This is a genomic window from Candidatus Methylacidiphilales bacterium, from assembly GCA_033875315.1.
Lineage (GTDB): Bacteria > Verrucomicrobiota > Verrucomicrobiia > Methylacidiphilales > CAZTYG01 > JANRJG01.
Genome location: JANRJG010000039.1, coordinates 1 through 108,499, shown reverse-complemented (window position 1 = coordinate 108,499; position 108,499 = coordinate 1). Strand labels below are relative to the sequence as shown.

At 60.6% G+C, this 108,499-nt stretch carries 100 protein-coding genes and 3 tRNA genes; 54 read left to right on the top strand and 49 right to left on the bottom strand.

What is annotated here, in order from left to right; all coding sequences use genetic code 11:
* Positions 1–389: 389 nt before the first annotated feature.
* From murI to panC, 3 genes are read right to left on the bottom strand one after another with little or no spacing between them, the layout of a single operon-like run.
* Entirely contained in the window at positions 390–1,199 is an 810-nt protein-coding gene (gene murI, locus SFU85_12365) for a glutamate racemase (protein MDX6767570.1), read from the bottom strand.
* Positions 1,196–2,554, bottom strand: a complete 1,359-nt coding sequence (locus SFU85_12360; GenBank protein ID MDX6767569.1) for an N-acetylmuramoyl-L-alanine amidase — start codon at positions 2,552–2,554, stop codon at positions 1,196–1,198. Before SFU85_12360 ends, murI begins: the two co-directional genes overlap by 4 nt.
* Positions 2,551–3,357 carry a pantoate--beta-alanine ligase gene (gene panC / locus SFU85_12355; protein ID MDX6767568.1) on the bottom strand — a complete coding sequence of 269 codons (807 nt, stop codon included), beginning with the start codon at positions 3,355–3,357 and terminating at the stop codon, positions 2,551–2,553. The genes SFU85_12360 and panC overlap by 4 nt, the downstream gene beginning before the upstream one ends.
* A 142-nt stretch (positions 3,358–3,499) precedes the next feature.
* Here panC and SFU85_12350 point away from each other — a divergent pair, with 142 nt between their 5' ends.
* Positions 3,500–4,849: a hypothetical protein gene (locus SFU85_12350; protein ID MDX6767567.1), complete on the top strand. Its 1,350-nt coding sequence runs from the start codon at positions 3,500–3,502 to the stop codon at positions 4,847–4,849.
* A 158-nt stretch (positions 4,850–5,007) separates the two neighbouring features.
* Here SFU85_12350 and SFU85_12345 read toward each other — a convergent pair whose 3' ends face one another.
* A complete protein-coding gene (locus SFU85_12345; GenBank protein MDX6767566.1) occupies positions 5,008–5,505 on the bottom strand; it encodes a bifunctional nuclease family protein in 498 nt (165 codons plus the stop codon).
* Positions 5,506–5,620: 115 nt separating this feature from the next.
* Here SFU85_12345 and speA point away from each other — a divergent pair, with 115 nt between their 5' ends.
* From speA to arsS, 10 genes are all read left to right on the top strand, one after another.
* Entirely contained in the window at positions 5,621–7,570 is a 1,950-nt protein-coding gene (speA, locus tag SFU85_12340) for a biosynthetic arginine decarboxylase (GenBank protein ID MDX6767565.1), read from the top strand.
* Between the two features lie 89 nt (positions 7,571–7,659).
* A complete protein-coding gene (locus tag SFU85_12335) occupies positions 7,660–8,535 on the top strand; it encodes a TraR/DksA C4-type zinc finger protein (GenBank protein MDX6767564.1) in 876 nt (291 codons plus the stop codon).
* Positions 8,536–8,539: 4 nt separating this feature from the next.
* On the top strand, positions 8,540–8,779 hold the full coding sequence (gene rpsR / locus SFU85_12330; GenBank protein MDX6767563.1) for a 30S ribosomal protein S18: 240 nt from the start codon (positions 8,540–8,542) through the stop codon (positions 8,777–8,779).
* Between the two features lie 18 nt (positions 8,780–8,797).
* Positions 8,798–9,061: a 50S ribosomal protein L28 gene (gene rpmB, locus SFU85_12325; GenBank protein MDX6767562.1), complete on the top strand. Its 264-nt coding sequence runs from the start codon at positions 8,798–8,800 to the stop codon at positions 9,059–9,061.
* 61 nt (positions 9,062–9,122) lie between these two features.
* Positions 9,123–9,323 (top strand): hypothetical protein, encoded by a 201-nt coding sequence (locus tag SFU85_12320; GenBank protein ID MDX6767561.1) that lies wholly within the window; start codon positions 9,123–9,125, stop codon positions 9,321–9,323.
* Between the two features lie 205 nt (positions 9,324–9,528).
* Positions 9,529–11,871 carry an NAD(P)-binding domain-containing protein gene (locus tag SFU85_12315; GenBank protein MDX6767560.1) on the top strand — a complete coding sequence of 781 codons (2,343 nt, stop codon included), beginning with the start codon at positions 9,529–9,531 and terminating at the stop codon, positions 11,869–11,871.
* Between the two features lie 46 nt (positions 11,872–11,917).
* Positions 11,918–12,637 (top strand): DUF547 domain-containing protein, encoded by a 720-nt coding sequence (locus tag SFU85_12310; protein ID MDX6767559.1) that lies wholly within the window; start codon positions 11,918–11,920, stop codon positions 12,635–12,637.
* Positions 12,638–12,684: 47 nt separating this feature from the next.
* Positions 12,685–13,830 carry a methyltransferase domain-containing protein gene (locus SFU85_12305; GenBank protein ID MDX6767558.1) on the top strand — a complete coding sequence of 382 codons (1,146 nt, stop codon included), beginning with the start codon at positions 12,685–12,687 and terminating at the stop codon, positions 13,828–13,830.
* A gap of 60 nt (positions 13,831–13,890) precedes the next feature.
* Positions 13,891–14,718 (top strand): MIP/aquaporin family protein, encoded by an 828-nt coding sequence (locus SFU85_12300; protein MDX6767557.1) that lies wholly within the window; start codon positions 13,891–13,893, stop codon positions 14,716–14,718.
* A 45-nt stretch (positions 14,719–14,763) separates the two neighbouring features.
* Positions 14,764–15,732: an arsenosugar biosynthesis radical SAM protein ArsS gene (arsS, locus tag SFU85_12295; protein ID MDX6767556.1), complete on the top strand. Its 969-nt coding sequence runs from the start codon at positions 14,764–14,766 to the stop codon at positions 15,730–15,732.
* A 7-nt stretch (positions 15,733–15,739) separates the two neighbouring features.
* Here arsS and SFU85_12290 read toward each other — a convergent pair whose 3' ends face one another.
* Both SFU85_12290 and SFU85_12285 read right to left on the bottom strand, forming a co-directional pair.
* On the bottom strand, positions 15,740–16,399 hold the full coding sequence (locus tag SFU85_12290) for a TIGR04282 family arsenosugar biosynthesis glycosyltransferase (protein MDX6767555.1): 660 nt from the start codon (positions 16,397–16,399) through the stop codon (positions 15,740–15,742).
* Complete coding sequence (locus SFU85_12285) at positions 16,396–18,333, bottom strand: glycosyltransferase family 2 protein (protein ID MDX6767554.1); 1,938 nt, start codon at positions 18,331–18,333, stop codon at positions 16,396–16,398. The genes SFU85_12290 and SFU85_12285 overlap by 4 nt, the downstream gene beginning before the upstream one ends.
* A 198-nt stretch (positions 18,334–18,531) precedes the next feature.
* On the opposite strand from SFU85_12285, the gene SFU85_12280 reads away from it, so the two are divergent.
* The 3 genes from SFU85_12280 to mpl all read left to right on the top strand — a co-directional run bounded on the left by SFU85_12280 (position 18,532) and on the right by mpl (position 21,292).
* Complete coding sequence (locus tag SFU85_12280; protein MDX6767553.1) at positions 18,532–19,032, top strand: hypothetical protein; 501 nt, start codon at positions 18,532–18,534, stop codon at positions 19,030–19,032.
* Between the two features lie 247 nt (positions 19,033–19,279).
* Positions 19,280–19,492, top strand: coding sequence for a hypothetical protein (locus SFU85_12275; GenBank protein MDX6767552.1), 213 nt, complete (start codon positions 19,280–19,282; stop codon positions 19,490–19,492).
* A 399-nt stretch (positions 19,493–19,891) separates the two neighbouring features.
* Positions 19,892–21,292: a UDP-N-acetylmuramate:L-alanyl-gamma-D-glutamyl-meso-diaminopimelate ligase gene (gene mpl / locus SFU85_12270; protein ID MDX6767551.1), complete on the top strand. Its 1,401-nt coding sequence runs from the start codon at positions 19,892–19,894 to the stop codon at positions 21,290–21,292.
* Between the two features lie 202 nt (positions 21,293–21,494).
* On the opposite strand, the gene argA is transcribed toward mpl, so the two are convergent.
* Positions 21,495–22,775, bottom strand: a complete 1,281-nt coding sequence (argA, locus tag SFU85_12265) for an amino-acid N-acetyltransferase (GenBank protein MDX6767550.1) — start codon at positions 22,773–22,775, stop codon at positions 21,495–21,497.
* A 158-nt stretch (positions 22,776–22,933) separates the two neighbouring features.
* Here argA and SFU85_12260 point away from each other — a divergent pair, with 158 nt between their 5' ends.
* Positions 22,934–23,794 (top strand): transglutaminase family protein, encoded by an 861-nt coding sequence (locus SFU85_12260; GenBank protein ID MDX6767549.1) that lies wholly within the window; start codon positions 22,934–22,936, stop codon positions 23,792–23,794.
* 15 nt (positions 23,795–23,809) lie between these two features.
* On the opposite strand, the gene gmk is transcribed toward SFU85_12260, so the two are convergent.
* The 7 genes from gmk to trmB all read right to left on the bottom strand — a co-directional run bounded on the left by gmk (position 23,810) and on the right by trmB (position 30,244).
* The gene (gmk, locus tag SFU85_12255) at positions 23,810–24,421 is read right to left on the bottom strand and encodes a guanylate kinase (GenBank protein MDX6767548.1); all 612 of its coding nucleotides are present in this window, start codon (positions 24,419–24,421) and stop codon (positions 23,810–23,812) included.
* Positions 24,418–25,299, bottom strand: coding sequence for a YicC/YloC family endoribonuclease (locus tag SFU85_12250; GenBank protein MDX6767547.1), 882 nt, complete (start codon positions 25,297–25,299; stop codon positions 24,418–24,420). Before SFU85_12250 ends, gmk begins: the two co-directional genes overlap by 4 nt.
* A gap of 84 nt (positions 25,300–25,383) precedes the next feature.
* Entirely contained in the window at positions 25,384–26,913 is a 1,530-nt protein-coding gene (locus tag SFU85_12245; protein ID MDX6767546.1) for an AsmA-like C-terminal region-containing protein, read from the bottom strand.
* A gap of 49 nt (positions 26,914–26,962) precedes the next feature.
* On the bottom strand, positions 26,963–27,589 hold the full coding sequence (hisH, locus tag SFU85_12240; GenBank protein MDX6767545.1) for an imidazole glycerol phosphate synthase subunit HisH: 627 nt from the start codon (positions 27,587–27,589) through the stop codon (positions 26,963–26,965).
* Positions 27,590–27,670: 81 nt separating this feature from the next.
* Positions 27,671–28,261 carry an imidazoleglycerol-phosphate dehydratase HisB gene (gene hisB, locus SFU85_12235; protein ID MDX6767544.1) on the bottom strand — a complete coding sequence of 197 codons (591 nt, stop codon included), beginning with the start codon at positions 28,259–28,261 and terminating at the stop codon, positions 27,671–27,673.
* A complete protein-coding gene (gene hisD / locus SFU85_12230) occupies positions 28,258–29,520 on the bottom strand; it encodes a histidinol dehydrogenase (protein MDX6767543.1) in 1,263 nt (420 codons plus the stop codon). The genes hisB and hisD overlap by 4 nt, the downstream gene beginning before the upstream one ends.
* A gap of 88 nt (positions 29,521–29,608) precedes the next feature.
* Positions 29,609–30,244, bottom strand: a complete 636-nt coding sequence (gene trmB, locus SFU85_12225) for a tRNA (guanosine(46)-N7)-methyltransferase TrmB (GenBank protein MDX6767542.1) — start codon at positions 30,242–30,244, stop codon at positions 29,609–29,611.
* A gap of 70 nt (positions 30,245–30,314) precedes the next feature.
* Between trmB and SFU85_12220 the strand changes: the two genes are divergently transcribed.
* The 13 genes from SFU85_12220 (at position 30,315) to hemH (ending at position 43,471) form a co-directional block, all read left to right on the top strand.
* A tRNA-Phe gene (locus tag SFU85_12220) sits at positions 30,315–30,387 on the top strand.
* A gap of 302 nt (positions 30,388–30,689) precedes the next feature.
* Positions 30,690–33,224 (top strand): DEAD/DEAH box helicase family protein, encoded by a 2,535-nt coding sequence (locus tag SFU85_12215; protein ID MDX6767541.1) that lies wholly within the window; start codon positions 30,690–30,692, stop codon positions 33,222–33,224.
* Positions 33,225–33,233: 9 nt separating this feature from the next.
* Positions 33,234–35,708 carry an N-6 DNA methylase gene (locus tag SFU85_12210; protein ID MDX6767540.1) on the top strand — a complete coding sequence of 825 codons (2,475 nt, stop codon included), beginning with the start codon at positions 33,234–33,236 and terminating at the stop codon, positions 35,706–35,708.
* A gap of 3 nt (positions 35,709–35,711) precedes the next feature.
* A complete protein-coding gene (locus SFU85_12205) occupies positions 35,712–36,461 on the top strand; it encodes a hypothetical protein (protein ID MDX6767539.1) in 750 nt (249 codons plus the stop codon).
* A gap of 7 nt (positions 36,462–36,468) precedes the next feature.
* The gene (locus SFU85_12200; protein MDX6767538.1) at positions 36,469–36,939 is read left to right on the top strand and encodes a hypothetical protein; all 471 of its coding nucleotides are present in this window, start codon (positions 36,469–36,471) and stop codon (positions 36,937–36,939) included.
* A gap of 4 nt (positions 36,940–36,943) precedes the next feature.
* A complete protein-coding gene (locus SFU85_12195) occupies positions 36,944–37,558 on the top strand; it encodes a GIY-YIG nuclease family protein (GenBank protein ID MDX6767537.1) in 615 nt (204 codons plus the stop codon).
* An 86-nt stretch (positions 37,559–37,644) separates the two neighbouring features.
* The gene (locus SFU85_12190) at positions 37,645–38,343 is read left to right on the top strand and encodes a DUF433 domain-containing protein (GenBank protein MDX6767536.1); all 699 of its coding nucleotides are present in this window, start codon (positions 37,645–37,647) and stop codon (positions 38,341–38,343) included.
* Complete coding sequence (locus SFU85_12185; GenBank protein ID MDX6767535.1) at positions 38,340–38,744, top strand: hypothetical protein; 405 nt, start codon at positions 38,340–38,342, stop codon at positions 38,742–38,744. Before SFU85_12190 ends, SFU85_12185 begins: the two co-directional genes overlap by 4 nt.
* Before the next feature lie 75 nt (positions 38,745–38,819).
* Positions 38,820–39,884, top strand: a complete 1,065-nt coding sequence (locus SFU85_12180) for a hypothetical protein (protein MDX6767534.1) — start codon at positions 38,820–38,822, stop codon at positions 39,882–39,884.
* 53 nt (positions 39,885–39,937) lie between these two features.
* On the top strand, positions 39,938–40,642 hold the full coding sequence (locus tag SFU85_12175; GenBank protein MDX6767533.1) for a methyltransferase domain-containing protein: 705 nt from the start codon (positions 39,938–39,940) through the stop codon (positions 40,640–40,642).
* Entirely contained in the window at positions 40,639–41,715 is a 1,077-nt protein-coding gene (locus SFU85_12170) for an FAD-dependent monooxygenase (GenBank protein MDX6767532.1), read from the top strand. Before SFU85_12175 ends, SFU85_12170 begins: the two co-directional genes overlap by 4 nt.
* A gap of 66 nt (positions 41,716–41,781) precedes the next feature.
* Positions 41,782–42,363 (top strand): YkgJ family cysteine cluster protein, encoded by a 582-nt coding sequence (locus tag SFU85_12165; GenBank protein ID MDX6767531.1) that lies wholly within the window; start codon positions 41,782–41,784, stop codon positions 42,361–42,363.
* A gap of 91 nt (positions 42,364–42,454) precedes the next feature.
* Complete coding sequence (gene hemH / locus SFU85_12160; GenBank protein ID MDX6767530.1) at positions 42,455–43,471, top strand: ferrochelatase; 1,017 nt, start codon at positions 42,455–42,457, stop codon at positions 43,469–43,471.
* On the opposite strand, the gene SFU85_12155 is transcribed toward hemH, so the two are convergent.
* The 6 genes from SFU85_12155 to SFU85_12130 all read right to left on the bottom strand — a co-directional run bounded on the left by SFU85_12155 (position 43,468) and on the right by SFU85_12130 (position 50,002).
* Positions 43,468–44,370, bottom strand: a complete 903-nt coding sequence (locus SFU85_12155; GenBank protein MDX6767529.1) for a helix-hairpin-helix domain-containing protein — start codon at positions 44,368–44,370, stop codon at positions 43,468–43,470. The two genes, hemH and SFU85_12155, sit on opposite strands and share 4 nt — an antisense overlap.
* Positions 44,371–44,623: 253 nt before the next feature.
* Positions 44,624–46,102 (bottom strand): uroporphyrinogen-III C-methyltransferase, encoded by a 1,479-nt coding sequence (cobA, locus tag SFU85_12150; protein MDX6767528.1) that lies wholly within the window; start codon positions 46,100–46,102, stop codon positions 44,624–44,626.
* Positions 46,099–47,007, bottom strand: a complete 909-nt coding sequence (hemC, locus tag SFU85_12145; protein MDX6767527.1) for a hydroxymethylbilane synthase — start codon at positions 47,005–47,007, stop codon at positions 46,099–46,101. Before hemC ends, cobA begins: the two co-directional genes overlap by 4 nt.
* Positions 47,004–47,525 (bottom strand): hypothetical protein, encoded by a 522-nt coding sequence (locus tag SFU85_12140; protein MDX6767526.1) that lies wholly within the window; start codon positions 47,523–47,525, stop codon positions 47,004–47,006. Before SFU85_12140 ends, hemC begins: the two co-directional genes overlap by 4 nt.
* Before the next feature lie 47 nt (positions 47,526–47,572).
* Positions 47,573–48,742: a class I SAM-dependent rRNA methyltransferase gene (locus tag SFU85_12135; protein ID MDX6767525.1), complete on the bottom strand. Its 1,170-nt coding sequence runs from the start codon at positions 48,740–48,742 to the stop codon at positions 47,573–47,575.
* Positions 48,743–48,832: 90 nt separating this feature from the next.
* Positions 48,833–50,002 (bottom strand): KamA family radical SAM protein, encoded by a 1,170-nt coding sequence (locus tag SFU85_12130; protein ID MDX6767524.1) that lies wholly within the window; start codon positions 50,000–50,002, stop codon positions 48,833–48,835.
* Between the two features lie 94 nt (positions 50,003–50,096).
* Between SFU85_12130 and SFU85_12125 the strand changes: the two genes are divergently transcribed.
* The 5 genes from SFU85_12125 (at position 50,097) to SFU85_12105 (ending at position 54,550) form a co-directional block, all read left to right on the top strand.
* Positions 50,097–50,351, top strand: coding sequence for a glutaredoxin family protein (locus tag SFU85_12125; protein ID MDX6767523.1), 255 nt, complete (start codon positions 50,097–50,099; stop codon positions 50,349–50,351).
* Positions 50,351–51,346, top strand: coding sequence for a 2-enoyl thioester reductase domain-containing protein (locus SFU85_12120; protein MDX6767522.1), 996 nt, complete (start codon positions 50,351–50,353; stop codon positions 51,344–51,346). Before SFU85_12125 ends, SFU85_12120 begins: the two co-directional genes overlap by 1 nt.
* Positions 51,347–51,442: 96 nt before the next feature.
* On the top strand, positions 51,443–51,706 hold the full coding sequence (gene rpsO / locus SFU85_12115) for a 30S ribosomal protein S15 (GenBank protein MDX6767521.1): 264 nt from the start codon (positions 51,443–51,445) through the stop codon (positions 51,704–51,706).
* Positions 51,707–51,895: 189 nt separating this feature from the next.
* Complete coding sequence (gene pnp / locus SFU85_12110; protein MDX6767520.1) at positions 51,896–54,037, top strand: polyribonucleotide nucleotidyltransferase; 2,142 nt, start codon at positions 51,896–51,898, stop codon at positions 54,035–54,037.
* 39 nt (positions 54,038–54,076) lie between these two features.
* Positions 54,077–54,550, top strand: a complete 474-nt coding sequence (locus tag SFU85_12105; protein ID MDX6767519.1) for a redoxin domain-containing protein — start codon at positions 54,077–54,079, stop codon at positions 54,548–54,550.
* Positions 54,551–54,867: 317 nt separating this feature from the next.
* Here SFU85_12105 and SFU85_12100 read toward each other — a convergent pair whose 3' ends face one another.
* Positions 54,868–55,146, bottom strand: a complete 279-nt coding sequence (locus SFU85_12100) for a hypothetical protein (GenBank protein ID MDX6767518.1) — start codon at positions 55,144–55,146, stop codon at positions 54,868–54,870.
* Positions 55,147–55,534: 388 nt separating this feature from the next.
* Positions 55,535–55,948 carry a hypothetical protein gene (locus SFU85_12095; GenBank protein MDX6767517.1) on the bottom strand — a complete coding sequence of 138 codons (414 nt, stop codon included), beginning with the start codon at positions 55,946–55,948 and terminating at the stop codon, positions 55,535–55,537.
* A gap of 298 nt (positions 55,949–56,246) precedes the next feature.
* Between SFU85_12095 and SFU85_12090 the strand changes: the two genes are divergently transcribed.
* The 3 genes from SFU85_12090 to SFU85_12080 all read left to right on the top strand — a co-directional run bounded on the left by SFU85_12090 (position 56,247) and on the right by SFU85_12080 (position 62,579).
* Positions 56,247–57,518, top strand: a complete 1,272-nt coding sequence (locus tag SFU85_12090; GenBank protein ID MDX6767516.1) for a glycosyltransferase family 87 protein — start codon at positions 56,247–56,249, stop codon at positions 57,516–57,518.
* A gap of 75 nt (positions 57,519–57,593) precedes the next feature.
* Positions 57,594–60,704 carry an aconitate hydratase AcnA gene (gene acnA, locus SFU85_12085; protein ID MDX6767515.1) on the top strand — a complete coding sequence of 1,037 codons (3,111 nt, stop codon included), beginning with the start codon at positions 57,594–57,596 and terminating at the stop codon, positions 60,702–60,704.
* 264 nt (positions 60,705–60,968) lie between these two features.
* Positions 60,969–62,579, top strand: coding sequence for an NAD-dependent malic enzyme (locus tag SFU85_12080; GenBank protein ID MDX6767514.1), 1,611 nt, complete (start codon positions 60,969–60,971; stop codon positions 62,577–62,579).
* A gap of 37 nt (positions 62,580–62,616) precedes the next feature.
* On the opposite strand, the gene SFU85_12075 is transcribed toward SFU85_12080, so the two are convergent.
* Positions 62,617–63,168 carry a hypothetical protein gene (locus SFU85_12075; protein MDX6767513.1) on the bottom strand — a complete coding sequence of 184 codons (552 nt, stop codon included), beginning with the start codon at positions 63,166–63,168 and terminating at the stop codon, positions 62,617–62,619.
* Complete coding sequence (locus tag SFU85_12070) at positions 63,140–63,532, bottom strand: hypothetical protein (GenBank protein MDX6767512.1); 393 nt, start codon at positions 63,530–63,532, stop codon at positions 63,140–63,142. The genes SFU85_12075 and SFU85_12070 overlap by 29 nt, the downstream gene beginning before the upstream one ends.
* A 197-nt stretch (positions 63,533–63,729) precedes the next feature.
* Here SFU85_12070 and SFU85_12065 point away from each other — a divergent pair, with 197 nt between their 5' ends.
* From SFU85_12065 to SFU85_12055, 3 genes are all read left to right on the top strand, one after another.
* Positions 63,730–64,689 carry an alpha/beta fold hydrolase gene (locus tag SFU85_12065; GenBank protein MDX6767511.1) on the top strand — a complete coding sequence of 320 codons (960 nt, stop codon included), beginning with the start codon at positions 63,730–63,732 and terminating at the stop codon, positions 64,687–64,689.
* Positions 64,690–64,756: 67 nt separating this feature from the next.
* On the top strand, positions 64,757–65,257 hold the full coding sequence (locus SFU85_12060) for a DUF1844 domain-containing protein (GenBank protein MDX6767510.1): 501 nt from the start codon (positions 64,757–64,759) through the stop codon (positions 65,255–65,257).
* 71 nt (positions 65,258–65,328) lie between these two features.
* Complete coding sequence (locus tag SFU85_12055) at positions 65,329–66,897, top strand: hypothetical protein (GenBank protein MDX6767509.1); 1,569 nt, start codon at positions 65,329–65,331, stop codon at positions 66,895–66,897.
* A 246-nt stretch (positions 66,898–67,143) separates the two neighbouring features.
* Here SFU85_12055 and serA read toward each other — a convergent pair whose 3' ends face one another.
* Positions 67,144–68,742 (bottom strand): phosphoglycerate dehydrogenase, encoded by a 1,599-nt coding sequence (gene serA / locus SFU85_12050; GenBank protein MDX6767508.1) that lies wholly within the window; start codon positions 68,740–68,742, stop codon positions 67,144–67,146.
* 169 nt (positions 68,743–68,911) lie between these two features.
* Between serA and SFU85_12045 the strand changes: the two genes are divergently transcribed.
* Positions 68,912–69,550, top strand: a complete 639-nt coding sequence (locus SFU85_12045) for a winged helix-turn-helix transcriptional regulator (protein ID MDX6767507.1) — start codon at positions 68,912–68,914, stop codon at positions 69,548–69,550.
* Positions 69,551–69,725: 175 nt separating this feature from the next.
* Here SFU85_12045 and trxA read toward each other — a convergent pair whose 3' ends face one another.
* Both trxA and SFU85_12035 read right to left on the bottom strand, forming a co-directional pair.
* On the bottom strand, positions 69,726–70,052 hold the full coding sequence (gene trxA, locus SFU85_12040) for a thioredoxin (GenBank protein ID MDX6767506.1): 327 nt from the start codon (positions 70,050–70,052) through the stop codon (positions 69,726–69,728).
* Between the two features lie 92 nt (positions 70,053–70,144).
* Positions 70,145–70,525: a hypothetical protein gene (locus SFU85_12035; protein MDX6767505.1), complete on the bottom strand. Its 381-nt coding sequence runs from the start codon at positions 70,523–70,525 to the stop codon at positions 70,145–70,147.
* Between SFU85_12035 and SFU85_12030 the strand changes: the two genes are divergently transcribed.
* The gene (locus tag SFU85_12030; GenBank protein ID MDX6767504.1) at positions 70,506–71,636 is read left to right on the top strand and encodes a hypothetical protein; all 1,131 of its coding nucleotides are present in this window, start codon (positions 70,506–70,508) and stop codon (positions 71,634–71,636) included. The genes SFU85_12035 and SFU85_12030 overlap by 20 nt on opposite strands.
* 75 nt (positions 71,637–71,711) lie before the next feature.
* Here SFU85_12030 and SFU85_12025 read toward each other — a convergent pair whose 3' ends face one another.
* The 4 genes from SFU85_12025 to SFU85_12010 are packed head-to-tail and all read right to left on the bottom strand — an operon-like array spanning position 71,712 to position 76,756.
* Positions 71,712–74,108 (bottom strand): glycosyltransferase, encoded by a 2,397-nt coding sequence (locus SFU85_12025; protein MDX6767503.1) that lies wholly within the window; start codon positions 74,106–74,108, stop codon positions 71,712–71,714.
* Positions 74,095–74,820, bottom strand: coding sequence for a polysaccharide deacetylase family protein (locus SFU85_12020; GenBank protein ID MDX6767502.1), 726 nt, complete (start codon positions 74,818–74,820; stop codon positions 74,095–74,097). Before SFU85_12020 ends, SFU85_12025 begins: the two co-directional genes overlap by 14 nt.
* Positions 74,817–75,545: a GNAT family acetyltransferase gene (locus SFU85_12015; GenBank protein MDX6767501.1), complete on the bottom strand. Its 729-nt coding sequence runs from the start codon at positions 75,543–75,545 to the stop codon at positions 74,817–74,819. The genes SFU85_12020 and SFU85_12015 overlap by 4 nt, the downstream gene beginning before the upstream one ends.
* Positions 75,542–76,756: a glycosyltransferase gene (locus SFU85_12010; protein ID MDX6767500.1), complete on the bottom strand. Its 1,215-nt coding sequence runs from the start codon at positions 76,754–76,756 to the stop codon at positions 75,542–75,544. Before SFU85_12010 ends, SFU85_12015 begins: the two co-directional genes overlap by 4 nt.
* Before the next feature lie 112 nt (positions 76,757–76,868).
* Here SFU85_12010 and SFU85_12005 point away from each other — a divergent pair, with 112 nt between their 5' ends.
* The 7 genes from SFU85_12005 (at position 76,869) to SFU85_11975 (ending at position 81,678) form a co-directional block, all read left to right on the top strand.
* Positions 76,869–77,615 carry a polysaccharide deacetylase family protein gene (locus SFU85_12005; GenBank protein MDX6767499.1) on the top strand — a complete coding sequence of 249 codons (747 nt, stop codon included), beginning with the start codon at positions 76,869–76,871 and terminating at the stop codon, positions 77,613–77,615.
* Between the two features lie 33 nt (positions 77,616–77,648).
* A complete protein-coding gene (locus tag SFU85_12000) occupies positions 77,649–78,398 on the top strand; it encodes a type III pantothenate kinase (GenBank protein ID MDX6767498.1) in 750 nt (249 codons plus the stop codon).
* The gene (gene trpA / locus SFU85_11995; protein MDX6767497.1) at positions 78,376–79,209 is read left to right on the top strand and encodes a tryptophan synthase subunit alpha; all 834 of its coding nucleotides are present in this window, start codon (positions 78,376–78,378) and stop codon (positions 79,207–79,209) included. Before SFU85_12000 ends, trpA begins: the two co-directional genes overlap by 23 nt.
* Complete coding sequence (ruvX, locus tag SFU85_11990; protein MDX6767496.1) at positions 79,206–79,622, top strand: Holliday junction resolvase RuvX; 417 nt, start codon at positions 79,206–79,208, stop codon at positions 79,620–79,622. Before trpA ends, ruvX begins: the two co-directional genes overlap by 4 nt.
* Before the next feature lie 16 nt (positions 79,623–79,638).
* Positions 79,639–80,286 carry an acyloxyacyl hydrolase gene (locus SFU85_11985; protein MDX6767495.1) on the top strand — a complete coding sequence of 216 codons (648 nt, stop codon included), beginning with the start codon at positions 79,639–79,641 and terminating at the stop codon, positions 80,284–80,286.
* Between the two features lie 84 nt (positions 80,287–80,370).
* Positions 80,371–81,183 carry a tRNA pseudouridine(38-40) synthase TruA gene (truA, locus tag SFU85_11980; GenBank protein MDX6767494.1) on the top strand — a complete coding sequence of 271 codons (813 nt, stop codon included), beginning with the start codon at positions 80,371–80,373 and terminating at the stop codon, positions 81,181–81,183.
* A gap of 6 nt (positions 81,184–81,189) precedes the next feature.
* Positions 81,190–81,678: a tRNA (cytidine(34)-2'-O)-methyltransferase gene (locus tag SFU85_11975; protein ID MDX6767493.1), complete on the top strand. Its 489-nt coding sequence runs from the start codon at positions 81,190–81,192 to the stop codon at positions 81,676–81,678.
* Here SFU85_11975 and SFU85_11970 read toward each other — a convergent pair.
* The 6 genes from SFU85_11970 to SFU85_11945 form a co-directional block, all read right to left on the bottom strand.
* Positions 81,653–82,081, bottom strand: a complete 429-nt coding sequence (locus SFU85_11970) for a TA system VapC family ribonuclease toxin (protein ID MDX6767492.1) — start codon at positions 82,079–82,081, stop codon at positions 81,653–81,655. The genes SFU85_11975 and SFU85_11970 overlap by 26 nt on opposite strands.
* Positions 82,078–82,332, bottom strand: a complete 255-nt coding sequence (locus SFU85_11965; GenBank protein ID MDX6767491.1) for a hypothetical protein — start codon at positions 82,330–82,332, stop codon at positions 82,078–82,080. Before SFU85_11965 ends, SFU85_11970 begins: the two co-directional genes overlap by 4 nt.
* 152 nt (positions 82,333–82,484) lie before the next feature.
* A tRNA-Gly gene (locus tag SFU85_11960) sits at positions 82,485–82,555 on the bottom strand.
* Between the two features lie 50 nt (positions 82,556–82,605).
* The gene (locus tag SFU85_11955) at positions 82,606–83,283 is read right to left on the bottom strand and encodes a hypothetical protein (protein MDX6767490.1); all 678 of its coding nucleotides are present in this window, start codon (positions 83,281–83,283) and stop codon (positions 82,606–82,608) included.
* Complete coding sequence (locus SFU85_11950) at positions 83,262–83,813, bottom strand: hypothetical protein (GenBank protein MDX6767489.1); 552 nt, start codon at positions 83,811–83,813, stop codon at positions 83,262–83,264. Before SFU85_11950 ends, SFU85_11955 begins: the two co-directional genes overlap by 22 nt.
* Before the next feature lie 8 nt (positions 83,814–83,821).
* Complete coding sequence (locus tag SFU85_11945; protein MDX6767488.1) at positions 83,822–85,123, bottom strand: glucose-1-phosphate adenylyltransferase; 1,302 nt, start codon at positions 85,121–85,123, stop codon at positions 83,822–83,824.
* 65 nt (positions 85,124–85,188) lie between these two features.
* Here SFU85_11945 and glmS point away from each other — a divergent pair, with 65 nt between their 5' ends.
* On the top strand, positions 85,189–87,036 hold the full coding sequence (gene glmS, locus SFU85_11940) for a glutamine--fructose-6-phosphate transaminase (isomerizing) (GenBank protein ID MDX6767487.1): 1,848 nt from the start codon (positions 85,189–85,191) through the stop codon (positions 87,034–87,036).
* A 109-nt stretch (positions 87,037–87,145) separates the two neighbouring features.
* A complete protein-coding gene (gene mtnP, locus SFU85_11935; GenBank protein ID MDX6767486.1) occupies positions 87,146–88,012 on the top strand; it encodes an S-methyl-5'-thioadenosine phosphorylase in 867 nt (288 codons plus the stop codon).
* Positions 88,013–88,660: 648 nt separating this feature from the next.
* Here the strand turns inward: mtnP and SFU85_11930 are convergent.
* The 6 genes from SFU85_11930 to ruvC form a co-directional block, all read right to left on the bottom strand.
* Complete coding sequence (locus SFU85_11930) at positions 88,661–89,893, bottom strand: cysteine peptidase family C39 domain-containing protein (GenBank protein ID MDX6767485.1); 1,233 nt, start codon at positions 89,891–89,893, stop codon at positions 88,661–88,663.
* Between the two features lie 242 nt (positions 89,894–90,135).
* Positions 90,136–90,615 carry a TlpA disulfide reductase family protein gene (locus SFU85_11925; protein MDX6767484.1) on the bottom strand — a complete coding sequence of 160 codons (480 nt, stop codon included), beginning with the start codon at positions 90,613–90,615 and terminating at the stop codon, positions 90,136–90,138.
* A gap of 47 nt (positions 90,616–90,662) precedes the next feature.
* Positions 90,663–93,938, bottom strand: a complete 3,276-nt coding sequence (gene carB, locus SFU85_11920) for a carbamoyl-phosphate synthase large subunit (protein ID MDX6767483.1) — start codon at positions 93,936–93,938, stop codon at positions 90,663–90,665.
* A gap of 60 nt (positions 93,939–93,998) precedes the next feature.
* Entirely contained in the window at positions 93,999–95,024 is a 1,026-nt protein-coding gene (gene ruvB, locus SFU85_11915; protein MDX6767482.1) for a Holliday junction branch migration DNA helicase RuvB, read from the bottom strand.
* On the bottom strand, positions 95,021–95,611 hold the full coding sequence (gene ruvA / locus SFU85_11910) for a Holliday junction branch migration protein RuvA (protein MDX6767481.1): 591 nt from the start codon (positions 95,609–95,611) through the stop codon (positions 95,021–95,023). Before ruvA ends, ruvB begins: the two co-directional genes overlap by 4 nt.
* A 41-nt stretch (positions 95,612–95,652) precedes the next feature.
* Complete coding sequence (ruvC, locus tag SFU85_11905; GenBank protein ID MDX6767480.1) at positions 95,653–96,141, bottom strand: crossover junction endodeoxyribonuclease RuvC; 489 nt, start codon at positions 96,139–96,141, stop codon at positions 95,653–95,655.
* A gap of 77 nt (positions 96,142–96,218) precedes the next feature.
* Between ruvC and SFU85_11900 the strand changes: the two genes are divergently transcribed.
* Complete coding sequence (locus SFU85_11900; protein ID MDX6767479.1) at positions 96,219–96,560, top strand: hypothetical protein; 342 nt, start codon at positions 96,219–96,221, stop codon at positions 96,558–96,560.
* 198 nt (positions 96,561–96,758) lie between these two features.
* Here the strand turns inward: SFU85_11900 and SFU85_11895 are convergent, their stop codons facing one another.
* The gene (locus SFU85_11895) at positions 96,759–97,112 is read right to left on the bottom strand and encodes a hypothetical protein (GenBank protein MDX6767478.1); all 354 of its coding nucleotides are present in this window, start codon (positions 97,110–97,112) and stop codon (positions 96,759–96,761) included.
* 88 nt (positions 97,113–97,200) lie between these two features.
* On the opposite strand from SFU85_11895, the gene SFU85_11890 reads away from it, so the two are divergent.
* Positions 97,201–97,282, top strand: a tRNA-Leu gene (locus tag SFU85_11890).
* Between the two features lie 277 nt (positions 97,283–97,559).
* On the opposite strand, the gene SFU85_11885 is transcribed toward SFU85_11890, so the two are convergent.
* Positions 97,560–98,411, bottom strand: coding sequence for a PIG-L family deacetylase (locus SFU85_11885; protein MDX6767477.1), 852 nt, complete (start codon positions 98,409–98,411; stop codon positions 97,560–97,562).
* A gap of 102 nt (positions 98,412–98,513) precedes the next feature.
* Here SFU85_11885 and SFU85_11880 point away from each other — a divergent pair, with 102 nt between their 5' ends.
* Positions 98,514–99,755 (top strand): hypothetical protein, encoded by a 1,242-nt coding sequence (locus SFU85_11880; protein ID MDX6767476.1) that lies wholly within the window; start codon positions 98,514–98,516, stop codon positions 99,753–99,755.
* Positions 99,756–100,007: 252 nt separating this feature from the next.
* On the opposite strand, the gene SFU85_11875 is transcribed toward SFU85_11880, so the two are convergent.
* From SFU85_11875 to SFU85_11860, 4 genes are all read right to left on the bottom strand, one after another.
* Positions 100,008–103,571, bottom strand: a complete 3,564-nt coding sequence (locus SFU85_11875; protein ID MDX6767475.1) for an autotransporter-associated beta strand repeat-containing protein — start codon at positions 103,569–103,571, stop codon at positions 100,008–100,010.
* Between the two features lie 299 nt (positions 103,572–103,870).
* Positions 103,871–104,494, bottom strand: coding sequence for a hypothetical protein (locus SFU85_11870; GenBank protein ID MDX6767474.1), 624 nt, complete (start codon positions 104,492–104,494; stop codon positions 103,871–103,873).
* 221 nt (positions 104,495–104,715) lie between these two features.
* A complete protein-coding gene (locus tag SFU85_11865) occupies positions 104,716–105,363 on the bottom strand; it encodes a PEP-CTERM sorting domain-containing protein (GenBank protein ID MDX6767473.1) in 648 nt (215 codons plus the stop codon).
* A 29-nt stretch (positions 105,364–105,392) separates the two neighbouring features.
* Entirely contained in the window at positions 105,393–106,145 is a 753-nt protein-coding gene (locus tag SFU85_11860) for a PEP-CTERM sorting domain-containing protein (GenBank protein MDX6767472.1), read from the bottom strand.
* Positions 106,146–106,327: 182 nt separating this feature from the next.
* Between SFU85_11860 and SFU85_11855 the strand changes: the two genes are divergently transcribed.
* A complete protein-coding gene (locus SFU85_11855) occupies positions 106,328–108,211 on the top strand; it encodes a glycoside hydrolase family 13 protein (protein MDX6767471.1) in 1,884 nt (627 codons plus the stop codon).
* The last annotated feature ends 288 nt before the right edge of the window (positions 108,212–108,499 follow it).

The following is a 108,499-nucleotide window of genomic DNA, read 5'->3' as shown; positions in this document are numbered from 1 at the left end:
CTTACGCCGGGCTTGTGCAAGAACCTACGAAGAACTCATGCGGGCGGTCGCAGACTGCTTGTCACTGTTCACTCCACAAGAATGTATCAACTACTTCACTCATGCACATTATGTGTCTATATGATCCGGAAATGCTCTAGTCTGAACGATGCAGTGGATTTACCACGAAGAGCGCGAAGTTCGCGAAGTCATTGGGGTTTGGACTAAGCAAATTTTCGATTCACCAATCGGTGAGTTCAAGTCCAACCCTGATTTTCATCGGGGTTGGATTACTCCTTAGGACCATCGATGCCAAAAGTTTCTGCTTCGCGTTCTTCGCGTCCTTTGCGGTGAACTTCATTTTCCCGGCTTGGAGCTTATTCGGACACCCCCTAGAGCCGTCTTTAATCTCAAACCGAATCCAACGCCACTTTTTCAATCCGCCGCACCGGGTGTTTGAGGAAACGCTCCGCCATGCGTCCGAAATGGGCGGGCAGGTCGGTCAGGTAAACCTCGGTTCCCCCGACCCCCTCCGTCGCCGCCAGCATCCCGTGGCCATGGAGATAGCGCCGCACCGACTGCGCACAGGCGAAGGCCGAATCGACCAAAATCCGCCCCGGGCCGAGCAGGCGGGAAAGCACGGGTTTGAGCAGCGGGTAATGGGTGCAGGCCAGGACCAGGGTGTCCACCCCGGCCTCCTCCATCGGACGCAAGTATTCGCGCAGCACCAATGCCGTCACCTCGTGGTCCAGCCAATCTTCCTCGATCAACGGCACCAACAGGGGAGTGGGCAACGAGGTCAACTGGGCAGCGGGCAGGCGTTGGAGGATCAAATTCTGGTACACCCCGCTGCCAATGGTTCCGGCCGTACCGATGATCCCGATGCGACCCTGCGGGCTGGCCGCCACCGCTGCTTCCACCCCAGGCTCGATCACGCCCAAGACCGGCACCGTGCATTCCCGGCGCAGGGTCTCCAGGGCAAAGGCCGAGGCTGTGTTGCAGGCGACCACAATCATCTTCACATCGCCGGCCACGAGAAAACGGGCAATTTCCCGGCTGTAGCGGGTGATGGTGGCCTCGGACTTGTTGCCATAGGGAACCCGGGCGGTGTCGCCGACGTAAACCAACCGTTCCGAAGGCAGGATTTCTTCAATGGCCCGGACCACGGTCAATCCACCGACACCGGAATCAAAAATACCGATGGGACGGGAATCGTTCATGGTTTCGCTTCCTGTTCGGGTTGCGGGCTTTCCGGGGCAGGCGGGACGGGCGCAGGCTCCGGGGGGGGCGGCGGTGGCGCGGGAACGGCAGGCGAGGGTTCCACGGGTTGCGCGGGTTCGACGGGTTGAGGGGCCGGGGCGGCGGATTCTTCCGGCACTGGAACCGCCGGAGGAGCCTCCACCGCGGCAGGGGGCGTGGATGGAGTTGGAATCTGAGGTGGCGTGGGCGCCGTCGTGGAAGTTTCGGGCACGGGAACGGGAACGGCCACCGGTGGCGGAGCGGGTGCGGGAGCGGGAGTGGGCGTAGGAACTGGAGCGGGAGCGGGAACGGGGGCCGTTGGGGGAGGCCGGACCCAGACATGCCCGGGATCCACCACGCGGACATAGGCCTTCAATCCCTCATAAACGGCCGCCGCTATTTTTTCGCGGTAAGCTCCGTCGGAGATGAGTCCAGCATCGACGGTGTTGCTCATGAATCCCCCCTCGACCAGAACGGCAGGGGCGTGGCTTTCACGCAGTACCACGAATCGCGCGCGTTTCACCCCGCGGTCGCCGGCCCGGCTATGCAAAAGGGCGATTTTCCGGTGGACAAAATCCGCCAGCAGAATGTTGTGATAATTCATCCGATTGCCCGGGTTGCTGTCGAGATCCGAGGTCCGCAAAATCCCCTGCGAGGAAGTGGAAGGGGTTCCCTGGGGCGAGAGGGCGAAGGTTTCGACCCCATGCGACACCCGGGGACCGGAATTGTAGTGCAGACTGACAAAGATATAACCCGGATAGCGCAGGGTGAACGCCGCCCGGTCCTCCAACGTGATGAAGACATCGGTCGTCCGGGTCATGACCGAGGGAATGCCCGCTTCCTTGAGCATCCGTTCCAAGCGGCGGGCCGTATCAAGGGCGGCGGTTTTTTCCTGGTAGCCATCCCGCGTCCGGGCCCCATTGTCCGCCCCCCCATGCCCGGGGTCCAGGATCACCCCGCGGAAGGGGCGCGGGGGGACCGCCTTTTCTTTGTGGATGAGCGGTTCGAAAAGCATGATGACGTCGGCTTTGGAGACGAGCGTGCGCCCCTGCTCATCCAAACCCAGCGGGAAGCTCATCCACACCTTACTGCCATTGAGCACGCATTCATTGGAATTCGGGCGGAAGACCACGCTCAAACCCTTGCCTTTCAATTCAAAATAGTCGTCGTTGGGAATCTCCGGGACCGTGAGACCGTAGAACTTCGCGAACGATTCCAACGTCACATAGGACCTTCCCCGCAGCCTCACTTCTTCCCACACCGGGTCGGCCGCATGGACCATCGTTCCCAAGGCCAACAGAAGGACTAAGGTCCACCGTAGTCGGAAGCCTTTCATGATGCTCCACGGGCCTTGATCGGACAGGAAACATTGTCGATCAGCCGGGTCCCGCCACAGAAGACCGCCGCACAAAGCCTGCCCCCGGACCACTCCACATAATCCACCCGCAGTCCCGGCGATCGCGACAACAACCGGACCCCGGCCCGCTCAGCCGCCCCCGCGGAAAGGGCGCCACGGGCCGCTTGGCGGAGCAGTCGGGGAAAGGCCAGCGCCTGTTCGTACGCTTCCCGGGAAAGGTACGCATTGCGGGAACTCATCGCCAATCCCCGTCCATCCCGGTGGGTGGGGACCCGCACCACCCGGATCGGAAACCAAAGATCCCTCACCATCCTTTCAATCACCTCGCATTGCTGGGCGTCTTTCTGTCCGAAGACGGCGAGGTCCGGTTGAACGATGAGAAAAAGCTTGGCCACCACCGTGGTCACCCCGTCGAAATGCCCCGGGCGCGAACGCCCGCATCGTCCCGCCGACAAAGCTTTTTCTGCGACCACGGTCGAATCGTCCGGAAGATACAAATCCCGGGGGGAAAACACCACATCCACCCCGGATGTCCGGCAAAGGGCCCGATCCCGAGCAGCGGGACGGGGATAACGCGAAAAATCTTCCCGGGGTCCGAATTGGCGGGGATTCACGTAGATGCTCACCACCACCCGGTCCCCCAAGTTGCGAGCCCGCCGGACCAGACTCAGATGCCCTTCGTGGAGCGCCCCCATGGTGGGCACCAGCACCAACTTTTCCCCGCTGGCACGCCAATCCAGGGCCAGGCGCTGCATCATTCGGGGCGATGTGACGATTTTCACGGGGCGTATAAAAACGGCCATCGTAACGGCCCTTTCGCGGCTGACCATCCCAATTTGTCCCTCCCCCCTCCAGTTGCCCATTCCTGCCACCCACCATCGCGTTGCACTTGCCCAGCATCGTCTTTTTGGCAATACTTTGGTGATGTCGGAAGAAATACAAACGCCCGCCCGCGAATCCTCGTCCAATGAAGGCACGGCCAAAGCCTCCATCGGCGCCTTCGCCCTTTCCATCATCTTGCACAGCGCCGCCCTCCTGCTCGTGGGCGGCTATGTCATTTTCGAAGGCGTGGTGCCCAAGACGGTCTTCAATTCGGCCGATGGCCTGGTTGACCCCGGTGCCGATGAGACGGTCATGATGGCCCCGCCCGAAGAAATCACGGAAATGCCGGACACCCCCCAGCCGACCAACGACCTCGCGCCCAGCTCCGCGGAAACCCCGACCCCCACCAACGACTCCCTGGCCAATGACCTGATCATCTCTTCCGCCCCCAGCCCCTCGGCATTCAACATCTCGCCCGCAGCCAGTGTGACCAGTATCAACAGCCTCTCGCAAAACATCGAAATGAAGCCGGCGGCGGTTTCCGACGTTTCCAACCCCGCCGGCAAACAGTCCGTGGTCCAATTCTTCGGCATCAAGGCCGAGGCCCGCCGGGTCGCCTTCCTGCTCGATGCCTCTGGCAGCATGGTTTTGGCAAGCCGCGGCGGCAAGGCCGGTTACGACAAACTCAAACAGGAACTCATCCGCATGATCCAAGGCCTGGACGGTTCGTCGGAATTCAATGTCTTCATCTTCGATTCCAACGTCGACGCCTTCAAGCCGCGCGCTGTGCCCGGATCGGACCGCTACAAAGCAGAATTCGCCACCTGGATCGCTCCCTACATGACGAACAAATTCGGCAACATCCTCCTGAACTACCGCAGCCAGCGCATGGCCGGCTTCTCTGGACAAACCCGCATGGACCTGGCCCTGACCGGTGCTTTCGAATCCGGCTGCGACACCATCTTCATCCTCACCGACGGAACCCCCAACGTGCAACGTCCGTTCACTGAGAAGGAAAACGCCGAGTGGGCCAAGTTGCGGGAGAAGAACGCCAAGGAAATCGCCGCTTGGGAAATCATGCGCCGCGATTACTACGAGAAGAACAAGGCCATCATCGCAGAAATGCGGCAGGAAATGGCCAGGATGAATGCCGCCGTTGAGGGAAGGGAAAAGGAATGGGTGTGGTGGATCGAAGGCTACAAGGGCCTGCCGACGAGACCAGAATACGACAATCCCCCCCCTGGGGCCTATCGTGGTGCGAACACCTTTACCCGGGAGGAACTCCTGGATTATCTGTCCAATCTTTACAACGAGCTCTACAAATCCCGGGGCCAGGAGAAGCCCACCATCCACGTCGTCGGCTATTCGGTCTCGGATAAAGACCGTGATTATCTGCGCGAAATCACCAAGCGCTTCGGCGGCAACTACCGCGACTTCAAGGGCGACAAGTAACGATCTTCCCGGCTAGAATGTTTTGCAAGTTTTGCGATTCATCCCCTGATCGTTCTCGTACTCTTTCTCATTCTCGTTCTCCCGGGGATGGAGAGAGTGAGCACGAGATCGAGTAAGAAAAACGAGTGGGAACTGTCGCGAATTGAATGGAAAAGGCTCTAAGTCTCTTCCTCACCCGCATCGGCCTCGGCATCGCCATCCGGATCTTTCCCCTCTTCCTCCATCTTCTCCTTGATCCGCTCCAGCATCGAGCTGATGTCACTCACTTGGTTCCAAACCCGGTCGGCCACGTAAACCGGCTTGCCCGCCTGCAGCGCGATGGCCAGACAGTCGCTCGGACGGGCATCGATCTCGGTGATCTTGTTGTGCACTTCGTTGCGGGCCTTGAGGGTGATGCGGGCGAAGTAGGTGTCGTTGCGCAGGTCGTTGATGACAATGCGCTCCACCGTGATGCCGAAGGAGGAGAAAATCAGGCCGATCAGGTCGTGGGTCAGGGGACGCTCCCGTTTTTCTCCTTTCAAAAGAATGGCGATATTGGTCCCCACCCCGTGGTCGACGTGGATGCTGAAGGTCTTCTCCTCGTTGCCCAGGAACACCGTGATCCCGTTCTGCGAGGGCACCAAGCCGACGATCCTGACCTCGTGCGTTCCTTCCATCCCCCCACCCTAGGAGCGCGGACCGAAAAGACAAGCCACCCTCCCGGCCAGGATCGCAGCGAAAATATTTCATCGCCCCCGTTGCCAAGCGCACTTCGGGGGTTATAACGGCACCATGCAGAAGCGCGAATCGGCCTGGACCATCGAGCAGGCCACCCAGGCCTACAACATCGACCGCTGGGGAGCGGACTATTTCAGTGTCAACGGCGAGGGCGAGATCTGCGTCCACCCGCTCCAAACCGAGGGCCCCGGCCTCAGCATCCACCGCGTCGTCCGCGAGGCCCGCCAGCGCGCCATCCACCTCCCCATCCTCGTCCGTTTCCACGACCTGCTCCGCCACCGCGTTCGCACCATCAACGAGGCCTTCGCCAAGGCCATCGAGGAAATGAACTACGGCGGCCAGTACCGCGGGGTTTTCCCGATCAAGGTCAACCAGCTCCGCGAAGTGGTGGAGGAGATCGCCGATGCCGGCAAGCCCTACCACTTCGGGCTCGAAGTCGGAAGCAAGCCCGAGCTCATGGCCGGGTTGGCCATCCACGAGGACCCGGAAAGCCTCCTCATTTGCAACGGCTACAAGGATCCCGAATTCATCCAGATGGCCCTCCTCGGCCGCAAGTTGAACAAGAAAGTCATCATGGTGGTCGAGAAGATCGAGGAACTCCAACGCATCATCGAACAAGCCGAACGCCTCAACGTCAAACCGCTCATCGGCATCCGCGTCCGCCTCCAGACCAAAGGGGCCGGCAAGTGGGCCCTCTCCGGCGGGGAAGGGGCGAAATTCGGCCTTTCCACTTCCGACATGTTGGAAGCAGCGCGCCTGCTCAAGGAAAAAGGCATGGAGGACGCCTTCCAACTCCTTCATTTCCATGTCGGCTCCCAAATCCCCGACATCCTCACGGTCAAAAAGGCCGTCCGCGAAGCCACCCGCTACTATGCCAAACTCTACAAACTCGGCTTCAAACTCAGCTACCTCGACGTCGGCGGCGGCCTTGGTATCGACTACGACGGAAGCCGCACATCCAGCGAAAGCTCGACCAATTACACCCTGGGCGAATACACCCGCACCGTGGTCAGCAACATCTCCAGTGTCTGTGAAGAGGAAAAGGTCCCCCACCCGCACATCGTCAGCGAAGGGGGCCGGGCCGTCGTGGCCCACCATTCGGTCCTGCTGGTCGAGGTCTTCGGGGCCATCGAAAAAACCAAAGGTTCGCCGGTGCCCGCCGCCGCGGACGATCACAAGATGGTGCGCGAGCTTTCCGACCTCATTGAGAAACTCAACAAGCGCAACCGCAGCGAAAGCCTCCACCAGGCCCTCCAAATCAAGGAGGAGACCCTGTCGCGCTTCGAACTCGGCCTGATGGACCTGGAAACCAAGGCCAAGATCGAAACCGCCTTCTGGCATCTGGCGGAAAAAATTGTCCGCTATTACGAGGGCAACAAATCCATCCCCGAGGAAGTCAGGGAACTCCGCACCCAACTCGGCGACCAGTTCCTTTGCAATTTCTCCGTCTTCCAGTCGCTCATCGACCACTGGGCCTTGGACCAGTTGTTCCCCATCGCCCCCATCCACCGCCTCAACGAGGCCCCGGCCCACAACGCCACCCTGGTCGACATCACCTGCGATTCCGATGGCAAGATCGACCGCTTCATCGACGACCTCGATGTCCGCGAAACCCTCCCCATGCATGCCCTCAACGGGGAACCCTACGTCCTCGGCTTCTTCCTCATGGGGGCCTACCAGGACGTCATGGGCGACCTGCACAACCTCTTCGGCCCGGTCACCGAGGTCCATGTATTCCTGGATGAGGATGAGGAAGAGGGCTTTTACATCGAGGAAGTCATCCCTGGGTACACCATCGGCCAGGTGCTGGCGGACGTGCAATACGAACCGACCCAGCTCTCCCGTATGATGAAATCTCAGATCGACCAGGCCATCCGGGGTGACGTGCTCAAGCCCAATGAGGGGATGCAATGGCTCGAACAGTATGAAAACTGTCTCAAACACCCGACCTATTTGTTCTTCCCCCAGACCCCGGGCCCGGCCCCGGTTGATGGCACGGCCTGAGCGACTCGGGGGCTGCCCGGTAGGGCCTTGCGGAATTTGAAAAAACCTGTTGGCAACCCGGGGTGGCTGCGCTAGACCTTTCTGCTCTTATGTCCGGGAAGAAAGCCAAAGCATCGAAGCCCAAGTCCAAGGGGAAGCCTGTCGCCAAGGGTAAATCGAAGCCTGCCAAGGCCATTTCCAAGCCGAGCACCAAACCCGCCAAAGCCCCGAAAAAGGCCCCGGCGACAACCAAGCCCAAGGGGGCCAAATCGGCCAAAATGCCTCAACCTTCCAAGTCTGCAAAATCTGCCAAATCCGCCAAGGCGACCCCGTCTGCCAAGCCCGAGTCCAAAAAAGCCAAATCGCCAGCCCCCTCCCCGGCCAAAAAAGCCCCGGCCAAGTCGGTTGTCGCTCCGATTCCTGCCGGTCCGCGATTCCCCATCAAGGGTTCGGCCAAACGACCTTTCGTCCTCCCTGCCCCCGGCACCAAACCCGCTTCAGCCAAACCCCGGCCCCTCAATCCGAAGTTCCTCGAGAAACAACGCAAGAACCTCCTCGAACTCCGCGACCATATCCTCGACCAGATGCAGGGCGTGGCCAACGACAGCCTCAAGTCCACCGACAACGCCCCCTCATCCGCCTTCGGCATGCACCAGGCCGACGCCGGCAGTGACGCTTACGAAAAAGATTTCGCCCTCAGCCTCCTTTCCCAGGAACAGGACGCCCTGTATGAAATCGAGGAAGCCCTCAAACGCATCGAGCAGAACACCTACGGGATCTGCGAAATGTCCGGCGAGGCCATCCCGGTTGAGCGGATGGAAGCCATCCCTTTCGCCCGCTACACCGTCCAGTGCCAGGAACAGCTCGAGCGCGAACAAAAAGGCAAAAACCGCTGGGACACCGCCCCCCAATTCATGGATTCGGCGGAAAACTTCTTCGAAGAAGAAGACGATTCCGAGGAAGAAAGCCAGAAACTGAAAGAATAAGATTATGGGAAGCAAGATCGTCAAAGGCAAAACCAAGCGCCGCCGTTCCGGCCGCATTGTCAACAAGAAGCGCATCGATGTCAGCACCGAGGCCCTGGATTACCGCAATCCGGACCTGCTGAAAAAATTCGTCACCGAGAGCGGCAAGATCCTGCCCCGCCGCATCACCGGCATGCCTTCCAAGCTCCATCGCAAACTGACCCAAGAAATCAAACGCGCGCGCAACCTGCTGCTCGTCAAATAACCACCCCGGAGTCCCGCCATGTCCCGTTCCTGCGCCATCACCCAAGCCAAACCCTCCCAAGGCCACCGCATCAACCGCAGCGGTAAAGCCAAGAAAAAAGGAGGGATCGGTACCCACGTCACGTCCAACACCCCCCGCACCTTCCTGCCCAACCTCCAGGAAAAACGCATCTGGGTTCCCGAACTCAAGAAGTTCGTCCGCGTCAAGCTCTCTGCCCGCGGACTCAAGACCCTCGACAAAAACGGGGCCTATTCCACCCTCAAAGCCGCCGGCCTGATCTGAGTATCCGGGCCGCCTGCTTCATCCCAATCCATTCACCCCACCCCCAACCCGGAGATTCCCCATGGCCTTCAGCGTCATCAGCAAAAAAAGCGGCAAGACCTACCACCTGCACAGCCGCGTCCAACCCCTCAAGGGCGGCAAAACCGTCACCCTTTACTACTTCGCCGGCGAAGTCAAAGAAGGCGCCCTCGACGCTCTCCCCGCCGGTTATATCGTTTCGGAGAACGAGCGCACCGGACTCCCCCTCCTGAAAAAAGGCTGAGCCCCCGCGCCACTACCGCGACCTTACCACGGCCATCCGGAAACGGATGGCCGTTTTTTTGCCCCCGCGCCGCTGTCCCACCCTCGTTCACCCTTGCCGGATGGGTTGCCCGTCCGCCAGGCGCAACCCGAATTTCAGGCTCGCGTCCCGGGGCACTCGGGTCAATTTATCGGGAATAACCCGCACCGTGTAATCTCAAACATCCATGCTGACCGCCTTCCTCACACGCTACACGCACTGGTTGCACACCCGCTGGCCCGCCGGCGTTGTGGAAAAACTCCCCCTCGTCCACGAGGACGGTACCTGTGCCGTCCCCGGTGTCCGCATCGTCGGCGATCTCACCGGCATCCCCCTCCTCAAATTCGCCATCGACGGCGGGGCCAAAGCCGCCCAGGCCGTTGCCACCGAACTCGCCACCTCTGGAGCCTCGAAGGAACCCGCCACCCATGATCTGGCCATCATCGGCGGTGGGGTGGCCGGCATCGCCGCCGCCATCGAGGCCCGCGCGCGCGGACTCGACTTCGTGCTCTTCGAACCCTCCGGTCCCTTCTTCACCATCGCCAATTTCCCCAAGGGCAAACCCATCTACACCTACCCCACCGGCATGACCCCGGCCGGCTCCTTCCAAATCACCGCCGCCGACAAAGAATCCCTCCTCGCCGAAATGGAAGCCCAACGCCTTCAGGCCGGCATCACCCCGCACACCGAACGCGTCGAATGCCTCTCCGCCCGCCCCCAATCCATCGAACTTCACCTCGCCGGAGGCAAAACCATCTCCGCCCGCCGCGCCATCGTCGCCATCGGACGAAGCGGCAACTTCCGCAAACTCGGCTGCCCGGGTGAAGACCTCGCCAAGGTCACCAACCGCCTCCACGACCCCCGCGACTACGCCGGAAAACAAGTGCTCGTCGTCGGCGGGGGCGACTCCGCCCTCGAAGCCGCCATCGCCCTCACCGCCTGCGGTGCCCACACCACCCTGTCTTACCGCAAGAAGGAATTCTCCCGCCCCAAACCGGACAACCTCGCCCAGATCCAGCGCCTCTCCCGCGATCCCATGGCCGAGGCCGCCGTCGAACGTCCCACCTCCGAACGCATCACCACTGCCGCCTCGTCCTCCATGCGCGGCGATGCCGCCCCGGGGTCCCTCCGCCTCGCCCTCGGTACCGAAATCGCCGCCGTCGGCCCGGAAAACGCCAGCCTCCGCCACCCCGACGGATCCACCGAAACCATCCCCAACGACCACGTCTTCGCCATGATCGGACGCGAGGCCCCCTTGGAATTCTTCCGCCGCTCCGGCATCCCCATCCGCGGAGAGTGGAAACCATTGGATTTCGCCGCCATGGGCGCCTTCCTCCTCTTCTGCACCTGGCTCTATCACTGGAAAGGCGGAAAGGAAATCCCCTTCATTGGCAAGCTGCCCCCCTGGCTCAATTGGAATCCCGCCATGCTTTGGGCCTGGATCCAGTCCCTTCTGCCCTCCGCCGCCGATCCCTCCACCCTCCTCGGCACGCTCAAGATCTCCGCCTCCGGTCCTTCTTTCTACTACACCCTTGCCTATTCCCTCATCATCATCACTTTCGGCATCCGGCGCATCCGCCGTCGCAAGACCCCCTACGTCACCGCCCAGACCCTTTCCCTCACCGCCATGCAGTGCCTGCCCCTCTTCCTTCTCCCGGAAATCATCCTGCCCTTCCTCGGCCACCAGGGACTCTTCGACCACGGGTGGGCCCGCGCCGTCGCCGACGAGTTTTTCCCGGCCGTTTCCTACGGCCATGGCCGCGAATACTGGCGAGCCTACGGACTGGTGCTCGCCTGGCCCCTCTTCGTCTACAACTGGTTCACACAACAACCCCTCACCGGCTGGCTCATCGTGGGCTTCCTCCAAACCTTCGTCCTCATTCCGCTCCTCGTCTGGCGCTGGGGCAAGGGTGCGTATTGTGGGTGGATCTGTTCCTGCGGGGCCCTCGCCGAAACCCTGGGCGACCAACACCGCCACAAGATGCCCCACGGTCCCGCTTGGAACCGCCTCAACATGCTCGGCCAGGCCATCCTCGCCTTCGCCGCGCTCCTCATGATCCTCCGCATCCTCGGCTGGGCTGGCGTCTCCTGGGCCGCCTACGCTTTCGAGCAGGGCTTCCACCACCTCCCTGTCATCAATTATGCCTGGTTCGTCGACCTCTTACTCGCCGGCATCCTCGGCTATGGCTTCTACTTTTGGTATTCCGGCCGCGCTTGGTGCCGCTTCGCCTGTCCCCTCGCCGCCCTCATGCATATTTATGCCCGTTTCTCCCGCTTCCGGATCTTCGCTGAAAAGTCCAAGTGCATCTCCTGCAACGTCTGCACCTCGGTCTGCCACCAGGGCATCGACATCATGAACTTTGCCAACAAGGGCCTGCCCATGCAGGATCCGGAATGCGTCCGTTGCTCGGCCTGCGTGCAACAATGCCCGACCGGCGTCCTTGCTTTCGGACACCTTGACAGCGAAAAACAACCCATCCTCGACCGCCTCGCCGCTTCCCCTGTCCGCATGCGCGAGGCCTCCCACTGATCATCACAAAAATCGAAGCCGTTCACCTCACACTTCGCTCCTGGATATGGCACCCAAAGTCTTCGCCCTCCTCCTCATTCTAGTCTCCGCCGCCTCAGCAACGGCCCCTGCCGGCACTTATGAAGCCCTCCTCTCCCGATACGCCAAACCGGACGGCGTGCGCTACCGCGCCTGGAAACAATCCACCGAGGACACCCAGGCCCTGGCCAACCTCGCCCGGACCATGGCCACCCTCCCCGTCCCCGGCGATCCCGCCACCGCCAAGGCCTTCCTCATCAACGCCTACAACATCCATGTGCTTTCCGGCATCCTCGCCGCCTACCCCATCTCCGGTGTCCGCGACATCGCCCCCAATTTCGGTTTCTTTTCACAAGCGCGTTTCCAAATCGCCGGCCAGCCCGTCAGCCTGAACGACCTGGAAAAGAAACACCTCCTCGCCACCTTCCGCGATCCCAGGATTCATTTCGCCATCAATTGCGCCAGCCGGAGCTGCCCGCCCCTGCGCGCCGAACCCTACGACCCCGCCCGGATCGAGGCCCAGCTCAACGATGCCGCCCGTCGCTTCCTTGCCTCCCCCCTTGGTGCCCGTCCCGATGGAAAAGACAACCCATGGCTCTTTTCAGAGATTTTCAATTGGTACGCCGCAGATTTCGGAGGCCAGGCGGGCGTCCGCACCTTCCTCAACCAACACCTCCCCAAACCCCTCCCCACCGACACCCACATCGGATTCCAACCCTACGATTGGTCCCTCAACGAATCACCCTAGACATCCGGTAGCTTTACCATCCAATCCCAACCCCGTAACATACATCCATGAACATCGAAACAGCCGTCAAGCAACGCTACGCGGCCGGAGCACGCGAGGCCGAAGCCGCCCTGTGCTGCCCGGTCGATTACGACAAACAATACCTCACTGCCATCCCCCAGGAAGTCATCGAGCGCGATTACGGTTGCGGCGACCCCAGCCGCCACCTCCGCCGCGGTGAAACCGTCCTCGACCTCGGCTCCGGAACCGGGAAAATCTGTTTCATCGCCTCCCAGGTCGTCGGCCCCGAGGGGCGTGTCATCGGCATCGACATGACCGACGACATGCTCGAGGTCGCCCGCCGCAATGCCCCTGTCGTGGCCCGCAACATCGGTTACGGCAACGTCGAGTTCCGCAAGGGCCGCATCCAGGACCTGGCCCTCGACCTCGAGGCGCTGGACTCCGAATTGAAGAAAAATCCCATCACCAGTGCCGACGCCTTCCTGGCCGCCGACGCCCTCGCCGCCGAACTTCGCGCCACCCGCCCGCTCGTCGCCTCGGAATCCGTCGATGTCGTTGTTTCCAACTGCGTCCTCAACCTGGTGGACTCGCGCTCCAAACGCGATCTGTTCGCGGAAATCTTCCGCGTGCTGAAAATCGGGGGCCGTGCGGTCATTTCCGACATCGTCAGCGACGAGGAAGTGCCCGAGCAACTCCAACAGGACCCCGAACTTTGGTCCGGTTGCCTGTCGGGTGCGCTGACCGAGGAAGGTTTCCTCAACGCCTTCACCGCAGCCGGATTCTACGGCGTCCGCATCCTCAAACTCGACACCACCCCCTGGCGCACGGTGGAGGGCATTGAGTTCCGCTCCATGACCATCGAGGCCTTCAAGGGCAAACAAGGACCCTGCTTCGAGCGCAACCAGGCCGTCATCTACAAGGGGCCCTTCAAGGAAGTCCTCGACGACGACGGCCATCGCATGGAGCGCGGTGTCCGCTACGCCGTTTGCGACAAAACCTACAACTTGTACAAGAAAACCCCCTACGGGGACTGCTTCACCTTCCTTGATCCGCTCGTCGACATCCCCCTCGCCGATGCCCGCCCTTTCGATTGCTCGCGCACCAGCCGCCGCCATCCCAAGGAAACAAAAGGCCAGGACTACAGCGCCACCACTGAAGCCTCCCAGTGCTGCGATGGGGGCGGTTGCTGCTGAAGGCTTAAGCCCAATGGAATACGGTTCCACCCCCACACCAATCCTCATAAAGTGACGCGCATGAAAAATCTGCCCTCATGGTTCATCGGTGAGTCGCTTGGCACCTTCCTCCTCGTTTTCTTCGGGTGCGGCAGCGTCTGCGCTGCCGTCCTCACCGGGGCCCAGGTCGGCGTGTTCCAGGTCGCCATCGTTTGGGGCCTTGGCATCGCCACCGCCATTTACCTGACCGGCTCCCTCAGCGGGGCCCATCTCAATCCCGCCGTCACCATCGCCATGACCGTCTTTGGCGGCTTCCCCCGCTCCAGGGTCCTGCCCTACATCGCCACCCAACTCGTGGCTGCATTCCTGGCTGCAGCCGTCCTCTTCCTCATCTTCGGTGATGCCCTCCGCACCTATGAGGCGGGGCACGGCATCGAGCGCGGCGCCCCCGGCAGCGAAGCCACCGCCATGATCTTCGGGGAATACTTCCCCAACCCGGGCGGACAACCCCTCACTACTGAGTCCCGGCAGCTCATGACCCACACCGCCGCCATCGGCGCCGAAGTCATCGGCACCGCCATCCTGCTGCTGGTCATCTTCGCCTGCACCGATGCCCGCAATTCCGGACGCCCCCAGATCCTCACCGCCCTGACCATCGGTCTGACGGTCACCCTGCTCATCTCCCTGCTCGGTCCCCTGACCATGGCGTGTTTCAATCCGGCGCGCGACCTCGGCCCCCGGCTGTTTTCATCGCTAGCGGGCTGGGGCAGCATACCTTTCACCACCAATGGCTGGGGATGGCTGACTGTGTACATCCTCGCCCCCATATTCGGAGGTCTCATCGGTGGGAGAATCTACACCGCATTCCTTAAACCCGCCTACACTTCCGCCCATCCGACCCAGGTTTGACCAAGCCCGGACGGTCGAACATCCTCCCCGAGCATCCCTACGGCCATGCAACCGCCCACCCTGTCTTTTGCCGATACGCTTCGCCACCAGAACGTGGCGCTCCGCCGTGCGCGCACAGAAATCCTCCAGATCAACACCGGCAAGCTTTGCAACCTCACCTGTTCTCACTGCCACGTCAACGCCGGCCCGGCCCGCAAGGAAATCATCACCCGGCCCACCCTTGAGCGCATCCTGGATTGGCTCGCCCCCACCGACATCACCACCGTCGACCTCACCGGAGGCGCCCCGGAAATGATCCCCGATTTCCGTTGGCTGGTCTCCAGCCTCAGTGCCCAGGGACGACGGGTGATCGATCGCTGCAACCTCACCATCCTCCTCGAACCCGGTTATGAAGACATGGCCGCTTTCCTCAAGGAACACCAAGTTGAGATCGTCGCCTCCATGCCGTGTTACTCACCGGAAAACGTCAACGCCCAACGTGGGGACGGCGTCTTCGAGGCCAGTATCACCGCCCTGAAACAACTCAACAGCCTCGGCTACGGCAGAACCGAACAACTCCCCCTCCACCTCGTCTACAACCCCATCGGCGCCTCTCTTCCAGGTCTGCAGGAAGAACTGGAAGCCGATTACAAGCGCGAGCTCAAGCAACACTTCGGAATCGATTTCCACCGCCTTTACACCATCACCAACATGCCCATCGCGCGTTTCGCCACCTGGCTCCGGCACAACGGTAAGTTCGTCGCCTACATGGACACCCTCCGCCAGGCCTTCAACCCCGCCACTATCCCCGGCCTGATGTGCCGCAATACCCTCAACATTGGCTGGCGCGGCGAAGTCTATGACTGCGATTTCAACCAGCAACTCGGCATGCAGTGGACCAATCCCCGGCCACTCTTTCTCTGGGACCTGGACCCGGCCACTCTCGAGGACCGCCCGGTGGCTTTGGGCGAACATTGTTTCGGTTGCACCGCCGGCTGTGGATCGTCCTGCGGTGGCGCGCTCACAACCGCCTGATATCGCCTCACCCCCGGGCGCCATCCGCACACGATCCGGCCCCGCCGTTCCAGCCGGACGACCTTGCCCGGTCCCACGAAGCGGCATCATCCACGTCTTCAGACTCCTCCAGCAAATGCACGGACAAGCCAGCCGCCTTCGCCCGTGCGCAGGTTTGCTCCAGCACGCGCGGCGTGCTCCATTCGATCCGCTCAAACAAACCCCGGTGCGCCGCACCCAGACCCAGAAGGACATAGCCTCCGTCGCGCGCCGGCCCCAAGACCACCTCCGCCCCTCCGTTCAGGCACGCCTCCGCCTGCCGCAAAATCCCGGCATCCAGATACGGACAATCCCCGCCAAGAAAAACCAGTGCGCCCAGGGAAAAATCATGCGACTCCAAAGCCCCCAACAAACGATCGCCCAGATCACCGGACACCTGTGGACGGTAAACCGGCCGGTCCCCCAGCCAGGCCCGCATCACCGGCCCCGCATCGGGGGGATCATGATGCACCACCAAATCCCATTCCACCGGCACCACGCGGCATTGCCAGGACGCCAGTGAACGGTAAGCGAGGCAGGCTTCCTCCGCGCCGATCTGCGCCGCCAGTCGAGTTTTCACCCGGCCCGCCACCGGCGCCTTGAGCATCAGTGCGGCCGTTGTCCGCCGTCCCTGCGCACCAGGTTTCATCGTTCCTTCCTCCGTTGGTCCCACAGCCATCCGAGCAGGGGTGGCCCCCACAGCAACAACCAAAGCGGTACGCCCAACAACCACTCCTTCTGCACGAAGGCCAACTGTTGCAGTTGGAAGTAAATCAACGCACTCACTCCGGCCAGGCGCCAACCCAGGCTGCCGCTTGCCACGGCGAAGGGAATTCCCCAGGTGAAATACCACGCATGCACCAACGGCGAAAGGACGAGCAACCCGATGAACCAGCGTTCCGCCGCCACAGCCAGGGTCGGGGAACGCCACACCACCCACATCCCAAGCAGTGCGGCGGGGATGAGGTGGATCTGGTTCATCCTCAGGGAAGGCTCCCAGATCCAGCTGAAGATCCGCGGAAGAAAATCCGCGCTCCGCGCATACACCGCAAAATCCTTGGGGAACCAAAGTCTCGGGTCCCAGGGCGGCGGCAGCAAGATTACGGCCAGCAACGTCGGCAACATTGCCCATACCGCAAGTTCTAGCACCCGGCGCGTGCCTTGGTCCCGCCACTGCCTCCACAACACCCAGGCCAGCAGGGGGGCCGCCACATACTTGATGCCACAGGCCGCGCCCAACGCCAGAACCGCCAGTCGTATCCGCCCGGAGTCCCAGGCCAGCCACCCCACCACCATCGCCAACAGCATCCAGGCGTCGAAATGCCCCCCGCCCGCGAAGGCCAGCAACACCAACGGACACCATGCGTAGAGCGTCGCCCGCGCCGGTCCAAATCTCCGGGCCAGCACCACGGCCACCCCGAAATCCGCCGCCGCCACCATCAGCTTCAACCACCACCAACCCGCGCCCAAAGCTGCCACGCGCATCAAGGCCTGGGTCAGCGGCGGGTAGATCGCCGTGATTTCGCGGTGCGGCATCAATGCCCACGCGTCATCCCGCAGCTCGGCCAGCGCCGGGTCTGCCGGCGCCAGGACGTAGGGATTGAACCCCGCATTCTGCACCCGGCCTTCCCAAAGATAACGCCAGACATCGTCCCCGGGGAACATGAACCACATCACCACCCTCAGACCGAGGGACAGGAAAAGAAAACCGCGCCTCCCCACATCGCGCCACGCCCACGAAATGACATAACCCAACACCAGCGCCAACGCACCGGCCCAGAACAGGGGACGGACCCCGTAACGGGCGAAATCCCCCGACGACGCCACCGCCGCCGCCCCGGCCAGCAGAAGGAGGGTCGAACCCCAGGCCAACGCCCGCTGCACCGTCCGCTTGCGCAGGACAAACTTGCCCCAGGTGCCCAGGATGACACTCCCGGCCCCCACCATTCCGCGCAGGTTCCCGGAAATCTTCGATTTTCCCGCCCGCCTCCGGTGGTAGCCCACCGGCACCTCCGCCCAACGCAACCCCAGTTCCGCCGCACGGATCTGCATCTCAATCGTCCAACCGAACCCGCGATCTTCCATCGCAATCCGTTCCAGCGCATCACGCCGAACCAGGCGCAGGGGGCCCAGATCGCGGAACGATGCTCCCCAGGCCAGACGGATCAGGAAGGTGGCGAGGGCATTTCCGAATCGCTGCACCGGGGTCATGACCGCCCGGCCCTCCACCGTCGACGTCCGGTCCCCGCAAACAAAAACCGCCCCCTCATCCGCCGCCCGCAACAAGCGCGGCAGATCCTCCAACGCATCACTGCCGTCGGCATCGCAGAAAAGAATCCACTCCACCCCATCCGGCAGATTTTGCAGACCGGTCCAACACGCCCGCCCATAGCCCCGCGACGGTTCATGGACCACTTCCGCACCCGCCCGAAGCGCCGTGCCATCCGTCCCATCCGTGCTCCCATTGTCGACCACCCGCACCCGACGCAGCCCCTGCTCCGCCAACCGGCCCAACACCCCGGCAATCGCTCCGGCCTCGTTGAGGGCGGGGATCACCACCAGGATGGATGAGGCATTGGGCATCGCAGCAGTTTAGAGACGCGACCCCACCTGTCGATTCCACGCTAAAAGCTTATCCGGATCCATGCAGTTGAACCACAGAGGACACAGAGTGGACAGAGCAGAAACCATTGGAAATAAAGGGATTAGAAACCACCGCCAGCGGCATAATTCCGCCTAAGATTCCTCCCAGTCCAATCGTTATAGAGAAAAGGAACCTCCATGATTGACCGCACCCGCACCCTGACCATCAAAAACCCTTGCCCCAAATCGTGGGCCGAGATGAAAGGAAGCGAAACCCGGCGTTTCTGCACCCACTGTTCGAAACACGTCCACCACCTTTCCAAGTTGAGCCGCCCCGAGGCCGCCCTGCTGCTCCAGTGGAAGAAAGGCAACCTTTGTGCGGCTTATGAGTGCGGCAGTCGTGGGGAAATCCATTTCACCCCGGTTCTCACCCGGGTGCAGAGCCTGATCCGCCCCATGACAGTCGGCTTGCTCTCGGCTGTGCTGGGATTGTTGGGTATCGGATGTTCCTCCTCGGCCAAGCCGCCTACCCCACCCGCCACGACCCAGCCACCCCCGGGTTCCAGCCGCATGATCTTGGGTGAAATCGCCCCTCAAGCGGAAGTCCGTCCACCGTCATCCGACATCTCCCCATCCCCTCCCAACACTCCCCTGATCATGGGCAAAGTAGCCGCGCCCGAACATCCACCGAAGAAGTAGCACCCCACCCACTTCTCCTTGTCCACACGCCCCGCAGCGGCATGATCCATCCATGCCCCGCTCGCCCTTCCCGCAGGCTACATCGTCCCGGAAAACGAGCGCACCGGACTTCCCCCTTCTCAAGAAGGGCTGAACCCCGGCCCAACCTACTTGGAATCCGCAACAACCACCCAAGGGTGACCGTTTTGCGTTTAGTGGAGCGGAGCACCGATCTTGCCTCCGGTGGATTAGTCGATACGATGATCCTATGCAGTCCTCATACACCGCCATTATCAAACAAACCGGTCCTTGGTGGGTTGGTTGGGTTGAAGAAGTACCGGGAGTCAACGCCCAAGCTGAAACCAAGGACCAGTTGATGGTTTCCCTGCGGGAAATCCTTTTGGAAGCCCTGGAATTCAACCGGGAAGAGGCGCGCAAAGCAGCTGAAGGCAATTATTCCGAAGAACTCATTTCGGCATGAAACGCCGCGAGTTGCTGCGCCACCTTCATGATCATGGCTGCACACTTATTCGGGAAGGAGGCAACCACTCTTGGTGGGCCAATCTTGCCAAAAACAGGCGTTCCGCAGTTCCCCGTCACCAATAAGTGCCGGATATCCTGGCCCGGAAGATCTGTAAGGATTTGGACATACCCAAACCCTGAGGAGTGAAGTTTCTGTGGGCGGACCCGACCCAACCATGCAACTCATTAATTCAAGAAACCCATTGAAGTCCTATACATGGCACTCAACATGGTCTGGGAAAGTTCATTCAAGACTGTCGGACTGTGCCTAACTTTACAGAACACGATTGTCGGTACGTTTCCCGTGACACCACGAATCATCTGTTCAGCATAAAAACAATCAACTGAGTGCCTTTTCATGCCCGAGTCGCCCTTCCCCCCCATCCGTCACATCCACGTCATCGGCATCTGCGGCACCGCCATGGGCTCCGTGGCTGCCATGCTCCGCGACGACGGCTACACCGTCACCGGCTCCGATGAACGCGTCTACCCGCCCATGTCCACCTTCCTCCAGGAAAAGGGCATCGTCCTCAGGGAGGGTTATTCTCCCGCGAATCTCGAACCCCTCCCCAACCTGGTCATCGTCGGAAATGCCATTTCCCGGGGCAACCCCGAATTGGAGCACGTCCTCGACCAACGAATGCTTTACCTTTCGCTGCCGGAAACCCTGAAGCTTTTCTATCTCCGCCACACCCACAACCTGGTCGTCACCGGCACCCACGGCAAAACCACCACCACCTCGCTCCTGGCCTGGATCTTCCAGCACACCGGCCGCCAACCCAGCTACATGATCGGCGGCATCCCGCTCAATTTCGGCCAGGGCTGCCGACGCCAGGACGGGAAGTACTGGATTTTGGAGGGGGACGAATACGACACCGCCTTCTTCGACAAACGGAGCAAGTTCCTCCACTATCTCCCCGAACTGGCCATCATCAACAATGTCGAATTCGACCACGCCGATATCTACGACGACCTGCATGCGGTCAAAAAAACCTTCCGCCACCTGGTCAACATCGTCCCCGGCAACGGCATGATCGTGCTCAACGCCGACGATGCCAATGCCCTCGAAGTCACCCGCCACGCCCGGGCCCAGTTGGTGGAGGTGGGCTTCAGTGAAAACGCCGCAGTGCGCATCACCGACCATACCCAGGACGCGGAAGGCAGCCACTTCACCCTGCTTGGCCAGCGCTTCACCGTCCCGCTCTACGGCCGCCACAACGTCCACAACACCGCCATGGCCGTCACCGCGGCCCACAACTACCAGATCCCCCTGCCCGACATCGCCGCCGCCCTCAGGGCCTTCCAGGGAGTCAAACGCCGGATGGAAGTCCGGGGTGAGCCGCGCGGGGCTACGGTCATCGATGACTTTGCCCACCACCCCACGGCCATCCGGGAAACCCTGCAAGCCCTGCGGGTACGCTATCCGGGAAGGCGGCTGTGGGCCCTCTTCGAGCCCCGTTCCAACACCACCCGCCGGGCCGTTTTCCAGAACGACCTGCCCGCGGCCCTGGCCTTGGCCGACCGCGTGGTGTTGACCCAGGTGGCCCGGGCCGGCCAACTGAAGCCCGGCGAAGGCCTCGACGTCCCCAAAGTGGTGGCCGATACCCGCGACTTGGGCGTCGAAGCCTGGTATGTCCCGGAAATCGACGACCTAGTCGCCCTGATGCAGAAAGAAGCCACGGCTGGCGATGTCGTCGCCGTCCTGAGCAATGGCAGCTTCGGCGGACTCATCCCGCGCCTTCTCCAACAACACGCTTGAACAACTTTCCCGCGTTCTTCCTACGCTGTTTTGCTAACTTTTTGCATTTGATCAGCTACTCGTTCTCCAACTCATTCTCCTTCTCGTGCTCTCTGAATGGGAGAGAACGAGCACGAGAGCGAGTAAGAGAAACGAGAGCAGAACGCACCAATCAATACCAAATTACTTGGCGCTTTTCGCCGGTGGTCGATGAGCCAGGAGGTCAAAGGTCTTTGTAGAGAACCTTGGAGTTCCTTCCGCTGGCATCGTATTTCAGCTTCCGCTCGGGCGGCAGCATCTCGACGCTGCCCTCGGCGAAGCCGCCTTTTTGCTGGAAATAGTTGAAGGTGCGGGTGGAGAGCACGATCAACCGCTTCGTCCCGGCCTCGCGGGCCCGGCTTTCGAGGAAGTGCATGAGCTTGCGCCCGATCCCCTGGTTCTCGTGCGAGGACGAAACGACCACGCAGGCCAGTTCGGCCACCTTGGGCTCGACGCCGTAAAAATGGAGTGCGGCGCAACCGAGCACGGTCTTGTCGATTTCGTAGACGTAGAAATTCCCGATCTCCGAGGTGATTTCCTGCTCGCTGCGCTGGACCACTTCCTGGGCTTGCACGGACTCCCGCACCAAGCGGAGGATGGCCCGCACATCGCGCTTCTTCGCCTTGCGGATGGCCTCGTACTCGTTGGCGTAAACCATGGTGCCGATCCCTTCATTGGAGAAAACCTCCCGGAGCAGAGCTTCCTCGGTGCGGCCATCGACAATGTGGGCCCGGTTGACGCCATTGAGGCAGGCGGCAACGCCGTGTTCCAATTTGGAAATGAGCTCGGGCGGATCGGTGTCGCGGTTCTTGCGCACGTAGGCATCGGCCTCGGCAACGGAAAACTGGGCGGAAAGCTTGCCGGCCATGGCGACGCCGTTGCTGGGGCCCAGAAAGATGAGTTTGGCGGCTTTGAGGGCGCGGGCCACCGCCAGGGCAACTCCGTCGGAATTGACCCGGAAGGTCCGGCCCTCTCCGTCGAAGCCCAAGGGTGGGATGATGGGGATGATGCCGTGGTTGAGCGATGTCTGGAGGAACTCGGCGTCAACCCGCTCGACCCGGCCGGTGTGCTGGAGATCCCGCCCGCTGACGATACCGGCGGGGTGGGCGATGATGGCGTTGCTGACCATGGCCCGCTGGTCGGCCTCACTGAAGGCTTCGAGGAGTTCGTGGGCGATGGCGTTGCTGGCCGTGATGGCCAGATGCAGGGTGGCGGCGTCGGTCACGCCCATGCCGTCGATGTTGCTCGGGGTGCTGCCGAACTGGGTGGCATAGGCCTCGATCTGGCGGCTGGCGCCGTGAACAACGACGATGTTGATGTTGACCGAACGCAGAACGGCGATATCGAGCACAAGATTGCGCAGCGAGTCGGGGCTGAGCACCACGCTGTCGACGGAAAGTACGAAGGTGCGGTCCCGAAACCGTGAGGTGTAGGTCAGGATGCCGCGCAGGCTGGACGAGATCATCGGAAGATTTTCTATCGTGGCAGAGGCCTGATTCCCAGAGAAAACTCGCCCCGCCACTGATTCAGGTCTAGAATCTGCTTCGCAAGCGAGTTCCTTGCCTCCACTTCACCCTTCCAAGCCTCTTTCAATTCCAATCCCCCTCCCACCCGGTCCAATCCATGCGCTTCCAAATCCAGCACACCACGCGGTACAGTTATCAGGAAATGGTCGGTTTCAGCGAGCACCTGATCCTGCTCCGTCCCCGGGAGGACCACCACGCCCGGGTGGAGCAATTCGATCTCCGTTTCATGCCATCGGCCCGCGTCCGCTGGATCCGGGACATGCACGAAAACCACATCGCCGTGGCCCAGCCGGAGGGGCAATCGAAGCAATTCGTCATCCGCGTGGAGGCGGTGGTGGCGATGCACCAGGACAATCCGTTTGATTTCCTGTTGGCCGGGCATGCGACGCATTTCCCGTTTCCTTACCATCCGGTAGAACGTCATGCCCTCCTGCCCTATCTGGAACAACCGGGGCAGGTGCCGGACGCGGCGGTGGTGGCCTGGCTGGAGGCGAATGCCGGTTCCGGCTGGACCGGGGGAACGGTCGATGTGCTGGCCCGTTTGAACCAAAGCCTGCACGCCTCCCTGGCCTACTCACGCCGCGAAGAAGCCGGCATCCGCACACCGGCGCAAACCCTCCTCCAGGGCGGGAGCTGCCGCGACTTCAGCGTGCTCTTCATCGCCTGCGCGCGCAGACTCGGCCTGGCGGCCCGCTTTGTCAGCGGCTACCTGCATGTCCACGGCAGCGACACCGGACGGGCGGAGAACGCCATGCACGCCTGGGTGGAGGTCTACCTGCCCGGTGCGGGGTGGAAAGGGGTGGATCCGACCAACGGGATTTTCTGCACCGGCGATTTCATTCCGGTGGCGGTCTCGGCCGACCCGGAATGGGCCAACCCGATCCAAGGCGGTTATGTTTCCCCGGTGAAGGTGGAAAACGAGCTGAATGCCACGGTGGAAGTGAAAAGGCTGGATTGAAGGCCGGCCGCCGGATCAACTTCGATTCAAGCCCAAGCGGGCACTTTTATAGCGCTCGGCCTTCATGATGGCACGGAACTTGGCCAGATCTTCCTCCATGCTCTCGCTGAGCAAGGTGTAACGGTATTCCTTCCAGGCCTCGATTTCCGACCGGGCGTTGCCCATGCGGGTCTGGATCTGGGCTTCGGTCTCGGTGCCTCGCCGGCGCAGGCGTCGCTCCAGTTCCTCGAGTGTCGGCGGCATGATGAACACGTCGGCCAGGCTGGCCTGGATGTGGGGATCGTCGCAGGCCCGGATTTGACGCGCGCCGGCAATGTCGATATCGAGCAGCACATCGCGGCCCGCCTGCAGGTGCTCAAGCACTCGGGAGCGGAGGGTGCCGTAATGGTTGCCATGGACAAGTGCATGCTCGAGGAATTCCCCGCCGGCGATGCGCTGCTGGAACTCGGCCACGCTGATGAAATGATAGTCCTCGCCGTCGGTCTCCCCGGGCCGGGCCGGGCGGGTGGTGCAGGAGACGGAAAAAACGAAGTCCGGGGTTTTGCGCAGGTTCGAACAGAGGGTGGATTTGCCTGTGCCGGATGGGGCCGAAACCACGAAAAGGATCCCCTGTCGGGTGAAATTCATTCCAAGTTCTGGACCTGTTCCCGGATTTTTTCCAGTTCCGTCTTCATCGCCACCACGCGCCGCGAAATCTCCACATCATTGCCCTTGCTCCCGATGGTATTGATCTCGCGACCGATCTCCTGCAGGAGGAAATCCAGGTTGCGCCCGGCCGGCTCGGGTGATTTCAAGAGACGTGCGGCTTCCTTGAAATGGGCCCGCAAACGGGTCAGTTCCTCGGAGATGTCACTGCGGTCGGCGAAGAGGGCCACCTCCTTGAGCAGTCGCTCGTCATCCAGGGCCACCGGAATCCCGGCCTCCTCGATGCGCTTGAAGAGGGCCGAGCGGTGGGCCGCCAAGTGCGGACCCTTGCGTTCCTCAACCCCATCGGCCTGCTCGGCCAGAAAGCGGAACTTGGCCGCCAGATCGCGGGCCAGGAAGTCGCCCTCGCGTTCGCGCGATTTGTCCCAGGCGGCCAGGGCACGGGTCAGGGTTTTTGTCAGCGGTGCGAGAAACTCACCCGGATCGGTCACCCCGCGCGTGTCTTCCATCACCCCGGGGAGTTTGAGAAGAAAATCCAGCGTGGCTTCGCCTTCCACCTTCAACGACTTCGCCGCCGCCCGGATGCGGCTGCGGTACTCGCCGAGCAACACGGTGTTCACTTGGAGCGCCGGCACCGCGTCCTTCTGCTCGGCCCGCCAGGCCACCTCCACGGTGATCCGCCCACGGGCGGCGGATTGCTGGACCTGGGTTCGCAACGCGTTTTCCAGCGAAGCCAGTTCGCGCGGAAGGTTGAACTGTAGGTCGAGACCTTTCTTGCTGTTGATCGAGCTGATTTCCACCACCAACTTCCGTCCGCAGGCACTGGCCTCCGACGATCCAAACCCGGTCATACTCTTCATCGAGCCTTCCTTTTTAACGCAGGCCGTGGCCCGCGCATAGGGTGAAATCAAAGAATCCACCCCGGGACACCAGGGCAGTCAGAATCAAGGCGTAACCGGTACGGATTCGGGAGCCGGCGTGGCAGGAGCGGACAATGGGTCGGCTGGTGTGGGAGCGGCCGCGTCCTCAGGAATCGTTGCCGTCTGTGTACTCGGTGCCAAATCGAACCCCAGGGTCTTGGCCACCATCGGGATGATGTTGAAAGGATCGCCTCCCTCGGGCCGGATGACAGGTTTTTCCGATGGGCCGGTGACAGAGAACGGGATGCCTTCCCTGAGCGTGGCCGAGGCCGGTGTATCGGGATTCTCCGGCGGGGCTTCTTCCTTTTTTTTGCCCCCGAGGAGTCCTTTGAGAAAACCTTGGGCGATATCGGCAACCTTGCCCACGGGACTGGAATCGATCTTCAGCCGTCCTTTAAGGTTGAGCTGTTTGTCAAAACCGACCTCGCCGTTGAGATGCAACTTGACCCCCTTGCCGACAAGGTGGAGTTCGTCGACCAGTACTTTTTGTCCGGCGATGCGGTAGTTGCCCTTGAGGCTGTCGAACTCACCGGTTTGCAAGGGCGGGATGCCGACGAGGATGCCCGGGACGGGGAAATTCTTCAGTTTGCCGACGACCGGATTCTTGATGTCGAGGGTGCCCTGTCCGCCGAGGTCTTTGGGGGCGTTGAGGGTGCCGTTGCCCTGGAAGTCCAGCTGGAGCGTGCCAGTGAGCAAGTCCGGTGGCCCAGCCAGGTCGCGCAGCAGGTCGCCCACCGCGCTGTCCTTGACCGCCAATGTGGTCTCGAAGGCCCGCCCGGGATCCAGGAGTGCCACTTGGATTTTACCCCCGACCGTGCCCCCGGCGAGCGAGCCGGTGAAGGCCGGGAGGGTCACCTGTCCGTCGGTGAATTGCAAAGGGGTGCGGAGACGGGAAATCCTGATGCCGGGAGCGGCTTCGAGTGCGTCCATTTCGACCCGGAGGTCGGCCGAGGGCTTGCCCCCGGACCAGCGGGCCGAGCCTTCGACTCCGAGTCCCTGGACCGAGGCGACGAGCTTGTTGTCGGGATCAAAGACCTTGGCCCCCGACTTGGAGATGCTGACGGATTCCACCAGCGCCTCCAAGGCCTGCAATTCCCCGGCGGCTTCCGGATTGGATCCAGTGGATGGCTGTTTGGGGGTGTCTGTCGCATTCCCGGTTTGGGTCTTGAAGGGAAGGTCGATGGAGCCATTGCCATTCTGATGGATCTCGATCTGCAAATCGCGGATTTCGACGCTTTTGACCACCGGCTTGCCCTTGAAGACCGACCAAAGATTGATGCGGGCCCCGGCATGACCGAGCGAGAGCAGCGGGGATGATTCGTTCGGTGGGGCGTTGGGCACCACCAGGCCGTCCACCTCGGCCGAACCGAGCAGTCCGATCTTGTGGCCGGCGATGCGGATTTCCGTCCCAAGGGCCTGCGAAACGCCCGTGCGCAGCTTTTCGCGGGTGGCATCAGAGTTGAGCTGGGAAAGGACAAGGAAGACGCCTCCAACCGCAGCCACCAACAGCAACAAGGCCAGGACGCCCACGACCATCAGGATTTTTTTCAACATAAAGGAACCGTTGGGTCAGTTGGGTGAGCAGGGCGCGGGTGCGGCCGGTTCAGGCGGGAACCCCCGCACCGACCGACTCAAAGTAGGCATTGAGCAATGCCAGACCGGCGGCCTGGCTCTTCTCGGGGTGGAACTGGAAACCGGCCACGGCCCCGCGGCGGATGCCGCTGGCAAAGGTCACCCCGCCGTAGGTGGTGGTGCAGGCAGTGTCACCATCGGCCACGGCATCCGGGTAAAAGGAGTGCACATGATAGAAATAATCCGAGCCGCCGGCCGGAGCCAACCCGGAAGCCTCCCGGAAGGTGACCCGGTTCCAACCCATGTGGGGGATCTTGCCCACGGAAGGAGGGAAAAGCACGACCTGACCCGGCAGCCAACCCAGGCCCCGAACACCGGGCGATTCCTCGCCCTCGGCGAACATCAATTGATAGCCAAGACAGATTCCCAGGAAGGGTTTGCCGGAGGCCAGCCAATCCACAATCGGCGCGCGCAGGTCCTGCCGGTCCAGGGCATTCATGGCATCGCCAAACGCCCCGACGCCCGGGAGAACCAGACCCTCACAAGTGGAGAATTCATCCGAGCGGGACACGCGCGACACTTGGCAGCCGACGCGGGCAAGGGCCTTGGTCACGCTGTGGAGATTCCCGCGGCCGTAATCAATCAACCCGACCTTCATGGTTCCCATACTAACGCCGCCCGCCCGCGTGGCAATGCCGGGATATCCCGGCCCACTGCCCACCAAACGGACGGAACCCGATCAGAGCTTGCCCTTGGTGCTGGGCAGGCCTTTGACCCGGGGGTCGCGGCGGCAGGCCATGTCAAGGGCGCGGGCCAGTCCCTTGAAGACCGACTCGGCAATGTGGTGGGCATCACGTCCGTAAAGCAATTCGATGTGCAGGTTCATGGCGGCGTTGTTGGCGAACGCGCGCATGAATTCCTCCACCAAGGTCATGGGGAAATCCCCGGCTTTCCGTGTTTTCCCCGGGACGCGGTATTCGAGGTAAACGCGGTTGCTCAGGTCGAGCACCACCCGGGTGAGGGTTTCATCCATCGGAAGATAGAAAAAACCGTAACGTACGATCCCTTTCTTGTCGCCAAGGGCCTGTTTGAGCGCGGAACCGAGGGCAATGCCCACATCCTCCACCGTGTGGTGGTAATCGACCTGGAGGTCGCCCTGGCAAACCACGCTGAGGTCCATGTTGGCGTGCTTGGAGAAGAGAGTGAGCATGTGGTCGAAGAAACCGATGCCCGTGCGGATGTCGGATTTCCCGGAACCGTCGACGTTGAGCGACAACCGGATCTTCGTTTCGGCGGTGTCCCGCTTGATTGTGGCGGTGCGGCTTTTCATTTGCGGAAGCGGACAGCAACGGATTCGAGGTGGGCATCCATGCCCTCGGTGGCGGCCAGGGTTTCCACCGTCCGGCGAGCACGGCCCAAGGCCTTGCGGTCGTAGCAGACAATACTGGTCCGACGGACGAACTGGTCGATGGTCAGCCCGCTGAAGGTTTTGCCGGCCCCGCCGGTCGGTAATTCGTGGCTCGGCCCGGCCGCGTAGTCACCTGCGGCCACCGGTGAGAAGTCGCCGACAAAGATGCCGCCGCAGTTGCGGATCGTGCGGGCCAGGGTCTTGGCGCCGGAACAGCAGAGCGAGAGATGCTCCGGGGCGATGGCTTCGACAATCTCGACGCCCTGTTTGAGGTTCTTGACCAGGATGAGGGAACACCCGAGGTTCAGCGTTTCACGCAGAAATTGTTGGCGCGAGAGCGTGGACATTTGTTTTTCGATTTCCGTGGCGACCGCTTCGAGGATCTTCTTTTCCGGGGTGATGAGGAAGATCTGGCTGCCGGGGCCGTGTTCGGCCTGGGCCAGAAGATCCGCCGCAAGGAATGCGGGCTTGGCCGTCTTGTCGGCCAGGACCGCGATCTCGCTCGGACCGGGGAGAAGATCGACCCCGACCCGTCCGAAGACCTGGCGCTTGGCCTCGGTGACATAGGCGTTGCCGGGCCCGAAGACCTTGACCACCGGGCGGATCGTTTCGGTGCCGTAGGCCATTGCGGCGATCGCCTGGGCGCCACCCACCTGATGGATTTCCGTCGCACCGGCGAAACGGAGGGCGTAGTGCAGGGCGGGTGCGACCGGGCCGGGCGAGCAGACCACGATTTCCGGCACCCGCGCGACCCGAGCCAGGGTGACGGTCATGATGGCCGAAGAGACAAGCGGGGCCGTGCCCCCGGGTACATAGATCCCGACACGCTCCAGCGGTTGGTAATTTTCACCCACTTCCGCGCCCTCACTGTTGCGACCGGACCACGATTGAGGCACACGGTTTTGATAGAATTTTTCCACATTGCGCATGGCTTTTTTCAGGGCCTCGCGCACCGCGACAGGCGGGAGCTTGGGTTTGGTTTTGAGCGTGAGATCGGCACGCTCCAAGGGAACCGAGGTGTAGCGGTTGTGGATCTCGATCAGGCCCCGATCACCGCGCTGGCGGACCTCGGCGATGATTTGCCGGACACTTTGGACGACCTCGGGGTTGGATTGGTAGGTTCGGTCAAACTGCTTCAGGCGTTCTTGAAACCCGGGTTCACTGTAGGAGAGGCGCTTCATAGGATGTTGCGGCAAAACGGTCAATATAGGGCGAAAGCTAATGAATGAAAAGAACGTTCATTAAACCTTGTGGTGCAATGAATTATAATCAGGCAAGCCCCCATCGGTGCCGGTGGAAAACGCGCCCCTCCTCCATAAAACCCAACTCAAAATCGGTGCGTGGATCGCCTGTCGCATCCCAACTTCCGAGGGATTTCCAGCCGGGCGCCTGCTGCCAATGCTCCATCGACCAAAGGAAATAGTCCTCATGGTCGGTGGTGAACCGGACCTCGCCCCCCGGTTTGATCACACTGCGCAGGTGGTCCAAAAAAGGAGGCTGGATAAGGCGGTGTTTGTGGTGGCGCTTTTTGGGCCAGGGGTCGGGAAACATGATATGGACCACATCGACCGAGGCACACGGGCACAGCCGCTCGATGAAATAGGCGGATTCCAGCCGCAAAACCTTGAAGTTGCCCAGGCCGCGCTCCGGTGCCCGTTTGGCCATCTTGCGTGCACGGCCCAGAAGACGTTCAAGGGCGAAAAAGTTCCTTCCCGGCTCCCGCCGGGCCTTTTCCAGGATGAATCCGCCATCACCCGCACCCAACTCCACTTCCACCGGGTGATCATTGCCGAAAAGCTCGCGCCAGTCGTAAGCCTCGAAGAGATTGGCTGTGGGCACCCAAGAGGATTCCCTCCACTGCTCCCGGGGTAGGTTCATCAGGTCCGGGCCTTTGTTTTTCGGCATGCGCGTTTCTACGCTTTACAAAGTCCCGATTCCAACGCTTAATTTCCCTTCGCTTCATCGCGAAGGCCACGGCTGGATAGCTCAGTTGGTAGAGCAGTGGACTGAAAATCCACGTGTCGCCGGTTCGATTCCGGCTCCAGCCACACCCCCCCACCTTCCTGAATCTCTACCCCCCGCCGTCCCCCTCGACAGCTCTCAACAACCGCCCAATGGGCCCTTGATTAGCTAAGGGCCCATCCTCATTTTTCTCCTAAAGCCCTACGCCACCCTCCGAATACATCAAATGCGTTGACTTTAAGCCTCATACTCGCCCAGTTAAAGTTGGCCTTATTCACCGAGATCTCTGGCAAGTCTGCTCCTCAAAATCGGAAGGGAGAGGCTCCATTCCTATTTCCCCGTTGGCAACCGGTTAGATTCCCTTACACTAGTGGGCATTCCGCAGCTCATGCCTTCCGAAGCCGCCGCCCGTATCAAAATCAATAAGCTGCTCGAAGCAGCAGGATGGCGCTTTTTTGCCGATGCCAACGGCCCGGCAAATATCCAACTCGAACCCAGCGTAACCCTGAAATCCCAAGACCTAGACGCCTTGGGAGTAAACTTCGAAAAAGCGGGCAAGGGATTCATTGATTTCCTCCTACTGAACGAGAAAGGCTTTCCCTTTTTAGTGCTCGAAGCCAAATCCGAGGAGAAGAACCCTCTCGTCGGGAAGGAACAGGCCCGCAAATACGCCAAATCACAGAATTGCCGATTTGTCATCCTGTCCAATGGCAACCTGCACTACTTCTGGGACTTGGAACGGGGCAATCCCTACATCATCACCACTTTCCCCACCCCCACCTCCGTCACCGGATATCAGAAGTCCACCCCCAACCCCCAACGCCTCATCGATGAACTCGTGGGCGAAGACTATGTGGTGCTTACCCAGCGCCCGAATTACGCCTCAGAGGCCGCGTGGAAAAATGAAACCGAACGCCCCGGCTTCATTGAAGCCAACAGCCTGCGCTTCCTCCGCCATTACCAAAAGAAGGCCGTCGCGGCGGTCCAATCGGCCGTCTCCAAGGGTCAAGATCGGTTCCTCCTTGAAATGGCCACTGGAACGGGAAAAACCCTCGTTTCCGCCGCCATCATCAAGCTATTCCTGCGCACAGGAAACGCCAGCCGGGTTCTTTTCCTCGTTGACCGTCTCGAATTGGAAGACCAAGCCCTTAAGGCCTTTAAAAGGGTTCTGGCCAACGATTACAAGAGCGTCATTTACAAGGAAAACCGAAACGACTGGAGACACGCCGAAATTGTCGTCAGCACGGTCCAGTCCTTCCTGCACCACAACAAATACCAGGGTCTCTTTTCCCCCACCGATTTTGACCTCGTCATCTCGGACGAAGCCCACCGCTCCATCGGCGGCAATGCTCGGGCGGTCTTTGATTACTTCATCGGCTACAAGCTCGGCCTGACCGCCACGCCCCGCGATTACCTGAAAAACTTCAATAAGGCCAAACCCACCACCCGTGACCCCCGGGAGTTCGAACGCCGCCTCCTCCTCGACACCTACCGAACCTTTGGATGCAGCGATGGCCAGCCCACTTACCGTTACTCCCTGCTCGACGGGGTCAAGGACGGTTTTCTCATCAATCCGACCGTGGTCGACGCGCGCAGCGAAGTCACCACCCAACTTCTTTCGGACGACGGATTTGTCGTCGAATTCAAGGATGATGCGGGAGACGACGTCAAAGAGGCCTTCAGCCAGCGTGAATTCGAGCGACGTTTCTTTTCCGAAGCCACCAACCATCTCCTCTGCAAAACCTTTCTCGAAAATGCCCTCCGCGATCCCGTCAGTGGAGAAGTTGGGAAATCCATCATCTTCGCCGTCAGTCAAAACCATGCCGCCAAACTGGTCCAGATCCTCAACCAAATGGCCGACCGGATGTTCCCCGGAAAATACCAGTCAGACTTTGCCGTCCAAGTCACCTCCCAGGTCGAAGGAGCCCAGCAACACACCATCAACTTCACCAACAACAACCTCCTCGGTTCGGGCCATTTCAACCCGTCCTACAAAACCTCCAAAGCCCGGGTCTGTGTCACCGTAGGCATGATGACCACCGGCTACGATTGCCCGGACATCCTCAACCTCGGCCTCTTCCGTCCCATCTTCTCCCCTACCGACTTCATCCAGATCAAAGGGCGTGGCACCCGGCCTCACGACTTCCGCGAAAAGGTCCACGACCCCGCTCTCAGGGAATCCATAAAGTCCCCCCACAAAACCACCTACAAACTTTTCGACTTCTTCGCCAACTGCGAATACTTCGAGGAAAAGTTCCCCTACGACCTAGTCATCCAGTTGCCCAAGCCCGGGACCGGCGTTGAGCCCGGTGGCGGAGGAGGAGGCCCGGTTATCGACGGCGCCTATGAACATCTGGGAAGTGACATCCTCGCTTCCATGAAAGAGGAGCCCATCGGCACCGAAGGCATGAAAATCGATCGCATGTTCTTCGAGAAGTTCGAAGATACCGTGCGGGGGAATGATTTCATTGCCGCCTCCATTGAGTCTGGTCAATGGGATCGGGTCATCGACTACGTCAATCGGGAACTTTTCGATAAACCCACCGAATACTACTCCCTCGATAAGCTCCGCCGTGCCGCCGCGGTCGACCGCCGTCTCACCCTGCGGGAAATCCTGGAAAAAATCTTCGGCCTCATTCCCCGCTTCAAATCCAAGGACGAATTGCTCGAGGAGGAATTCTCCAAATTCGTGGCTGACACCAAACCCGAGGAGGCCGAGGCCATTCCTGCTATCAAGAATTACTTCAAGGCCTATGCCACCAGTGGACGGGTCCGGGATATTATCGACGGCGGGCACTTGACCGATCTGGCCACCCACGCAGCTTTTTCCACCAAGGATTTCAAGGCCGTCCCGGCCAAATACCGCACCCTCATCCCCGAATACATCAAGGACTATGTTTCCTTGAACCAATTCGCCGCCTAGAATCCCGCCATGCTCGACACCGATACCAAACGCCGCATCGACACCGCCCGCGACATCCTCGTCGGCAAGGTCCCCGACCCCAAATCCCAGGTCGAGCAGATCACCATCGCCCTCATCTACAAGTTCATGGACGACATGGACGCCGAGTCCGAGGAACTCGGCGGCAAACGGAAATTCTTCACCGGCGACTATGCCCGCTACGGCTGGGCCAAGCTCATGGCGCCATCGCTCGGCGGCCACGAAATGCTCGGCCTCTACAGCGAAGGCATTGCCAAGATGCCCGAAAACCCCGGCATACCCGCACTTTTTCGGGACATCTTCAAAAACGCCTACCTCCCCTACCGCGATCCCGAGACGCTCAAGGCCTTCCTCAAAATCATCGACGAGTTCCGCTACGACCACAGCGAGCGCTTGGGCGACGCCTTCGAGTATCTCCTCAGCGTACTCGGCTCCCAGGGCGACGCAGGACAATTCCGCACCCCACGCCACATCATCGACTTCATGGTTGAAGTTCTCGACCCACAAAAGGGGGAAACTATCCTCGACCCCGCGTGCGGAACTGCCGGATTTTTGATCTCCGCCTACAAGCATATCCTCCGAAGCAACAAGGATGCGAAAGGGCATAGCACCTTGACCCCGGATGACAAAGCCCGCCTCGCGCAAAATTTCAAGGGCTACGATATCTCGCCCGACATGGTGCGCCTCTCCTTGGTGAACCTTTATCTGCACGGCTTCACCGATCCCCACATCTACGAATACGACACCCTCACCTCCGAGGAGCGATGGAACGAATTCGCCGACGTCATTTTGGCCAACCCGCCCTTCATGTCCCCGAAGGGCGGCATCAAGCCCCACAAACGTTTTTCCATCCAGGCCAAGCGCAGCGAAGTCCTCTTCGTGGACTACATGGCCGAGCACCTCACTCCCAGCGGCCGAGCCGGCATCATCGTCCCAGAGGGCATCATCTTCCAGAGCCAGACCGCCTATACCGAGCTGCGCCGCATGTTGGTGGACACCTGCCTCGTCGCCGTCATTTCCCTGCCTGCGGGTTGCTTCAATCCCTACTCTGGGGTGAAGACCAGCATTCTCCTCCTCGACAAGAGCCTCGCCAAGCAGGCGCGGACCATCGCCTTCTTCAAAGTGGAGAACGACGGCTTCGGCCTCGGCGCCCAGCGCCGCGCCATCGAGAAGAACGACCTCCCACAGGTCCAGGTCGAACTCACCGCCTACCTCGAAGCCCTGCGCGCCAAAGCGCCCACCGACACGCTGACCCTCACCACCGGCCTGATCGTGCCAAAGGAAAAGATCGCCGCCAACGGCGACTACAACCTCAGCGGCGAGCGGTATCGGGAGGGTAGAGCCCGTGAGCACCAGTTTCCATTGGTCAGGATCGGAGACGTGTGCGCGGTCAATCCGAGCAAGAACAAGGTGATGGCAAGGAGCGCAGACACGCGCGTTTCCTTCGTCCCGATGGCGGACCTCAACGAACATCGGATTTCATTTCAGGCCAGCGACGAGAAGGCCTTGTCCGAGGTTGGCGCGAGCTACACCTACTTTGAGGACAACGACGTTCTGCTCGCCAAGGTCACGCCTTGCTTCGAGAACGGCAAAGCCGGAATTGCCCGCGACCTCGTCAACGGCATTGGGTTTGGTTCCAGTGAGTTTTACGTCCTGCGTCCGAGCGCCCAAGTGCTGCCCGAATGGATATACTTCTGCGTAATGCATCCACTCTTCCGCGAGAGTGCCGTTGCCCAAATGACGGGGACTGGCGGATTGCAGCGCGTGCCTCGGGATTACGTCGAAAACTTCCAAATCCCCCTTCCTCCGCTGGAGGTGCAGAAGGAGATCGTGGCGGAGATCGAGGGCTACCAGAAAGTCATCAACGGCGCCCGCGCCGTCCTCGACCACTACCGCCCCCACATCCCCATCCACCCCGACTGGCCGATGGTGGAGTTGGGCGAGTGCGTGGAGATTTTGGACAGCAAACGTCGTCCCATAACGAAATCCGACAGAAAGCCCGGCCCGTTCCCTTATTACGGGGCCACTGGCGTGCTAGACTATGTGGAGGATTATCTTTTCGATGAACCCCTTGTCCTCGTGGGGGAAGACGGTGCGAAGTGGGGAGCCCACGACAAAACGGCATTCGCCATTTCTGGTAAGACTTGGGTAAACAACCATGCCCATGTCTTGCGTCCTGTAAGAACTATACTTCTCGACCTTTACCTTATCACGGCGCTGAACGAAATGGACCTCAGTCGTCACATTACCGGCGTCACAGTTCCCAAGCTCAATCAGGAAAAGCTGCGCGCTATTCAAATCCCACTCCCACCGCTCGCCACGCAGCAAGCCATCGTGGCCGAGATCGAGGCCGAGCAAGCACTGGTGGCAGCCAACCGCGAACTAATCACCCGCTTCGAGCAAAAGATCCAAACCATCCTCGCCCGCATCTGGGGCGAAGAAACGTCCACCACCCCAGAGGCTTGAGCCATGGAAGAAGCGCTCGAACTTGGCAACTACCTACCGCTCTCCTTCAAAACCCGGAGCGAGCAGGACTACATTCAGTTTCTATGGGAGGCCTTTGAGTCCAACTACAATGCTAATAAATTCGAATTCGCGAGCCTAGCGTTTCACCTACTCTACATGAGCTACGTTAGCTTCTCGATTTGGCAGATACGTCTTGCCCGAGAAGCAGACTTCAAGAAGGCGCTGATCGGATTCCAAATTGAATCTGAAATGAAGCTCTTAGAAGCAGACAGTCCTTTCAAGTTCTACGATAAACTGAAGGAGTCTCAAATTTTCCGATTTCTGAAGCTCATCGGCTGCGAAAATGCCCAAGTCAGTGAATTCGCAAAGTTCGTTAAGCGCAGAAACAAAATCGCGCATCCAAGTGGAACTGTGTTCTTCAATGACAAAGACAGTATCGACCGGGAAATCGGTCTGATGATGCTGGAAGTGACGAACATCGAGGAGCACATGCGCCCGATCATCTTGGAACTTTACGCCTGCTTCCTCGAAGAGAGCAACGACCCCGACGACCGCGAGTATTCCGAAGACACCGACCAAATCCGCGAAGTCCTCATCCACGCCCACTACCTCTCGCGCAAAGACATAGAAATCTGTGCCACCTTCGACTGGCGCGCTCAAGAGAATTTGGAGATGCACACCAACGCCCCCGGCATTGAGTCTCTCCACCAAACCCTTTGCATCACTTTTGCCGCAACCAGTTCTGCAACCTGATCGAACGATGAAAAAGATTTCTCGCTATACCCAGTTGCTCGAGGACGACAATCAGTGCATTGAACGTCTTCTGAAGAAATGGAAGCCCTCAGTCTTCGGATTGAGTGAAAAGCAATACGAACAGGAACTCCAATCCTGGCTTCAAGTCCAGCTTCTTGATGTTCCCATAGTTGCCCAATACGGCATCGCCAAAGGCAAGGCCGATCTAGTTATCCAAGATTCCCACGTCATCGAACTCAAACTGGCGTTCGAGTCTGATAGCGTGGCTGAATTCGACCGCTGCATCGGGCAAATGGAACGTTACAAACAGAAATGGGTCAATAAAGACGTCGGACCTGTCTATCTGGTCGTCGTCGGTGAATCCGACACCGAATTCCGCAACCTTCTGCACACTTGGTTTAAAGAGGTAAACGACAAACTTACAGATGAGTTCTTCGGAAAACCCAAGTTTTATCTCATCGAAAAACGGCCAAATTGACTATATGGCTTCCGGAAACATCGCCGCCACGCGAGCAACTACCACACTCAGCCCGAATCTTGACCGATTTGTGGCGTCACTTGGCAAAGCGAACTCCACTTGGAGGGAGACATCCATTACAGATTTAGCTGATGTGCCAAGCTATCCCGGCATTTATGTTTTTGTATTCCCTATATCTGAACTCCCCAAATCAAAAATTATCATTCTTCATGGCCGAACCAGTGGAAAGAAGGCCAACAAAAAGCAAATCCAGTTTCAATTCAGCTACACCGCGAACCCACTACGTAAAGGTGCTGGCGGTGTCATCTACGTTGGCAAAACATCCAATCTAAAGAAACGCCTGAAGGGCCATTTGTCTGAAAATGTTCGAGCGACCACCAACCAAGTTCTCAGGGGACTGTCCGGTCAATCTTCGCATGGGGTCAGCAAAAGCCATTTACATAGAGCCAAGCATCTTCTTTCCAAATGGGGGGCCGTATTTTACCTGGAGCACAAGCACGACGATGAAATAACTACACTCAAGAATAACGGCATAAGCCTGGTTGCAGACCGAGACCTTCTTGAAATCAAATTGATCGCCAAATACGCCCCGCCATTCAACATCAAAGCAGAGCGCTAGCCTCCCTTCACTTGTATCCTATTCAAGGCGTGCTATTTACAGGTTTTCTTGTCTACTCGAAGCCAATCTTCTAGATTGTAACAGCAATGGTCTCCCTTCCAACACCCACTCTCAGTTCCGGCGCCTACACACTGCCGGATGCCGCGCGTTTGCTCGGGCTCCCCCTTGCCCGCCTCCGTTCGTGGGTTCGGGGCACTTCCTTGAGGCCCGTAGAAGGTTCAGTCGCCTCCTCGCGCCGCTTGCCAGCCGGGGAATTTTCCACCCGGGGTGAGGGTCGGGACCGACATTTCAACTTCTTCACTTTGATCGAGTTATTCTCCATCGCCCAGCTTCGGGGTCACGGCGTGTCCATGACCACCCTCCGCCAAGCCCGCAAGGAACTGGGTTCCCGTTTCCAGACTCCCTACCCGTTCGCCCTCCAGGGTTTGATGACCGACAAACGCCGATTGCTGAAAGAGATGGGCCATCAAGTCTTGCTCGAACTGGGTTCCGGAGGACAGGTGGCTTTTGAAGCCCTGATCGGTCCGTTTTGTCACCGGATCGACTTTGATGCCTCCACACGATTGGCCGCCCGCTATTTTCCCATGGGACGCGATCACCAGATTGTGGTTGATCCCAGACATGCTTTTGGCCGTCCTGTGGTATGCGGAACCAATATCACCACGGAAGCTCTCGCCTCCTTGATCAAGGGCGGAGAAAAAATTGAAGACATCGCTGATGATTTCCGTCTGGACCCTGGCGCGGTGCAGGAAGCTTGGCGGTTCGAAACCCGCCAGGCTGCATGAGAGTTTATTTCGACGAAAATTTTTCTCCCCATTTAATCGCCGGATTTCGGACCTTCCAAGAAGGCCGTAAAGGGGAGGATTTTGAAGTTTGCTCGGTCGTGGAGGAATTCGACCGGGGAGCGGCAGATGAAGATTGGATTCCCGAGGTAGCCAAACGCCACGGAGTCATCATCACCCAGGATATCAACATCCACCGAACCCATGCCCAGTGGCAGCTTTGCCAAACCCACAAAGTGGGCGTGTTTTTCATTAAACCCCCAAAAAAGATGGGCTGGTCCTATTGGGATATCATCCGACTGACTATGAAATGGTGGGATGAAATCAAGAGACTATCCCGTGAGGAAACCCGCCCATTCGGTTGGATTATTGAAACCACCAAATCGAAAATGTCCAAATTGTAGTGCTATCGTAACGAATCTTTATCCCACACCCTTCTTGCGGTGCGGATAAGGCACGCTAAGCTTCGGAACTCACATATGCGCGTACTCGTCACAGGCATGATTGCCGGCATGGATGATGCCGAATACCTCAACAAGGTCGTCGCCCTCGGCCAAAAAAACCACCGCGACATCAAGGTTTTCAATGCGGTCGAGGCCTTCACCAAGGCGGGCAAAAAACCCCTCGAACGCCTCCTCGGCACCACCGACTATGTCTTCGAACTGACCCGCGAGCGAGAATACGAACGCATCGGCTTCGAAATCGAGAAGCACAAGTATCAGGACGTCATCGTCCGCGCCCCCGCCACCGTCGAGTGGAACCGCATCAACCGCAAGTTCAAGGACCAACGCTACATCCGCGACTTCATACGGCCGGACCTCATCGTCACTCTCATCGACGCCGAGTGGCTCATCAAAGCCAAGCTGGAGAGCCCCCAGGTGGACGACCCCTTCCTCCAGTCGCTCAAGGACCGGAGCCACACCCTCTACGAAATCCTCTCCTGGATGCATGAGGAAGTCAGCTTGTCGGAAGATTGGGCCAAATACATGGGCGTGCCGCACTACGTCGTCGCCACCGGTGAACCCCCCGAGTGCCTGTACAAACTGACCGCCTACCCCAACCCCTGGGTCGTCTACGCCAGCTACTCCATGACCTACGCCACCCCGGATATGCGCCTGGAGGTCAACAAGGTCATCGACCGCCTGCGCGACTACGCCGTGGTCATTGATCCGCAAACCGTCGAAATCGGCACCAACTACGACCAGGAAACCCAGGCCAACCGCGAGGCCATCTACGCCTACACCGTGCACCGCGACCTCCACTGGTATGTCGGCAAGGTCCACGCGGTGGTGGCCATCCACCCCTATCCGGAACGCCCGCCGCTCTCCGCCGGGATGATGGACGAACTCGGCCACGCGCGCGATTACATGAAGGCGCGCTACATGATTTTCCCCAAAGGGTTCAGCCCCTTCACCACCGACAGCTACATCGAGAAGGGCCACCTCTTCGAACAGGCCGACGAATTCTTCCACCACTTGGAAACGGTGGAAGGACGGAAGAAATTCAGCGACGACTTCAAGCTCCAGGGCAATTTCTTCATGTAGACCCGTCCGCGGCCTTCGCCTCGCCTAATTGAAAAAAGCGGCTACCTTCGGGCATGGCATTCCCCAATCTGCGCAGCCGCTTTTATGACCCCGGCTGTGTCGAGGAAATGGACCGGCCCGATGTTGTCCCGGACGTCCTCAAGCGCGACCTCGAGAACCTGCGCACGCTCAACCGTTGTTTCGGCGGACTCGGCGCCGCCCGCTTCGCCTGCAGGCTGGCGCAATCGCTTCCCGCACCGGTCATGTCGGTCCTTGATGCCGCCTGCGGCGGGGGCGACCTAACCAAACTCCAGCACGACATTCTCGCCCCCAGACGAAGCGTCGCCATCGACCTCCACCCCACCACCCTGGAATTGGCCCGGGAGCACGCCGCTGATCCAACCATCGACTTCCAATCGGCCGACCTGCGCGCCCTGCCTTTCCCCGATGAAAGCTTCGACCTCGTCACCTGCCACCTCGCCCTGCACCACTTCCCGGATGACGAAGCCGTGACCGTCCTGCGCGAATTGGCACGGATCGCACGGCGTCTGGTCGTGGTCAGCGACCTCGAACGCAACCCCATGGGCTATGCCGGAGTCTGGTTGGTGGTGCGGTACTGGCTGAACGACCCCATCACCCGCCACGACGCCCTCCTGTCCGTGCGCAGGGCGTGGAATAGAGGGGAATTCGCCGCATTGGCCCACCGGGCCGGCTGGAAATCCGCGCAGCACCGCCCCCTCCCCTGGTTCCGCCAGGCCTTGTGGTGGCACAAGGCATGAATGCGCCCCTCCATCACGACCTGCTCATCCTCGGCGCCGGACCGGCCGGATCGATGGCCGCGCTCGTCGCCGCACGGGCCGGCCTGTCGGTGGCCGTCATCGACAAGGCCCGTTTCCCCCGGCCCAAAATCTGCGGCGATTGTCTCCACCCAAGCGTTTGGGATATCTTCCGCCGCCAAGGGCTCGACACCTCGTTCTCCCTCCTTCCCCATCAACCGCTGACCCGGCTGCGTCTTTCCTCCGATTTCAACAACCCCTTGGAGTTTGTCCGCAGCGCACACCCCGACGGACAGCGTGCGGTGTCCCGCGAAAATCTCGACCACTGGCTCATGAAGGAGGCACAACAGGCGGGCGCTTCCTACTTCACCGAAACCACGCCCCTTTCTCTTTCCCTGGAAAAAAACGGTACGCTGCTGACCGACCGGGGTGAATTCCGGGGAAAGGTCCTGGTCGGTGCCGACGGACGCAACTCCTGGCTCGCGCGCGTCTCCGGACTTTCCCGTCCGAATCCGCGCTGTCCGCGCGTGGCCTGGCAGACCTCCCTCGACTGCCCGGGGGCCGACGATGCCGTGCACATGACTTTTTTCCCCGAGGGCTACTTCGGGCTTGCCCGCAACGGCACCGGTCCGGCCAACCTCTGCATGGTCCTGCGTACCGACTCCGGCGTCCATCCCTCGGAAATCGCCGCGCGCTACTTCCCCGGGAGCGGAGACCTCGATTGGCACAGCGTCCACCCCATCGCCCGCGCCCCGGCTCGGCCATCGTCGGGAAACATCCTGCTCGTCGGGGACGCCGCCCGGGTGGTCGAACCCTTCACCGGCGAAGGCATCGCCCTGGCCCTGGCCTCCGGCGAGTTGGCAGGAAAATTGAGCGCCCAAGCCGTCCACCATCAAACCATCGACCGTCTTTCCCTCGAATACCAAGCCGCTCACCTCGCCCTGTATCGCGGCCTCTCCTGGCAGAATGCTCTTACCCGATGGCTAGGCATTCATCCATCCTGGGGCTGCCGGACCGTCCGGTGGCTGGGCCAACGACCCGGTCTGGCCCGCCGGATTTGCCAGCCCTTCCTTTGAACAATCCAACACCGGGCACCCACTACGCGCTCGAATCCCGCCAAAGTTGCATTACCCTGCATGATCATGAATGCGCTCCTGTGCGATCTACGTGCGCTGTTTTCCCAAACGGACCAGGCCACTGAAGCCTTCGCCCGCGCTTCGGGGATCACCTGCCCGCCCGGTTGCGGGGCCTGTTGCCACTCGCCGGAGGTGGAAGCCTCGGAATTGGAGATGCTCCCGATGGCCGATCACCTGGTGCGAACCGGTAAAGCCGAAGCGACCTTGCGCCAATTGCACGAGCATCCGGACGCCACCACCTGCGTGTTCTTCGAGCCCGTCGCCGGATCGGATACGGCGGGACGCTGCGGGCAGTATGCCCAGCGCCCCCTCCTCTGCCGCCTCTTTGGCTTTGCCGGCCGACGCGACCAAAACGGCACTCCCCAATTCACTGCCTGCCGCATCCACCAGCAAACCTGCCCCACTGCCGTGAGCGAATCCACCCTGCGGGTGGCGCGCGGGGAATTGCGCCCACCGCTCTACACCGAGGCCACCGATGCCCTCTGGGCCCTGCATCCCGAAATCGGCTTCGACCGTTTCCCCATCAATCAGGCCCTTCGCCGTGCACTCGAACGCCTCCTCACCCGCATGAGCTACGAAAACCCCTGAACATACAGCACGAAAACAAAGTGCCCCCCCGGCCCCGACCGTACATTTCCCGGTTCGCATTTCTGAAAACTCCTTTTAGCCTGTTTCCACCATGTCTTCCCGCCGTGCCGTTTTCCTGGTCAACCTGGGGTCCCCCGATTCCACTTCCATCCCCGATGTCCGCCGCTACCTGAATGAGTTTCTCATGGACGACCGGGTCATCGACGTGCCCTGGTTGCTCCGCCGGATCATCCTGAGCTGCTTCATCCTTCCCTTCCGCCCGAAAAAATCCGCCCACGCCTACGAAAACATCTGGACCCCGGAAGGTTCACCGCTCGTCGTCACCAGCAAAAAACTGCAAAAACACCTCGCGGAAAAAATCCCCCTCAAGGTCGGCCTGGGCATGCGCTACGGAAATCCCTCCATCCGTCACGGACTGGAAGAATTGCTCGGCGATTCTTCGCTGGAGGAAATCTTCATGATCCCGCTCTACCCCCACTACGCCATGTCCTCTTTCGAGACCGTGGTGGTCAAAGCCCGCGAAGTCATGAAGGAACTCGGATCGAAGGTGAAACTCACGGTCATCGACCCTTTCTACGACGACCCTCTATACCTCGACGCCCTGGAGGCCTCGATCCGTCCCCACTTGGAACAACCCTGGGACCATTTCCTTTTCAGCTACCACGGCATCCCCAAACGGCACCTGTGGAAAGGCGATCCCTCCAAGGCCCACTGCATGAAGGTCGAGGATTGTTGCAACGTGGCCTCCGCCGTACACAAGGTCTGTTACCGCCACCAAAGTGTCCACACCACCAGGTCCATGGTCCAACGCCTTGGGCTGCGGGAGGACCAATACACCACCTCTTTCCAATCCCGCCTCGGCAGCGAGGAATGGTGCGTGCCCTACACCGACCAGACCATCACCCAGCTGGCGCAGAGCGGGGTCAAGAAGCTGGTCGTGGCCTGCCCGGCCTTTGTCTCCGACTGCCTGGAAACCATCGAGGAAATCGGCATGGAAGGCCGCGACAATTTCCTCGAACACGGCGGCGAGGAATTCCGTCTCATTCCCTGCCTCAATGAACACCCGAAATGGGTCGAGGCGCTGGCCGCTTGGAGCACGAAGACCTAGCGGAATACCAGCAGCGGCCGCAGTTTTTCCAGCGTCGCCGGACTGATGCCGCGCACCCGGGTGAGTTCCTCCGGGTTCTTGAAGGGTCCCTTGGCGCGTTCCTCGATGATGCGCAGGGCCATGGCCTCGCCGATTCCCGGCAAGGCCATCAACTCATCCCGCGACGCCGAGTTGGGGTTGACCGGTTGCGCGGGGGATTTTTTCCCGCTGCCGGTGGCCAGATCCAATTCGGCATCCTCCTGGCGCTCGGCCAGGCGTTCCTTGGGCAACTCGGTCCAGTTCGTCAAGGCCCAGATCCCGCGCTTCTCCGCCGCCGCGGCCAGTTCCAGATCCCGCAAGTGTTCGCGGTAATCATCCGCCGAAAGCCGGTCCGGCGTCTGGCGATAAACCCCGAAGGCCCTCGCCAGTCCTTCCTCGACCAATTGTGCGGCCAGGTCCCGTTTCTCCGCCGTCTCCACAAAGGCGTAAACGCGTGAGTAGTGGCTGTCCCCCCGCCCGTCGGCGAAGGCCGTGTGGATGACAAAAGGTTTGGCCAGAAGTGTCTTCACCCGCGACGCCGCCTCCGCGCCAAAGCCCTTGGCCCGGGCAATGGAGGCTTCGGCCGGTCCCGAAGCCAGGCCGAAATAACGCCGCTGGGTCCTCAGTCGCCGGGCATCGGAGTCGTCCTTCACATGCCATTCCATACAATCCGCACCGTAAAGCCGCACCGTCTGCTCCCGGCCGTCGGGCAACCGCACCGGGAAGCTGTCCCCATCGGACCAATCAACTTCGATCAACGTGCAGCCCTCGAAGCGCTGCAAGTCGCCACTGGCCGTTTTTTCCGCAGGAGCAGCTGTGACAATCAGAGGCAAGAGAACCAGCAGGCCCCAAATGGTCCGTCCACGATCCAAAAGCATCATGATGAAAGCGTGGTCCAGAAAACGGCAAACTCAAGGCTTGGGACTGCTCCCCCATGTCGTAAACACGGCCTCAGATTGCAATTTGCCTACATAACCAAAGCCCATGGACTGAATGACAAAATCAACGGGGGGGGGCGATCCGCCTGAGGCGGACTGCCGAGCCGGTTTGATGCCTGTCTTCCAAGGGCGGCTCAGCCCCGCACCCTTGCGGGGGAGCCAGGAGTTTCGCCCTTCCGCACCATGAACAAGGGCCTTAAACCGACAACGATCCCACCAGCGCATCCAGCGTGCTCTGCGGGGCCTGCACGTGCACCGGAAAACCCATCCGATCCATGGCCGCCGAGGTCACGGGCCCCAGACTGGCGTAACGCAGGCCTTCCTTGGGGTAATCCAATCCCAGCGCGGCGAAATTTTCCACCGCCGAGGTGCTGCAGAACAGAATCCAGTCCGCCCCTTCCGTGGTCAACCTGCGGATGCCGCCCTGGGTATCGCCGGTCTCGGGGACGGTGTCGTAGACCTCGATGCGCCGCACTTCGCACCCATGCGGCTTCAGGCCCTCCTCCAAGTCTCTCCCCGCCTTGACTCCGCAGGGGAAAAGGATCTTCTTCCCGACTTCGCTGGAAGGCCAGGCCCTGACGAGATCGACCGCGCTGAATTTCGACGGCATCAGGTCGACCCCCAGGTGAAAGTCCCTGACCCGGGCGGCGGTGGATGGACCGATGGCCGCGATCTTCCGGCCGGCCAGCGAGCGGATGTCGTGGTGGGCGAGATACTGCCGGAAAAAATGTTCCACCCCGTTCGGACTGCTGAAAACCAGCCAGTCACCAAATGGAAGGGGATCTTCCCAGCGTTGACCGTCGGTTTTCGGCACGATGCGGATGGTCGGGAGATCGATCACATCCGCCCCGCGTTCTTCCAGTAATTGGCGTAATTTGTTTTGATAGGTGAAGGTGCGGGTCACCACCACCTTCTTCCCAAACAAAGGCCGGCGCTCGAACCACGAGAGGGTGTGGTGCAATCCGGCCACCCCGCCCACCACCACGATGGCGGGGGCCCCCAGCCCGGATCTCGCCACTTGGTCGGGCAGGGATGCGATGGTGCCCATGATGGTCCGTTGACGGGCGGTCGATCCCCAGTGGATGAAGGCGGCCGGGGTCTCTGCGGGACGACCGGCGTTGCGCAATTTTTCGCAGATCGAAGCGAGGTCTTTCACCGCCATGAACAGAACAAGTGTGGCCCCGGAATCAGCCAGGGCCTTCCAATGGACCTTGGATTCCCCCTCGGCGCTTTCATGTCCGGTGACAAAGGCCACACAGCCCGAGTGATCGCGATGGGTGAGCGGGATGCCCGCGTAGGCCGGCACGGCATAACCCGCAGTCACACCCGGGATGACTTCGTAAGACAGGCCCGCCGCCGCCAAGGCTTCGGCTTCCTCACCTCCGCGTCCGAAGATGAAGGGATCCCCCCCCTTCAAACGGACCACCCATTTGCCCGCTGCGGTGTGTTCGACCAGGAGGCGGTTGATCTCCGCCTGGCCCAGGGTGTGTTGTCCGGCACGCTTGCCCGCGTCGATTTTCAAACAATCCGGACGGACCCATTCGAGAAAGGTCTGGCTGGCCAGGGCATCGTAGACCAGAACCTCGGCCTTCCGCAGAACTTCAACGGCCCGCAAGGTGATGAGCCCTGGATCGCCCGGGCCGGCCCCCACCAGATAGCAGATGCCTCCCTTCATGGTCCCCTGAGTTGGGCGGCGAGCGCCCTCACCCCCTGCTCGGCTTCATCCCAGCGGCCAGAGACTTCGCCCTTCCTTCCCTGGGGCTGTCCCTCATGATAAAACACCGCCCTGAGGCGGAATCTTCCACCATCCTCCGGTTCATCGGCCAGCGCTCCCAGCGGGACATGGCAACCGGCCTCCATCGCGACCAGGAACGCCCGTTCCAAACCGACCCGTCTCCGGGTGGCCGGATCATCGAGTGCCACGAGGAGACCGAGGGTGTCCGCATCATCCGCCCGCGCTTGCAGCGCCAGGGCACCCTGCCCCGGTGCCGGCAACATCCACTCGGTCGGCAGATCCTCCGCCACCAGACCGGAAAGATCCACCGGCAGACGCGTCAACCCGGCCCGGGCCAGGATGATCCCATCCCATGACGCATGCTCACGCAAGCGCATGATCCGGGTGTCGATGTTGCCGCGAAGGGGGACGAAGGAGGCTCCGGGATAACGTTCCACCCATTGGAGGCTGCGACGCAGGCTGCTGGAAGCCAGGGTCATCCGTTCCTGCCCACCCAGAACACCCAACCCGCGGCGCGAAATCAGCACATCGGCACATGAGGCGCGGACAGGGACTGCGGCCAGGACCAAACCCTCGGGCATGGCGGCGGCCAGATCTTTCGCGCTGTGCACGGCAAAATCGACCTGCCCGGCCAGCATGGCTTCCTCCAATTCCTTGGTGAAAATGGCCTTGGTGGATTCCACCGGCTTGACAGGACCGGCCTGCATCTGGTCGCCCGTGGTGGTGATGCGGACCAGTTCCACCTTGAGACCGGGATGGGCGGCTTCCAACGCGCGGGCAATCTGGGTGCTCTGGGCCACCGCCAGCGGACTGCCCCGGGTGCCCAGTTTCAGTGCCTCCTTCACGGATTGGCCTCCAGCGCTCTCCCCGCGGCCTTTACCAATCCCTCAAAATCCGACGCGCTCTCGGAACGGAACGCCACCTTCCCATCCTTGCCAAAGACCACGACTCTTTTTTTGTCCGCCGGCTCGTCCCACCCCACCGCTTGGCAGACTTCACCCTTGAAATCCGCCACCGCGCTGACATCGGGTCTGGGATTGTTGTGATTGCCATTCGCACGATAGGCAGGCGCGATGCGCAGCGCTTCCATGTCGAGATCCTTTTGCATGCGGCGAACAGTGTAGCCCTTGGCCCAATCGGCCATCGACTTGCGCAGATCCACCAACACGACCGAACGAAAATCGGGGCGGCCCTGGAAAACATCCAGCGAAGCCCCGGCCTTCCTTGTCCATTCCTGCATCGCCGGGTTCGAGTAAATCACCACCGTGACGCGACCGGGTTCATCCAATCGGCGTCTGACCCCATCCGCATCGGTGACTGAAAGGGCAGCCGAAGCGGAAGCGGTGCCCCACCCGAGAATCACAAATCCCCAGACAATCAAAAATCTGAAATCAGAAATCTGAAATCTCCTCACTCCACCACCTCCAGAATATACCCGCGCAGGTATTCGCTTTCATCATGGTGAAGCAATACCGGATGGTCGGCGGGCTGGCCCGTGCGGTGGAGCAGGCGGACGCCGCGACCGGCGTCATGGGCGGCCTGGGCCAGCATTTCACGGAACATTTCATAGCCAATGTGGTGCGAGCAACTGTAGGTGGCGAGAATGCCCCCGACGGGGAGGATCTTCAGTGCACGGAGGTTGATCTCCTTGTAGCCGCGCAGCGCCCCCTCGACCCGGTCCTTGCCAGGGGCAAAGGGCGGTGGATCGAGGATGATGAGGTCGTAAGCACCCGGATGGACCGGCTTGAGGGCATCGAAGACATTGGCCTCGATGAATTCCACGCCCAAACGGTTGTGTGCGGCGGTCAGACGACCGGCGGCAATGGCCTCGGCCGAGGAATCCATCCCCGTGGCCGTGGCCGCACCGGCCCGTGCGGCGTGCAGGGCGAACCCGCCCTGGTTGCAGAAACAATCCAGGACACGCTTTCCCCGGGCCAACGATGCCACCAGGATGTGTTGTTCCCTCTGGTCCAGATAAAGCCCGGTCTTCTGCCCTCCCAGCGGATCGATATGAAACTCCACTCCACCGACTGACAACCAGAAAGGGGGCCAGCTGGGCGGCTCACTGTGCGCCGGACCCACGGGCAGTCCTTCCTTGGCCCGCACCGGCAAGTCGTCGCGCCACACCATGGCCAGCGGAGAAAACCGGTCCTGCAGGTGTTCGGACAACAAACCCCGCCGTGCTTCCATCGCCAAAGTCGAAATCTGGATGACCAACACCTCACCGTAACGATCCACCACCAAACCGGGAAGACGGTCACTTTCAGACCAGACCAGGCGGCAAACCGCTTGGTTGCCGCGATGGTGGATGGCTTCGTCCAAGCGCGAATGGAAAAGGGCGGCATCCAGGTCCTCGGCCCGCTTGGAGTAGCGACGCCAGACAATCTGTGATCGCCCGTTGTAGATACCGCTTCCGAGCAGTTTACCACGGGCATCCCGGCAGACCGCCACACCACCGTCGCACGAGGCGGGGAGCAGGTTTTCCACTTCCCCGGCAAAGACCCAAGGGTGGCCTTCCTGCGCACGGGGCCTGCGCCCCGGACGGAGCCGGAGCGTGGGCAGGTGGTCGGAATCGGTCATGGGCCGGATAGCCTACACAAGCGGCGGTCCTGATGGAAAGCGGATGTTGGCCGTTCTAAAATACGAAACGCCCTCAGATCCCGGCACGATCTAACCGCAACCGCAACCGGTCTTCTTCTTGGGCATCGCCGTGACGTTACCGACATCGGGATACTCGTAAATGTCGCCACGGTAATTGCGCAACACGACCCGTTCCCCTGTGCGGGCGATGATGTAATCCGGGTTGAGGGGGATCTTCCCGCCGCCCCCCGGGCCGTCGACGACATACTGCGGCACGGCATAGCCGGTGGTGTGACCCCGGAGCTTGTCGATGATCTCGATGCCTTCCTGGATCGAGGTCCGCAGGTGGGAGGTACCGAGGATGAGGTCGCACTGGTAGAGGTAATAGGGACGCACGCGGCAATAGACCAGTTTGTGGATCAGTTCCCTGAGAATTTCCACCGAGTTGTTGACCCCTTTGAGGAGGACGGCCTGGTTGCCCAAGGGAACCCCCGCATCCGCCAGGCGGCCCAGGGCCTCTTTGACTTCGCTGGTGATCTCCTTCGGATGGTTGGTGTGCACGCTCATCCAGACCGGATGATACTTGCGCAGCATGGCACAAAAGTCCGGGGTGATGCGCTGCGGCAGGAAGATCGGGACGCGGCTTCCGATACGGATGAACTCGATGTGCGGGATCGACCGGAGTCGCGCAAGGATGCCCTCCAGCTTCTTGTCCGAAAACAGCAGCGGATCCCCGCCGGAAAGCAACACATCGCGGATTTCAGTATGGGATTCGAGGTATTTGTAGGCTTCCTCGAAATCGGTCTCCAGTTCCTGCTCCCCCACCCCGCTGACCACACGGCTGCGGGTGCAGTAACGGCAGTAGGAGGCGCAACGGTCGGTGACCAGGAAAAGGACGCGGTCGGGATAGCGGTGCACCAAGCCCGGGACCGGCATGGTGCCGTCCTCGCCGCAGGGATCGGCCATTTCCTCGGGCGCCGTCTGGGTTTCTTCCAAAAGAGGGATGACCTGGCGCCGGATCGGGCAATGGGGGTCCTGGGGATCGATCAAGTTGAAGAAATGGGGGGTGATGCCCATGCCAAGCTTGGTGGAGGTGAGGAGCACTCCGGCGCGTTCCTGGGGCGTGAGGGCCATCCGCGATTCCAACCCCTTGAGGTCGGTGATGCGGTTGCGGAGCTGCCAGCCCCAGTCATTCCATTGCTCGGGAGTGACCTCGGGCCAATGGCCGGGGTAGGAAGGAGTGAATGAGAGCTGTGCCAATGAGTGCCCTTGCCGAATCAAACTACAAACTAATAACGCGAACCCCTTTGTCAAATAATTGGAAAAGGGAGCATCGTTGCCTATGTTGGCCTACATGTCTGATACGAATCCCAAACTCTACGTCAAAACCGGTTGCCCTTGGTGCGCCGAGGCCATCGAATTCCTCGACAAGCACCGGATCACCTATCAAAAAGTGACGGTCTCGAACAATCCCGCGGCCATGGATGAAATGGTGACGCTTTCCGGCCAAACCAAAGCCCCTACTCTCGACTGGCACGGAGAAATCCTCGCCGACTTCGGCGCTGCCGAACTGGAACCTTTCCTCCGCCGTCTGAAAGCCCTTACCTGATGGACGCCGCCACCTCCAGCGCACTGGTCATCTCCCGCTTCGGCGATCCCTCGGAGGTTCTGGAACTCCAAACCCGACCCCTGCCCGCCCCCGGTCCCGGCGAACTCCGGTTGCGGATGAAGTTCGCCCCGATCAATCCCGCCGACTTGAATCTCATCGAGGGCACCTACGGCATCAAGCCTCCCCTTCCCGCCGTCTGCGGCAACGAAGGTCTCGGCGTCGTCGAGGCCATTGGCGCTGGAGTCACCGGCTGGTCCATCGGCGACCGGGTCATCCCCCCGGGCGGCACCGGAACCTGGCAGGAATTTGCGTTGGCCCCGGCGGACCGGGTGTTCCGGGCCCCCGAAGGCACCTCGGACGAATTCGCTTCCATGCTTTATGTCAACCCGCCCACGGCCTGGTGCATGCTGCATGATTTCGTTGCCCTCCAACCCGGCGATTGGATCATCCAAAATGCCGCCACCTCGGCGGTGGGGCGCTGCGTCATCCAGATCGCCCGTGCCCTCGGCTGGAAAACCCTCAGCGTCGTCCGGCGACCCGAAGTCATCGCGGAACTGACGGCCTTGGGCGGCGATGCGGTGGTCGTGGAAGACCCCGCCCTGCCAAAACGCCTCAAAGAGATCACCGGAGGGGCCCCGATCCGTCTGGCCCTGAATGCCGTGGGCGGCGACAGCGCCGGAACCCTGGCCAAGTGTCTCACCCAGGGCGGCCAACTCGTGACGTATGGGGCCATGTCCAAGCAACCTCTCAAGCTGGCCAACGGCCTCCTCATCTTCAACGACCTCCACTGCCACGGGTTCTGGCTGACCCGCCGCTACCAGCAGCGCCCCCGGTTCGAAACCGAGGTGATCTACGACCGCCTGGGAGAACTTCACCGGGCCGGCCAGTTGCAAATCCCGGTGGAGAAGACCTTCCGCATGGCCGAATTCCAGGAAGCCCTCCGCCTCGCCCGCCAGGAATCCCGGGGCGGCAAGGTGCTCCTCTCCCTTGCCTGAGGGGCAGGCGCCCCCCGCCCGCTGCGGGGTTGTAGATGGCCGAACATAAGGGTATTGACACCCGCAGCCTTCGCCTGCACTCTTTTTCACTCATTTATGTCCAAAGCAGAAACCACCACGATCATCGCGGAAACCCGCCTCCATGAAGGCGATACCGGCTCGGCTGACGCGCAGGTCGCGATCCTGACCCATCGGATCAATCATTTGACCGACCACCTCAAGACCGCGGTCAAAGACCACAGCTCACGCCGTGGCCTCATCCGCATGGTCAGCAAGCGCCGCCGACTCCTCGATTACCTCTCGCGCACCGACAAGGGCCGCTACGAGGGTGTGATCAAGAAGTTGAGCATCCGCAAGTAACCCGAACCCAAGCAACTCCCAACCCGGAACGGCACACAGGGAAAGTTTCAGAGAACACAACAGGGCCGTCGATCCCCCGCGCCAGATTGGCTGCCGACCCTGCTTTGCTCTCTGTCTTTCCACCGCCGCCGGGTTGGAAGGGCGGGCCCGTCCCGCCCCCATAATACCACCAACCCCAGAAAGACCCCCATGAGCACCCCCACCCAAATCACCGCCACTATCGGCGGCAAATCCATCACCTTCGAATCCGGCAAACTCGCCAAACTGGCCGACGGCGCCGTCACCGTCCGCTGTGGCGACACCATCGTCATCGTCACCGCCGTCTCCGCCACCAAGGTCAAGGACGGACAGGACTTCTTCCCCCTCACCGTCGAATACAAAGAAAAAGCCTCGGCCGTGGGACGTTTCCCCGGTGGCTATTTCAAGCGCGAAGGCCGACCCTCGGAAAAAGAAATCCTCACCTGCCGGATGACCGACCGTCCCCTGCGCCCGCTCTTCCCCAAGGGCTACTTCTACGATACCCAGATCATCACCCTGCTCCTCTCCGGTGACGGTCAGAACGACCCCGACATCCTCAGCATCAACGGCGCCTCCGCCGCGCTCTGTGTCTCGGACATCCCATTCAACGGCCCCATCGGTGCCGTCCGCATCGGCCGCGTCGACGGCAAGTTCGTCGTCAACCCCACCCACAAGGAAATGGAGTTCAGCGACCTCGACCTCGTCTACGCCGGCAACGAATCCGAACCCATCATGATCGAAGGCTCCGGCCTGGAAATCCCGGAAGCCGACTTCAAGTCCGCCATGGCCTTCGCCCAGGAACAGGTCGCGATCCTCGTCCAGGCCCAGCGCGAACTCGCCGCCAAGGTTGGCAAGCCCAAGCGCAACGCCCCCCTCATGCTCGTCAAAGACGACCTCCTGGAAATCGCCTACCAAGTCGCCGGTGACCGCATCGAAGCCGCCCTCTACCAACCGAGCAAGGTCGACCGTTACAAGTCGGTCGAAGCCCTGCGCGACGAGGTCAAGGCCGCCATCCTGGCCAAATACCCCACCGCCACCGGTTTCGAAATCAACCAGGCCTTCGACTACCTCCAGAAAAAAGCCGTCCGCGGCTCGATGCTGGACAAGAAGTCCCGCTGTGATGGCCGTTCCTTCAACCAGATCCGCAACCTCGCGGGCGAAGTCGGCCTCATCCCCGTGGTCCACGGGTCGTCCCTCTTCAGCCGCGGTGAAACCCAGGCCGTCTGCCTGACCACCCTCGCCCCGGCCGACGAAGCCCAGGAACTCGACGGTTACACCGGCGGGGAAAAGACCAAGCGCTTCATCCTCCACTACAACTTCCCCCCGTTCAGCGTCGGTGAAACCGGCCGCTTCGGCGGACAGAACCGCCGCGAAATCGGCCACGGCGCCCTGGCCGAGCGTTCCATCCTCCCGGTCATCCCGCCGGAATCGGAATTCCCCTACGCCATCCGTATCAGCTCGGAAGTGATGGAATCCAACGGATCCACCTCCATGGCCTCGGTCTGCGGCGGCGTCCTCTCGCTCATGGATGCGGGCGTCCCGCTCTCCGCCCCGGTCGCCGGCATCTCCGTCGGCCTGGTCTCGGAACGCGATGGTGACACCGGTCCGTTCAAGCGCTACGAACTGCTCGATGACATCCTCGGCTCCGAAGACCACTTCGGCGACATGGATTTCAAACTCTGCGGCACCAGCAAGGGCATCACGGGCTTCCAGCTCGACCTCAAGCTCGCGGGCGTTCCGTTGAGCATCCTCAACGAGGCCGTTGACCGCGCCACCACCAGCCGCGCCAAGATCCTGGAATTCATGAACAGCGTCATCGCCCAGCCCCGCACGGAACTGGCCGCCAACGCCCCGCGCATCGAAACCCTGCGCATCAACCCCGACAAGATCGGCATGCTCATCGGGCCCGGCGGCAAGAACGTCAAGGGCATCACCGCCGAAACCGGGGCCGAGGTCAACATCTCCGACGACGGCACCGTCCGCATCTACTGCTCCAACGCCGAGGGCATGGCCCGCGCCAAGGAACTGGTGGAAATGGTCGGCGCCGAAGTCACCGTCGGCAAGACTTACACCGGCAAGGTCGTCTCGATCAAGGAATTCGGCGCCTTTGTCGAAGTCCTCCCCGGCCAGGACGGCCTGGTCCACATCTCCGAACTTTCCGACACCCGGGTCAACAAGACCGAGGATGTGGTCAAGGTCGGCCAGGTCATCCAGGTCAAGTGCATCGGCGTCGACGACAAGGGCCGCGTCAAGCTCTCCCGCCGTGCCGTCCTCAAGGACCTCGCCACCCCCGGCGCCGTCCCGACTGCTTAATCACCAATCCCTTAATCCCCCAATCACAGGAGAATCCCCATGGCCATCACCGTAGGATCCAAAGCCCCCGACTTCAGCCTCAAGCGGAAAACCGCCGACGGCCTCGTCGACGTTAAGCTCAGCGACAACTTCGGCAAGAAGAACACCGTGCTGCTCTTCTTCCCCCTCGCCTTCACCGGCGTCTGCACCCAGGAAATGTGCGACATCACCCAGGGCATCGAGGCCTACAAGAGCCTCAATGCCGAAGTCTACGCCATCAGCGTCGACAGCCCGTTCGCACAGGAAGCCTGGGCCATCAAGGAAAAGATCACCATCCCGATCCTGAGCGACCTCAACAAGAAGGTGGCGGCGGATTACGGCGTCCTCTTGGGCGACCTCATCGGCCTTGGCAGCGTCAGCGCCCGTGCGGCCTTTGTCATCGGCACCGATGGCTCGGTCAAATACGCCGAGCAGTGCCCCACCCCCAAGGACCTGCCCAACTTCGAGGCCGTCAAAGCCGCTTTGAAGAGCTGATTCAGCACGAAGTCCGCGAAGCAAGCAAAGGTCTTCTTCGTTTCAAGGCCCGGTCCGCGCAAGCGTGCCGGGCCTTTTTGCGTTTAGGGCATTCTCTGTTTAGAACGTTTTGCGTATCATCTGCTCATCGTTTCCATACTCGTTCTCTTTCTCGTTCTCCCGGGGATGGAGAGAACGAGCACGAGAGCGAGTAAGAGAAACGATTGGGAAATGCCATTTAAACAGAAATGGCCTAGACCGGACACTTCAGTAGCACGGGCTTCCACCCCCTCACCTTTCGGCACTGTTTTAAAATGGGTTTCGGATTCTAGGCCGAATCAATCCCCGCATTGCTGACAGGCATATTCCGTTACCGAATCCCAGGAAGGCGCTATGCCCTCGGATGAGGCCCAGACAGCGAAGGCGGCGAGGTCTACTGGTATGCGATAGGGAGCATTGCCCATATCCTTCTCTCGCTGCTCTCTCTGGCGAATTCCGAAGTCCCAATCCTCAAAAGTAAGTGGAGGCTTAAGAAGTTCCGGTGGAATCATCGCCTGAAAGGCTTCGAATTGGGATTTTTCATCAAACCACGGAATGCAAACGCTACGGTCGGTCATCCCCAAACCCTACCCCAAGGAGCCAAATGAAGGCAGGTCTTAAATTGGGCCGAGAGAATTTGGATCCGAATCCAGAATCCGGTCAATCTGTAGGTGATAGTGGTCTTGAACCGATTCAAAATTTGGACAGGGTTCGATGGTGACTACCGAATACTCCCCCCAATCGTCCACTTTCAGACTGGTTGGACGAGATTGCAAGCTGCCAAGCTCTACAAAGGAGTCTGGCCAAAAGGTTGGGCGTCGAGTTAAAGCATGTCGAAACTTTGATAAGCCATTGGATAAAGAATGGCCTTTGTGATCCAGAAGAGTGGAACGTAAAAGTATGGGTTCCGACTCTTCGGGCATCCGTTCGTACTACTGACGAATAGATCCCTAGGTCAAAGGCAATTTAGTTTAGGATAAAGGATCTAAGCGCAAACCTCAAAAGAGCCAATGCACCCCAAATTAGACCCGCAACTAATGCAAATCCTAGAATAGCGCCGACAATAGTCAGAGGCCATTCAAAGAAAATCTTACTCATCCATTTCCATGTATTAGGAAAAGTCTCTTTGGCCCATAAAATGACAAATACAGAACAGAAGAGCGCAATACAGATCAACACCCAATGACCTTCTGGAGAAAAGACATATAAAAGCAGTCCTGAGAGGATTACAAATCCGACTATCAATATGAATCCATATGCGAATCCTAGTGCCAGTTTTTCCGACCAAGACAGCTTTCTTTTCGCCCACTCATCCTTCATTAACTGCTTAACTTCCCATTCGGTATATCCTCTTTCTTCTGGGGGTATTTCAGGAAACATATTATTTAGTCCCTTCCGATTCGGGTGTGGCATAAGCCATCAGAGGAGTAGGGTCAACTCTCAAATCAATGGTTGGATGGATTACGGAATAGGGGCATTGATGATTGAGAACTGACCCTAGAGTCTAAAGTTACGCCTCATCGATAAAGCGCCCAAAGTAATCCTCGAAGAAGCTCTTGCCCTCATCGATGCCTCGATGTTTTGATTTTACCGCCAGCGATCCCCATTTAATCATTTGCGAACACAGGAACTCGCCGAAAAATCAAACGTGGTCCCTCCAGCCCGTCCCGGGCATCCCATGAAATCCCTCCCGTCCATCTTTGCCGGCATCACATTATGCGGCTTGCTAGTGGTCAGTTTCTGGATCGACGTGGCCCATTTCTCTGCCGGCGGCTCGGTGGATCTGCGCAACCGCATCACCGGGGCCCGGTTGTTGGAACTCCACCGCGACCCCTATCACTACAAATGGAAGCTGCCGGATTCGCCCCTGTTGTGCGATGTGTTCAACACCCCCGCGCTGCCGGTCAGCAAGGTGACGGCCACTCCGGCCATGTTGCTCCTGCATTTCCCCCTGGCCGGGTTGCCCTACCGGACCGGTCAGGCCGTGTGGTTGATCGTGGCCTGGCTCCTCCTGCTCGGAACGGGAGTTTTATGGCTGCGGGTCATCCCTTCCGTCCGCCTGCGCTGGCTTTGGGCCGCCGCCTTGACCGGCTTCACCTACACCGTGGCGTGGAGGCTCCACGCCGACCGTGGACAGGTTTATGTCCTCGTCTTGTTTTTGCTGGCTTGTTGGTTCTTGTTGACGCGGCAGGACGGACGCGTCCGCGGCTTTTGCGGGGGCCTGGTCGCCGGACTGCTCATGACCCTGCGCCCCCCTCTGCTGCTCCTGTTTGCGCCCTTTATGGCCCTCCGCTGCCGCGGACAAATCCCCGGGGCGGTCATCGGTGCATCGCTGGGCATCGGCCTGCCCATGCTTTGGAGTGCCTCCTGTTGGCTGCAATACCACGAGGCCATGCAAACCTGGTCCGAGCTTTACCGCATGGGAACCAGCAACCCCCGCATTTCTCCCCAGCAATACCCGGCGATGATTGAGGGTATGCCGCTGGATTTGTATGCCCGTTTCTCGCGCATCCCCTTTGCCGATTCGTCCGTTTTCGCGTTTTTCAAATCACTGGGATGGCACCAGCTCTCCTCTCTGCCCGTGGCCATGATACTGGTCGCGCTGATTTTCACGTGGTTCTGGCTTTCCCGTTCCCGGCCCCTGCCCACCCTGCTTCTGGGAATGGCCGCCTGGTCTTTTCTGATCGATTTTTTCCTGCCCGCCTACCGCAACATCTACAACGATGTCCTCATCCTGAATATCCTCGCGCTCGCCCTCGCCGTCCGTGCCCAGGATCGTTATCCCCGCCTTGTCTGGTTGCTCCTGGCCTCCTGCCCGCTGGGCTGGTTTGTCATGGCCACCATCCCGCGTTCGGGCTGGATCATCCAATGGCCCACCTTGGCCATGGTCGCGGCCTCGGGGTGGATCTTGCTGCAAGCAGCGTTTGACCGCACCAAGTCGGCCACCTAGTCCGACAAGTAGGGCGCCCTGCCTCCATAGCCTTTCCTCTGGAAATCCGGCACACGCATTGCTACTTTCCCCTCCATGGCCACCGCCTCCCACCCCTTCCCTTCCACCCAAAAATCCTTCACCTCCAGCGGCAAATCATACGCCTATTACTCCCTCCCGGAACTCGGGAAAACCCTCGGCGTCGATGTCTCCCGCCTCCCGGTTTCCATCCGCATCGTCCTCGAATCCGTGCTGCGCAACTGCGATGGCGCCCGCGTCGCCGCCCGTGACGTCGAAACCCTCGCCCGCTACAACGCCAAGCACCCCGCCCCCGAAGAAATCCCCTTCGTCGTCGCCCGCATCGTCCTCCAGGATTTCACCGGTGTTCCCCTGCTGGTCGACCTCGCCGCCATGCGCTCCGCCGTGGCCAAGCTCGGGAAAAACCCCAAGATCATCGAGCCCCTCGTTCCCGTCGACCTCGTCGTCGACCACTCCGTCCAGGTGGATTACGTCGGTGCCGGTCCGGCCTTCGATCTCAACCTGAAATTGGAATTCGAGCGCAACCGCGAGCGCTATCAATTCCTCAAATGGGGCATGCAGGCCTTCGACACCTTCAAGGTCGTCCCCCCCGGCATCGGCATCGTGCACCAGGTCAACTTGGAATACCTCGCCAAAGGCGTGTTGACGCAAAAATGCGAAATGGGGAATGCGAAAGTCGAAATGGTCTACCCCGACACCCTCGTCGGCACCGACTCCCATACCACCATGATCAACGGCTTGGGTATCGTGGGCTGGGGCGTGGGTGGGATCGAAGCAGAAGCCGGCATGCTCGGCCAACCGGTCTACTTCCTCACCCCGGAAGTCGTCGGGGTCCACCTCACCGGTTCGCTCCAGGAAGGCGTCACCGCCACCGACCTCGTCCTGCGCGTCACGGAAATGCTCCGCAAGGCCAAAGTCGTGGGCAAGTTTGTCGAATTCTACGGACCCGGCGCCATCGCCCTCCCCGTCACCGATCGCGCCACCATCGCCAACATGGCCCCCGAATACGGCGCCACCATGGGTTTCTTCCCCATCGATGAAGAAACCATCAAATACATGGCCTTCACCGGTCGTTCAGAAGCCCAATGCGCCCTCTTCGCCGACTACTACCAGGCCCAGTCGCTTTTCGGCATCCCCAGCAAGGGCGAGGTCGACTACACCATCGACCTCGAACTCGACCTGTCCACCGTCGTGGCCGCCGTGGCCGGTCCCAAGCGACCCCAGGACCGCATCGATCTGCCCCGCGTGGCCGACAAGTTCACCGAACTCTTCTCCACCCCCAAGGACCAGGGCGGATTCGGCAAGAAGCCCGAGGAAATCACTTTCGAGGCCCCGGTGGAGAATTCCTACACCAGCCAGACCCTCGAAGCCGCCGGCTTCACCGCCACGGACCTCCTGGTCTCGCAAACCACCATCGGCCACGGATCGGTCCTCATCGCCGCCATCACGTCCTGCACCAACACCTCCAACCCCTCGGTCATGCTGGCCGCCGGTCTGCTGGCCAAAAAAGCCATCCAAAAGGGCATGGTGGTCGATCCCAAGGTCAAATGCTCGCTAGCCCCGGGTTCACGTGTGGTTTCCGACTACCTCCAAAAAGCCAACCTCCAGACGTACCTCGACCAGCTGGGCTTCAACCTCGTCGGGTACGGTTGCACCACCTGCATCGGCAATTCCGGTCCCCTCGCCCCCGCCATCGAAGAAGCCATCGTCCAACACGACCTCGTTGCCGCCAGCGTCCTGTCTGGCAACCGCAACTTCGAGGCCCGCGTCCACGGCAACATCAAGGCCAACTTCCTCATGTCGCCCCCCCTCGTCGTCGCCTTCGCCCTCGCCGGCACGGTCAACATCGACCTGACTTCCGAACCGCTGGGCAAGGACCGTGACGGTCTCGATGTCTACCTGCGCGACCTCTGGCCCACCCTCCAAGAAGTACAAGACATCATGGCCGTGGCCTTGAAACCCGAGGTCTTCCAAAAGCTCTACACGGATTTCGAAAAACAAAACCCCGCCTGGAATGAAATCCCCTCTTCCGTGGGCGAACTCTACGATTGGGACCGCCGGAGCACCTATATCCAGGAACCCCCGTTCTTTGAAAACTTCGGCATGGCCCCCGGATCCATCGCCGAGATCAAGAACGCCCGCCCGCTCGGCATTTTCGGCGATTCCGTCACCACCGACCACATTTCGCCCGCCGGCAGCTTCAAGAAAGAAACCCCGGCCGGCCGCTACCTCCTCGAACAGGGTGTCCAACCCGTGGACTTCAACTCCTACGGCTCCCGCCGCGGCAACGACCGCATCATGACCCGCGGCACCTTCGCCAATGTCCGCATCAAAAACCTCATGGTGCCCGGTGTCGAGGGCGGGGTGACGAAGTGCTTCCTCACCGAGGACGGAGAAACCCTTTCGATTTACGACGCGGCCATGAAATACAAGGCCGCCGGGGTTCCCTTGATTGTTATTGGAGGTAAGGAATACGGCACCGGTTCGTCCCGCGACTGGGCCGCCAAGGGCACCAACCTGCTCGGCGTCAAGGTCGTGGTCGCCGAAACCTTCGAGCGCATCCACCGCTCGAACCTCGTCGGCATGGGCGTGCTGCCCCTTTGCTTCAAGGAGGGCACGTCCGCGGCCACCCTCGGCCTTGATGGAACGGAAACCTATTCCATCGGTGGTCTGGGAGAAGACGTCCAGCCACGCCAGGACCTGACCCTGGAAATCACCCGCGCCAACGGCTCCGTCGACCATGTGCCCGTCACCTGCCGCATCGACACCCCCATCGAGGTTGAATACTACCGCCACGGCGGCATCCTTCCCTACGTCCTCCGTCAAATCGTCGCCGCCGCCAAGTCCTCGCCCTCGCCCTTATCCAAGAAACCGACGACCGGCAAAAAAACGGAGGCAAAGAAGAAAGCCCCGAAGAAATCAGACAAGGCAAAAACAGGCAAGGCCAAGAAGGCCGGCAAGCCGTCAAAAGGGTCCGCAAAAGCCCAAAAGAAAGCGGGCAAACTTCTCAAGAAAGCGGCCAAGAAATCCCGCAAATTGGCCAAGAAGGTCCGGAAGAAAAAAGCCAAGGCTGAGAATAAACTCAAGAAGCAGGCCAAATCGCGTTCGCTGAAAAAGAAAGCGGTCAAGAAGACGGCAAAGAAAACCGCGAAGAAACGCCGGAAGTGAAAGTGACCAGAGCCGCAACCAGGCGGCCCGGTTGAGCAGCCAGCAATGAGCGGGGATGGGAATCCCCCTCGCTAGACCGGCGTGCCCCATGGCCCCGGCTCCGACATCCGCATAAGCAACCCTCCGGCTGCTCCGTCCTTGGCTACTATCCCCAAGAATGGGTATTTGGGCCTTTCTTTCAGCCCTGTTATTAGTATAGTTAATTTCATGAGCCATCTTCCATTAGGTTTATCACCCTTGGGTGGATTGGATTACCCCCGAGGCATGGACTTGCTGCGCGATTCCCTCCTCAACAAGGGCACGGCTTACTCCGAAGAGGAACGCGACGCCCTCGGGTTGCGAGGCCTCCTGCCCCCGCGCATTTTCCCGATGGAGCAGCAAGTGACCCGGGCTTATGGAAATTTTTCCCGAAAGACCGACCCGCTGGAAAAATACATCTTCCTCACCCTGCTCCAGCAGCGCAATGAAACCCTCTTCTACCGCCTCCTCCTCACCCATCTGGAGGAAATGATGCCGATCATTTACACACCCACCGTGGGTCAGGCCTGCCTCGAGTACGGCTCGATCTTCCGGCGGCCCCGCGGACTCTGGATCACGATCAAGGACCGGGGACGCATCGCCGAAATCCTCCGCCACTGGCCCCACCAAGGCGCGCGCATGATTGTCGTCACCGACGGCCAGCGCATCCTCGGACTCGGCGACCTCGGGGCGCTTGGCATGGGCATTCCCATTGGCAAGCTCGCCCTCTACACCGCTTGTGGCGGCCTCCATCCCTACTATTGCCTTCCCATCACCCTCGATGTCGGAACCGACAACGAATCCCTCCTCAGGGACCAGATGTACATCGGGCTGGGCCAGCCCCGGGTCACCGGGCCGGAATACGAAGCCTTCCTCGACGAATTCATTGAAGCGACCCAGAACGTCTTCCCGGGCTGCGTGGTCCAATTCGAGGATTTCGGCAACCACCACGCCTTCGAACTTCTCCACCGTTGGCGCGATCGCATTTGCACCTTCAACGACGACATCCAGGGCACGGCCGCCGTGGCCCTCGGTGGCCTCATCGGTGCCGCACGCCTGCGCGGACGCCGGCTGGCCGAGGAAAAAATCCTCTTCTTCGGTGCTGGCGAAGCAGGAACCGGAATCGCCGAACTCTTCGTCGCCGCCCTGCGGGATGAAGGCATCTCCGAAGCCGAGGCCCGGGCCAAGTGCTGGTTCATCGACTCCCAAGGACTGGTCGTCGCCGGCCGCCCCGGCAAGCTGGCGGCGCACAAAGCCGCCTTCGCCCACGACCATCCCTTCCTCCCCGGACTGGAAGAAGCGGTGGACGTCCTCAAACCCACGGCCCTGATCGGGGTGGCGGGCACCGGACGGGCCTTCACGCAAAAAATCGTCCAACGCATGGCCGAACTGAACGAGGCCCCGGTCATCTTCGCCCTCTCCAACCCGACCTCGAAGGCGGAGTGCACCGCCGAGGAAGCCTATTATTGGACCGACGGACGGGCGGTTTTTGCCAGCGGCAGTCCTTTTGCCCCGGTTGAGCAGGGTGGTCGCACCTTCCACCCCGGCCAGGGCAACAACGTGTACATCTTCCCAGGTCTGGGCTTCGGTGCCCTGGCATCTGGATCCACCCGCATCACCGACGCCATGTTCCTGGCCGCCGCACACACCCTGGCCGAATGCGTCGGTCCCGAAGACCTGGCCCTCGGCCGGGTCTATCCTTCCTTTGAGCGCATCCGCGAAGTCTCGCTCAAGATCGCGGTGGCCACCGCCCGCCAGGCCTGGGACGGCGGCCTGGCCCGCATGCCCCGGCCGGATGACCTGGAAGCCGACCTCCGCGCCCGCATGTTCGAGCCCGACTACCTGGAATACGCCTGAGACCAGGCACCCCTCCAATTATATACTTATTGTTTTGTTAGATTCCAGCCTTGCGACGGGTCATCTCCCTCCGCAACACACCGGCGTATACCCACCGCCAACCGCTCTGTCTCGTCTGGAGAAAATGCGATCTACCCAAGTCCCAGGATTCCATAATCGAACGGGATAAAGCCGGATGGGGCGGGTTGGAAGTTCCGGAACTGGGATAAACGGTGATTTCGCCCCCGTACAATTCCCTGCCATTCCACAAGAAATCATACCTGGCATAGTCCATCCCAGAACTCAAATCCCGCGTAAAGTTCAAGGCAAGCCGGTAAGCGTCAAAGAATCCCTCAAACTCCACCAAGCCCGGCACCGAACAGCCGTCCGGGGCATTGAAACCGCAGATTTTGTTGCCTTCCAAATCGAGATAGGCAATCCACTGGCTGGCGGTCTTGCAATTTCCCATCACCGTGCCGAATGCCAGTCGTCCGTCACAGGCCCGGATGTTGAAATCAAGAAGATCGCAACCCGTTCCCTTCACCGAAGCCTCGACAAAAAAGCCGCGGTTCCACCCGGGATTAGGCCCACTCGCCCATCTCCTGCCCATGGATGGATCGCAGCCACCGCTGGGTCCGCATTTTCAAGTCCGGACGATCGAACTTCCCATGGCGGATGTGTTGGTTGAAATTCCACCCATGGCTCGCTTTGACAAAGACATCCCCCGCCAGCAAAGCATCCGGGATTTGATCCGAATCCGTGCCGATCCACAAAGTTTCCGGCAAAGCCAGCCCGGAACAGCGCTCTCGGATAAACGCCTTGGTGGCAAGTTTGTCGCAGAAAACGATGAATCTCGGGTTGCGATCCAGAATTTTCCGCCAAAGCATTTTCTCCGCGTAATCCACCGGATAGCCCAAACGGGGACGGCCACCGGACCCTTTGCGGAACAGCTCCACCAACGACTTCCGCTTCACTTGGAGCATTCTGTCGGCGAAAAATAGAATCAACCGGTCCCAAAGCCTGAACATCCCTCCCACTCTGCCCAAGGGCCAAATCCCGTCACGTCGACAGTTTCCGACAACCCACGCCATGTCCAACTTCCTGCTGCATTGGTAAATTCTCTGGATTTCCGCTCGCCGTGCGATACGTTCCGCTTTTTGAAAGGAATCCCATGCCCCTGATCGACTTCCCCCTGGAAAAACTCCGCACCTACACCGGGATCAACCCACGGCCCGCCGATTTCGACGCCTACTGGGACTCGTCCCTGGCAGAGATGGAAGCGGTCAACCCCGGTCTCGAACTACGCCCCGCCGCCTTCCAAGCCCCCTTTGCCGAGTGTTTCGACCTTTACTTCACCGGTGTCGGCGGGAGTCGGGTCCACGCCAAATACCTCCGGCCCAAAAACACCCCCGGCCGCCATGCCGCCCTCCTGCAATTCCATGGCTACAGTGGCAACAGCGGCGACTGGCAGGACAAACTCGCCTATGTGGCGGCCGGGTTTTCCGTCGCCGCGCTCGACTGCCGCGGCCAGGGCGGACTCAGCGAAGGCACCGAGCCGGTCAAAGGCACCAACTTCAAGGGGCAGTTCGTCCGCGGGTTGGACGACGAACCCAAGAATCTTTACTTCCGCAACATCTTCCTGGATACCGCACAACTGGCCAAGATCGTCGGCGGCTTGCCTGAGGTTGACCCCCAGCGACTGGGGGCCTTCGGCGGCTCCCAAGGCGGGGCGTTGACTTTGGCCTGCGCGGCCCTGGCCCCGCAGATCAAACGCGCCGCGCCGGTTTATCCGTTTTTGAGCGATTACCAACGGGTCTGGGAAATGGACCAGGCGGTGGCCGCCTACGAAGAATTGCGGACCTACTTCCGCCAATTCGATCCCTTGCACCTCCGGGAAAAAGAGATTTTCACCCGTCTTGGCTACATCGACATCCAGCATCTGGCACCCCGCATCAAAGCGGAGGTTCTGATGGCCACGGGCCTGATGGACACCATCTGCCCACCCTCCACCCAGTTCGCCGCCTACAACAAAATCACCTCGAAAAAGAATGTCACCATCTACCCCGACTTCGGCCACGAGAACCTGCCCGGATTCGCAGACGCCACCTTTTCCTTTTTCCAGGGACTGTGAGGCGTAGGAGCATGTCCGGGGCAAATCCCTGATTGCACCCCTGAATGGGGGGAGTAAATTGGAAATTATGTCCACGTCACCCGCCCCCGATCCGGTCAAAGAACGCGAGATGGCGCAAAAGTTCGTCCAGCTCGTGATGATGCAGGCCCAGAACACCCTATACGTCCTCGGCAAAATCGCCTCTCCCGACGGTCGCGCCATGCCTCCCGACCTCGGCTCGGCCAAGATGTTCATCGACCAGTTGGAAGTGCTGGAATACAAAACCCGTGGCAACCTGATCCCACAGGAGGAAAAAATCCTCAAAGAAGCGCTGACCCAGGTCCGCCTGGCCTTTGTTGAAGCTTCCGGTGGCACCCCTCCCGGCATGATGCCCGACCGCGCACCCGCCTATGATTTAGGTCCGGAAGAAGACGAAGAAATGCCCGAACCGGAAGCTCCAGCCCCGGCTCAGTCCCAGTCCAAATCCACCCCGGCAGCTGCAGCCCAAACCCCGATCTCCCCCGACGCCAAGATCCAGCCCTCCACGCCCGAAGAGAACAAGAAGAAGTTCTCCAAGAGTTACGGTTAGGACCGTATTCCACGGCACCCGCCGGACAGATGGCATTTCGTGTGACGGCCGACACCCGCCAAGCAACCCGGATGGAACGCCTGTGCGCATGGCTTCGACTGCGCCCGTGGCTGGCTCCTGCCGCGTTTGTTCTGTTGGTGCTGGCCATCCGTTTCAAGTATCTCCGCCAGATGGCCCTCGACGGCCTGCCCTATCTGGCCGATGCCGACTGTTATACCCGCATGGAACGGGTACGGCATCTGCTGGCTGACGGGTGCCTCTTCCGTGCTTCCCATCCCTGGGAAAACGCCCCGGTCGGCATCACCACGCACGCCACCGCCCTGCTGGACCTGCTCATCGCCACCCCGGCCTTGATCTTCCTTCATGTTTCTCCCCAGGCCCTGGACTGGACCGGCTGGACCCTCCCCCCACTTCTGGCCGCCACCGCCGGATGGGCGCTCTGGCGACTGACCGCCTCTCCCGTGATGGCCCTCGGCTGGACCCGCTGGCCCATCCTCCTGACCTTCGCCCTTCATCCCTTGACGGTCTGGGCCAATTCGGTCGGACGCCCCGACCACCAAGCCCTCGTCGTTCCCCTCTTGGCAGTGGCCCTGGTTCTGGAAATCCTCCGCTCCCGCGATCCCCATCCTGCCTGGCCCTGGGTGGCCGGGGCTTGCTGGGGCACCGCTCTTTGGGTCTCGCTCTACGAACCCCTGCTCCTCTTCATCCCCACGTTTGTGCTCGTGGCCTCGATCCAACGACGCGCATTCGGGGCCTGGCTGGGCGCGACGGCGCTCGTGGCCCTCCCAGCCTGGTTCCTGGAAGGCTGGCGCTGGTCGAACCCGGTTCCGCTCTGGCAAGACCCCCACCTGTCCCACTGGCTGGCCATGATCGGTGAATTGAAATCCCCGCCCCCATGGCAGTGGCTGTCACTCTTGGCCATCCTTCCGGCCTTGGGCTGGGGAACATGGAGTCGATGGGTTGCCCGGAGATACCCCTCAGGCCAGGATGGGTGGCCATTCGACCGGCTTTACCCGTGGGTCATCACCCTCGTCCTCGCCGGTCTTTCCCTCTGGCAACAACGCTGGATGGCACTGTTGCCCTTTCCGCTGGCATGGGCGGCCTTTTCCCTCCTGCGGGACATCCGATCCACCCCCTGGCATGTCGGCCTGATCACCCTGCACCTGTTGCCCATGGTGGCTTGGACGTTGTGGGAATTACCACAGATCCAACCTCCGAAGGAAGCTGCGCAAATGCGGCAACTGGCTGGAAAAATCGGCGCAACCGGGAATCTGCTCGGACCATGGTGGCTGTCCCCGGCCCTGCTCCACTTTTCCGGACGACCGGTTGTCGCCAGCTCCTCGCACCAAAGTCTGGCCGGCAACCTCGACAGCGCCCGGTTCTTCACCACCAAGGATTTCACCGAAGCCGATGCCATCCTGCAACGCCGCCGGGTGGAATGGATCGCGGTCTACCGTCCCGAGCGGACCTTCGCCAACGCACGCCAGCTCCTCGAGGGGCCGAAGGCCGACCTCACCATCGACGAAAAGGATTTCTACCGCTACGTCATCCTCCGTCTCTGGGATGTGAAAATGATCCCCCCACGCTACCGCCTGGCCTTTGCCTCACCCGACTGGCGTCTCTACCACTACCAGCCCTGATCCCGGGTTCATTCTCCCGTTCTCTGGGCGGAAAAAAGAGACCGCTATCGAGTAACACCAAATCCATTTGAATGAGCGACAAAGTGCCCTACGGGAGGGCGAAGCTCTCGCTGAGCAGTACTTGGGAAAAAGACATCAAACCGGCTCGGCGGGAACCTCGCCCTCCCGTTGATCCTATCGCCCAGTCAGTTAGATTGGGTTTCAGAACCTACCGTATAACCACCTGCGATCCGCGGGTGGCGGAATTCAGAGCTGGACGATGTGGACCGAGGTGATGTCTCCGTCCTTGCGGATCTCGGCCAGGACTTCCTTGCCCGGCATGGAATCGAGGCTCAAGACGCTGAGGGCGGAGGACCCGGGGGCGGAACGTCCGAGGGACATGCTGGCGATGTTCACCTTGTGCTTGCCCAGCAGCGTTCCGACCCAGCCGACGATGCCAGGCCGGTCGCGGTTCTCCAGGATCAACAACACTCCCTCGGGGCGGGCTTCAAGGTTCTGCCCGTTCAGACGGACGATGCGCGGGGCATTGCCGAAATAACTGCCTCCCACTTCGACCGTTCTTCCATCGCCGGTCTTGGCCACCACGGTGATGAGTTCGGTGTATTCCACCTCATCGCTCAATTTGTACTCGGCGAACTTGAGGCCGAGATTTTCGGCGTGGTGGAGCACGTTGACCTCATTGACATCCGAACCGATGGCGTGGGTCAGGAAGCCCTTCAGGGCGGCGCGGCTGACCGAGGAAGTGTCGTGGTCCTTGATCTTGCCCGCATAACTGACCGAGAGGGACTCGCAACGGGTGCCGGCCAACTGGCCGGCGATCAGCCCAAGCTTGGCTCCCAGGTCAAGATAGGGACGGAGGGTCGACATCGTCTTGGCATCGACATTGGGCATGTTGACCGCGTTGCGGACCGAGCCGGTCAGAAGCAATTCACGGATGGACTCGGCGATTTCAATGCCGACGCTTTCCTGGGCCTCGGCGGTGGAGGCACCAAGGTGCGGCGTCATGATGACCTGGGGCAGCGTGCGGAGCGGATGGTCGGAGGGAAGGGGCTCGACTTCGAATACGTCCAAGGCGGCTCCGGCGACCTGGCCCGAGCGGATTCCTTCCACCAGGTCGAGTTCGTCGACCAAGCCGCCGCGGGCGCAATTGACGATGCGGACGCCTTTCTTGCACTTGGGCAGGGATTCCTTGTTGAGAATGCCCTTGGTCTCCGGAGTCATGGGCATATGCAGGGTGAGGAAGTCGCAATGGGGGAGCATGTCGGCGAGCTTGTCGTGGAGTTCGACCTGGAGACTGCGGGCCTTGGCCTGGGCCAGGTAGGGATCATAGGCCAGCACACGCATGCCGAAGGCGATGGCGCGGCGGGCCACCTCGGTGCCAATGCGGCCCATGCCGATGATGCCGAGGACTTTGTTATTGATCTCGACGCCTTGGAAGCTTTTGCGGTCCCACTCGCCCGCGCGCACCGAGGCGTTGGCCTGGGGGATATGGCGGGCCAGGGCCATGAGCATGGAGAAGCTGTGTTCCGCGGTGGAAACCGTGTTGCCCCCCGGGGTGTTCATCACCACCACGCCGCGGCGGGTGGCCGCGGGAACATCGACGTTGTCGACACCCACACCCGCGCGGCCGACGACTTTGAGCCGCGGTGAGGCCTCCAAGGCCTTGGCGGTGACCTTGGTCTGGCTGCGCACCACCAGGGCATCGAAATCGGGCAGTTTTGCCACCAATTCGTCTTCCTTAAGACTCTTGGATTCAACAACCTCGATACTGGGCACGGAAGACAAAACCGAGACACCGGTGAAGGAAACACCATCCAAAACAAGGACGCGGAAGAGAGCGGGCATAAGAGGGGAATCTATGGGCTGGCTCAGTGATCTCAACCCCTTTTTATGACCGAATTCTTATTATACGACCTGCGTAAAAAGTCTTGCATTGGGTCGCTCGGAACTTAGCCTTACGCATGAGCGTTTTAGACACACAAATGTCAAAAATCCTCACCATGTCATTCGATCTATGAAGGGGAAATTTCTCAAGAAAGTGGCCAAAAATCCGAAGCTGATCATCCTGACGGAGATCAAGCGGAGCCAGGGGCTTTCGGTTTCGGAATTGTGCGACCGCATCGGCCTCTCCTACATGGGGGTCAAGCAACATTGCATCGCTTTGGAAAAAGAAGGCTACCTCGATACCTGGCGGCGGCCGAAGGGAATGGGCCGTCCGGAAAAAGCCTACCGCCTGACCGATACCGCGCAGGAGTTTTTCCCGAGCGAATTCAGCAATTTCACCACCAGCATCCTTGATTCGCTCCAAGAGGTCTACGGCCCCAACGCCCCGGAGAAAATCCTCTTCAACATCTACCAACACGAAGGCACCAAACTGTCCGCCGCGGTCAATGGAACCAGCCTGGAAGAAAAAGCCCGAGCCCTGGCCGCACTGCGGGACGACCGCGGCTACATGAGCGAGTATTATTTCGACCGCGAATCCGGAAAGCACCAGATCGTGGAATTCAATTCACCCATCCTGGCCTGTGCCGAGCGTTTCCCGATTCTGCGCGAATTGGAACGCACGATGTTCGAGCGGGTGCTGGGTGCCACTGTGCAGCGTCGTGAAGAGCGGATTTCCGGCCTCTTCAAGTGTGTGTTCGAGTTGAGTTGAGCGCACATCCCCGCTCGCATCCCCCTCCTCTTCCACTCTTCCCCTGTTCAAGTGCGGAATACTTGAAGACTGCCGCCCATCAAACGGGGCGGAAGTTATCCGGAAGGAACGAGGAATGAGCCTTCGTCAATAGGAACAGCACGAGGCAGAGTCCTGCCCGGTTCTTCAGATCAGATCAGGCGAGGCCGAGTTTCTGTTCGAGGGCGGCCTTGGAGGTCATGCCAACAACCTGCTCTTTGATCTGGCCACCTTGAAAGATGATCAGGGTGGGGATGGCGCGGATGTTGTAACGGGCGGCAATGTCGTTGTTTTTGTCGACATCCACCTTGCCGATCGTGACCTTGCCCGGATTGGCATCGGCGATCTGGTCCAACAAGGGGGCGATCATCTTGCAGGGGCCGCACCATTCCGCCCAGAAATCCACCAGGACGGTTCCTTTGTTATCCAGCACTTGGGACTGGAAGTTGGCACCATTGAGTTCGACGACATTTGCGCTGGCCATGATGAAATAGGATGGTGGACGATCAACAAAATGCAACCCCCATCCCGAAAAAAAGCGGAATGGGGGTGTGCTGGACCGCTATTGGAACACGCTTAGAGGATGTCCAGGAAACCCAGGAGGGTGACAACTGCGGAAATCATGGCAATCAGCATCGCAACCAAGGCCAAGGCCGGGAAACCTTCGGAGGAAGCGGCCAGAGGGGCGGGAGCCATGGCCCGAGGCGCGGGGGCTGGTGCGGACGCTTGATTGGGTGCCGCAGCGGCCATCTGGGGTGCCGGACGGTTGGCGGCTGGCGTGGCCATCGGGGCTTGGGGACGCGGGGCGCCTACCCCAGGGGCTCCAGGCAGGCCGGACACTTTCGGTGCCCCGGCAGGTGCCGGCATGTTGATCACGCTGGTCTTGGCTTTGACATCATCCGGCGAGGATTTGAGGGAGCTGGCCGGAAGAGGCAGCTTGCCTGATCCAGGCGCCATCCCGGAAAGCGGGGGCTTCGCCGGAGCGACCGGCGCGGGCGGAACTCCGGGGGCACCGGGGGCTTTGGGAAGTCCCGCTGCGGGCGGCATCGGAGGCCGGGGCGCGGCAGGAGCCGCCACTGGCGGCGCTTTGGGCATAGGCGCTGCGGGGGCGGCCGGCGCGGAAGGAAGTGAGGCAACCGGCGCGGGAGGAGCCATCGGTTTCGGCGGTAAGCCCGCCGCAGGCGCAGAGGGAACCACGGCAGTCGGCAACGGATTCGTCGGCACCAAGGAGGGGGCACCTTTGGGCTGCTGCGAAATCACGGGCGCGGGTGTGGGTGCGGCGGGTGCGGAAAGTTTCGGTTTCGGAATGGCCTCGGTGGGTGCTTCGGCAAAAGTCTGTTGGTTGTTTTGCACTTTTGGGCTGCTAGGCGCAGGGGGAATCGGACCGGGCGCGGGAGGACGGGGCGCCAGGGCAGGCGCAGAAGCTGCAGGAGCAGGCGCAAGGGGTGCAGGCACGGGCGCAGGCCTGGGGGCAGGCGCCGGCTGGGCCACCGGCGGCTCGGATCCCAAGGGACGGGTCACCGAAAGCATGGTTTTGGCCGAAGGAGCCTGGGTCAACATTTTCGAAGTCGGCGGCTTGATGGCCGAGGGGGCCATGATGGGCGCGGCGGCGGTGGCCGAACGCTGGGGCAGCGCACTGGCTGCGGTGGCTCCGGGCTTCGGAGGCAGCGAGATCCGCATGGTCTCTTTTTTGATCTTACCCTGGGTCATCTTCAGGGCCGGATTCGGAATCGGCGCGGTGGGCGCTGAAGGAATCATCGTCTTAGGCGGCGTGGCCGATGCTGGCGCCGCAGGTGGCATCGCCGGAAGCGATACCGTCGTGGGCGATGCCGCCATGGGCGGACGGGCCACGGGTTGGGCTGCTGCCGCACCCAAGCCGCTGCTGATGGCAATCGTTTGCTTCGGCAACGACATGCCGGCTGGAATCTCCGGCTTCTGCGTGATCCTCTTGGGGGGGGCCACAGGCAGTTTGGCACCCGCTGGTAAATTGGGCTTGGGAGGGGGAGGAGGAGGAACAGCCATACTATGTCCATCATGCCTGCGGCCTAAAGGTCGTCAATCTTTTTAAGGACTTTGCGTAAAAAACGATGGAACCACTTGCCTTGGTATGGACGAACGCGGCTCCTTGGTCGGGGGCCGGCCCTCACGATGCCGTACGCTGCCAAAACCGGCGAAAAGCCTGATCCCAACTTCGCTTTTCCTGCAATTGAGCCACGTGGCTCATGATCCGCTCACGACTGATGGGGTGTTCCAGCAAATCGCGGATGGCCGACACCCAAAAGGATTTTTGTCCAGCCGGAAGCACACGTCCCTGTTCCTCCAGACGCACCAATTCACGTGGCCCACCCACGTCCGAGACCAGGACCGGCAGTCCCGCTGCCTGGGCTTCGATGACCACATTACCAAAAGTGTCGGTCGTGCTGGGGAAAACAAAAAGATCGGCCGAGGCATAGGCCCGCCCCAGTTCCAAACCGGTCAGGATGCCGGTGAAAATGGCCTCCGGGCAGGTTTGTTTCATTTCATCCAGATAGGGCCCGTCGCCGACCACGGCCAGGTCGCAGCCCACGCCCGCCGCACGCAGTTCCTTGAAGATATCCACCAGGAAGCCCAGTTCTTTTTCCTTGGAAACCCGCCCGACGTAGAGCAGGACCGGATGGCGGGCGCCCCGCTTTTTCCAGAAATCGCGCTCACGGTGTTTGGGATTGAAGAGTTCGGTATCCAATCCGCGCGGAAGGATGTCCAAACGGGAAGGGGAAAATCCCCGGTCGATCCAACACTGCCGGTAAAACTCGGAGTTCACGTAGACCAAATCCATCTGGGAGTAAAACCAGTGCATGAAGCTCCACATCAGGGTCTCCATCATCTCATCCTCGGTCAGGATGCGCACGTATTGGGGGAAATCGGTGTGGTAAATCCCGATCGACGGGATACCCAGCAGCTTGCCCGCCGCCATTGCCGTCATCCCGACCGGCCCGGGCGTGCTGATGATCAATTCGGTGAACCCCTCCCGGTCGATGTAGTCGATCATGTCGAGCACCGGGGGGAAACTGAGTTTCTGCAGCTTGTACTCCGGCAATTCGAACTCACCCACCGGTTCGAAGTTCTTCAACCGGATGTCATCAATCTGGCTGTCGGATCGGCAGGTCACCACCGTGAGGTCGTGGCCCTGCTGTCCGGCCGCCTGGGACATGGTGCGGATGGTGCGGGCCACGCCATTGACGTCCTCGAGGGTATCGGTGAACCAGGCCCGGCGGCTGTTGCGCAGGGCGTCGGGAACCACGGGCAGGAAACCCCGGGCCGCGGCCCGCAGCAACGGCCTGTTGGTGCGCAGTGTATGATAGGAAAACACATAAGGGGCCACCCCCGCCAGGATGGGCAGCATGCCGGTGGCCGGTTGGAGGCTTTCCAGCAGCTCGCCCCGGTCTATCCGCTGGATGACTTGCCGGAAAAGACGGTAGACCAGATCGTTGGCGATCTTCGAAGCCATGCGGAAGGAGCGCCGCTCGGCATTGGGCTCCAGGCGGATGATCCGGTCCAGCTGGGTGGTCAATCTCGGGTCGAGGAAGTAAGTCGCCAGTTCGCGGTTGAGGGAGGGGTCGTTGGGCCGGATGAAATCCATGGCCTTGCCCGTGCGGATGGCTTCGGTGAGGTGACCCAGTCTTTCCCCCCAGGAAAAATGCGTGGGATTTTTGCCCTCGAGGAAGCGGCGGGCCACATCCTGCACCAGTTTCATGCCCTGGGGTGCGGTCTTGCCCAGCCGGTCGGACGCGTAGGAAAAGACCAGGTTGTAGATGCTGTTGGAGAAACGGAGCGGGTCCCCTCCCCGGCCGGCCGGGGCTCCATCCCCCCGCATGACCGCGCGCAAAAACTCCCGGTGCCCGCCCGCGGCGGCGCACTCGGTCCAGGTCTGGCCGAGATACAACCCACCGTGATCGTCCGAACTTCCGAAGCGCGCTTTTTTCCATGGCTCCGGCGGAAGCGGACTCAGTCCGTGTTTGTCCGCCAAACGGTCGATCCACTCCGGTGTGAGACGGTCAAGACAGGCCGCCGTGACCTCTCCCGCCAGGGGATCGCGGTTGCCGTTGAGGGTCTCAAAACAGGAAAAGAGCAGGAGAAGGCGCTCGAAATGCTCGACGGTGTACGAATGGTTCACCCCGGAGAGCGGGTGGGTGACGGCGTGGGCGATGTCCGCGGCACGGAGATAGGCGGCCAGTTCGAAGATGTTGGACCTCAGCCGCTGGATCTCCGCATGTTGGGCCTCGGTGATGTCCCAGACCAACAGATGGACCTTGCACCCATCCGCCGGGAAATACGTGGTGACCTCCTCGCTGAGGAAACTGCCGGGAAGGTGGAGGATCTGCAGCCCGCCCTCGATGCGGTTGTGGTCGGTGATGGTGATGAAATCAAACCCCGCAGCGGCCAGACGCTGGTGGATCACCAGGGGATCGGTGTAACTTTCCGGAACCCCGAGTTTGCGCAACACCCATTCCGACGGACGGTCGGAAAAACGGGAGTGCACCTGAAGGTCACATCTGGGCATACGCCGCGTAAGTTATCGGCTGGTAGCCATCCGCCAAGGCCATTTCCACAATCTCCCGGATCTGCATCCGCAACTCGGGATACTCCAGGTCGCGCGGATGCAGGCTCAACCGCAGCAGGGGCTTGCCCCGCAGGCGGCTGAATAGCACCGGATTCCATTGGAACGAGGCCGAGCGTCGCCACCACGAACGGGTGCTGTAACAAAGGCTTTGCGAGGCCACCTCCAACGCCTTGGGCAGGACCTTGAACGCCCGCAGCCGGGTGGTGTAGAGGAATCCCAAACGTCGCAGAAGGTGATCGTGCTTTTCCGGCATCAGCCAGGCCGGGGCGATGAACCCATGCAGCGGCCAGCCCCGTTCGTCCCACAGCCTGCGTCCCCATTCAATGCGGTGCTTGGCCTCGCCCTCGCTCAAATCGACAAACTCGCATTCACCCGAAGTGTAGAAGGCGGACCAGAACAAGGTCGCCAGTTCGTGACCCGCCTGCTGGTGGTAGTATCCGTGCAAAACAAGGTCATGTCCCCCCGAGGCGCACCGCTCAAGAAAAGCGAGCGAGGCCGGATCGGAGGCGGTGGTCCGTTCACGGTGGAAATGCGGCACAACCAGAATGGAGGTTTGCCCGACGCCCCACGCGGCCAATTCCTCCACCTGGCGACCGATCAGATCGAGGGAACCGGGGTGGAAATCGTGCAGGGAAACCACCAAATGCTTCATGCCCCGCCCTCCAAAGTTCCCTGGTCTTCCTTTCCAACCTTCCAGAGATCGGTCCCGTAGAGGCGCGGGTTTTTCCGCAGATCCTTGACCACGGTGAAAAGGTAGACCGGCGTGGGCACCAGATGGCGGTACTTGGTCACTTCCACACAGTCCTTCACCTCAAATCCATAGCGCGCGAACATGCGCTCCCCGCGCCGCTTCTCAAAGGTCACCATCTGCCCATAGACCGCCGCTTCGCCCGTGCGGTGCAGGTAATCCAGAAAGAAATCGATCAGGTCATGGGTGCCGCGCACGGTTCGATAGGGCGAAAGCAGGTTGATGTGGAAATGGGCCATCTTCTCCGGCCGGGCGGGCACTTCCCGCCAGCCTCTGGACAGAATCCAGCGGACGTATCGCCGCGAAGCCGCATTGTAGACGGTGGCGTACCGGATGATGCCCCTGAGAAATAGGCCGGGGGCCGCGCGCCGGTCGAAGGCATCCTGCTTGGCCGGATGTCGCGACCCGAGGATGTAGCCCTGAACCCGCCCTTCCGCCTCCAGCACGACACTGGATTCGGGCTCGATGTCGGTGTAATAGGCCGTGAGGTAATCCGCAAAGAGCTCGCGGTCCTGGAACACCGGATCAATCGGCTGGCCCAGGAATCCCGTATCGCAACAAATTTGACGGATCCGTTCACGGTCCTCCGCCCGGTAAAAACGCACGTGGATCGGGGTGTCTTTGCTCATGCGATAGGGATATGGAAATCGGCGTGGAGCGCACCGTGCCGCCGGCGCTCCCGGTTTTGTTCAATCGCGGCACGATAGATCTTCCAGACGTCATCAAAGACGGTTTTCCAGGAATACCTGGCCCTGACATGTTCGCTGGCCGCTTGTCCCCGGGCGGCCAGATCGGTGCGGGAGTACCGGTCGATGGCCAGGGCCAGGGCCTCCGGGGTGTTGGCATCGGCCCAGTCTTCCAGTCCGGCGGCGATCAACGCATCCATGTAAGTGCCGTGGATGCCCACCACCGGGCACCCGCAGGCCTGGCTCTCCAGGGTGACCAGACCGAATGTCTCGCAAACCCCTGGATGAACAAACAGATCGGCGGCCCGGTAGATGTCCGCCAATTCCCCCGAATCATGACAGTAGGACATCCACTGGAAGTGCGGGATGCGGTCCTGCAACTCCCGCACCTTGGGCCGTTGCGCCCCATCGCCAATCACCAGATAGGTATACCGGCCCGGATGCGCAGACTCCAGCCGGTCGAAAGCTTCCATCAACAACGGGGTGTTTTTCTCGCCGGCCAGACGCCCGACATACAAGAGCAGGATGCGGTCGGCCGGCAGTCCCAGCCTTTCCCGCACGGCCGGATCACGCGGACCGGGCCGGAAAACCGCGATGTCCACCCCCAATCGCACCGGGCGTGTCGTCGCCACGCCCCATCCGGCCAGCAGACGGGCCAGGTGCTCGGAGGGCACCAAGGTGACGTCGAAGTCATTGTAGAGCCTGACAATGTAATCCTGGGCATAGGCCAGACCGACCTCGCGCACCCATGGACCACAATATTTGAAAGCCGTGCGCAGGTAGGCCTCGGGAAAATGCGAATGGTAGAAACCCACGACCGGGATGTTGTTTCCGTGGGCGGCATCGATCATCCGCCAACCCAAGTGATAAGGATCGCCGGACTCGATCAGGTCGGGTTTTTCCCGGTGGATGAACTCCTCGGCACGGGCCAGGTTGAAGAGGATGCGGTAACGCGAACTGCGGTTGATGCGGGGGGAACGGACGCTGCAGGTGGTCAGCCGGCCATCGCGCACCACCCCCGTCCGATCCCCGGGTACCAGGAGAATGTGTTCGTCCTCGGTGTGCTCGAGAACATAACGCCGTTTCTCCTGAAGGTAACGGCGCACCCCTCCCCCGACCTCGGAATAGAACTGGGTAGCATCGCAAATCTTCATCGCAAAGGGTCGAAGCATGGGCTGCGGACTTGCGGCTTGGCAAGCGAAAGCATGGCGGGCGGCTCCACTGCTTTGGGATTGCCAGAAATCCACCAGACACGATAATCACCCCATGTTGAGGAGGGCCGAATTCCTGAAAATGACCGCACTCGGAGTGGGTGTGGGGTCGGTCCTGCCCGCTTGGGCCGCCGAACCTGAACCGGTCAAACCCGACGAAGCCAAAACCCGGCTCAATGCACACTTCGTCAATCACGGGCCGGGTTTCAACAACCGTCTGGCCCTGACTTTCGATGACGGGCCGACCCCCGGCGTGACAGAAATCGTTCTCAAAGAACTGGCCCGCCGTTCCATCCCCGCCACTTTTTTCATGATCGGCCGCAATGCCGATGCCTACCCCTCTCTGGCCAAGGAAGTGGCCGCGGCCGGACACGAGATCGGCAACCATTCCTACACCCACCCCGCCCTCAGCGGGCTGAGTGAGGAAAGGGTCAATTACGAACTTCAAAAAACCCAGGATGTCCTCGAGGGCATCAACGGCCGCCCCCCGGCTTGGTTCCGTCCACCCTATGGGGCCTTCCGCCGCGATCAGGGCCCGATACCCCGCTGCAAATCGCTCGGAGTGGCCCTCTGGTCCGTCGACCCGCGTGACTGGTCACGCCCCGGTTCCTCCACCATCGTCCAGCGTGTGGTCTCGGCTGCCGCACCGGGATCGATCGTCCTCCTCCACGATCTCCACAGCCAAACCGCCGAGGCCTGTGGCGCCATGCTAGACCAATTGATGGAAAAGGACTTCCAGTTTGTCCGGCTTTCCCAGTTGCTTGGAGAACCCTACGGCGAGTTCTACACCGCCCAAAGCTGAGCCCCCCGGCCCTGTCCTTCCCCCATCCCACCCATGCCTCCCGCCCCGGGCCCTGCCCTCCTGGTCAATATCAACAACACTTGGACGAAGTTCTGTCCCCTCGTCGGTGGGCGCCTCGGTCGCATCGAACGCTGTTTGACCCGCGATCTCCAACCCGCCTTCCTGCGCCGCATCCAACGGCGCCACCCCGGACACCCCCTCGTGGTCTGTAGTGTGGTCCCGCAGGCCAGAAAACTCCTCGACCAGGTATGGCCTGCCAAACAGCTCCTGGATTTGGACCACCGCAACCTGCCCGGCATCAAGATCAAGTACCCCCGACCCAAACAAATCGGTGCCGACCGTCTCGCCAATACCGTCGCCGTCTGCCACCTCCACCCCCTCCCCGCCATTGTCGTCGATCTCGGAACCGCCCTGACCTTCGACATCATTTCCAGCCGTGCGGAATACCTAGGCGGGGTCATCGCCCCGGGCCTGCAGGCCTTCACCGACTATCTCCATGAAAGAACCGCCCTCCTGCCGCGCGTCAAGTTGACCCGCCCCAGCCGTGCCGTGGGCAAAAGCACCCGCGAAGCCATCTGCATCGGCGCCTTCCACGGTTACCGCGGCCTGGTCCAGGAGGTCCTTTCCCAGGTCCGGGCCGAACTCGGTTCGAAAAATGCCACCGTCATCACCACCGGGGGGGATTGCCTCATGATGAAAGGCGCCCTCAAGGGCGTCGACGTTGTCGACCCCCTCCTCGGGCTGCGCGGATTGAAAATCGTTGCCCACCATCTTCTGGGGTGAGAAAGTGCCCCTGACCGTGAACCGCATCGACCGCCTTTTCCAGAATCTTTCCTCCCGCCAGTCCCGTGCCTTCGTGGCCTATCTCGTCGCCGGCGACCCCTCCCCGGACCTCACCCCGGCCCTGGTGGCCGCGCTAGAACGGGCCGGTACCGACGTGGTCGAACTCGGCGTTCCCTTCTCCGACCCCCTCGCCGACGGGGTGGTCAACCAATTGGGGGCGCAACGCGCGCTCGAAGCCGGAACCACCGTGGCCGGCGTCTTCTCCATAGTGGAAAAAATCCGGGCCTCCACGCAAATCCCCCTCGTTCTTTTCACCTATTACAATCCGGTCCACCACTATGGCCTCGACCGCTTTCTGGCCGACTGCGAACGCACCGGCGTCGACGGCATTCTCCTCCTCGACCTTCCTCCGGAGGAAGCCGGCCCGGAATGGAACGCCCACCCCGGCGTCCGCCGGATCAGCCTCATCGCCCCGACCACACCCGAGGAACGAATCGGCAAAATCACCGCCGCTTCCTCCGGTTTCATCTATTACGTCTCACGGGAGGGCGTGACCGGCATGCAGACCAGCGTTTCCAGCAGCATGGAGGAACGGGTCGCCCTCATCCGTCGGCACACCTTCCTGCCCGTCTGTGTCGGATTCGGCATCTCCAATCCCGAACAGGCCCGCCAAGTGGCCCGCGCCGCCCAGGGCGTGGTGGTCGGCAGTGCCATCGTCGACCGCATCGCTTCCTGGCGCAACGAAGCCGACCTCGCCGCCCGACTGGAAGCCTTCGTCCAACCTCTGGCCGCAGCCTGCCACCAGCCATGAGCCGGGTGATGGCGCTTGATTACGGGAGCAAACGCGTCGGGGTGGCCCTCAGCGACCCCACCGGCAACCTCGCTTCTGCCCTGCCCCCTTTGCCCACCACCCCCTTCACCAAGCTTTTTGGCACCCTCCGGGCCTTGGTGCGCGAAAAAGAAGTCGACCTGATCCTGGTCGGCCTGCCCCGCAACATGGACGGAAGCTACGGCCCCTCCGCCCGGTCTGCCGAGGAATTCGCCCGCCGCCTCAAGGAAGTCGTCCCCATCCCCATCCGCATGGTCGACGAACGCCTCAGCACAGTGGAAGCGGCAAAAAAACTGCGTGAGGGGGGCACCCGCTCCCGCCAACAGAAAGAAAAAATCGACGGCGCTTCGGCACAGGTCATGCTGCAAAGCTTTCTTGACACGCCCAAGGAATGAATTCTAAATTTCGCACGTGAAAACACATTTCTACGCGCTGGCTTTGTTGCTCGCTTCGGGGATTTCCTCTCTCCAAGCAGGTTCCGATCAGCTGCGCATCGCTCCCGCTTTGAACGAACCCCGCTTTGTCGAGGACCGCATTTCGGTCCAAGCGGTGACTGGCGCCCTCTTCTCCGGCACCGGCATCGGCCCCAAGATCCCTACCTTCAATTACGCCCAAACCAACCTCCGCCTCGGCTGGATGTTGAATACCCCCAATCCCGAGGGCGGGTTTTTCGCCGGCAACTGGGAAGCCCTGGCCGAACTCTCCGCCAGTGGCGTTTTCGACGGCTTCGGCTCGGTCGTCATCGGTCCGACCGCACTGGTGCGCTACAATTTCGTCCAACCCAATTGGAAGGTCGTCCCCTACGTCCAAGCCGGTGCTGGCATTGTCTACACCGACGCTTACGAGGACGACAACCAGCAAGCCATCGGTCAGGCCATTGAGTTCACCCCCCAGGCCAGTGTTGGATTCAAATTCCTGGTGAACGAGGAGTGGTCGGTTGACCTCGAAGGCATGTTCCACCACATCTCCAACGCCAGCATCGCCGAGCGCAATCACGGCGTGAACGCGCTCGGGGGCTTCATCGGGGCCACCTACAATTTCGACAAGCTCTGGAATTGACCGGCTCATCCCATCGCTTCCCCTTCTTCAGAAGCCCCTGATCCGAGAATGGACCAGGGGCTTCCTTTTTTCACACCCCCACCCATGAGCTCCCCTGAAACCAAGGTCCACCGTTTGCTCGTGGCCTACGACGGGGCACCTTTCCAGGGATGGCAACGACAGGGGGACCTGCCCACGGTACAACTCGCACTCGAGCAGGCCGCGGCCCGCATCTGGGGCCGTCCGATCGACGTCCAGGGTTCCGGGCGCACCGACACCGGCGTCCACGCCCACGGCCAGGTGGCCTCCTTTCTGGCCGAGCCACGCATCCCGGAGCCCCGGCGACTGCGCATGGCCCTCAACGACCATCTGCCCCCCTCGGTGCGGGTCCTCGACAATGATTTCGCCCCCGACCATTTCCATGCCCGCTTTTCTTCCATCGGAAAGGAATACCACTACCGCATCCTCAACCGCGATGTGATGCCCCCCTTGGAGCACGGGCGGGCCTGGCACGTGCCGCGACCCCTCGACAGCCGGGCCATGACCGAGGCCCTGGTCCACCTCGAAGGACGGCACGATTTTTCCTCCTTCGCCAGCAATCCCGGCTACGAACGCACCACCATGGTGCGGACCATGTCCTTGTGTTCCCTCACCCAAAACGGCGAGGAAATCCGCCTGGTCTTCCGGGCCGATGGCTTCCTCTACCGCATGGTCAGGAATTTGGCCGGTGCCGCGGTCAAAGTCGGACTGGGCAAGGCCACCCCGGAGGATTTTCTCGGCATCCTCCAAGCCCGCTGCCGCCAGAACGCCCCCAACACCGCCCCGGCCTGCGGGCTTTACCTGGCACGGGTGTTCTATCCCCCTGATGTGGCCCCCACCTTTTCTTTTGCCCAGGAACAGAACCCCCTTTCCAACTGAAACCCCATGGCCCTCCACGTCGTCCTCATCGAGCCCGAGATCCCGCCCAATACCGGGAATGTGGCCCGTCTTTGCGCCGTGACCCACAGCCGCCTTCACCTGGTCGGACCGCTCGGCTTTCAGATCAACGATGCCACCCTGCGACGTGCCGGGATGGATTACTGGGAGCAGGCCAGCATCACCACCTACCCCGACTGGGCCGCCTTCCATCCCCAACTCATCGGACAACGTGTCTGGCTGGTCGAAACGGGCGGAGACCGCACCCTCTGGGATACTCCGTTCCTGGATGGTGACTACCTCCTGTTTGGAAAGGAAAGCAAGGGACTACCCGCCAGCGTTTTGGAAGCCTTTCCGGGCCGGAAAACCACCATCCCGATGCCCAACCCCATGACCCGCAGCCTCAACCTCTCCACCGCCGCCGGTATCGCGGTCTACGAAGCCTTGAGACAAATCCATCACGGAACATATTCTAAACCAGCGGATTCAGTCGTTTGAGGCCGGGAAAGCGGTCGAAATCCCGGTCGTTGCTCACCACCGTGGCGGAATGCTCCATGGCGTGGAGCGCGATCAAGGCGTCGGTTGACAGATTGCCGCCCCCACCCGCTTTTTCCAGCAGATCAAAGAAACGAGGAAGGGCCTGTTCGGAAAGCCCCAAGAGTCGCACAGAAGGCGATTCCATCCATTGCTCGACCATGAGCCGGACTTCGGCAACCGACAACGGGTCTTGGGCCAGGGTCGGGTGGGTCAAGAGACGGGTGAAGGCCAGCACCACCACCCACACCAACCCGACGGGTTTTTCTCCGGCCAGAGCGGCTTCCCACCATGCCCGCGCCTTGGCATGATGCGGCGCGGCCTCATCGTGGGCGTAAATCAAAATGTTTGCGTCGGGAATGATCATCGCCGGCCCCGCAAGGCTCCTTCCTCCGCCTCGATCTGGTCAAAAAGCTGGTTCATGCTCATGCCTTGGTAAGCGGGTTTGATCCCGACGCGACGAGTCACAAGGCGCACACGCTTGCGCGTCGATTTTCCAACGCCCAGCCCCCGTTGCAGGGTTTCCTCAACAATCTCCCGAAACGGGCGCTTGCGCTGCCGGGCAAGTTGCCGCAATTCTCCCAACAAGCCATCACTGATGCTGATGGTGGTTCTCATAAAAGCATCATGATGCCAGATTGAAGAAAGTCAACCGGCTTGGAGAAAGGACCAGTCGATCGGCTGAATGGTGGTCCCAATAGGATCGGAGTTGGCAGAAGGGTGATCTAAGTAGGGAGCCTGTCTTCAACCTGCCCGGCCACGATGAAGGGTGCGTCCGGAGGGAATCGAACCCTCACATCAAGCTTGGGAAGCTCGCATTCTACCACTAAATCACGGACGCCAGAGGGAAACCATGGCACAGACGGTGGCAAAGATCAAGCCACCCGCGGCTCACCGGGTTTTATCGGACTCTTCCTCGACCGCTTTGATGTAACCGGGGTAGTTCTGCCACCACTGGCGGCGTTCACCGAGGTACTTCATCATGGGGGCCGAGGTTTTGAGTTTGGCCAGAAGCTTGTTCCGCTCGTCGATCATGGCCAATAGCTTGGCCCCATCGGGTCGTTGCGCCATGGCTTCGTTGACCTTGGCGCTGAGTTCGCCAAAAAGCGCGCTGTCTTCACCGACCAGACTTGCCTCCCGGCCCACCCAGAGCTGTCCCCCCTTGAGGGCTTCGTAGGCCACATCAAAGGCATCGGCCACCCCGGCCCAACTGTCCTGGTCGATGCGCGCCTGGGCCTCGAAAAACCGGGAAAGCGACCGCCCGGCCTCGCTCTGCATGCGCAGGAAGGAAAACTCGCCGGGATTGAAATAGAAGAGCTTCTGGGCGATCTCATCCTGGACGGGAAAAACGATGCCCTCGATTTCCCGGATGCGGGCTTTGTCGTTTTTTTCGGATTCCTTGAGGGTTTTCAGCACCTCTTGGATATTGGCCGGTGCCTTCGGTGCCGCCGGAAGACCCCCCGTTTCCTGGGCCCTGGCAGCCGGCACTGCCACGGCCAAACTCAAAAGAGCCAAAAGCAGGACCGGTCGGCCAAGGACGTTGTCCCTCAATTCATTTTGCTCAGACATCGGCTGTACAGGCTCAGGTGCATCCGGATCAAACGCTGGATGTCTTCCGAGCGTTCGTCCGGGTTGTGGATTTGACCGAGAAAATTTTGGAGTTCCTGGATGCTGCGGTTCATCTCGCCCCGTGCCTTCTGGAAACTTCCCGTCGGATCCAGTTCGCGCAATTCGGATTGCAACTTTTCCAGACGCTTCTGGTCGCTTTCCTGAATGCCCTCGCGCCGCACCATCGTTTCCATCTGCCGCATGATGCGGAAACGTTTTTCATCGGCGTTCTTGTCGTTGTTGTAGGCCTGCAGATCCTCGGCCTTCTTGACCACCACATCGATCATCTGCCCGAGTTCCGCATGGTCGACCATGCCGCGGAGGAGCTTCATGTTGCGGACAAACTTGAGCGTCACATCGCCGAATTTGACCTCGCTCTGGCGGGCGGCAGTCTGCGATTGAACATCCGCCGCTGCCAACCAACAAACCGAGCACACCAGCAGCAGCCGGAGCGGCCACCACCAGGAACGTGCTTTCGGGAAACGCTGCATGCGCCAACTCAGATGACGGTTCCGTCCGGAACCACCGCGTCCTTCGGGATGATGACCACCCCGTCCCGCACGTAGTAGATACCGCCATCCGTATCCGGCTTGCCCTGGGCCCGGATCACCACATTCGCCCCGATGCGCGAGTTCTTGTCGACAATCGCCCCCTCGATCACGGTGTTCGGCCCCACCCCGATGTTGGGACGCCCCACACGCGCGTTCTTCTCCAGATCCGCCAGCGACTCGTAGTAGTCCGCCCCCATCAGGATGCTGTCCCGGATATTCACCCCGGGGTCCAGCCGGGAACGGATGCCGATGATCGACCGGAACACATTGCACTGCCGCATGATGCACCCGTCGGAGACCGTCGCCCGCTCGATCTGGCACTGGTCGATCTTGCTCGCGGGCAGGTAGCGCGAGCGGGTGTAGATGGGCGACTCGGCGTCGTAGAAATTGAATTTGGGCACCGGCTCTGTCAGGTCGAGGTTGGCATCGTAGAAGGCACGGATGGTACCGATATCCTCCCAGTAGCCGCGGTAAACATGGGAAAACACCCTCAGGTTGCGGATGGCCCCGGGGATGACATCCTTGCCGAAATCGGTCACGGCCGAGTCTTCCAGCACGGATTCCAGGACCTCGCGGTTGAAGACGTAAATACCCATGCTGGCCAGGAACGAGCCCTCTGAGGGATCCAATCCGAGGTTCTTCCGGGCTTCCTCCTCAATGACCAGGCTGTCCAACTGGGCGTCTTCCTTGGGTTTTTCGACAAAACGGGTGATCCGGGCCTCCCGGTCGATGTGCATGATGCCGAAGCCGCGTGCGGCCGCCCGGTCCACGGGAATGGTCGCCACCGTCACGTCCGCCTTCTGTAAGACGTGTTGCGACAGGATGTGCCGGTAGTCCATCCGGTAAAGTTGGTCGCCGGAGAGGATGAGAACGAGGTCATGCTTGTGATTGCGGAAATGGCGCAGATTTTGCCGGACCGCATCCGCCGTTCCCTGATACCAGCCGGTCAGGTCGCTCGATTGCGTCGCCGCCATGATTTCGATGAATCCCCGCGGATTGTAGTCATCAAACCGGTAGCTCTGTTGCACGTGACGGTGCATCGAAGAACTGAGGTATTGGGTCAGGAGAAAAATGCGCTTGAGCCCGGAGTTGATGCAGAGGCTGATCGGGATGTCCACCAAGCGATATTTGCCCGCCAGGGGAACCGCGGGTTTGGCCCGCTCTTTGGTCAGGGGAAACAGACGGGTTCCGGCCCCGCCTCCAAGAATCACGGAAACAACCCGTCCGGGATCGGGGGTGTAAGAATCCATAGGGTCTTAATAAGTTGACGCTCGAAAGCTGGGAAGGCTAGAACAAAGTACAAATTGCTCTATTTATGTGTGGAATCGTTGCTTACACCGGTGGCCGAGATGCCCAACCCCTCATGTTGGACGCTCTGGCGCGTCTCGAATACCGCGGTTATGACTCCGCCGGAATCGCCCTGATCGAATCCGACGGGATTTCGGTCCAGAAAAAAGCCGGACGCATCTCCGAACTCAGCAAAACCCTGCGCCATCACATCTCCAAGGCCACCACCGGCATCAGCCACACCCGTTGGGCCACCCACGGTGAACCCTCCGACCGCAACGCCCACCCCCACCTCGACCGCTCCGGTCGCCTCGCCCTCGTCCACAACGGGGTGGTGGAAAACTACCAGACCCTCAAAAAAGCGCTCGTTGCCAACGGCCATCTCTTTGCCTCCGACACCGACACCGAGGTCCTGGCCCACCTCATCGGTGTTTGTTATGCCGAATCCACCCAAACCGGCGACGCCCGTCTCATCGAATCCGTCCGCCGCGCCCTTTCGGAAATTGAAGGCACTTACGGCATCGCCGTCATCCACGCCGACCACCCCGGTCTGATTGTCGGCGCCCGTCGCGGCAGCCCGCTCGTCATGGGGGTCGGGGAACACGAACAATACCTCGCCAGCGACGCCACCGCCCTTCTGCCCTACACCCAAAAAGTGGTCTACCTCAAGGATTACGACCTGGTCGCCCTGCGCCGCGAGAGCTTCGAGGTCACCACGCTGGATGCCAGCCAGTCTTCCTTCGAAATCAAGGAACTGGATTATGCACCCGAGGCCGCTGAATTGGGCGACTTCCCCCACTTCATGCTCAAAGAAATTTACGAGCAGCCCGTGGCCGTGGAAAACGCCCTGCGCGGCCGTCTCAACCAGGAGGAACTTTCCGCCAAACTCGGCGGCCTCAACCTGAGCAACGAACAACTGCGCGACATCGAACGCGTCATGGTCGTGGCCTGCGGCACCGCCCTGCATGCCGGCATGGTCGGCGAACAGATGTTGGAAACCGAAGCCAACATTCCCTGCGAATGCCACTTTTCCAGTGAATTCCGCTACGGCAACGTGCCGGTCGACCGAAAAAGCATCTTCTTTGCCGTCAGCCAGTCCGGCGAAACCGCCGACACGCTGGGCGCCCTCCGGGAAGCCCGCCGCAAGGGTTACCGCGTCCTCGGCGTCTGCAACAACGTCGGCAGCACCATCGCCCGGGAATCCGACGGCGGCGTCTACATGCACGCCGGGCCGGAAATCGGCGTGGCCGCCACCAAATCCTTCGTTTCCCAGGTCACCATCTTCGCCCTCCTCACCCTCCTCCTCGGCCGCATGCGCTACATCTCCCCGGCCCGCGGTCAGGAGATCATCGAAGCCCTCGAACGCCTCCCCCAGCAGATCACTTCGATCCTCCACCGCAACGACGAAATCCGCGAGATTGCCACCAAGTATTCCGGTTCCCGCAGCATGCTCTTCTTCGGACGCCAGGCCAACTACCCCGTCGCCCTCGAGGCCGCCCTCAAGATGAAGGAAATCTCCTACGTCCACGCCGAAGGCTACCCCACCGCCGAACTCAAACACGGGATCATCGCCCTCATCGACGACCAAACCCCCTCAGTCATGCTCTGTCCGCAGGACACCCTCTACGAAAAGAACATGAGCAGCATGCAGGAAATCAAGGCGCGCAAGGGCCCGGTCATCGCCGTGGCCAACGAGTCCGACCACGAGATCTATGCCGTGGCCGACGATGTCATCGAGGTTCCCAAAACGATCGAAATGCTCCAACCCATCCTCAACATCATCCCCCTCCAGTTGCTGTCCTACCACACCGCCGTTCTCCTCGGCCGTGATGTGGACAAACCCCGCAACCTGGCCAAGTCGGTCACGGTCGAGTGAGTTTTAAGTTTGTAAGGTTTAAGTTTTAAGTAACTTGATGCTTCAAAAATCGATCATTGCTCATCCGTCCCCACTTAAAACTTAATACTTCAAACTTAAAACCAACTGTATGCCCCCCATCCCTATCGCAGTCATCGGCGGCAGCGGCGTCTACCACATGGAAGGTTTGGACGGAGCCGAAGAACTCCGTCTCATCACGCCGTTTGGTGAACCCTCCGATGCCATCCGCACCGGAACCCTCTCCGGTCGGAAAGTCGCCTTCCTGCCCCGCCACGGTCGAAACCACCACCTCCTGCCTTCGGAGATCCCCCACCGTGCCAACATCTGGGCCCTCAAGTCCCTCGGCGTGCGCTGGATCATCAGCCTGAGCGCGGTGGGATCGCTCAAGGAACATCTCAAACCCCGCCACTTCGTCCTGCCACACCAGTTCTTCGACCGCACCAAGACGCGTGACACCCACACCTTCTTCGGCAACGGCATCGCCGCCCATGTCAGCTTCGGCAATCCCGTCTGCCTCAGACTGGCCACGATTCTATATCAAGCCGCCACCACTTCGGGTGCCGTCTGCCATTGGGGTGGCACCTATGTCAACATGGAAGGCCCCGCCTTCTCCACCCGCGCCGAGTCGGAATTCCACCGCTCCCACGGATTCGACGTCGTCGGCATGACCAACCTGGCCGAGGCCAAGCTGGCCCGCGAAGCCGAAATCAGCTACGCCACCCTGGCCATGGTGACGGACTACGATTGCTGGCATGGTGAAGAGGCCGAGGTCAGCGTGGCCGATGTGGTGCGCATCCTGCATGACAACGCCACCCTCGCCGCCCGCACCGTCGCCCTGGCAGTAGCCCAGATCCCGCTCCAAGAGCAGACCGCTGCCCATCACGCCCTCGACGCCGCCCTCATCACTCCGCGCCACGCCTGGCCGAACCAAACCGCCGAAGCCCTGCGCCCCCTGCTCGGCCGCTTCCTGGCCTGATACCGAATCCCTGAGTTTTAGAGCGCATCGCGTTTAGAGCCATTCCAGTTTAACTAGATGCATTTCTCACTCTCGGATGGAGCGGGCTCTTCCGCCGTCGCCTAGGCTATGGCGGGACAACCCACTCCACCCTGGGAACCCGGATTGATTCAATCAAAACTGGAAGTGCTCGAATTGGCACGGGGTTCATATCGTTTCTCTTACTCGCTCTCGTGTTCGTTCTCTCCCACTCAAAGAGCACGAAAAATGAGAAAGAGCATGAAATCGAGCGGCAGATTAAATGCAATATGCTCTAGAGGCTACCGGGAGCTTCTTTTTGAGTTTGGCCGGAACGCCCTGCTATTCCAAATTAAAATGACTGAGCGACAGAATAAACGGGAGGGCGAGGCTCCTGCCGAGCCGGTTTGATGTCTCTATTCCAAGGGCGGCTCAGCCCCGAAGGCTTACGGGGGAGCCAGGATCTTCGCCCTCCCATAAGGCACTTTTACGCCCACACAATTCAATTTGGTATGATCGCTTCTCCAACTGGATCGCATGTTCTTTTTTTGGTCTAGCTACCGCCAGCGGCTGATTGAATAGAAATTGCGACACAGTGAAATGATGTTCGTGGCCAACCTCATTTTCCGGCCCGGCGGAAACCCCCGATTGTCAGTTCCTGGGTTCAACGACAAACAACCCATTGGTCATCATGTAAGCGTCTTCCAAGGGCAACCGCTTGAGTTCGTGGCCGTAGCCCCAGCTGTCGGTGTAAAGCACCTCCCGCTTCTGCGGTTGATACCCGATGATCAGGCGCATATGGCCGCCCCTGGCCTGGGGAAGCTTGGGCTTTTCTTCGACCCACCCCAGTTGCACCCCCCAGGCCAGCGGGCGGCCTTGGTCGATGGTGTCGGTGATTTCCCGGTAAAATTTATCGACCCTGCCCTGGCTTTTCAGTCGGATCTCCCTCACCAATTCCGGCTGCATGCTGGCAAGAATCTCCGGCATCGAGATCACCCGCATGCCTCCGAAGCGGATTTCCGGCTCCTGCTTTCTTTTGGCGAGCTTGTTGTAATCCTCGACCAGGTCAAAAAAATCCTTGGACTCGAAGTTGATCTTTTCATCGACGCGCAGGCCGAGTTTTCCGCCCATATTCCGGAGGGCCTGGACCAGGCTGTCCGGATTGGTCCCCTCACCACTGGCGTTGGCCTGCTGGGCCAGTTCGTGCTGGTTCACCTCGCTGCCGTAATAGCGGAGAATGCGTTCCATCGTGGCCACCGCGCAATAGCCCTTCTGCCCCTGGTCCACCATGGGAACGCCCTCCAGAAAGACATCGCCATTGTCCAGTTTCTTCAGCCGCTGACGCAGGTCCAACAAAGCGGTATCGGCCTTGCGCTGGACACGCATGCCTTCGCTGGCTGTTCCGGGAGGAAAGAGGGTCAGGTTGATGAATTCGGGGCGGTCCTGCCGGCGTAATTCCCCGCTTTCCCGGACGCGGGAATAGGCCGTGTCGAGGCGGGCGGAATATGCCGGGGCCGACCACACCTTGCTCACCGACCGGATGCTGCTGCGCTTGAATTCATCCCCCAGGTCTTCCGCCGCCACACCCGCATGTCCGGCCACGGCGGCTTCCACCTTGGCGGCATAGGCCTCGAAGGAATCATCGGCGATGCGGCCCAGGTCGCCGCGGTTGTAGAAGGAGACGAAAACTTCCCTGGGCCCGGTTGCACCCAGACGGATGACCACCTCGGCCACCGACAAGTCCAAATAGGTCAGACCTTCCCCTGCCGCCCGAAGCTCGCTTTTCTCACTGGAGTTCCAGGAAAAGGGGGAATCACGGAAAAAATCCGGCAGGGCGGCGGGGGCAAGCGTCCAAAAATCCGGCGAACCAAGCCGGGAGTCCAAGGCATAGGTTGAAGGAGGTGGAACGGACTCGGCCCTGATACCAGTGGCTGAAAAATGGCCACAATAACCCATCAATAAAAAGCACAGAACTCTTCGCATCTCCGGGATGATGGGGCAACCATCGTTACCAGACAAGCCGGACGGGGCACTATCGGCGGCGGAAGCTTTACAAGGCGATGATGCTGGAAACGTTCGGAATCAGGGACAGTATCCCTTCAAGCGGCAGAATGTTGCTCAGTCGGCTATTTGAGCACGTCCTCGACAACCTTATCTTCCAATTGCAGGGGGTGTCCCTCCCAAACGATCTTGCCAGCCTTGTCCACCACCACCGCATGGGGGATCGCCGTCACCGCCAGGCTTTTCTTGAGTCTGGCCTTTTCATCCGTCGCCACAACGTAGTGCATGGGGATTTCCTTGGTGAATTCCCTCACGTCCTTCCGGTCCTCATCGGTGATGCCGATGATCACCAAACCCCGATCCTTGAATTGGTCATGGATCTTATTCATGTGAGGAATACTGTCGCGGCAGGGGCCGCACCACGTGGCCCAAAATTCCACCACCTTGGGCTTGCCGACCCATTCCCCTTCGGGCTTGTTTTCGATGATTTTGACATCGATCGATCCCAGCTGCGAGCCGACGTTGTTTTGGGAACTGCGGGCATGGACTGTCGAGCCCAGACCAACGGCAAGCATCAAGGAGATCGCACCGATCATTGGTTTCATGGTCTATCCTTTTGTTGACTGGTTTTCGTGATTGGGCTTCCAAAACATCACTTGCGGTGGACATCCTGCAGGGCGGTGACGCTGAAACCGCCCTTGATGAGGGAGCGGATCCCTTTCACCGAGGCCTCGGCCGCGGCCATGGTCGTCATCACCGGCACCTTGTGGTAGAGCGCGGTGGTGCGGATTTTGATTTCGTCGGTCCGCGCAACCGGCCCGTAGGGGGTGTTGATGAGGAGGGCCAGTTCGCCGTTCTCCATCAGGTCGATGACGTTGGGACGGCCCTCGTTGATCTTTTGCAGTTCCTCCACCGGCACGCCGTTGTCCTTCAGCGCCCTGGCGGTGCCGCTGGTGCTGCACACGGTGAATCCCATCTCGGCCAGCTGGCGGGAGAGGTCGACAATGAGCGGCTTGTCGGTGTCGCGCACGCTGACGAAGATCTTGCCCTTGAGCGGCAGGGCCCCGCCCGCGGCCATCTGGGTCTTGGCATACGCGATGCCGAAATCGGGATCGATGCCCATGACTTCGCCGGTCGACTTCATTTCCGGCCCCAAGAGAATGTCCACCCCGCGGAATTTGTTGAAGGGGAAAACCGCCTCCTTGACGTTGTAATAGGTGGGAATGACTTCCCGGGTGAAGCCCAGTTCTTTCAAGGTCTTGCCCGACATGATGAGCGAAGCGTATTTGGCCAGCGGATGACCGATGGCCTTGGAGACGAAGGGCACGGTGCGGGAGGCGCGCGGGTTGACCTCGAGGACGTAAACGGTGTCTTTCTGCACGGCGAATTGGACGTTCATCAGCCCCTTCACACCCAGTTCCTTGGCCATGGCGATGGTGGAACGGCGGATTTCCTCAATCACGGCCAGCTTGAGCGAATAGGGCGGGATGACGCAGGCACTGTCGCCGGAATGGACCCCGGCGCGTTCGATGTGTTCCATGACCGCCCCGATGACCGCGTCGGTCCCGTCGGCGATGCAATCCACATCGACCTCCGTCGCATCGTCGAGGAACTGGTCGAGGAGAATGGGCCGGTCCCCGATGGCCTCGCCATTGCGGCGGAGGTAATCGCGGAGTTCCTCGTCGTGGTAAACGATCTGCATGGCGCGTCCGCCAAGGACGAAGGACGGGCGCATGAGGACGGGGTAGCCGGTGGCATTGGCCCCACGCAGGGCCTGTTCCTCGCCGACGGCGGTGGCATTGGCGGGCTGGCGGAGCTTGAGCTTGTGCAGCATTTCCTGGAAGAGCTTGCGATCCTCGGCCCGCTCGATGGCCTCGACCGGGGTGCCGATGATGCGCACGCCTGCAGCGGCGAGATCGGAGGCCAGATTCAAGGGCGTCTGCCCACCGAACTGTACGATCACGCCTTGTACTTGGTCGTCGATGTTTTCCGTTTCGTAGATGTTGAGCACGTCCTCGACCGTGAGGGGCTCGAAGTAGAGCTTGTCCGATATGTCATAATCGGTGGAAACGGTCTCGGGGTTGGAGTTGACCATGATGGTCTCGTATCCGGCCTCGTGGAGGGAAAGGCTGGCGTGGACACAGCAGTAATCGAACTCGATCCCCTGGCCGATGCGGTTGGGGCCGCCACCGAGAATGATGATCTTCTTCTTCGGGGTGCGCTTGGCCTCGTTGTCGCCGCGGTCGTAGGTGGAATAAAAATAGGGCGTGTAGGCCTCGAACTCGGCCGCGCAGGTGTCGACGAGACGGAAGCTGGCCGAGACTCCCGCCGCCTTGCGGGTCTGGCGGATGAGGAGGGAGGATTGTTTGGGGTTTAAGGTTTTGAGTTTTAAGTTGGCAGACTGAAGTTCGGCCAGTTGCAGATCGGAGAAGCCGTAGGATTTGGCGGTTTCCAGAAGGGGGAGCGAGGAAGGGTCGAAGAGGTCGGCTTTCTCGATCTCCAGGGCCAGGTCGGAGAGCTGCTTGAGATTTTCCAGGAACCAGCGGTCGATGGCGGTGAGTTGGTGGATTTCCTCCACCGTCAACCCGCACTGCAGGGCGTGCGTGACCCACCAGAATCGCTGGTGGTTGGGCGTGCGCAGTTTGGATTTGATGGTTTCAAGGGGCTGCTTTTCCTTGGGCGTGCCGAAGGCCAGGGTGCCGTCCTTGCCTTTCAAATCAAGGGAGCGGATGGCTTTCTGGAACGATTCCTTGAAGGTGCGCCCGATGGCCATGGCCTCACCCACGCTCTTCATCTGCGAAGTCAGGGTGGCGTCGGCGCCGGGGAACTTCTCAAAGGTGAAACGGGGGATCTTCGTCACCACATAATCGATGGTGGGCTCGAAGGAGGCGGGCGTTTCCTTGGTGATGTCGTTGCGCAATTCATCGAGGGTGTAACCAACGGCCAGTTTGGCCGCGATCTTGGCGATGGGGAATCCGGTGGCCTTGGAGGCCAGGGCGGACGAACGCGACACGCGCGGGTTCATCTCGATGACAATCATGCGCCCGGTCTTCGGATCGGTGGCAAACTGGATGTTGGACCCGCCGGTCTCGACCCCGATCTCGCGGATGACGGCGAAGGAGGCGTCGCGCATGCGCTGGTATTCCTTGTCGGTCAGCGTTTGGGCAGGGGCCACCGTGATGGAATCCCCGGTGTGAACGCCCATGGGGTCGAAGTTTTCGATCGAGCAGATGACGACACAGTTGTCGGCGCGGTCGCGCATGACTTCCATCTCGTATTCTTTCCAGCCGAGCAGGCATTCCTCGATAAGGGTTTCCCCGGTTGGCGAAAGGTCGAGGCCGCGGGCGACGAGTTCCTCGAATTCCTTGCGGTTGTAGGCGATGCCGCCGCCGGTGCCGCCGAGGGTGAAGGCAGGACGGGAAATGACGGGGTATTTGCCGCCGATGTCCTCGACGATTTGCAGGGCCTGGGCGACGGATTTGGCCACGCCCGACTTGGGCACATCGAGGCCGATCTTGATCATGCAGTCCTTGAAGATCTGGCGGTCTTCACCTTTGGTGATGGCTTCGGCGTTGGCCCCGATCATCTGCACGTTGTGACGGGCCAGGGCGCCGTTTTTGAACAGGGCCATGGCCGTGTTGAGGGCGGTCTGGCCGCCGAGGGTGGGCAGGAGGGCGTCGGGTTTTTCCTTGGCGATGATCATCTCCACCACTTCGGGGGTGATGGGTTCGATGTAGGTCCGGGCGGCGAACTCCGGATCCGTCATGATGGTGGCGGGGTTGCTGTTGATCAGCACCACTTCGTAGCCTTCCTCGCGCAGGGCCTTGCAGGCCTGAACGCCGGAATAGTCGAATTCGCAGGCCTGGCCGATGACGATCGGGCCGGAACCGATGAGGAGAATCTTGTGGAGGTCTTGGCGCTTGGGCATCGGGTGAAAAGGCTAACGGTCCGACCAGAAATGAAAATGGAAAAGTAGTTTCAGTTCCAGCTACAGGAGATTGCCCTGTCGCTCCCCGGAACCCGGCTTCAAACCCAGTCGCTCATAGGCCGAAGGCAGTGCCACCCGGCCCTGTTGGGTGCGTTTGATGTATCCTTCCATGATCAGGTAGGGCTCATGCACCTCCTCCACCGTCCCGGCCTCCTCCCCGACGGCCACCGCCAGCGAACTGAGGCCGACCGGACCGCCCTGAAACTTCACGATGAGCGTCTCCAAAATGCGCTTGTCCATTTCGTCCAACCCGTGGGCGTCGATCTCCAGCATACTGAGCGCGGCGTCGGCAGATTCCCGGTCGACTTTTCCCTCGTTACGCACCAGGGCGAAATCGCGCACCCAGCGGAGGAGATTGTTGGCAATACGGGGCGTGCCGCGGGAGCGGCGGGCGATTTCCAAGGCCGCTTCCGGCACCATTTCCATTTCCAGCAAACCGGCCGAGCGCACAATGATACCCTGGAGCGTGGGGGCGTCGTAGTATTCCAACCGGTTGGTCATACCGAAACGGGAACGGAGCGGGGCACTGAGCATACCTGGCCTGGTGGTGGCGCCAACGAGGGTGAACTTGGGCAGGTTGAGACAGATGCTGCGTGCGCTGGGACCCTGGTCGATGACGATGTCCAGGCGGTAATCCTCCATCGCCGGATAGAGGTATTCCTCGATGACCTTGTTGAGCCGGTGGATTTCGTCGATGAACAACACATCGTTGGCCTCCAAGTTGGTCAGGAGACCGGCCAGGTCGCCCGCTTTTTCCAAGGCGGGCCCGGAGGTGATCTTGATCTGCACCCCCATGGCCTGGGCCAGGATGTGGGCCAGGGTCGTCTTGCCCAGGCCCGGCGGCCCGCTGAGCAGGATGTGGTCGAGTGCCTCCCCGCGCATGCGCGCCGACTGGATCATGACTTCCAGCCGTTCCTTGATCTTGGGCTGTCCGGCAAACTCATCCAGCGTGCCGGGGCGCAGGGTCTGCTGGAAGACCTCGTCGCGTGCGGTCGGATCACCCGGTGTTGGCGGCAGTTCTTTCATAGGCGTTTGAGGGCCTCGCGCACCAAAGCCTCCAGGGAATCCTGCGGTCCGGCTTTTTCAATCGCGGCCAGGGCATCGGCCTGTTTGTAACCCAGGCTCATCAGGGCCAGCACGGCATCGCTGAGGTTTTGTTGCTGCGGCGTGGCCGCGGCCCCGCTGCCCGCCTGGGGCCAGGCTTCGGTGACGCCCATTTTGTCCTTCAATTCGAGAACGATGCGTTCGGCCGTTTTCTTGCCCAGACCCCTGATGCGGGAAAGGAACGCCACATCCTGGGCCACCACCGCGCCGCGGAATTGGGCGGGAGAACAGCCATTGAGAACGGCCAGCGCCAGCTTCGGCCCCACGCCACTGACATGGTTGACCAGAAGGTTGAAAAGATCTTTCTCCGAACGGCTGAAAAATCCGTAGAGCACATGCGCGTCTTCCCGCACCACCAGAACCGTCTGGAGCGTCACCTCGGCATGGCCCAAGGGCAATTTCTCGAATGTGGAAAGCGGGATCTGCACTTCGTAGCCCACCCCTTGGACGTCCAACAAGACCCGGCTGGGGAAGGCCTCGGCCACGTTGCCTTTGAGAAACGCAATCATCTTCCCGCCAGATTAATGCGACCGGGCTCCGCTGTCATCCGTCATCTGCCATCCGCCTTCCGGCTTTGGCGGTGCTGGAGATGGGTCAGCGCCACGGCCAGGGCGTCCGCCGCATCGGCCTGGGGCGTGGACGTCAACCCCAGCATGGCCCGCATCATGAAGCCGACCTGGGCCTTTTGCGCGGCCCCGAATCCCGTGGCGGCCTTTTTGACCAGGCGGGAGGGGTATTCGACCAGCGGCAATCCGGCTTCGGCCACGGCCACCAAAACAGCTCCGCGCGCGGAACCCATCACGATGGCGGTCTTGAGGCTCTGGGCATAAATGATGGCTTCCATCGCCGCTTCGTCCGGACGGTGCTCGCCGATGACCCCTCGCAGCACGCGCACAATCTCGAGAAGAGCGGGGCCTTGGGAAACGCGGGCGGGCACCGGGATGCTGCCAAAGGCCACCGCCCGGGGCTTTTTCGCCACCAGTTCGATGATCCCATATCCGGTGCAGCGGATGGAGGGGTCGATGCCAAGGACGCGCATGACTGATCGTTACTCCCGCAGCGGGGCATGTCGAGCGCGTGCGTTGACATTTTTGCCCGCAAATTTAGAGTAGTCTTATGAAAGCTTTCCAACTCTTTGCCCTGACCGCCCTGCTTGCTTCCCCGGCCCTGACCTTGTCAGCCCAAAGCGGGGGTGATTTTTCAGCTCCGGCCACCGGCCGGGATGTCCGCGAACTGCGACCGGGCAAGCCCGAGGAATTGCGGGGTGCCAAAGGCAGCGGCGTGGTGGTCATGATGTCGCAGCGCGGCTTGGAAGTGATCAGTCCCTTTGCCCCCCGCTCGGCCGGATTGGGCCAGAAGACCCTGACCCCGAACATCGCCCGCGACGGAAGGATCGGCGACGAAGCCCACGACCGCAAGCCCTTCGGCGGCATTGCCTTGGTCGGCTTCGAGTTTTAAGCGGTAACGATGGTTTGACTCACCACGAAGAGCGCGAAGTCCGCGAAGACTTACGGGTTAAGGTTGGCAAAAAATCCACCCGCCGATCGGTGAGCCTTGATACAACTGAAATGTATTTCGATTGATTGATCATGCCTTTTTGACCAGGCGTTTCTCTTCGTGTCCTTCGCGCACTTCGCGGTGAACTTCGTTTCCCGGCTAAGGCCCGACTGCGTGAGGCCACTCCAGTAGGAGTGCGCAGGCAGCCCCGGCCAGACCCACTGCGGATATCAGGACCATGGCCAATCCCTTGCCCCAGAAATCGGGACGGATTTCCGAACGACCAAAACACACCATCGCGCCGACCAAATAGACCAGCGCCACCGCCCCCGGAAAAAAAGCCGCCACCAACCCATCCGTGTGCGCCTCCGGCCACCAGGCCCCGAGCAGGATAAAAAGCGCTCCCAACGAACTGAGGGCGAAGATGGGACCGTTGCGCATCTGGACGTAAAGACCCAGGCCAAGGAAGAAGTAGACGTTCGCACAAACGAGCAGGAACTGCGACAAACTCACCAACCTATCATTGCGCAAGAAGGCGGGGTGTCATGGAAAATCCCATCGACAAAAAGGAAAAAATCTTTACGTTCGATGATTCATCGTCGCGGTCGTGGCGAAATTGGCAGACGCGCTAGATTCAGGTTCTAGTGGGTAAAACCATGGAGGTTCGAGTCCTCTCGACCGCACTTTTGCGAAAGCAAAACGTCGTCCATTGACTCGAACGCAGCTCAGCACTCAAACGCGAAGCGTTCGTCAACCAGCAACGCCGCAAGGGGGCATTCCGCACCGTCCCGCTTTCCAAGCGGGACAATTCCTCTCGCTTGCCCCGCCATAGCTTCAGCGACGGCGGGACCGCACTTTTGCGAAAGCAAAACGCCCCCCCTTGACCCGAACACGGTTCAGCGCTCAAACGCGAAGCGTTCACCCCCTGCCGAGCATAGTCCGGCAGAAGCCGGACGGCGCTCAGGAAAACCGGGCCAGGCGAGTGAGGACATCCTGCTGGAATTTTTCCAGATGGTGCCGCGTGAGCGTCTCGATTGAAAGTGTGTCGTCCCTGACCAGGGGGGTAAGATCCATGGCGAAGACCAGGGCCCCGGAAGGGTCGGACGCACGGGGTTCAAAAAAAGTGGCATTGGCCTGCCGACGCCCAAGGGCAGCCAGATCATAGCGTTTTCCGGCACCTATTTGTGAGACAAAAACCTGCAGCAGGGGGGCGGCCAGTTCCGGGTGAATGCCGGCATCCAACGGTTGCTTGTCTTCATCGGCCAGCCAGTCCAGTCCCCGCCAGACCTCGCAACCATAGACCCTTTCCGGACGCTCTGCCTGCGGCAGGCTTCGGAGGGCGGACAAGGAACGGAGCAGGACGGCAACGTGGGTGTCGTGCTTGTCGGCCGGATTGTGCAGGTAAAGCACGCGAGGCCGGGCCGTCCGTAGGATGGCAGCGAGATCGTCCACGACTTCAAGGCGATCGGGGTCTTTGACGGTGGCACTGGGATGGCCCAGCTGGATCACACAGCTGTATCGCCCGATCTCGGCGGCGCGACGTTGTTCCATGCGACGGTCGGCGACCATGTCCTCGGGGGAGCGGCCCCTGGCCCCGCCAGTTTTTGGACTGCCCGCGCCATCGGTCACCACCACCCCGGTGTAGGTGCCGCCACCGGCCTCATAACACTCGGCGATACCACTGAAACTGAAAATCTCCAAGTCGTCCTGGTGCGCCCCAATGCCCAGGTGGGTGGTGCGGGCGAGGGCCTGATCCGGTGGGGTGCCGTCGGGGACAAAGAAATCGGCGTCATTCCGGGAAAACGTCACCATTTCAGGATGCCCGGCCTTGATCGCCGTGCCAAGCCCTGCCGCAGGCGGCCTCCGTTTTCCTGCTTTATCCCCCCTCACCCCGGGCTATGTTGGGATCAACTGATGAGCACGCTTCCGACGAAGAAGTCCACCGACTCACCGGCCAAACCCGGCAGAGCCACCTGGGGCGCCCTGGCCCTCTCGGTTCTCATCCACGGGTCGGTCCTCATGGTCGTGGGGGGCTACGTCATCGTCGAAAAAATCATCCCGAAAAAGTCCTTTGTTGAAGTAGAAGTCGGGATCGACAATGGACTGGACGAGGCCGTCATGGCTCCGGAAGCCGATCCAGCGGACCAGCCGGAAACACCCCAGGTGGTCAATGAAATGACCACCACCTCGGCTACCGGAGCGGAAGGCGAAGCCGCCACTCCTTCGGACATCCTGGTCTCAACGGCGACCCAACAGGCTTTCAGTCTTCCACCGGCGGTGGGGGCACCCTCAACCACCATGCCTGTGCTGGGTAGCGGGACCGGGGCAGGCCAACAGGGCACAGGCTCGGGCGGTGGAGGCAAAGGCGCCGGGCCGGGCGGGTTGCGCAGTCTGGGAACGCTCTTCGGTTCCCGGGGGGGTGGGAATGAGACCCTGGTGGGCCAGTTTTACGACTTGAAGCAGGATCCGAAGGGCAAGGACACCCCCATGAGTCCGAACGCGCCGGGTGACAATGGGCAAAAGGACCAATTGTTTGTCCAGGCCGTGGCCAAGTTCCTCGACCGTTGGGACGAGAACGACCTGAAGGATTACTACCGCGCCCGCAACGCCCTCCACACCACCCAGATTTTCATCCCCACCATGCAGGCGGCCGAAGCACCCAAGGCCTTCGATGTCGACCGCGACGTGCGGCCCACCCGCTGGCTGGTTCATTACAAAGGACAGTTCGTGGCCCCGAAAAGCGGGAATTTCCGCTTTGTCGGCTGCGGGGACGACATCCTCGCGGTGCGGCTCGATCGCAAGCTGGTGCTGAACGGCAGCATCATGGAAATTCCCGGGCAAATGGGGGCTGACCGTGAACAAGTCGGGCGGGTGCGGGTCGGCACCCACGATTGGTCGCTCATGGGCGGCGAGTGGTTCCGCTTGAGCGCGGGACGGAGCTATCCGATTGAAATCCTTATGGGCGAGGTCCCCGGGATCGATCTGGCGATGTTTCTGCTGATCCAGGAAAAGGGAGTGGAATATCCTTCACGTCCCGGCAATGCCGGCCCCGTGCTGCCGGTTTTTCAAACGGCGCCGACCAAACTGCCGAAGTTCGACGAAGAGAGCAACGGTCCCACCGTGGCCAAAGAAGGCTTCGCCGGAAATCCCGGTTGATGGCGCATTCCCCGAGTTCCTTTATTCCAAATCAACTGAATCAGGGAAGTTAAAGGCTTTTAGTGGGGCGGGCTCTTCCGCTGTCGCCAACGCCATGGCGGTACAGGGCGGGCACACTGGTTTTTCCAGAAGTGATCAAGACAAGCGTGCCCGGAGGGTCCACTCCACCTTGGGAACTCGGATCGCCTCCATCAAAAAACCCCGGCCGTATCTGGCCGGGGTTTTTGTGACCCAAACATGCAGGTTGGAAAGTCAGGATTTGCGGGCGCGGCGGCGCAAAACCATGAGGCTGATCAGGCCACCGGCGAGCATGACGTAGGTGGAAGGCTCGGGGATGGTGGAGAACTGCATGACGTAGCCGTTGCTGACCGTGCCACCGGAGAAGTTGGCCGAGCTGACCTGGACCGTGCTCAGATCAAGGGTGTAGCTTCCGCTGACCAAGGCGTTGTATTGGGCCAGGGTGTAGTAATTGACGCCATTGTAGGTGTTGCTGCCGCCATTATCACCCTGCACATAGAATGCGTAGGTGCCGTTCTGGATGCTGGAGAGGAAGTCGGCGCTGTTGTCGGTGAAGAACCCGCCTTGGAAGATATCGCCGTTGCCGAGGCTGCTGACGGCCAGGTAGATGTTGACCGCGTTGCCTGCCCCCAGATCGGCGGTGAAGCCGGTGGTGAGGCGAAGGACGTCGTTGACGCTGCCGGTGGCGTTGCTCCAGGTCGGGGCACCGGTGGCGGTGAACTCGAAATTGTAATCCAGCCCGCCGGTCGGATTGGTGTTGGCCGCGGTCAGGATGCCGGGGCTGTTGCCCGGATCGACGCTGCCGTTGCCACCCAGGGTCAGGGCCCCGAGGTTGCCCGAGCCGGTGACCGACCCACCGTTGTTGCTGATGGCCCCGCCGGTGTAGGTGGTGGAGCTGTTGTAGCGGAAGACCGCGCCGGTATTGACCGCGACGCCGCTGGTGCCATTGATCGTGCCGGTGCTGTCAATGAGCAGGGTACCGCCATTGACGCTGGTCGCCCCAGTGTAGCCGTTGGACCCGGAGAGGGTGAAGGTGCCGTTGCCTGCCTTGGTCAGACCGCCGCCCGAGCCGTTGAGGGCTCCACTGAAGACGGTGGAGGCGTTGTTGCCGCCGACTTGGAGGGTCTTGCCACCAAGGGTGACGTTGCCGCTGCCGGCAAGCGAACCGATGGAAGTGGAGGAGGCGGAAATGCCAGAGATGTTAAAACCGCTGTTGTTCGTCACATCCGTGGCGGAGCTCAGCGCACCATTGCCGCTGAGGACGACCGTGCCGCCGTTGATCTGGGTGGCACCGGTGTAGCTGTTGCTGCCGGTGAGCGTCAGGTTGCCCGCGCCGTTCTTGGTGACCGAACCGCCCGAACCACTGATGACCCCGGCGAAGCTGGCGCCGGTGCTGTTGCCCGCGCCGAGCGTCAGATTCTTCGAACCAAGGACAATCGAGCCGGTGCTGTTGCCGGAGAGGGAATTGACCGAGGTCGAGGCACCGCTCAGGCCGGAGATGTCGAAACCGGCATTGGCGTTGACGTGGGTGCTGTTGGCGATGGAGCCGCTGCCGCTGAGGGCCAGGGTGCCCCCGTTGATCGTCGTGTTGCCGGTGTAGGTGTTGACTCCGGAGAAAGTCTGGGTTCCTGCCCCAGTCTTGGTGATGGCCACAGTGCTGTTGGATCCGTTGCTGATTTGACCCGAGTAGGTCTGGGAATTGCCGTTGTTGATGGTCAGGGTGCCGGTAGCCGTGGTGTTGCCATTGAGGGTGGTCACGTTCCCACCGCCGGAAAGCGAGTAAATTTCGATGCTCCGCGTGGCACCTCCACCATCAGCCATGTTGAATATACCACCCGTCTGCACGGTGAGCGCGGGGGCGTTCGTGCCGGATCCAAAAGGAGTTCCCGTGCCGAATGTGGTGGCAACATTGCTGCCGATGATCAGTCCCGCATTGTTGGTGAAATTGGTGGTCGCTCCGATGGTGAAAACCGAGTAATTTCCACCGCTGCTCGTGGTCTGGATGCTCAGCGTGCCATTGCCCACGACCGGGGTGGCACCGCCCGTGATCTGAATGAGACGGAGACCTTCCTGGCCCGAACCGAAACCCGAGGCATTTTTCGTCAAGGTGATGGTCCGGGTGGTGTTGCCCAAATCCCACTGGCCACCGACCTGGAGGCGGTTGGAGGAGGGCCCGGTGCCGATCGTGATGTTCCCGCCGAGATCGATGCGACCAGCAAACAAATCCCTGCTGCCACCCGAGGCGATCAACGTGGCTCCATCATTGAGGGTCAGGTTGCCTGTGCCGGTGGCACCGGCAAGAATTCCGTTGGTCGCGTTGGCGGTTGAGGAAATTCCCACAGCCAGCCGGGTCGCCCCTACCGTAGTCCCCCCGGAATACGTCGAGTTGCCAGCCAAGGTCACCTGGCCGGTGGAATTACCGGTTATGTTAAGACCACCGCCGCCATTGACCACACCATTGACGGCAAAGGTGTTGCCGTTGTTGTCGAGGGTGCCCACCACCCCGCTGTTGACGAGGATGTTGCGGTTGGCATTCAGGGTGATGTTGGTCGTCTGGTCGCGGAGCGTGCCGTTGCCAGTGAACTGGATGTTGTTGTAGGCACCGGTGGGGGCCAAACCAAGGCTGGTGTCACCGGAAATGGCGAGCACACCGCCGTTGATCTGGGTACCGGTCGCGTTGAGGGTGCTGCTGGTCGTGCCGGTGTAGGTGTTCGAAGTGCTGGAGAGGATTAAAGTACCGTTGCCTTGTTTGACCAAGGTGCCGCCCGCCCCAAGGGTGCTGGTCAGGGCTTGGGCAATGGTGACGGTGCCACCCGCTGCCGCATTGATTGTGAGGCTGCGGTTTTTGATGTCGAAGGTGCCGCCGGAGAAGGTGAGGTTGCCACCTGCGGCCTGTTGGATTCTCAGGTCGCTGTCGAGGAACACCCCCCCGGTGAGGGAGTTGTTTCCGCTGGTGTTGCGCGAGTCGATGACGAGGTTGTTCGAGGTGTTGCCGGCCACGGAGTTGATCAGGCTGCCGAAGGTCACCCCACCACTGAGCGGGGTCAGGGCCAGGGTGCCGCCCTGGGTCTGGTTCTGGTTGGTGGTGGTGCCGAAGTCGCCCCCGAGGCGGATGCCGGTGGTGGAGTTGTTGGTCAGGGTGCCGCCGGAGAGGTTGAGGGTGCCCCCATTCATGATGTAGACATTGGCGGCGGTCACATTGGCCCCGCTGGCGATGGTGATGCTGGCGCTGCCGGTGGTGGCCAGCCACTTGCCCGAGGCCGCGACGGTGTTAGCGAAGGTGACATCGCGTCCGCTGCCGCCCCAAAATTTGATGCCGTTGACCGATGCGCCATTGATGGTCAGGGTGCCTCCGGAAAAGGTGATGTTTCCGTTGACGGCATTGATCTCGCCGAAGGGATTGGGCGGTGCGCCATTGTTGGCGGCAAAGGTGATCGGGGCGTTGATGGTGACGGAGCCGGTGCTCTGGTTTTCGATCTTGGAAGGGGCCCCACCGTTGTCGAAAAGGCTCAGGGTGACGTTGCCGTTCATGACCCAGGAGCTCGAACCGGTCCAGATGAGGGAATTCATCGACGTGATGTTGTTGTTCGTCGAGGTCGTCCCTTGGGTGCCGCCCGTCGTGAAGGTCAGGTTACCGTAGACTGGAGCCGCCCCGCCCCAGTTGTTGTTGTCGCTCCAGTTGGCATTGGCACCGTCGCCGGTCCAAGTGTTGCCGGCCAGCGAGAGGTGAGTCAGAGAACAGGCCAGCAGGGCAAAAAGAATGGTACGCTTGGCCGTTGGGTAGATTGGTTGTTTCATATTTTGTTTCCTGGCGGATTTCGGCAAATATTCTGTCTGACTTTTAACAACTGGGCTGACTGCCATTCCGAATCACCCTTTTTGGGTATGACCGAAAAGGCAAGTTTGCTCGGTAGTTAAATGTTGCAAGTGGTTTTTTTATATCTTCCAGCCACTTTTGTCAAAGGCTATGCCAGCAAAATGATTAAACCGTTCAAGCGCCATTATAGACACATAAATCATTGTTTATGTGATGCTTATGATCTTCCCAAAAATGACGTTTGTAGGACAGAAACGACCCTCGATCCCATTTTCATCCATTAAAATTCAGGGGTCTGCCAAAAGTCAGAACCGAAGCCTGAATCCATCAACGTGCGACGGAGAAATTCACCCATTTGGGTAGGAAACTGGGTTTCTGCGGATTGGCGCCAACGACGGAAACTGCCCATTTCCCCAAAGCGGAAGGCCACGACGGCATGAGCCAGGCAACCTGCGGCTGAAACTGGAGGATCTGGCATGGCCTGCAAAACCTTGGCGGCGTCGTCCGGCTTTTTTTCGGCCAGAAAGGTCAGGATGATTTTCAGATCCAGCAGATCGTCCTGACCCAATATGCCTGATTTGAGGGAACGAAAACCCTCGCGCGCGGCCGCTGTTTTTCCATCCAGGAGGTCCAGTTCGGCCAGATTGTAGCGGGACCAAAAATGGGCCGGACGGAGCATCACCGCTCTGAGGAAATAAGGCCGGGCCTCGTTGCGGCGTCCCCATTCGGTGAGAACAGCACCACAGAGATTGAGGATTTCGGCATCTTCGGTCGCCTTCAAAGGTCCGTCCAGAATTCCCCATGCCCGCTGGTAATCCTTGTTCTTGAAGGCCTCCACCGCCTGCCCGAAGGCCGCACTCTGGGCAGGGTTTTCCCTCGGGCAAAAGGCCGACAGCCGGATCATGAAATAAAAAGGTTGGCCGTGCAAAGGGCCTATGCAGACCGGGCCGGCGGAATCCCCTCCTGGAGGACTCAAGAGAAGCACGGATAGCAGCGATATTGCCCACATAGAAAAACAAAAGGATGCCTCAACGGGCCCATCTCCGATCAAGGCCCCGGCATAAAAACAACCCCGACCCTCACCGGGCCGGGGTTGTCGGAATCACCACAAACACAACTCGGGGATCAAATCTTGGAGGAGCGGCGCAGCCAGGCCAAACCCGCCATGCCAAGGGCCAACAAGGCATAAGTGGAAGGTTCCGGAATGACCGTGAAGCTGGCGATGTAATTGGAACCGCCATTGTTGGAGAAGCGGTCGCCCTCGTTGGTGGTGGCCCGGTAGAAGACTTCGACGTTGTAAAGGCCGTTGGTGGATATTCCGGAAAGCAGGTTGCCCAGGGTGGCGGTTGGATTGACGCCCCAATTCTGGTCGCCGCCACCGCTGGCCGTGTTGCCCGCGGCCGAAGCAAAGGAGGCATTGGCCAGGAAGCCCCCGTTGACGAGATTGAACGAGCCCGGAGTGTTCCCCTGTCGGTAAACCCGGTATTGCAACTGGATACCCGTCACGTCTCCCGCGCCACTCTTGAATGTTTGCACCTGGAAAGCGGAGATTTGCAGGGTATCCAGGGTGTAGTCGAAGGTGCCCAAGTTGGCCCCCTGGAAATCCTGGATGTTGTTGGTTCCCCACTCCTGGGTGCCATACCAGGAATTTCCCGCGCCATCGGGGTTGATGCCGATGTAGCTTCCAAAGACACCGGTGGCCGCAGGCAGCTGAGGCGTCCAAGCGAGGAAGGCGAAGAGAAGAGCGAGGAGGTTCAGGTTGGTTTTTTTCATGGTGGATGGGTTGATGTGAATTATTCGATTTAGGAAGAACTGCGGGAGCGATTAAGCGAGCAACGCAGCCCGGCCAACACCACCATACCTCCGAGGAGAAGGGCACCGGTGGAAGGCTCGGGGACCACACTGAGGTTGTTGAAGTAAAGATTGTTGAGGGCGTTGCCGTCGTCGGTGGAACCGACATACAGACGGAAGCCGGTCAGGGCGGAACCCACCGTCACATTGCTCGTGTAAAGATCGGAGCCGCGCTGGAGTTGGACAAAAAGATTGGTGGCAGAGGTCTGGGTGGCGGTCAGGCTGAAGACCGAAGTTTGGCTGTAGGCCCAGCTTTGACCCGCGCCCCCTGCGGAATAGGTGTCGCCGCCGACATTGAAATTCCACACCTCCGAGGAAAAACCACCACCGTTGAACAACGAGATGCCTTTGTTGCCGTTGCGGAAGGCGATGGCCAGATTGATGGAGAAGGAATTACCAATGGCCAGCGCGGTGGACAGCGAACGCTCGGCGTTGGCATAGGTCAGGCCAGCCGGATTGCCGAACATCCCGAAGGAATTGCCCGAGGTGTCCGTGTTGCCGAATCCGTCACCCACGCTGCTGGCCCTGAAAAATCCCGTGCTCCCATTTCCGGAGGTATACAAATTCCAAGCCCCGAATCCTGTTCCTCCATTGGAGCCACTGATCCAGGAAGCATAATTAGAGGCGTTGTCGGAAGCCACTTGGGCTTTGACTGGTAAAACTGCCAGAAAGACGATGCTTGCGCTGAGCCAAAATGTTTTCATCCGTTTTATTGACCGCCAGCGAACCAGGGTGAAATCCCCAGAAGTAACGGTCACTATCTTCTATAGGCTTAAGCATTTTTACTGTCAAAGGTCTTGCGCCACAGAGTCATTGAACAGTTCAAGAAAATGTCCGCGTCCCGCAGTTGCCCCTGCCCGCGCCCTCAAGCATAGTGTCGCACTTGATGAAATCGCCGCTCTGGCCCACCCTGCTTTGCCTCACCCTGTTCACATCTCCCCTGAGGGCGGAAGAAACCTTTGCCGAGGTTCCCGCCTGGGCGCGCGACGCCATCTGGTACCAGATCTTTCCAGAGCGCTTCCGCGATGGCGATCCGGCCAACAACCCCACGCGGGATTCCCTGGTCTGGCCCATCCGTCCGGGTCGCGATTGGGCCATCATGCGATGGACGGCCGACTGGTATGAACGTGCCGCCTGGGAAAAAGCCATGGACAAACCGGGCGATACCCAGCCTGCCCAGACCTTTTACAAAAACGGCATGCTCGACCGCCGTTATGGCGGAGATCTCCAAGGGGTCATCAACAAGCTCGATTACCTGGCCGAACTCGGAGTCAACGCCCTCTATTTCAACCCTGTCTTCTACGCCCGTTCGCTGCACAAATACGACGGGAACAGCTACCACCACATCGACCCCTACTTCGGACCGGATCCCAAAGGGGACCTGGCCCTGATGGACCAGGAAACCGCCGATCCCGCCACCTGGCACTGGACCCAGGCCGACCAACTCTTCCTCAAACTGCTCAAAGAAGCCCACGCACGCGGCATCCGTGTGGTCATCGACGGGGTCTTCAACCACTCCGGCCGCGACTTCTTTGCTTTCCAAAACCTGCGCCAGAAGCAGGAGGCCTCACCCTACAAGGATTGGTACGAAGTCCTGGCCTTCGACGACCCGGCGACGGCTCGCAATGAATTCTTCTACCGCGGATGGTGGGGGCACAAATCGCTGCCCGTCTACGCCGAGACGCCCGATGGCCGGGACATGCATCCCGACCCCAAGTCCTACATTTTCCAAGCCACCCGTCGCTGGATGGACCCGGACGGCGACGGCAACGCCAAGGACGGCATTGACGGCTGGCGATTGGACGTGGCCGACGAATTGCCCCCGAAGTTCTGGGCCGACTGGCATGAGCATGTTCGCCGCATCAACCCCGCAGCCTACACCAGCGCCGAAGTCTGGAGCAACCCCTTGGAACTCATCCACCGCGGCGGCTTCACAGCGGCAATGAATTACCATGGATGCGCCATCCCTGTGAAAGGCCACCTCATCGACAACCACATCCCTCCGTCGCGTTTCGCCGCCATGATCGACGAGCGCCGCAAGGCCCTTCCTCCTGCCATCGCCGCAGCCATGCAAAACCTCATCGATTCCCATGACACCGACCGCGTGGCCTCGATGTGTGTGAACGGCGAGTTGATCAAATACCAGGATCCTAACCATATTGACTTCAACACCAACAACAACGCCGGATCGTCCAGCCATCAGCTGCAAAAGCCGAACGAACGCCAGCGCGCCATCCAGCGACTGGTGGCCCTCTTCCAAGTCACCTTCGTGGGTGCTCCCATGTTCTATTACGGGACCGAAGCCGGCATGTGGGGCGGCGGCGACCCCGACTGCCGCATGCCCATGGTCTGGGAAGATCTAAAGTTCGACCCGCAGACCCGCGATCCGCGGGGCAATCCCCGCAAACCCGATGATGCCAACTTCGAACGCGATCTCTTCCGATTTTACAAAGAAGCCATCGCCCTGCGCCGTAATACGTCAGTTCTGCGGGAAGGTGATTTTTCCGTCCTAGGGGCCTTCGACAAAGAAAACTGCCTGGTCTTCCTCCGCCAGTCAAAAAATGCGGCCGCCGTGGTTGCCTGGAACAGGAGTGACGCCACCCAAACGATCAAAGTGGAGATCCCCGAAAGCGCCCGCCCGTTGCTGCAGAAAACCGGACTGCTCTTCAGCAGCCGCAACACTGAAAAGGCCACCTCCTTCGAATTTGCCAACGGCAAGATGACCCTGATCCTGCCCCCATTGACCGGAGTGGTGGTAGGAAATAAGTGAGCTGTAGCCGCGATCGGTGATCGCGGTCTCCTTTCTCCTCTCCCCTTCCAGCCCCCGCGATGACCCATCGCGGCTACAAGACACCAGATTCCTTCTTGTTCTCCTAACACACACTATTTAACCTTGGGTGTGGCGGAAAAGAAACACCTTAGAGCCTATCCGGATAACCCCCGTGGCCCGCGTGATGAGTGCCACCTGCCCGGGCCCGAGGAGGAGCGACCGCGCATATCGGGACGAGATACGCAAGGAAGAGACGACGAAGGGGGTGGGCAGGTGCCGCCATCACCC

What these genes read in the sequence shown, in the direction of transcription:
- SFU85_11970 (MDX6767492.1), bottom strand. Translation starts at nt 82,081, where the DNA reads ATGATCATTCCCGACGCAAACATTTTGATTTACGCCCACGATGAGGCC.
- SFU85_12005 (MDX6767499.1), top strand. Translation starts at nt 76,869, where the DNA reads ATGTTGAGGAGGGCCGAATTCCTGAAAATGACCGCACTCGGAGTGGGT.
- SFU85_12015 (MDX6767501.1), bottom strand. Translation starts at nt 75,545, where the DNA reads ATGAGCAAAGACACCCCGATCCACGTGCGTTTTTACCGGGCGGAGGAC.
- SFU85_11880 (MDX6767476.1), top strand. Translation starts at nt 98,514, where the DNA reads ATGAGCACGCTTCCGACGAAGAAGTCCACCGACTCACCGGCCAAACCC.
- SFU85_12320 (MDX6767561.1), top strand. Translation starts at nt 9,123, where the DNA reads ATGGCCTTCAGCGTCATCAGCAAAAAAAGCGGCAAGACCTACCACCTG.
- SFU85_12065 (MDX6767511.1), top strand. Translation starts at nt 63,730, where the DNA reads ATGCCCCTGATCGACTTCCCCCTGGAAAAACTCCGCACCTACACCGGG.
- hisD (MDX6767543.1), bottom strand. Translation starts at nt 29,520, where the DNA reads ATGAAGCGCCTCTCCTACAGTGAACCCGGGTTTCAAGAACGCCTGAAG.
- SFU85_12010 (MDX6767500.1), bottom strand. Translation starts at nt 76,756, where the DNA reads ATGAAGATTTGCGATGCTACCCAGTTCTATTCCGAGGTCGGGGGAGGG.
- SFU85_11875 (MDX6767475.1), bottom strand. Translation starts at nt 103,571, where the DNA reads ATGAAACAACCAATCTACCCAACGGCCAAGCGTACCATTCTTTTTGCC.
- hemH (MDX6767530.1), top strand. Translation starts at nt 42,455, where the DNA reads ATGTCTTCCCGCCGTGCCGTTTTCCTGGTCAACCTGGGGTCCCCCGAT.
- SFU85_12210 (MDX6767540.1), top strand. Translation starts at nt 33,234, where the DNA reads ATGCTCGACACCGATACCAAACGCCGCATCGACACCGCCCGCGACATC.
- SFU85_12245 (MDX6767546.1), bottom strand. Translation starts at nt 26,913, where the DNA reads ATGTTGAAAAAAATCCTGATGGTCGTGGGCGTCCTGGCCTTGTTGCTG.
- SFU85_12260 (MDX6767549.1), top strand. Translation starts at nt 22,934, where the DNA reads ATGCGCTTCCAAATCCAGCACACCACGCGGTACAGTTATCAGGAAATG.
- SFU85_12250 (MDX6767547.1), bottom strand. Translation starts at nt 25,299, where the DNA reads ATGAAGAGTATGACCGGGTTTGGATCGTCGGAGGCCAGTGCCTGCGGA.
- SFU85_12045 (MDX6767507.1), top strand. Translation starts at nt 68,912, where the DNA reads ATGAAGGGGAAATTTCTCAAGAAAGTGGCCAAAAATCCGAAGCTGATC.
- ruvX (MDX6767496.1), top strand. Translation starts at nt 79,206, where the DNA reads ATGAGCCGGGTGATGGCGCTTGATTACGGGAGCAAACGCGTCGGGGTG.
- SFU85_12335 (MDX6767564.1), top strand. Translation starts at nt 7,660, where the DNA reads ATGTCCGGGAAGAAAGCCAAAGCATCGAAGCCCAAGTCCAAGGGGAAG.
- SFU85_11885 (MDX6767477.1), bottom strand. Translation starts at nt 98,411, where the DNA reads ATGGTGACGTTTTCCCGGAATGACGCCGATTTCTTTGTCCCCGACGGC.
- SFU85_11855 (MDX6767471.1), top strand. Translation starts at nt 106,328, where the DNA reads ATGAAATCGCCGCTCTGGCCCACCCTGCTTTGCCTCACCCTGTTCACA.
- ruvC (MDX6767480.1), bottom strand. Translation starts at nt 96,141, where the DNA reads ATGCGCGTCCTTGGCATCGACCCCTCCATCCGCTGCACCGGATATGGG.
- rpsO (MDX6767521.1), top strand. Translation starts at nt 51,443, where the DNA reads ATGTCCAAAGCAGAAACCACCACGATCATCGCGGAAACCCGCCTCCAT.
- SFU85_12080 (MDX6767514.1), top strand. Translation starts at nt 60,969, where the DNA reads ATGGACTTGCTGCGCGATTCCCTCCTCAACAAGGGCACGGCTTACTCC.
- SFU85_12285 (MDX6767554.1), bottom strand. Translation starts at nt 18,333, where the DNA reads ATGCCCAATGCCTCATCCATCCTGGTGGTGATCCCCGCCCTCAACGAG.
- serA (MDX6767508.1), bottom strand. Translation starts at nt 68,742, where the DNA reads ATGCCCGCTCTCTTCCGCGTCCTTGTTTTGGATGGTGTTTCCTTCACC.
- trxA (MDX6767506.1), bottom strand. Translation starts at nt 70,052, where the DNA reads ATGGCCAGCGCAAATGTCGTCGAACTCAATGGTGCCAACTTCCAGTCC.
- SFU85_12155 (MDX6767529.1), bottom strand. Translation starts at nt 44,370, where the DNA reads ATGATGCTTTTGGATCGTGGACGGACCATTTGGGGCCTGCTGGTTCTC.
- SFU85_12020 (MDX6767502.1), bottom strand. Translation starts at nt 74,820, where the DNA reads ATGAAGCATTTGGTGGTTTCCCTGCACGATTTCCACCCCGGTTCCCTC.
- SFU85_12200 (MDX6767538.1), top strand. Translation starts at nt 36,469, where the DNA reads ATGAAAAAGATTTCTCGCTATACCCAGTTGCTCGAGGACGACAATCAG.
- gmk (MDX6767548.1), bottom strand. Translation starts at nt 24,421, where the DNA reads ATGAATTTCACCCGACAGGGGATCCTTTTCGTGGTTTCGGCCCCATCC.
- mpl (MDX6767551.1), top strand. Translation starts at nt 19,892, where the DNA reads ATGCCCGAGTCGCCCTTCCCCCCCATCCGTCACATCCACGTCATCGGC.
- SFU85_12025 (MDX6767503.1), bottom strand. Translation starts at nt 74,108, where the DNA reads ATGCCCAGATGTGACCTTCAGGTGCACTCCCGTTTTTCCGACCGTCCG.
- SFU85_12060 (MDX6767510.1), top strand. Translation starts at nt 64,757, where the DNA reads ATGTCCACGTCACCCGCCCCCGATCCGGTCAAAGAACGCGAGATGGCG.
- mtnP (MDX6767486.1), top strand. Translation starts at nt 87,146, where the DNA reads ATGCCCCCCATCCCTATCGCAGTCATCGGCGGCAGCGGCGTCTACCAC.
- SFU85_11925 (MDX6767484.1), bottom strand. Translation starts at nt 90,615, where the DNA reads ATGAAACCAATGATCGGTGCGATCTCCTTGATGCTTGCCGTTGGTCTG.
- trmB (MDX6767542.1), bottom strand. Translation starts at nt 30,244, where the DNA reads ATGCCGAAAAACAAAGGCCCGGACCTGATGAACCTACCCCGGGAGCAG.
- SFU85_12055 (MDX6767509.1), top strand. Translation starts at nt 65,329, where the DNA reads ATGGAACGCCTGTGCGCATGGCTTCGACTGCGCCCGTGGCTGGCTCCT.
- pnp (MDX6767520.1), top strand. Translation starts at nt 51,896, where the DNA reads ATGAGCACCCCCACCCAAATCACCGCCACTATCGGCGGCAAATCCATC.
- SFU85_12350 (MDX6767567.1), top strand. Translation starts at nt 3,500, where the DNA reads ATGTCGGAAGAAATACAAACGCCCGCCCGCGAATCCTCGTCCAATGAA.
- SFU85_12105 (MDX6767519.1), top strand. Translation starts at nt 54,077, where the DNA reads ATGGCCATCACCGTAGGATCCAAAGCCCCCGACTTCAGCCTCAAGCGG.
- glmS (MDX6767487.1), top strand. Translation starts at nt 85,189, where the DNA reads ATGTGTGGAATCGTTGCTTACACCGGTGGCCGAGATGCCCAACCCCTC.
- truA (MDX6767494.1), top strand. Translation starts at nt 80,371, where the DNA reads ATGAGCTCCCCTGAAACCAAGGTCCACCGTTTGCTCGTGGCCTACGAC.
- speA (MDX6767565.1), top strand. Translation starts at nt 5,621, where the DNA reads ATGCAGAAGCGCGAATCGGCCTGGACCATCGAGCAGGCCACCCAGGCC.
- SFU85_11865 (MDX6767473.1), bottom strand. Translation starts at nt 105,363, where the DNA reads ATGAAAAAAACCAACCTGAACCTCCTCGCTCTTCTCTTCGCCTTCCTC.
- SFU85_12125 (MDX6767523.1), top strand. Translation starts at nt 50,097, where the DNA reads ATGTCTGATACGAATCCCAAACTCTACGTCAAAACCGGTTGCCCTTGG.
- SFU85_12290 (MDX6767555.1), bottom strand. Translation starts at nt 16,399, where the DNA reads ATGAAACCTGGTGCGCAGGGACGGCGGACAACGGCCGCACTGATGCTC.
- SFU85_11975 (MDX6767493.1), top strand. Translation starts at nt 81,190, where the DNA reads ATGGCCCTCCACGTCGTCCTCATCGAGCCCGAGATCCCGCCCAATACC.
- SFU85_12360 (MDX6767569.1), bottom strand. Translation starts at nt 2,554, where the DNA reads ATGAAAGGCTTCCGACTACGGTGGACCTTAGTCCTTCTGTTGGCCTTG.
- SFU85_12175 (MDX6767533.1), top strand. Translation starts at nt 39,938, where the DNA reads ATGGCATTCCCCAATCTGCGCAGCCGCTTTTATGACCCCGGCTGTGTC.
- SFU85_11945 (MDX6767488.1), bottom strand. Translation starts at nt 85,123, where the DNA reads ATGGATTCTTACACCCCCGATCCCGGACGGGTTGTTTCCGTGATTCTT.
- SFU85_11870 (MDX6767474.1), bottom strand. Translation starts at nt 104,494, where the DNA reads ATGATCCGGCTGTCGGCCTTTTGCCCGAGGGAAAACCCTGCCCAGAGT.
- SFU85_12215 (MDX6767541.1), top strand. Translation starts at nt 30,690, where the DNA reads ATGCCTTCCGAAGCCGCCGCCCGTATCAAAATCAATAAGCTGCTCGAA.
- rpsR (MDX6767563.1), top strand. Translation starts at nt 8,540, where the DNA reads ATGGGAAGCAAGATCGTCAAAGGCAAAACCAAGCGCCGCCGTTCCGGC.
- SFU85_12165 (MDX6767531.1), top strand. Translation starts at nt 41,782, where the DNA reads ATGAATGCGCTCCTGTGCGATCTACGTGCGCTGTTTTCCCAAACGGAC.
- SFU85_12000 (MDX6767498.1), top strand. Translation starts at nt 77,649, where the DNA reads ATGCCTCCCGCCCCGGGCCCTGCCCTCCTGGTCAATATCAACAACACT.
- SFU85_11965 (MDX6767491.1), bottom strand. Translation starts at nt 82,332, where the DNA reads ATGAGAACCACCATCAGCATCAGTGATGGCTTGTTGGGAGAATTGCGG.
- SFU85_11900 (MDX6767479.1), top strand. Translation starts at nt 96,219, where the DNA reads ATGAAAGCTTTCCAACTCTTTGCCCTGACCGCCCTGCTTGCTTCCCCG.
- SFU85_12305 (MDX6767558.1), top strand. Translation starts at nt 12,685, where the DNA reads ATGAACATCGAAACAGCCGTCAAGCAACGCTACGCGGCCGGAGCACGC.
- SFU85_12345 (MDX6767566.1), bottom strand. Translation starts at nt 5,505, where the DNA reads ATGGAAGGAACGCACGAGGTCAGGATCGTCGGCTTGGTGCCCTCGCAG.
- SFU85_12035 (MDX6767505.1), bottom strand. Translation starts at nt 70,525, where the DNA reads ATGGCGCCTGGATCAGGCAAGCTGCCTCTTCCGGCCAGCTCCCTCAAA.
- SFU85_12195 (MDX6767537.1), top strand. Translation starts at nt 36,944, where the DNA reads ATGGCTTCCGGAAACATCGCCGCCACGCGAGCAACTACCACACTCAGC.
- SFU85_12205 (MDX6767539.1), top strand. Translation starts at nt 35,712, where the DNA reads ATGGAAGAAGCGCTCGAACTTGGCAACTACCTACCGCTCTCCTTCAAA.
- SFU85_12300 (MDX6767557.1), top strand. Translation starts at nt 13,891, where the DNA reads ATGAAAAATCTGCCCTCATGGTTCATCGGTGAGTCGCTTGGCACCTTC.
- SFU85_12170 (MDX6767532.1), top strand. Translation starts at nt 40,639, where the DNA reads ATGAATGCGCCCCTCCATCACGACCTGCTCATCCTCGGCGCCGGACCG.
- cobA (MDX6767528.1), bottom strand. Translation starts at nt 46,102, where the DNA reads ATGAAGGGAGGCATCTGCTATCTGGTGGGGGCCGGCCCGGGCGATCCA.
- SFU85_12100 (MDX6767518.1), bottom strand. Translation starts at nt 55,146, where the DNA reads ATGACCGACCGTAGCGTTTGCATTCCGTGGTTTGATGAAAAATCCCAA.
- acnA (MDX6767515.1), top strand. Translation starts at nt 57,594, where the DNA reads ATGGCCACCGCCTCCCACCCCTTCCCTTCCACCCAAAAATCCTTCACC.
- SFU85_11955 (MDX6767490.1), bottom strand. Translation starts at nt 83,283, where the DNA reads ATGTCTGAGCAAAATGAATTGAGGGACAACGTCCTTGGCCGACCGGTC.
- SFU85_12185 (MDX6767535.1), top strand. Translation starts at nt 38,340, where the DNA reads ATGAGAGTTTATTTCGACGAAAATTTTTCTCCCCATTTAATCGCCGGA.
- SFU85_12310 (MDX6767559.1), top strand. Translation starts at nt 11,918, where the DNA reads ATGGCACCCAAAGTCTTCGCCCTCCTCCTCATTCTAGTCTCCGCCGCC.
- hisH (MDX6767545.1), bottom strand. Translation starts at nt 27,589, where the DNA reads ATGAAGGTCGGGTTGATTGATTACGGCCGCGGGAATCTCCACAGCGTG.
- SFU85_11860 (MDX6767472.1), bottom strand. Translation starts at nt 106,145, where the DNA reads ATGAAAACATTTTGGCTCAGCGCAAGCATCGTCTTTCTGGCAGTTTTA.
- ruvB (MDX6767482.1), bottom strand. Translation starts at nt 95,024, where the DNA reads ATGAAAGAACTGCCGCCAACACCGGGTGATCCGACCGCACGCGACGAG.
- hisB (MDX6767544.1), bottom strand. Translation starts at nt 28,261, where the DNA reads ATGAAAAGCCGCACCGCCACAATCAAGCGGGACACCGCCGAAACGAAG.
- SFU85_12095 (MDX6767517.1), bottom strand. Translation starts at nt 55,948, where the DNA reads ATGTTTCCTGAAATACCCCCAGAAGAAAGAGGATATACCGAATGGGAA.
- SFU85_12090 (MDX6767516.1), top strand. Translation starts at nt 56,247, where the DNA reads ATGAAATCCCTCCCGTCCATCTTTGCCGGCATCACATTATGCGGCTTG.
- SFU85_12275 (MDX6767552.1), top strand. Translation starts at nt 19,280, where the DNA reads ATGCAGTCCTCATACACCGCCATTATCAAACAAACCGGTCCTTGGTGG.
- SFU85_11950 (MDX6767489.1), bottom strand. Translation starts at nt 83,813, where the DNA reads ATGCAGCGTTTCCCGAAAGCACGTTCCTGGTGGTGGCCGCTCCGGCTG.
- SFU85_12180 (MDX6767534.1), top strand. Translation starts at nt 38,820, where the DNA reads ATGCGCGTACTCGTCACAGGCATGATTGCCGGCATGGATGATGCCGAA.
- SFU85_12075 (MDX6767513.1), bottom strand. Translation starts at nt 63,168, where the DNA reads ATGGGCAGGAGATGGGCGAGTGGGCCTAATCCCGGGTGGAACCGCGGC.
- SFU85_12135 (MDX6767525.1), bottom strand. Translation starts at nt 48,742, where the DNA reads ATGACCGATTCCGACCACCTGCCCACGCTCCGGCTCCGTCCGGGGCGC.
- carB (MDX6767483.1), bottom strand. Translation starts at nt 93,938, where the DNA reads ATGCCCAAGCGCCAAGACCTCCACAAGATTCTCCTCATCGGTTCCGGC.
- SFU85_12120 (MDX6767522.1), top strand. Translation starts at nt 50,351, where the DNA reads ATGGACGCCGCCACCTCCAGCGCACTGGTCATCTCCCGCTTCGGCGAT.
- SFU85_12315 (MDX6767560.1), top strand. Translation starts at nt 9,529, where the DNA reads ATGCTGACCGCCTTCCTCACACGCTACACGCACTGGTTGCACACCCGC.
- SFU85_12280 (MDX6767553.1), top strand. Translation starts at nt 18,532, where the DNA reads ATGATTGACCGCACCCGCACCCTGACCATCAAAAACCCTTGCCCCAAA.
- arsS (MDX6767556.1), top strand. Translation starts at nt 14,764, where the DNA reads ATGCAACCGCCCACCCTGTCTTTTGCCGATACGCTTCGCCACCAGAAC.
- SFU85_12190 (MDX6767536.1), top strand. Translation starts at nt 37,645, where the DNA reads ATGGTCTCCCTTCCAACACCCACTCTCAGTTCCGGCGCCTACACACTG.
- rpmB (MDX6767562.1), top strand. Translation starts at nt 8,798, where the DNA reads ATGTCCCGTTCCTGCGCCATCACCCAAGCCAAACCCTCCCAAGGCCAC.
- ruvA (MDX6767481.1), bottom strand. Translation starts at nt 95,611, where the DNA reads ATGATTGCGTTTCTCAAAGGCAACGTGGCCGAGGCCTTCCCCAGCCGG.
- murI (MDX6767570.1), bottom strand. Translation starts at nt 1,199, where the DNA reads ATGAACGATTCCCGTCCCATCGGTATTTTTGATTCCGGTGTCGGTGGA.
- argA (MDX6767550.1), bottom strand. Translation starts at nt 22,775, where the DNA reads ATGATCTCGTCCAGCCTGCGCGGCATCCTGACCTACACCTCACGGTTT.